The organism is Niabella hirudinis, from assembly GCF_051201075.1.
GTDB lineage: Bacteria > Bacteroidota > Bacteroidia > Chitinophagales > Chitinophagaceae > Niabella > Niabella hirudinis.
The window spans coordinates 230,685-346,027 of sequence record NZ_JBPEHJ010000005.1 but is presented as its reverse complement, the minus strand read 5'-3'; the positions used below and the strand labels follow the sequence as shown (position 1 = coordinate 346,027).

The window sequence follows — 115,343 nt, the reverse complement described above, 5'->3', positions numbered from 1 at the left end:
TGGTAAGGGTGCCGGTTTTGTCAAACACTACCTGGCGGATATCCTTGAAGTTTTCGAGACTGGTAGCGTTGCGGAACAGGATACCGTTGCGCGCGCCACGGCCCAGTCCAACGGCAATAGCGGCGGGGGTGGCCAGGCCCATAGCACAGGGACAGGCAATTACCAGCACGGCAATGGCCCGCATCAGTGACGGGGTAAAATCCTGTAAAACGATCCAGTTAACAAGAAACGTAAGGAAGGCAATGCCAACCACCAGGGGAACAAAAACAGCGCTGATCTTATCCGCCATTTGCTGCACGGGCGGCTTTTCGCTCTGCGCTTCGTTGACCAGGTTGATGATGCCGGACATAACGCTATCTTTTCCGACTGCTGTTACCTGTGCCTTTACCGTGCCGTCTGTCATCATACTGCCGCCGATCAGCTGATCTTTTGATTGTTTTTTTACAGGAACACTTTCTCCGGTGATGATGGCTTCGTTTAGATGGGCATCGCCCCACAAAATCTTACAGTCTGCCGGTACCTGCTCGCCGCTTTTTATAAGGATCAGATCACCGGTACGCAGGGCGCTGCTTTCTATGGGGAAGATGTTTTCATTGTGCTCCTGGTCATAGGCGATCATATTGGCCATCACCACCTGTTTTTGCGCCAGTTTTTTTAGCTGAGCCTGGGTGGAAGCCACAGTATGCTCTTCCATGTAATTACCCAGGAACACCAGGGTGATCACCGTGGCGGCAGTTTCATAAAAAATATAGTCATCCTGCCCTGTTAATGTACCATATAAACTATATACAAACGCAGCCAGAGCGCCAATAGTCACCAGTACGTTCATATTGGGCATGCGGTTGCGGATGCTTTTAATGGCGCTGACGCCGAAGTAAGATATGCCTGTGGCGAGCACGGGCAGGGTAAGGGCAAACTGGATCCAGGGTTGCATCAGCCAGTTCCAATTGCTATTGGAATGCAGGGCCGGTATCATGTGCAGCATCAGTATCAGCGTAAAGGGCAGGCAAAACCAGAAGCGCTGCATGTGAGTTTTTAACCAGCCTCCTTTTTTGCCATGGTCGTGGCTATGGATTTGTGCCAGAGCCTCCTGGTGTTCAACAACGGTATAACCCAGCCCGGTAAGGCCTTTGGATAATGCCAGCTCGTTCTTTTGTCCTTTTAGCTCAAAGCTGACAGCACCGGTAGCAAAGTTCACCTTCACATTTTCCATGCCCTCTTTTTCAAGGTATTTGTTAATGGTGAGCGCGCAGGTAGGGCAATCCATACCCGCTACCTTCCATTTGATTTTTTCAGCCGTTTCCATGGTACAAAATTACGGCAACGGGAAAACGCAATAGGCCCGGTTCGGGACTTTTATTAAAACCTTGTTGCAGAATAGGACTCTTTTATTGTAACACGGTTTCAAAAAGAACCGGCCCGGGGCCATTGCAGCTGTTATCGCCCCATTTGGCGATTGACTTCGCTTTTGCAGGACAGTAGTTTTGTATAAAGCTGCCTTTAAGGAAAGACGTTTGTAAATATGGCATCAGCATGGTGTAATGAACTTCTTATTCCGGCCGGACCGTTGATTGTTCTTTCGCTGCCTCTCTTTAAACTGCAGTCCTTCATTTTTTAATTTTTAAAACTCATAGAAATGTCTAAACATATTTCGGCGCAGGAGCCGGGGATTCCCTGTTGCCCGGAACTGACCCCCGATGATCATTGCGATGTGATCAACTTTAGCCGGGTACTTACGTATCCTACAGCCACGCTGGTGGCCGGCAGGAGGAATGTGGTGGTGGAAGTGATCCTGCGCTTTAGATTTTCGAGATGCACCCTGGGACTGGTGCTTGGCGACCCGGTGTACAGTACCACGCTGCTTCCGGGCGAAAAAGTGCGCCTGTCAACCACCGACAGGAGAAGTACGTTCAGTTATGATAGTGAAACAAAGCTCAGCTACCGGAGCGAGCAGATCTCGGAGGAGCAATACTATATGTCCGCCGTACAAAAATATATGGCAGACGCATCGGCGGCGCAGTCCGGCGAGGCCGATAGCTCTTCAGAAGGAAAATGGGATTTTCATGGAGACGCCAGCGGCAGCGTAAATCCTTTTAGCCTCAGTGCCAGTGCCAGCACCAATGCCAAGGGCAGCCATAACAGCCATTCCACCTTTGATTACCTCAACCAGCAGCGTTCGCACATGGAAAGCGCTGCCTCCCAGGCGGCGGAGGCTTCAAGGAAAACGCATGCGGTCTCTATCGGAGAGGTCAGCAGCCGCACCCATATCGAAGGAGAATCCCAGGATCATTTTGAAGCATCCTCAAGAGAATTTTCCAACCTGAATAAATGCCACGCGGTTACCTATATGTTTTACCGGCTGAACAAAAAACAACGGATAAAATTTGAACTGGTTGCCATCGAAAGGCGCGTACTGGATGAAAATGCACCTGTAGGTGGTGTGCTGAAACCCGGCGCAGCAAAGCTTCCGGTGGCATTAGTTCCGCAGGATATACCGGCCACCATAGCGTTGAACCGGACTGCAGAAGCGGTAGCTGCCGGGCGCATCAGCACGCTGTCTGTAAATACCAACCTCAGTGGGCTGTTTGAAGCACCCAGGGCCACAGCTGTAGCGGCCAGCGGCGTTAAAGCAGATACGGGGAGTCCGATTGATGACGCCACCAGAACAAAAGCGCTTAAGGAGGTAGATGAGCAACTGGCCGGCAAAGGCCTGATCGATAAAACGGGAAAGGTTGGCAATGAGATCAAACGGACCATCGAGTTTGAAGCGGAATTCTCCCTTCCTACACCGGGCATCATTGTAAAGGGCTGCCTGGATGAATGCGATGTTTGTGAACCGTTGTTAAAAGAGCGGTTGCAGCTGGAAAACGACCTGTTGCGGAAACAGATCGAGCTGCTGGAAAAATCGCAGGAGTACCGTTGCTGCCCCGTTGCAAAAGATGACGGGGAGGATGCATAGGTGCGTGCTTTCCGGATCCTCGATTCCGGATCCTCGATTCTGGATTCTCGATGCTGGATTCTCGATTCTCAAATTCTAAACGTTTTAAATATATTTTATGGAAGCAATAAAAAAGCTGTCGCTGGCAGTAAATTATGAGCAGCCGCCGGAAAAAGAGCTGTCGGTTTTCGGGTTTCTTTTTTTCTGCAATGGAATGCTGCTGCAGATCCAGCAGGTGCGGAATAATGTGCTGGAGTTTGATCTTTCAAAGGCCGCAGCCATGCGGGCAGGCAAGAATGGCGTAGGTGCGGAAGAGCTGCGCGTGTTCCTGGCGCCGGCAACCGGTAAGGAGGCGCAGGGCATAAAGTCCATTGCAGATCTTGAAACACTGCAACCCTATGAGGCCATTCTTAGCAACAGGAACGCAGAGGGGCAGGTTTCCATATTGCCGGTACCTGCTGCCATCAGCCGCTTCTGGCTGGTTTGCCGCTGCCGGGTCACCGGCAAGGTATCCAAGTGGTTCCGGTTTGGAGATCAATGGGAGGACCGGCCCGTATGCCGCGCCCGGGTGCATATTTGTGAGATCGATCCCATCATTTATTGGATTCACCGGATACCGGACCCGGTTATTGCAAAAATTCCGGAACTGTTACTGCACCCGGAAGAAGTGATCCGGAACCCCATTCCCGTGCCCGACCCCTTGCCGTTTTTGCGGTCGCCGCGGGCAACTGCTGCACCACAAATGGATATTTTTAAAACACCCTCACCAGAGCAATTACAGTTACAGGTGGCAGAAAAGCTGCCCGATTTAGGAGCGGATATCAGGCAACGCCTTTTGTCCGGCAGTCTGGACCAGATCCGGAACACGATCGTCAATAACTATGAACTCCTGCACCCCTGGTTCTGCTTATGGCCCCGGTGGTGGCCCTGGCTCTACCGTTGTACAGAGCGTAAAGTGGTTTACACTGATGCGAACGGGCGCTTTGATGCCAGTATCTTATACCGTTGTTTTGGAGACCGGCCCGATGTCTATATCTGGGTAGAATACCTGGTAAATGGGGTGTGGACCACGGTGTACGATCCGCCAAGGCCCTGCAATACCTATTGGAACTATAATTGCGGAACCGAACTGTCCATCCACATTACCGATCCGCGTGTTCCGGTGGATTGCTGCTGTAATTGCCCGCTCCCTGGCGACCTGGTGATGATCCGGAGCATCGGTGGTACCAGCGTTTCCCATGTCAACCAGCAAAATGGGGCACAGGCTCCGGCGGGGCAATCGGTTCCATACAACCGCATCGGTCTTACAGATGCGGCGGCTATTGGTGATGGATTCTTCTCTACATCCGTGGGAGACTATAAACGTCCCTTTGGCGGCACTTTTAATTTTTACATGGGCTTTGGCCAGGGATTGCCGCGCAATGACATCTATTATTACCGGTGGAGCTACCGGAAGGTAAATGCAGCAGATCTGAACCCTGTAAGCGGTTCTGTAGAACAAATAGATACCCCGGAGTATAAGTATTATGATTTTATTTTTACGGACAGCAATGGGGATCAGCAGATCGGGCATGATAAGGTGAAGCTGGGGCCCTTTACAGTGGGAAGTGAAAATAACCTGTACATCATCCCTCCGGAACGCCCCGGTCAGGCTCCGTTCAATGCTCCGCAAACTGATCCGCAGTGGTATGAGCGCACTCATAATACCCATACCATCGGTATCGATTCGGCGCAACTGAAGAATGGCGCGGCATTGGGCGGCGATGGCCTGTATGAATTTAAGCTGGAGTTGTTTAACCAATCCGGCGTCCTGCTGACCAATATTGCAAAAGCTACATTTAAGGTTCCGGAGTTTGATGATGCGGATACGAGTGTGAATGCCCCGGATGCCTTGCTGGCCGGTGCAACGGCTACAACCGCAGATGCGTTTAAGATGCTGGTGCGGGTAGATAACAGTGCCTGCAATTCAGCGGTCTTTACGGTGAATGTGAACGGAGCCCCGGCAGCATCAGATTGCTGTGGGTTTGTAAAATACCAACCCGGCGGTTTGGAAGCCGATCTGGAATTGTCGTTCCTGGCTACACATCCGAATGATTTTGCCGTATTCAGTTTTGGTGTATCAAAGGGTACTTGCGGCGCTGTGGCCGGGGCAGGAGCTTCCGGCATGGTGATCGATGGTGCTTCGGGTTATGTATTGACCGGCGGTATTTACCGGAAACATTTTACGCCCGCCCAATTGCTGGATAGCTGCTATGCCGGTGGAAACGGTAAAGCAGCTTTTGCAGAAACCCTTTCTGTTATTGCAATGGCCACGGATGGTACCTATCGTCAAAGTGGCAGGGATGCTCCCTACCGGGTGGCCGCCTTTGCCCTGGAACCCTGATGGAATACAGCGCCGGGCTGATTTTTGATCCGCAAAGAAGGACCGGGTATACCGGAAACTGAAAAGAATATGTTTTACTTTCTGCTCTCTGTTTTGGCTGTATGGAGGATCACTCATTTGGTCACCAAAGAAGATGGACCGTTTGATGTGGTGTTCCTCCTTCGTAAAAAGGCGGGCAGCCGTTTTTGGGGAAAGCTGATGGATTGTTTTTACTGTACAAGCATCTGGGTTGCGCTTCCTTTCGGGTACGGGCTGGGCACCGGTTGGGGAGAACGGTTCTTATATTGGTTTGCGGTTTCAGGAGCGGCCTGCCTGCTGGATCGGGCAACGGATAAGCCGGATGCGCCCTTTTATAAAGAAGATTAAAATGAGCGATCATGTGTAATTGCGGCAACAAGAGAGGCCCGCTGGTACTTAGCAGCGGTCAGGCGGGGGCATCGGCAACCGGCATCTGGAGTGATATATGGTTTGAATATACCGGAGGGACAGCCCTAACCGTAAAAGGATTCATTACCGGAAGGATGTACCGGTTTTCGGAGCGCGGCGCACTGCTGCTGGTCGACTACCGGGATGCGGCAAAGATGCTTTTGATCCCTTCTTTAAAACGAAAATAGTCTGGCGGGTACGCCGGTGATTATTTTAAGCGCCCTCAGGGCGCTTTTTTGCATTTTTTAAGGGGCATTGTTCAAATAGCGGCACACATCTTAATTTCTTTATATTTAAATCGGAGCGACAAATATGTTTCTGTTAATTTTATGACCATAAAAATGTGAAATCAGTTCAAAGAAAAGGTCATGCACTATTATCTTTTTTTATCAGGCGATAACATGTCCTCGGTTGTGGGATGGGTAGGGAGCATTGCCTACCTGCTGGCTTATCTGCTTTTAAGTCTGAACCGGCTAAAGGCGGAGAAGCCGTTGTACCATGTACTGAATATGATTGGTGCGCTGGGACTGATCCTTCATGCGCTGGATCTGAAAGATTATCCAAACCTGGTAGTGAACATGGCCTGGGGCGTTATTGCCGTAACGGCCGTTGTGTTTATTATCAGGAAGCCGCCGAAGTAGCAGCGTTTAGTAGTCCGAGTGCACGCTTTTTATAAGTACTTAATTTTTTTTCATACTCGCTTTTATCGCTTACAAGGCTCAGGTAATAATAGGCCCCATCCACCAGGATGAACACCAGATCGGCAACAGCCGCCGTGTCTTTTATCTGCAGGGATCCGTTCTCATTACAATCATTGATCAGAGCCTCCAGGTTGTTACGAAGGCTGTCCAGCAGCAGCTTGTATTTTTTTTTGATGGTCTTATCCCTGAAGGTAAGCGAATAGCAGCTGTAGGAAACGCTGTCATCAAAAAGCGTATTCCATTTTTGGGAGAATATATTGTCAATAACCGCCAGCAGTTTCTTTTTGGGATTCGTTTGAACCGTTTCGGGCACTTCAAAGATAAGCAGGTAGCGGTCCAGGATGTATTCTACAAGGCCATAGACCAGATGTTCCTTTGTCTTAAAATAGTGGATCACCAGGCTGGGATTGATCTTTAACAAATCGGCCGTTTTTGCAATGGAGGCATTTTCCAATCCTTCCTTTTTAGCCAGTTTGTAAAAGGCCCTGATGATCTGTTTCTGACGGGTTTCTTTAAGACTTTTGCGCCCCATGCTTTTTAGTCAAATATAAGTGAAATATATGCCTGTTTGCTGCCTTGGAGGATGGCTTTTGTAAAAAAGGAGATCATACGGCCTCATCGATTTTTACCGTTCTTCATACCTCACCCCAATGCGGAAGTTGCAGAAACAAATTTAACGATACGATTGTAAAAAGGAGCAGTTGTGCAACCGGTTGCGCATATTTTAAAAAAAATAAATTAATTAAACATTCATTCAATAAATTGCATATTGAAAAAGAATACCGTCCGCTGTAATGCTTGCCAGTACTACATGTGATGCTGTTTTGATAATTTCTTTCACTTTTTTGATCCGGATAAAAGGGTAACATTAATATAATAATAACGTGTCTTGATTCTAAATAGTTTTGACAACTCAAAAACAAATCGCTATGATCAGATCCTCGCTTCTTGTCTTGTTGTTTTTCTTCATTTCTGTTGTTCCGGCACTGGCACAGGCCAAAAAAATAACCGGTACGGTCAGGGATGAATCAGGGGCGCCACTTGCTGGTGCCACCCTGTCTGTAAAAGGAACGGCTACTACTGTACTGGCCGATACCGCAGGCCGGTTTACGGTTCAGGCTTCAGAAAATGATATTTTGAATATTTCATCTGTAGGATACCAGACCCAGGAGGTTGCGGCAGGCGCCTCCGTGCCGTTGGATGTTATTCTTAAACAGGCAGACCATGGAATGGATGAGGTTGTGATCGTGGGGTACGGAGTGCAGAAACGGGCCCATGTTGCCGGCGCGGTTGATCAGATCAAAGGCGACCAGATTGCAAAAAGGCCGGTATCCAACCTGGTGCAGGGGTTGCAGGGGCTGAGTCCCAACCTGAATATCGGGTTTACCAACGGAGCGCCCGGAACCCAGGCCAGCCTGAATATACGGGGACTAACCTCCATTAACGGAGGAGAACCGCTCATTGTGATTGATGGTTCAGTGGCAAACAGCGGTGATCTGTACTCTTTGAATCAAAATGACGTGGAAACCATCACTGTTCTAAGGGATGCTGCTTCCGCAGCCATTTATGGCGGGCGCGCTTCCTTTGGCGTAATACTCGTTACAACCAAGAGTGGCAAAATGGGAAAGACGCAGGTGAGTTATTCCAATTTTTTTACAAAAAGCCGGCAATCGGTTACGCCTGTGCCCATTACGGATCCTTACGTGTACTCGCGTCTTTTGCAGATATCAACGGAGAACACGCCCTGGAAATATGTAAAGTTTGACGATGAATACTATAAATGGGCAAAGGACCGGTCGGAGAATCCTTCGTTGCCCGCGGTACGTGTTAACCCTAAAGACGCTACTGCATGGCAGTATATGGGGAATACCAATTGGGCCGATTACTTTTTTAATAAGTCGTCTTTTTCCCAGCAACACACTGTTACTTTTTCCGGGGGTACCGGCAGGGATGCGGAAAAGCCTATTCATTATTATGTGTCTGCGGGTTTTACCAAGGAGAACGGGCTGTTAAAGCTGGCCCGCGATGACTGGCGGAGGTTTAACACCCGGGCCAAAGTAGATTTTAAGCCCTTTTCATGGCTGAAGATCGAGAACAATATGCAGGTATATCAAACGGATCGCGTAGCGCCGAATGTATTGAGTAATCCCAATAATTTTGGAGGGCTCTTTAACCTGGTGCCCACCGATGTGGCCCAAAACCCCGATGGTACCTGGGCCAATACCTCCGGTGGTCGCCTGGCCGCTGCCATACAGGATGGCGGCAGGAATGGCTCAAGGTTAACGGGCTTTCAGGATATTCCCAGCTTTACCGCTACCTTTTTAAAAGGAGACCTGATTGTCAGAGGGCAGGCCAGTATCCGCCGGGAAATGAACCGCCTGGGGCGCTACTCCAAGAGCTACCAGGTCGGTTATGGCCCCAATGACGTGCGGGAACAAGGCGATCTTACAGGGTCCGTTTATGAATCAACCGGTATCTTAACCCAGGATATCTATGATCTGAATGCGACCTACAATAAAAAACTGGGTGATCATGCATTTACCGTGTTGGCAGGGTATAACCAGGAGAACTGGGAGGCTCGCAGCACCAATGTTAACGCCACGGGGCTGATTTCTCCTTCGGCGCCATTTTTAGAACTTACGACCGGCCCGGTAACCAAGGGCGCCGGCTACAGCGCCTATGCAATACAGGGCGTTTTTGGCCGCATCAACTATAACTATAAAGAAAAATATGGTATCGAGGGAAATGCCCGATATGACGGATCTTCCCGTTTTTTACCAGGTGATAAATGGGGTTTCTTTCCATCTGTTGCCGGGTATTGGAACCTGCACAAAGAGGGATTTTTTGAAGGCCCTTCCAAAGTACTTACAAATTTCAAACTGCGCAGCTCTTACGGATGGCTGGGCAACCAGAACGTGCCGCTTTTCCGGATCAATGACCGGCTGGATACCCGGGTATCCGGCTACCTGATCGGCGGTAATATTGCAACCGTGGCCGGTACGGCACCCCAGCTGCGCATCAACCCCAATACCTTTTCCTGGGAAAAAGTGGGTCAGCTGAACCTGGGTGCGGATATTACGGTTTTAAACCGTGTTAGCGCTTCGTTCGACTACTATTTCAGGAACACGACCGATATGATCTACACTCCCCGCGTGGTACCTGCTGTAATGGGCACATCGGCACCACCGGAGAACAATGCGGATCTGCAGACAAAAGGATGGGAACTGACTTTAACGTACAATAATAATTTCGATGTAGCCGGGAAACCGCTATCGGTAAATGCAAAGGTGATCCTGAGCGACAATCAGTCGCGCATTACAAAGGTGGATAATGAACAGCAGGACCTGTCGCGCTGGAGGGTAGGGCAGGATCCTAATGCCATATACGGGCTTGTAAGCGATGGATTCTTTAAGAACACGGAAGAAATTGCGGCATTAGATGAATCCGGCATTGTTCCCTGGGGCTCCCTGGATATCATTCCGGGATGGATGAAGTTTGTGGACCAGGACAAAAACGGAAGAATTGAAAAACCCCTCACCGGTAAGGATATGAAGGACTATGTGGTGATCGGCAATTCTAACTCCCGGTATCGCTATGGCGTTAACCTGGACTTCAGCTGGAACAATATTGACCTGAGCGTTTTTCTGCAGGGAGTTGGTAAAAAGGACTATTACCCCGCCGATTACCTGTTCTGGGGAGCTTATCAGCAACCCTATGCCAACTACTATCCCTGGTTGCTTGATTTTTACCGGGCAACACCGGATGATGCGGCAACCCGGGCCAAGCATTCTGCAGAGTACATCCGCCTGGGCCTGGCAGATCAGAACCTGAATTCAAGATACCCTGTATTACAGTCCTGGCTGGCAGACAATCGGGAGAATAAGGGGCTGGATATACCGCAGACCGGGTATTTACTAAATGCAGCTTATCTGAGGGTTAAGAACCTTACACTGGGTTATACCCTGCCACAACAGCTTACGGGTAAAATAGGGATGAGCAGTTTAAGACTTTTTGTAACAGGCGAAAACTTATTCGAGTTTACTAAAATGGATAAGTTCTTTGACCCCGAAGCCATTGATACAGATGGGTACTCTTATCCTTTTATGCGGAAGTACTCCTGTGGTTTACAGATCAATTTTTAACCCTCCTGTTTAAATTAATAAGAAAGCAATGAAGCAGTTTAAGATAAAAATAGTTATCGGCCTCCTGGTAGCACTTGCTACCGGAAACGGCTGTACAAAAGATTACCTGATTAAGAACCCCGAAACCTTTATATCTCCGGAGGTATTTTTTAAATCCGAACAGGATCTTTCCATGTATATCAATGGTTTGCTGGATAACCCCGGCGGAGATTATTTTGGAGATGAAGTTTCGGATAATGCCACCACAACCGGCCAGCGCAGCGGGTTTGATATTATGCTCGGAAATTTTACACCTGAAAACTTTAGCGGCCCCTGGAGCTGGACACGGTTAAGAGATGTTAACTATTTTTTGGTAAACTACCAGAAGGCGCAGGTTGATGACAACGTTAAAAAACATTATGCCGGCCTGGCGCGGTATTACCGGGCCCGCTTTTATTATGATAAAGTACTGGCTTTTTCCGATGCCCCCTGGTACTCGGGCATTATGACGCCCAGTGACCAGGAGCTTCTGAATAAACCTTCTGATCCCAGAACGGTGATAATGGACAGCGTGATGGCGGATCTTGAGTTTGCATCCAATAATGTAAAAGAATCGGTACCCAAGGGCACACCCGGCAAGTGGGCCGTTAAAGCCGTTTATGCAAGAATAGCCCTGTTTGAAGGTACCTGGAGGAAATATCATCCGGAGCTGAACCTGCAGGCAACGGCCAACGGGTATTTCGAAAAAGCAAAGGCGCTGGCTAATGAAATCATGACCGGCACCGGAGGGTTTGCCATTCCGGAGGATTCAGCCTCCTACGGAAGACTGTTTAACAGTGCCAGCCTTTCTGATAATAAAGAAGTGATACAGTATATCGACTATGACGTAGCGAAACAGCGTTCAGCACCCGATTGGGACTATGCATTCCTGAACTATGAAATGTCTGCCTCAAAGGCTTTTATCCAGAGCTTTTTGATGAAGGACGGAACCCGTTATACCGATCAGCCCGGTTACCAGACCTTTCAGTTTGTAAAAGAGTTTGCAAACAGGGATCCCCGTTTGTATACGACCATTAATTATCCCGGATGGCTGCGCCGAAGCTCCAACCCTCCCAGGGCCTATGTACCGGTGTTTGCTAAATATTTTACCGGCTATTATTTAATAAAAGGATATGGAAATTCCTCAACGAACGATAAGCTCAATGTCGATTTTCCATCGCTTCGTTATGCAGAAGTATTGCTGACCTATGCTGAGGCCGCGGCCGAGCTGGGTTCGGCAACCCAGGATGATATTAACCGCTCCATTAATCTGTTGCGAAAAAGGGTGGGACTTCCTGCTCTTAGTATAGCAGCGGCCAATGGCAATATTGACCCCATATTGGCGGCGCAGTATCCCAATGTGAGTGGTGCCGGCAAGGGACTGATCCTGGAGATACGCCGGGAACGCCGGGCGGAGCTGGCATTTGAAGGATACCGGACCCGCGATATTTTTCGCTGGAGCGTTGGAAAATTAATGGAGGTGTACCCGGAAGGAATGTATTTTCCCGGTGCGGGGAAATACGATATGACCGGCGATGGTGTGGAAGACATCAAGCTGATCGGATCGGGGGAAGCTATCCCGGATGACGCTCACAAAGATAAGAATGCCTTGGGGCAGTTGCTGGTATACTATAAGGTTGGCTCAATTTCCGAAGACGTGCCGGTGCAGTTGAAAAACGGCGCCGCAGGGGGAAATATTATCGTAACCGCAACACCTGACAAGCGTAAATTTGTGGAGCCTAAATATTATTACCGGCCCATTCCGGCCAAAGAGATCATCGTTAACCCGAATCTCAAACAGCCGTTTGGATGGTGATGTACCACTGGTTTAACTATAAAATATTACAATTAAACGGCCGCCCGGGAATACCGGGCAGCCCTGTTTTTAAAAAACTATGAACAGAAAAAAATTCCTGGGCAGTTTGCCCGCCCTGGCCGCAGCGCCGCTCGCTGTTAATGCCGGCCCCCGTAAGGAGAAACCCGTGCTCACTTTAGCGCATATTACCGATGTGCACATTCGCCCGGGAGACAACGCCCCGCAACGGTTTAAGGATTGCCTGAAAAAGATCAAAAAAGCAGGGATCGATTTTGTCCTCAACACGGGGGACTCCATTCATGACGCCTCTTATGATAATGTGAAGCGGGAAAGTGTGACCGAGCAATGGCAGATATGGGATGATTGTATCACAGAGGTTAAGGGATATGATATCTACAGCTGCCTGGGAAATCATGATATGTGGTGGGCTGCGCCGGACAAAAAGGATCCCATGTATGGCAAAGACTACGTGGTAAAACGTTTAAAGATACCCCATCGCTACTACAGTTTTACCCGCAGCGGCTGGCACTTTATTATACTGGATGGCAATAACAGTAAAATTTCCCTGGATGACGAACAGTTTCAATGGCTGGAAAATGATCTTGCCCAAACGCCCGCCGGCACACCAACGCTGCTCATGTCTCACTACCCTACCTTTGGCGCCACGCCGATACTGGTGGGTGGTAATCACAGTGATCATAAAAAACTAAAGGACCTTTTTTATAAACATAAGGATAAAGTGAGGGCCTCACTCAGCGGGCACAACCATCTTTATGATAAGACTTTTTACAATGGTGTATGGTACTGCTGCAATGGCGCCATGAGCGGGTTCTGGTGGGGAAAGGGTGATAAGGATTCGGCGGGCACGGGTTATTATTTTGAAACACCGCCGGGGTATGCTATTTTGAAGCTGTATAAGGATGGTGGCTTTGAAAGCGAATATTATGCACATGGTTTTTAAGCATGCGCGTTTATTGATAAATATTGAAAAGACGTTTATGAAAAGAAAAGTGCTTGTTTTGGTGGGGTTACTGGTTTGTTCGGCCACTTTATTTGCCCAGCGCACAAAAAAAGTGGTATTTGTGATTGCTGATGGAATCCCGGCCGATGTGATTGAGTCGGTGGCCACACCCAATATGGATGCTATTGCAAAGGCCGGGCGGTATACGCGGGCTTACGTGGGAGGCGGCAAAGGCACCTATTCGGAAACACCCACTATTTCTGCAGTGGGCTACAACAGCCTGCTTACGGGTACCTGGGCCAATAAACATAATGTTTGGGATAACAATATTGCGGCGCCCGATTATCATTACCCCACCATCTTCCGGTTATTAAAAGACCAGTATCCGAAAAAGAAGATCGCTGTTTTCTCAAGCTGGCTCGATAACCGCACAAAACTGGTAGGCGATGGCCTTGCGGAAACCAACAAGATTCATGTGGATATCGCCGCGGATGGTTTTGAGCATGATACGCTTAAATTCCCGAAAAGCGGGCCGGTACACCGAATGCACCGGATTGATGAACACGTGGTAGATGAGGCTACAAAAAGCATCCGGCAACAGTCGCCGGATCTTTCCTGGATCTACCTGGAGTATACCGATGATATGGGACATGGCTATGGCGATTCGCCAAAGTTTTATGAAGCGGTGGAAATGCTGGATCGGCAAATGGGTCGTGTTTGGGATGCGATCCGCTACCGGCAGGAAAAATTTAAGGAAGACTGGATGATCGTTATTACCACCGATCATGGCCGGTCGGAATCCAATGGTATGGGGCATGGCGGCCAGTCGCCCCGGCAGCGCAGCACCTGGATCATCACCAATAACCCGGGGCTGAATACCTATCCGGATCATTATATCCCGGGCGTAGTGGATATTTTTCCAACCATTGCGCGTTTTATGAACATTACTGTTTCTCCGGCAGTGGCGCGTGAGTTGGATGGTGTTCCTATGATCGGAAAAGTATCCCTGGCGGATATGCGGGTCAATTATTTTCAGCATAAACTCGATATTGACTGGACTCCGCTGGACCCCAAAGAGCAGGGTAGGATAAAAGTCTGGATCACCACTACCAACCAGGTCAAAACCGGGGGAACGGACTCCTATAAGCTGGTGGGCGAGGTACCGCTCCGGCAAAGGCATTTGACGGTTGATGTAAAGGATCAGCCTTCCGGTTTTTATAAAGTGGTGCTGGAATCGGCTACCAACACATTAAACCGTTGGGTGGTATTGGACCAAAAAAAGTAAGGGCATCAATTGCCTGGACCACAGATGGTATTTTCAGGGAACCGGGTGTGATAAAATACATCCCCGGTTCCCTGATCTTTTGTTATTTTGTTGCCATTTAACCCTTGTTTTGCGAATGACACACCTGAAATTGGCGGCACTTTTTTTAACCCTGCTGTTTTTCATAAATGCGCCTGCCCTGGCACAAAAAAGGTGGACCGTTAAAGCCGTTCCGGACCCCAGGGCGCAGCCCGGTTTTAACTATGTAAGTAACCCGGATGGTGTTCTAAGCGGTGGTACCGTAGCGGAGATCAATGCGGATCTAAAGCAACTGGAAGAGGCTACCACCGACCAGGTGGCTGTAGTGGTGCTGAACTCCATTGGGAAAAAAGTGCCCAGGGATTTTGCTATGGAACTGCTCCGGCATTGGGGAGTAGGCCAAAAAGAAAAGAACAACGGAGTGCTGGTCCTGCTGGTAATGGATCAGCGGCGGATGGAGTTTGAAGTGGGATACGGGCTGGAGGGAACGCTAACGGATCTTGTTTCCAAACAGATCCAGGAAGACTATATGGTGCCGTATGCCAAACAGGGGAATTATGACGCAGCAGTATTGAAGGGGGTGAAACAGGTGGCACAGCTGCTTTCGGGGAACACGGGCACGGGAGGTGGAGGCGGTAACACATCCGGCGCTCTTTCATTTCCCCCGGATGCGCCTGCTTCCGAGCCGTCATACGGTAACACGATAACAAGCCCGGTGAGCCGGTCTTTTCCTGAAAATATTTTTGCTCTTTATAAGCAGCATGTGGGTTGGGGCGGTTTTTGGGTCCTGTTGTTCTATGTGATCTATTTGATCGTGTGGTTTACGCGCCGGTTTAAAGCGAAGGATCAGCAAAACTTCTTTTATTCGGCGCGGCCGGGATGGCTGTCCGCAATCCAGTTCTTGTGCTGTTATGCAGGGCTGCCATTCCTGCTCTTCTTTATTTTTACGATCCCAATCAATATTTTTACGGGGCTGGTCTTTTTTTATTTATTTGGGATCAGCTACCTGGGGTTAACCGTTTTAGGACTGCTGCGCTGTTTAAGAGCGGAGGAGGAAAAGCGTACCGAGGATGACCTTTTGTATCTCTACGTGCGGCAACTGGATCAGCACTGGAAAGGAACGGCTGCAGATAAACTATTTCCCTTTCCGCTCCTTTATTTCCGGGCAAGAATCGGGCAATACCTGGCCCGGCTCCGCAATGGGATGTTGATCAGCAATGCCGGAAATGAAATGCGTCTGCTGGATGAAAAACAAGACAACACCTACCTCACTAAAGCCCAGAAAATGGAAGAACGGCTGCAATCTGTAGATTATGATGTATGGGCGGAGCAGGGAGGAAAAGCGTTTAAGCTGCATGGAGTGCTGCTCAGCAGCAAATACAGCCACTGTCCCAAATGCAATACGATGGCCTACTATCTCGAATCAGACAGGACGATTGAGCCGGCCACCTACTCCAGCAGTGGTGTGGGTTTAAAAGTATATACCTGTAAGTTTTGTCATCACCGGGAGCAAAAAGAGTATAGGATCCCACAAAAGAGCCGGCCATCCGATTCAAGCAGTTCCGGCAGCGGCAGCTCCTCCAGTTCGGGCAGCAGCGGCAGTTGGGGTGGCGGCAGTTCCGGCGGCGGCGGGGCAGGCAGCAGCTGGTAGGTTCCTAAGAGCCGCTTTCCCGGTCGTTAACTACCATTGTTTTTGTCCACCGGTCTTGCCAGGGGTCACAGGGGGTGCCCAGGGCGCTGAATGCACAAAAAGGCACGGCCCGGGCAAATCCGCGCAGGAAGGCCGTTTGGGAAGTAATAGGCGTGCCGTCAATATTTACAGCACGGGTCCGGGTAAGATATTTCCCCGGCGATTTGCCTTTTAAAAGAGATTCCAGGGCTCCCATATAAAGTGCGTAGAGAATCATATAAAGCAGGTTGCTGAACAGCTTGAAACCTCCGTTGTCAGATGCAATATAGGGGGCTATTTCCGGTGAAACGGATACCATAAAAAAAGCAAGGAGAAAAATAAGTACGTAAAAAACGATCGAGTCTACTATTAAATTCAGCAGGCGTTTTCCGGAAGATGCGCGGGTATAGAGGAATTCATTTTCGAACAGCGAAAATTCTGTGGAGGTGTTAGGGTCCTGAAGCATTGTTTTGTTTTTGATGGTGAATAGATACGGTAATGTAGCTTTTTATTTTGACATAAGGGCATCCACCGCTTATGAGGTGGATGCCATTCTTATAAACTACTTTTGGAGCCCGGCTTCAACCGCAGAGAACGCCAAGTCCACACAAGGCTCGCTAAGATATTTAACGGTAGGCTGCCGTTGCGGGCATTGCGTATTCCATGCGTTAAAAAAAGGAGTGCAAAAAAATGATATGCACCCGCTTTATGAAGAATGTCAGGTATACAATCCCCCGTTAATGGAAAGCACCTGCCCGGTTATATAGGCAGCTTCCCGGGTGGCAAAAAAGCCTACGGCATGGGCCACTTCTTCCGGCGTGCCAAAACGATTGGCGGGAATGATTTGTTTCATTTGGCCCTCATCAATATCTTCCGTCATATCGGTTTTTATAAAGCCCGGGGCCACGGCGTTTACCGTAATATTGCGTTTGCCTACTTCCTGGGCAAGGGCCTTGGTAGCGGCAATAACACCGCCTTTAGCGGCGGAATAATTGGTTTGTCCGGCCAGTCCTTTTAACCCTGATAATGAAACTACATTGATGATGCGGCCATAACGCTGGCGCAGCATGTTGTTTACCACCAGCCGGGTAACATTGAAGAAACCGCCAAGACTGGTATCAAGTACACCATCCCATTGCTCGTCCTTCATCCACATCAGCAGTACATCATCCTTGATGCCGGCATTGTTCACTAATACTTCAATTGTTTTATCCGGGTTGGCTTCCATCCAGCTGCCCAGGGTTTGTTGTACGGCCTCACGGTCTGCCACATCAAAGGCCAGTAAAGCCCCGTTAACGCCGGCTTTTTCCACCCCGGCAAGGGTTTCTTCGGCCTTTTCCCTGTTGCCCTTATAATTGATCAGGATATTGAAGCCTTGTTTGGCAAGCTGTATGCAAATGGCTCTTCCAATGCCGCGGGAGCCTCCGGTTACTAATGCCCAGTTCATATTATTTGTTTGAGGTTTGAAGTTTCAGGTTTGAGGTTAGATCCGTTTTTATGTTCCATAATCTCAGGTTTGAGGTTTGAAGTTTGAGGTTTGGGTTTGATCCGTTTTTGTGCTCCATAATCCGGCATCCATTATCCCGTATCCCGTCTGGGTTTGAGGTTCTCAACATCAAACAAATAACATCAAACTTCAAATTAAAAAGGCTGCTGCGCTTTCATAAAATCGCGCACTTTTGCCAGGTCTTTATAAAGCGGGTAATCCTTGCTGAACCGGGGAAATACGTTGCGCAGCAATGTATAAACAGATATTGTTTTTGAAGCCATCTGATCATGCCGGTCGAGGTAATCAATTGCCTGCAGCAGCGTCATGGCCTGGATGGCCAGTACTTCGTAGGCGTTTTCGATCACTTTTTTGGCTATCTGGGCAGCATTAAAACCCATGCTTACAATATCCTGGTTATCGTTATTGTTGGGGATGCTGTGCACATACATTGGGAAGGAGAGGGTCTGGTTTTCGGCCGTTGTAGATGTAGCCGTAAACTGGATCCCCTGCATGCCAAAGTTCAGCCCCAGTACCCCATGATTGACAAAGGGAGGAAACTTCTGGTTTAACCGTGCGTTGAGCAGGTAATTCAATTGCCGTTCGCTCAGCATGGTTAACTTGGTAATGGCGATTTTGATTTTATCCATTTCAAAAGAAACATAGTCGCCATGAAAATTGCCGCCATGGAAGATATTATGGCTGGCCACGTCTACCACCGGGTTATCGTTTACAGAATTAAGCTCGTTTACCACGGTTGCTTCTGATTGTGCCAGCGTATCATAAATGGGGCCCAGCACCTGCGTAATGCAGCGGAGCGAATAGTATTCCTGCACTTTATCTTCGAAAACATCGTGCTGGATATTATCCGGGTTATATAAATGCTCGGACCGGCTGCGGATGAGCTTGCTGTCTGCCAGGATGGAGCGCATCTGGCGGGCAATATGCTGCTGGCCGGTGTGATGTTTTACGATGTTGAGCTCATGGGAGTAATGGTCATCGTATACCTCCATTATCTCGTTGGTCATGGCAGAAAGCATAACCGACCAGTTGAGCAGCTGCTGTGCCTGCAACAGGTTCAGCAGCCCTACGCCCGTCATGGCTGAAGTGCCATTGATCAGGGCCAGTCCTTCCCGGATTTGCACTTTCATGGGCTCCAACCCGGTTTTTTTAAAAGCATCGGCTGTGGGTTGTACCGTTTCCTTATACCATACTTCACCCTCACCAATGATCCCCAGCGCAAGGTGTGCCAGTTGTACCAGGTCGCCGCTGGCGCCCACGCCCCCATGTTCGTAAATACAGGGGATGATGTTATGGTTGATCATATCTGCAAGCAGCTGCGGCAGTTTGGGGTCTACACCGGAATAGCCCTGCATTAAATTGTTGAGCCGCGCCAGCATTACCGCTTTACCCTGCAAAGGAGGTAATACGCCGCCGCCGCCGCTGCTGTGGCTGCGGATCAGGTTATACTGCAGTTCCAGGATATTTTCATCGCTGATCTTATATTGCGCCATAGGGCCAAAACCCGTATTGATGCCATAAATCAGCTTATGACTGGAAAATTGTTTCAGAAATTCAAAGCTGGCGTTTACCTGTTGTAAGGCTGCGTTATCAAGTGTAATAGGTTGGCTATCAATTATAACTGCATTAAAATCCTGCAATGAAAGCCGTTGTCCCCCTACTGTGATCATTTTTGTATAAAAAATTTATTAAACAAGGCGCAAAAAAACGAAAAAGATCACTGGTATCAAAATAAAATGTTATAGCTGGTTTAAGGGAGTTTTATGCCGATACCCGTAAAGCGATACTTCGCCCCGGTAAATTGGGGGTTGCATTCATGAGTTTTACGGCAAACCGGTTCACATTTTTATCCTCTTGTCTATCGGGGGGCGTGTTAAACCCCAACACCCCGTTTATCGATAAATTTTACCGGCTTACGGGCTCCCTCCGGAAATTGCAATTGCAGCATTTCTTCCCGCGTCAGGTATTTGATATGCGGCATTACCCGTAGCCGGGCCTGTAAGTAGGTTTTTATTTTACCATCGGTTTCTTCAGAAGTATTGGCGGGCAGGATATATAAAAGTACTTCATCGGTTCCGATCTCGTTACTGTATACTTCGGCCACATATTCTTTAATGGCGTCCATCTTATGGATGATTTCAAAAAGCGCGGGTGCAAACAGGGTGGTGCCTTTGAATTTGATCATTTGCTTTTTGCGACCGATAACAGGCGAAAGGCGTGTGGTATGGCGGCCGCAGGAGCAGGGCTCGTGAAAAGCCCGGCAGAGATCACCGGTTTTATACCGCAGCAGGGGCATGCCTTCCACCCCCAGTGTTGTAATGGTTACTTCGCCGATTTCGCCGGGCGCCACGGGGACGCCGCTGTCATCGATGAGTTCCAGGATCACCAGTTCGGGGTTCTGATGGCCGCCTTTGCCCGCTGTACATTCTGTAAAAGCCGTCTGCATTTCGGTTGATGCATAGGTAGAGTATAATTTTATGTCCCAGTTTTCTGTGATCTTGCTGCCCAGCACATTCAGGCTGAGGTCTTCTTTTCGCAGGTTTTCACCAATGCAGATCGCTTTTTTTACAGATGACCGGTTCAGGTCGATGTTATTTTCGCGGGCGTATTGGATGAGTTTTACGATAAAGGAGGGTACCGCCACGATGGCGTTGGGTTTCAGCCGCTCCATCACTTCCCATTGGAGCGAGGGTACGCCGGGACCTACCCGAACCTGTCCGGCTCCCAGTTTGCGGATGCCCAGGTAATAGGCAATGCCGGCCATAAACTGCCGGTCGAGGGTAAGCATGAGCTGGTAGATATCAGACGCGCTGCCATCGGCACAGGCAAAGGAACTGTATTCATTATAAGCCAGTCGCTGCAGATCGTTTTCTGTAAGCGCAATGGTTACCGGGCTGCCCACCGTACCGGAGGTGGCCATATATTCCACGATCTGGTGTTGCGCCACACAAACAAAATCCTTGTTATGCATTTGCAGGTGCTCTTTTTCTGTGGGTGGAATATGGGCCAGGTCGGCAATATGCCGGATCCTGTCCGGGTTAATCCCATGCTCATGAAACAACCGTTTATAAAAAGGGGAGTTCACTTTTAGATATTGTACCAGGTTAACCAGCTTTTTTTCCTGGTAGGCTTTGATCTGCCCCGCCGGCTGAAAGGATAGGGATGGTAACTCGTTCATGAAGTCAAAAGTAGGATTTATACGGCAGTAACAAAGACCGGCACACCTGCTAATTACCACAGCGGCCGCCAGGAACGGTGTTGGTTCCGGTGCGGCCGCTGCGGGGTGCACGCTTCTTGCAAGAAAGCTGAGACTTTACTACTGTATTAACAGGCTTCGTACCTTGTCAAAACTCATGGATTTTAGCTGCTGTTCCGTATAGGTGACGCCATTGAGCTTTATTGTTTTTTGACCGTTAACCGCCATTGCGCTAACGCCTCCGGGAATGATAATATAGCGGTATTGTATATTCTGGAAGAACTCTACCGAATTAGAATTATCATGTGTAAACCGGGTAAGCACTAATTTGCCTAACGTGGGGATAAAGCTCATCGTACTGGCTTTTCCACCAGAGTAACTGGTGTAGGGAAGCGGACCATACAGTGAACCTGTTCGATAATATACTAAAACGGTTCCTTTTGCCAATATGTCTGCTGTAATTTTTGGTGCAATAATATAAGCGGCCCTGTAGTTGGATGCGTCAAACGTTGTATCTGAAAAATCAGTAGCCAAGGTCCAGTCGGAATAGATCACGTTGGCTGTTCCTGTTGCGCCGGTAGCGCCAGTAGTTCCCGGTATTCCCTGTGCCCCCGTAACTCCTGTAGCGCCAGTAGCTCCTGTAGCTCCCGTTGCACCAACCGGGCCGCGTAACCCTCCGTCACCTTTTAAATTGATAAAGGAGGGCCAGGCATTATCCTTTTTGGGGCCATACAAGTAAGAAAGGGGAATAAAAAGGTAATAATCGCCATTATCGCCAATGGAGGGGCCGGGCACATCAAAACCGCTTAAAATTTTTGAACCGTTGGCCCCTGCCGCGCCCGCGGTACCTGTGGCACCTGTAGCACCCACCGCACCAGTTGCCCCGGTGGCGCCCGTTGCGCCAGTGGCTCCGGTTGCACCTGTGGCTCCGGTTACCCCGGTGGCGCCCGTTGCGCCTGCAGCCCCGGTTGCCCCGGTGTTTCCTGTTGCCCCAGCGGCTCCGGTTGGCCCCACCATATTAATGGGGCTGCCCCAGCCCGCTGCTGTTTTGGGCCCGTATAACTGGGCGTTTGCGGTATTGATGAAAAAATCGCCCGCCGTGCCTGTACCGGTTTGGGGGGCGGCTGTGCCATAATAAATTTTTGTACCATCAACGCCGGTGGCCCCAACAGCGCCGGTGGCCCCGGAAGGTCCTAATGGGCCGGCTGCGCCGGTATCCCCTTTTTTACAGGAGACGTTCAACAATACCAGCATCAGCCATGTGGCCGCCGCTAACAGTTTGAATTGATTTTTCATTGTTTTGTTTTTAGTTGGATTTGAAAATAATTACATTGTTATGACCATATTATTGCAGTAAGTATGTCATAATTGTCTTTGGTGGCTTCCGGAACCTGATCAACCGTTCCATAAAGCCCGTAAGCGTTTGCTGTGGCCGGGTTGGCAATATGGCGCAGCACGGGCTTGGGATCACCGGCTACTTCATAGCATAAATACAGCTCCGGTTTTCCCGAAAAGGCAAGGATCCTGCCGTTTAATAAAGGAGCGCCTTCTGCGGCAGGATCCATCACAAAATCAAGGTTTGGAATGCCTTGAAAGTCCCATCCATTTCCGAAAAGGTGATCGGCAATAGCCGGGTTGGGAACATGATGCAGCTGGCTGTCAAAATTGAGATAAACGGCTCCGTTGGAGGTGTTCCTTACCACAGAAAGCGCCAGGGGATCGTGATAATTACACTGAACTAATGCGGAAATCAACGCCGTTTCCGTTTCGGGGAAATCCATTGGAATGATGCCGTAGCGGTTGTTATTGTGCCCGTTGATATAGGGGTACAATTGCGCATTCACGATTTCTGCAATATCATCGGGCCAGAGCCTACCGGTACAGCTGGCGAAATTTAAAAACAAATAATTTTCATATTGCGTTCCTGCTGCGGCCTCCAGTGTGGGTTTTACATAATCATTAAACTTGTTTTCGATGATCGTAAAGTAGGTGTATTCGTCCTGAACGTATAGTGCCACTCCATTGCCATTTGTCCAATGATGAATTTTTTCGCCGTTGGGCCAGTCATTATAAAGGTTGATCCCGATGTCAGGATTGTTGTCCGGCGTAAACCGGCGGATGAGTATAATGCGCCCCCTTGCCTGTGAAAGCAGCGGAAGGGTGGTTCCTGTGTAAAAAAGCATTCCCCAGCCGGCAATTACTTCGTTCAGCTTCTTATAAAAGACATCCGATCTTGGGTAGGTGGCACTTTCGTTTTTGATGGACATGATGATGGTTTCCTGCGGATAGGCCTGCAAAAACGCATTGCAATTGCCCACAACATCATCGTTGAAGTTTAAACCGGTAGCGCTTTGCCCGTGCCATACCATAAGCGCATCGGGGTCGTCATCGTGGCCGCTGGGCTTTAACCGGATATCGAGGAAGCGAATTCCCGCATTCAATTGTTCCGTTAGCGACAGGTTCTGACATTTTGCAGGTCCTAAATCTATGGGGTAAGTACCGCTGTCATGTGTGCCGGGGATGGTAAGTTCAAGAAGCTTTTTAGCTCCATTTAGATAGCTGATCCATTTTGGTAAAGAGGGTTGTGACATATTATGTTGTTTTAGCTGGTTACTTCGTTTTTTCGTTCATATCTGCCGGGGCGGTGTGAATTTGAATTGTTTAGAGGCGGGCTGGTTGCCTGGTTTATATAAAGGTGCAGCGTTGAGGAAGGCGCTCCAAAATTCCGGCGGGATTAAACACGGACAGCGGTCGGACAAAATGTGGACAAGCTTTGTATATATTTTACAGTCGTTCGTATGTCGTTGTACGGTAAAAAAAGCCGGAAGCGGTTGCTGCCGGCTTTTTTGAAGCGTTGTGTTGATTGCGACCCCCGGGTTTTGACTAAAACGGGTGGATCTTGCGCTCAAAATAAATCCAGACAGAGAGTATCAGGAGGAGCGCCACCAAAAGGATAAAGAGGGTAACATATAAATGTTTTTTGCGTTTCATGATACAGAGAAGTGCAGTTAAATGTAGAAAAATTCCTGGTTTCAGCGGGAATTCTGTGCGGACAAAATGCGGACAATTCTTGCAGCTCAGGCGTGGAGATCCAATGTAGTAATTTTTGCTTCCAGCAGTTGATCAGAGTCGAGGTTTAATCCTGTACGCAGGCGACGTTTGCTGCGGGCAACACTGTCTTTGCTGATACCGAGGGTGTTGGCAATCTGGTAATTGGTCAGTTTCAGGAATATAAGTGCCGCCAGCCGTTCCATAGCCGGGGTCAGGTTTTCCATGTGTCCGCGCAGGTTACCGAAAAAAGCGGGGTAGGCTTTTGAGAACTGCCCGCGAAACTTTTCCCAGTCGTCTTCCGTAAGCAAGGGGTAGGAGCGCAATTGTTCCGATGTGGCCGTTGCCGTATCTTTACTGTTTAGCTGCTGCTGCAGCAACTGGATGAGGTCATTTTTTTCGATGATATTGCGGGTAAAGGATGTTATTTTTTCGCGGACTTCCTGCACATCCCGCCTTGCTGCGGCGTTTTGCAATTCCATTTCCCGCAGCCGGTATTGTTCCTTTGCCCGTTTCCGGTTATAGAGCAGGAGTGCAATAATAGTAAGTAGCACGATGCCGGTTAAGAGAGCATTCCGGATGCTTTTTTCCCTGCCGGCAACCGATTGTGCCAATACTAATGAATGCTGCAGGTTGTCAAAAGCGATTTGAGCCTTAATAACGGAGAAGGCGCTTTTTTTATTTTTTTCCCGTTCCTGCTCCTGAAACCTGTTTCGGACCTCCTCATAATAAAAGGCACTATCCATATTGCCGGTCTGTTTATAAAAGTCGCGTATCAGGCCCGCGGCGTCTATAATTTCGGCATACCAGTTATGGGGGCGGGCAATCTGCAAGGCATGGCGGGCGGCCGATAATGCAGCCGGGTATTGCTTTTGCAGCAGGTGCCATCGGGCCAGGGCATTTTGCGCCATTGTAATGTTTAGGGAGTCGGAGCCCGCACGGCTGTTTTGCAGGTATTCGTTCAGCAGGGGAAGCGCTGCTGCATAGTGGCCTTCGGCCGTAAGCGTTTGCCCGATATTGCCCCGGGCAATACCTTCCCACAAATGCTTCATATAGGGAACCGGTTCCTGGTTTAGCGCAAGCAATATGCGGTTATAATACCAGCGTGCGCTATCGTATTTATGAAGTTTGTTATAGGCGGCGCCCATGATGTCGCATTGGAAAATAAACACCCGGACATCGCGGTGAAGGGTGTCAATATTCCATATATCAATACATTGTTTGCCATAGTTCAGCGCCCGCTGATAGTCGCCCTGGCTATACAGCGCGGAACTTACGCCAAAAAAGCGGTTCTGCGTATAGGGAAAATACTGAAAGCCGACCCGGCGCTGGATCTCAAGCGCTTTCAGGTTATAAAGAATATGCGTCTCCAAAGATGGCGGAATATCGGCCCGGATGCTGTACAGCTCGGCATTGAGCTGTTCGTCCTGCAGGGGATAAGCCCTCTTTATTGCCTCATCAATAACGGGGTAGTACCTGTTTTCATAGTTATATTCCCTTGCGGCCATGATCTCAAACATCAGCAGGCGCACCTGCAGCCGCCGGTCAGGATGTGCTTTTATATAGCGTTGTAATTGGGCAATATGACCAAGGTATTTTGTCCGGTAAGCCGGTTCGTCTTTGTGGATGCGCAATGAGTCAAAAAATACCTGTGAGCGGTAGCTTTGTGTTGTGTCGGCCACCTTCCAGGCGTCTATATAGGGCATTATTTCCGCATCCTGGGATATAGAGGCAGTAGTGTGTAGAAGGCTCCAAAGAAACAAAATCCATTTCACCGAAAAAAAGTTGGTGCTGTAAATATAACGGATTTGAAAGAGCCCTGCTGATAAAAAACCTGCTGATAAGAAAAGGAAGTTATAAAACCCGGCCAGAAGTAAAAACAACACCGGTGATATTACATGAGAAAAAGGTTATGAGGCATCGCCTCTTTTGAACTTTTTTTGTGAAATAATATTGCCATTGGCGTCAACGTTTATTTTGTACATACTTTTTGCATCGTTTACCACAATGATATAATTGGTTGCCAGGGGCGTCATTACCTCTGTTACGCCGAAAATTTCTTTTTTCCCAATTTTCTTTCTTAAGTCAAATAGTAAGGTGGGCGGCAAATTGTTCTCCCCGTAATAACGGATGGTTTGCAAAAGACTGCCGTTTGTTTTGTCTAACATCGCCCGGTACAGGATATGATCTTTTTTGAAGACCGCTATAAGACAGTCGGATTCCTCTATCCAGGAAACCGAACCCACATCCTTAAAAATGACGCTGAAGGTACTCAGCACTTTTGCATTGATAACAGGGGTGGGTTTGCCGGCAAAAGCATGAGCGCTTAAAGCCGTTGCCACAATGATAATAAGGAGTTTCATTTTATTTTTTTTTAAACGAATGGATAATCAGTTAATTTTTTACAGAAACAAACGAACGGGAAATGTCTGAAGCAACGTATTGGTGATAGCAGCTTAATTGTTCTGTTACCTAAAGTTGCTTTAAAAAGAGGGCGATTTACAAAAAAACAACCAGACAAAAACCGGACAATAATATAACTACTTATAAATCAAACAAGTACTCTTCCAGTGTTTTTTCATGCGATAGATAAAGAAGGTGGCGTAGCCGGTGTTTGCTGCGGGTTACACTGTCTTTACTAATGCCCAGGGTATTGGCGATCTGGTAATTATTGAGCCCTAAAAAGATAAGGGCGGCCAGCCGTTCCATAGCCGGGGTAATATTGGGGGCGTTCTGATGCATCCGTAAGAAAAAATGGGGGAAAGCTTTGGTGAATTCTTCGCGGAATTTTTCCCATTCGGTTTCGGTGATGATGGCATTGCAGAGCAGTTGGATTTGTAATTCCGCGGGTGGTGTTTGCCACCTGTTTTGGGCTTCCATGCCCTGGATGAGGTTGTTTTTTTCCACAATAAGCCTGGTAAAAAACCGGATGCGCTCTCTTGCCTGATCTATTTCCGCCTGGGCATTTTGGTAGTCGGCTGCTATTTTTTCCAGTTTTGCCCGGTCTTTGAGTCTTTTTCTATTGTACAGCAACCCTGTAATAACGAGAAGCAGGCTGATACTTATTAAAATAAGCTGTTGTTTTTGCCGCTGTTGTAGGGCTACCGATTGCGAAATGGCTAGTGAGTGCTGCAGTTTGTCAAATGCCAGCTGCGCCTGTATTACAGAAAATGCGCCTTTTTTATTCTGTTCCCGGATGGCATCTTTGTATGAGTGGTAAAGATCATAATAATAAAAAGCTTCATGGATATGATTGCTATGGCGATCAATAAGGCTGATGTATTGTGCCGCATCCCTTAATTGGGGAAGCAGGGTGTATTTGGAAGCCGTGTCATAGGCCAGCCTGGCGGCCCGCAATGCCTTATTGTACTGGCCCTGCCGTAGATAATAGTTCGCAAAGGCGTTCTGGGCCATGGCTATATTCAAACGGTCGTTCAGCTGATGAGCCGCTTGCAGGTAATTCATTAACAGCGGCAGCGCCAGGGTATATTTTCCCTCCTGTGTATAGGTTTGCCCGATACTCCCCTTCGCAATGCCGCTCCATAAGGTACTATCCAGGTTGGTCATTTTAGGACGGGGCATCTGGAGGATCCGCTTATAGTAGGCTCTGGCACTATCAAACTGGTTCAGGTTTTTAAAGGAGGCTCCAAGGATATCGCATTGAAAAACATAATGGTCCGGAAGTAACTGGCTCCCCGTTGCATGATAAATGGCCATGAATTGCCTGCCATAGTCAATGGCTTTCCTGTAGTCGCCCAGGTCGTAGAGGCAACGGCTTACTTCATAATAGGGAACATACCCATAGGGAAAATACCGGATACCAATTTTTTGCTGCAATTCGATGCCCTTGAGGTTATAAAACAGCCGGGTATCCGGGGAAAGGGGATGACTTCCCCGCAGCAGGTACAGTTCTGCATTTAACTGATCGTCCTTCAATGGATAAGCCAGGTTGATGGCTTCATCAAAAAAATCACGCTTAAAGCTGGAATCAAGCCTTATATGAAACTCGTAGATCATTAAGCGCACCTTTAACCGTGGATCGGGGTGGTCCCGCACATATTGCTTTAACAAGGCTATTTCCTTGTAATAGGATTGTTTTTGCCCCGGAGTGATCGCATGTTCAAAAAAATAACGAACGAGCTCCCTGCATTTCCCGGTTTGGCTGAGATCCGTGGTTTTCCAGGCGTTGATAATGGGCACAATTCCCCTGGTTTGAGCACCCGCTGTCAGCGCGGGCAGCATTAGGAACAAAAAGGGAAGTACCTTTTTCAAAGTGCAGTTAGTTTGTAATTCTCTATTAAAGGTACAACAAATAGTTGAGCGGCTTATTGCTCAATAATTACCACGGCGGCGGCAATCGTCTTTAAATGGCTAAGGGAGAGTTGCACTTTTTTCAGGTTGATGTGTTGGAGGGTTTCGGCTGTTTGCCCTTTCAGGGAGATAACCGGCTTTCCGTTTTCATCGCCAAGAATCAGGATCTCATTAAAGGCGGTACCACCGGTCCACCCCGTGCCCAGCGCTTTAAAAAACGCTTCTTTTGCCGCAAAGCGGGCAGCATAGTGTTCGTATTTATGTGCCTTGGGCTCACAATAGCCGATCTCCTCCGGAGAAAATACCAGTTCCCGGAAGCCCTGCTCCTTTTGGATTTTTTCTGCTACGCGTTCGGTTTCAATTACATCCAGTCCCAGTCCGGTAATCATTTTTTTGTTTCAGGTTTGAAGTTTCAGGTTCAAGGTTTAAAGTTCAAAGTTTCTGTTTCAAGTTTCCGGTTCAGTATTCAGGTCTCAAGTTGTGCGTCTTATGTCTCAAGTTTCAGGGGTTTTCAAAACTTTGAACATTAAACCTGAAACGGGCCCGGAGGGCCCTACGGTACCGGGTCATACCCACTTCCTCCCCAGGGATGGCAGCGGGAAATGCGTTTTATAGAAAGCCAGAACCCTTTAATGGGGCCGTATTTTTTAAAAGCCTCCAGCGCATAATGGCTGCAGGTGGGGGTGTACCGGCATTTGGGGCCCATCCAGGGCGAAATGACCAGCTGGTAAAACCGTATCAGCAGGATAAATGGCAGGCTTAGTATTTTTAGTACCCGGTTCATGTAATGCTTTTTGCCAGCTTCTGCAATGCTTTTGCTATTTGTTTATAAATATCGGCATATACGGGAAGTTCTTTGCCCGTGTACAAAAAGAACAAAAGCAGCCGGGTATTGGTTGGACCGGTTTTTATTTTAAGAGGTTGCTGCTGCAGCCGGTAGGCTTCGCGCAACAGGCGCTTAATGCGGTTTCGGTCTACCGCTTTTTTAAAGTACCGGCTGCTGGTGCCTACGCCGCACAGCATCTCCGGTTTGTCTGCGGCTTCAGCAAGGTACAGCAACTTTATGGTACCCGAATAGATGCGGTTTCCGGAACTGAAAACCTCCTGCAGCTTTTTACGGCTTTTGAGGCGTTGCCGGCGTGGAAAAGTATTTGTTTTTGTTTGCTGCACGTTCAATAAAACACAAAAATACAGGGATCAGCGATGCAAAAAAATAGCCCCGTTACCGGAGCTACCAATTTTTTCAGAAATAAGGGGAAGCTTATTTCAGTTTCCTTTCGTCAGAAACCGTCAGTTTTTTGCGTCCTTTTGCACGGCGGCTTGCCAGTACTTTACGGCCGTTAGCGGTTTGCATACGCTTGCGAAAACCATGTACGGTTTTACGACGACGACGATGAGGTTGAAATGTACGTTTCATAATATCTTAAATTTTCACTTTTTTTTGAATGCGCATGGGAGAACATGCTGGTTTTCAAGTTTCAACCACAGGACACCACTCCCGTTGGTTTGTGAAAGGACGGCGAAGGTAGGGAAAAGTTTTTGGTTTTTTACAGAAATATGTGTTCCCCCGCCGGTTAAACGCATTAAATGCTGGTTGGAGCAATGGTTACTATCTTCAACTCCCCGGCAGAAGTATGTTATCTTATAACGGGCCTAATTGCGTTAACTACTGCAAAACACTGCTATCACAGCTCCAGATACCGGCTTTTAACCGGGGCGCCAAAGAACAGGCTGCCATGGCTATCAAAGTCCTCGGTAGAATCTGTAGTGAAAAATTGCCGTTGGCCGTTCTTGCTGCAGCGCTGTTCTATTTCAGGGTGCCGCAGCAGGTAATCGGCAAGACTGTTTGCAACCAATTCTCCCTGGGAGATCAGTTTTACATCAATCGGCAAATGTTCCTTTATCTTGTCTTTTAGCAATGGGTAATGGGTGCAGGCAAGCAATACCGTATCAATTTTTGGACCTTTCTGAAGCAACGCGTGCAGGTTCTTTTTGATAAAGAAGTCGGCGCCGTGGGTATTGATCTCGTTGTTCTCCACGATGGGCACCCACATCGGGCAAGCTTCCTGGTATACGGTGGCCTCCGGAAAAAATTTGCGGATCTCTATTGGATAGGATTCGGAAAGCACGGTGCCCCGGGTTGCCAGGATGCCAATCTCCCCGTTTTCAGAATAGCTGCCAATAACCTCGGTGGTCGGGCGGATCACTCCCAAAACTCTTCTGTCCGGCGCAATTTCAGGAAGGTCATTTTGCTGAATGGTACGTAATGCCTTTGCTGAAGCCGTATTGCAGGCAAGGATTACCAGGGCACAGCCCTGCTGAAAGAACCATTCCACGCATTGAAGCGTGTATTCGTATACGGTTTCAAAGGAACGGTTACCATAGGGCGCCCGGCCATTGTCGCCCAGGTATAAATAGTCATATTGGGGCAATCGCTTCACCAATTCCCTCAGAACTGTTAAACCTCCATAACCGGAATCAAAAACGCCTATCGGTGCCATAAAATGTAATGAAGTAGGATGTAAAAGTAATGAGTTGGCGGCAACCCGGGAAATAGCCGGGTTAAATTATTTTATCGCGGAAAGATTATCGGTACTGCCCGGGCAATATTGATTACGTTCGGCTTCCGGAAAATATTTTTTATGAAATTTTGCCGTCTCTTTTGAAATAAACAGGCTCTCGGTTATTTCTGCGCTCTGCGAATATCTGCGCCCAGGGCCTGTAACCGGGTGTCAATCTGCTGGTATCCCCGGTCGATCTGCTCAATATTCTGAATGGTGCTTTGTCCTTCGGCGCTTAAGGCGGCGATCAGCAAAGCCACCCCCGCGCGTATATCCGGGCTGCTCATGGTAATGCCCCGCAACTTCCGTTCGCGGCCAAGGCCGATCACCACGGCACGGTGCGGATCACAAAGAGTGATCTGTGCCCCCATATCGATGAGTTTATCTACAAAAAACAAACGGCTTTCGAACATTTTTTGATGAATGAGCACACTGCCGTGGGCTTGTATGGCGGTTACGAGCACAATGCTGAGCAGGTCGGGAGTAAAGCCCGGCCAGGGGTGATCATAAATAGTGAGCACCCCGCCGTCAAAATACTTTTGTATGGTATAGCTTTCCTGTGTGGGAATATGGATATCATCGCCTTTTATTTCCAGGTTGATGCCCAGTTGTTCAAAGCGGTTGGGTATTACGCCCAGGTCGGGAACGCTTACGTTTTTGATCAGGATATCGCTTTGGGTCATGGCCGCCAGGCCGATGAAGGAACCAACCTCGATCATATCCGGAAGAATGGTATGTGTGGTACCGGAAAGATAGTGCACCCCTTCAATGGTGAGCAGGTTGCTGCCGATGCCGCTGATCTTTGCTCCCATGCGGTTGAGCATTTTGCAAAGCTGCTGCAGGTAAGGCTCACAGGCGGCATTGTAAATGGTGGTAGTACCGGTAGCCATAGTAGCGGCCATTACCAGGTTGGCAGTACCCGTTACGGAAGGCTCATCCAGCAGCATATAGGTTCCTTTCAGCTCTTTGGCCGATAAATGGAAAAACCCATCTGCTTCGTTATGATTGATATCGATGCCGAACTTTTCAAACCCGATCACATGGGTGTCCAGTCTGCGGCGCCCGATCTGATCGCCCCCCGGCTTGGGAATAAAGGCTTTTTTATAGCGTGCCAGCATGGCCCCCGCCAGCATCACGGAGCCGCGCAGCTTGCCGCTTTTTTTACGGAAGGCATCACTGTGGAGGTAATCGATGTTTACGTCTTTTGCCCGGAAGATGCAGGTGCTGCGGTCAACCCGGTTCACTTCCACATTCATCTCCGCCAGCAGCTCGATCAGCAGGTTTACATCCAGGATGTCCGGGATATTTTTGATCGTCACCTCTTCCGGGGTCAGCAATACTGCACAAATAATTTGCAACGCCTCATTTTTTGCACCCTGCGGATGAATTTCCCCTTTTAAACGGTTGCCTCCGCGAACTTCAAATACGTTCATTTGATCAAAATATTAATTTCCGGGCGAAGATAGTCGAATACAATTGTTCTTTTTAAACTACCCCGCCGCTTTTAATTGGAAATTCAGGAAGTAAGGATCTTTGAAATTGTCCTGAAGCGCCGAATGATTGCTTGTATTCTGCAAACTGTAGCATTCTGCGCAGGTTTTTTTCTTCAAAGTTGCGACCGTAGCCGGCTGTTAGCCGTATAGCTAATTCGGACAGGATCTGTTTGCCATAGCCGCCCGTCTGTTTTGGAGTACGTCTCTATTGATGCGCTTGCCAATATGCCAAAAAAGCATCGTAAGCGCACTGTTCGCCTGCTGCACAGTACAGCGATTGGTCCCGGAAATATAATCTCCGGTTTGAATGAACGGGACACTGAATAACAGATGCCTGTCAGGTCTTGTATAAAGCTTTAATAATACGGACTGATCAAGACATAGATAATGGGGCCGGTTACCGCTACGTAAAACCAGATAGGCCAGGTAATACGGGCATTTTTCCGGTGCCGGGGATATTCGCCAATCAATCCCCTGTATGCCGTAAACAAAATAAATGGCAGGATGATGCCCGCGAGCGGAATATGAGTGCCAAGGATGAAATAATAAATAAAGCGGATGGCGCCCGTACCTCCAAATTTGGTATCGCCCGCCAGCAGGTGATGGGCAATATAGCTTACCAGAAAGAGCATGGAAAGCACCATAGCCGTTAGCATCAGCCGCTTATGCAGCCGGTGCCGGCCGCTTTTGGCAGCAAAAAGAGCCACAACCAGCAGCACTGCAACAATGGAGTTGATAATGGCATTGATAAGCGCGAAAATATGCACGTCAAAACCTGGTTCAACATCCAGCTTTACCCGCCCCAGGGCTACAATAATGGCGAATACGATTACGGAAAAAGTATAAATAAGAAGCCGGGCTTTCTTATCATTTTTGGTCCACGATGGGGGCAACATTTTTTTTCTTTTTAAACAGGATCAGGAATAAGCCTACGAGAACGGCGGCAACCAAAAACACAATGGCCAGCAGGTTTAGCTGTCCCGATAATGCGCTTTTTTCATTGGGATTTTTTTCCAGCGTCAGCAGTACAAGATCCCTCGAAATTTTGGCCAGGGAAGCACTGTCAAGTCCATGGTAAAATCCACGGATAACCCGGCTGGTATCGATCAGTACAAAATGATCTGTATGAATAAAACTGGTATCAATACCCTTGCCATCTACCAGCCCGATGCGCATGTCTTTTAACGCCAGGTCGTAAATTGTTTTTTTATCACCCGTTAGCAGGTCCCATTGCTGGGGGTTGATCTGGAAGCGATCTGCCCAGGCTTTGAGCTGATGCACCGAGTCGCGCTCCGGATCAATACTGAAGGAGATGAACTGTACATCACTATTGGTGCGGTCACCCACCCGTTCGGAATTGGTGATGGAACCCTGCAGCCGCTTCATGTTTTGGGTAAGCGGCGGACAAATGGTAGGACAATGGGTGAAGAAGAAGTCGGCAATGATGATTTTCCCCTGGTATTTGTCCAGGGTTACCGTTTCGCCCAGCTGGTTCGTCAGCTTAAAATTGCTGAGCCGATGCCATACGGTATCCGAAACCTTTTTACCATCCTTTAAGGTGGAGTTGATGGAATCCGGAAAAAAACGCTGCGGCAATACCACCGCCTGATCAGCGTAATGCCCGATGATAAAGTAGCAGGTGAGCGGTAAAATGATCGCAATGAGAAGACCGTATATTGCTTTTCTGTTCAAAAGAAACCCAAATTAAGTTTTTGCAGCGGCAAAAGTCGTAAAAAGCTTTTAAACGGCCTTAAATAATTTGAAAATGTGAAAATATGAAAATGTGGGAATGTGAAAATGTGACGATGTGAAGATGTGCAAATGCCTGATGTTGCCTGTTGCCAGGCCTGCTATCAGATGCTAAACCCGTTTACATCGCACATTAAACGTTAAACATCAAACATCAAACTTTTAAATGGAATTGTGCTACTTTTAAGTCGTCTAAAAAATTACACAATGAGTTTTCATGTTAAACCACTGATGACAGGGGTACTGGTAGCATCCCTGTTCATAGCCTGTAATTCTGATCAGTCGCATGGCGAAAAAACAGCCGGCGAAGTGGCAGACTCTTCCTCTAATCCTGTGGAAACCAAAAACCCCAACAGTGATTATAAGCCGGCATTTGAAGGGCAAACCCGCATAAAAGGAGTAAAAACCCAAACACCATTGGAGGTGAAAATGCTTACTGACAGCCTGGTGTACCCCTGGGGAATCACCAGTTTGCCGGATGGGCGCTTTTTGATAACAGAAAGGAAGGGCGACCTTCGCATTGCTACTGCCGAAGGGCAGTTGAGTGCACCCATCACGGGCCTGCCCAAGGTAAACAGTGATGGGCAGGGCGGGTTGCTGGATGTGGCTGTTGATCCGGATTTTGCTGCAAACCGCACTATTTATTTTACTTTTTCGCAGAATGTTCCTCCGGGAACCTTAACCGCTGTAGGTAAGGGAAAGTTGGCTGCAGACGAAAAGACGATCGAAGGAGCAACTGTTATTTACCAGGGACTGCCGGCATTTCCCAGCAAACTGCATTATGGCGGTCGGTTGGTATGGGATAAAGAAGGAAATCTTTTTGTAAGTACGGGCGAGCGCTCAGATACTATATCGCGCCCCCAGGCGCAACATCTGAATTCTGCCCTGGGCAAGGTATTGCGGATTACTAAAGAGGGCAAGCCGGCCCCCGGTAACCCGAAATTTAATGCAACAGATGCCCGGCCGGAAATTTACTCCTATGGGCACCGCAATGTGCAGGGCCTGGCCATACACCCGGTTACCGGCGATCTTTGGGAGGATGAGTTTGGCCCCAAAGGAGGGGATGAGGTGAACCGTATTGAGCCGGGAAAAAACTATGGATGGCCAACGATCACTTATGGACTGGAATACAGTGGTAAAAAAGTTGGAGAAGGTATTACCCAAAAGGATGGGCTGGAGCAGCCGGTTTATTACTGGGATCCTGTGGTATCGCCCAGCGGTGCTACCTTTTATAGTGGTGACCTGATACCCGAATGGAAGAATAATTTGTTTATAGCAGCGCTCAGCGGTATGCATATTGTACGGCTGGTGATCGAAAATAATAAAGTAGTAGGAGAAGAGCGACTGTTGACGGATCAGCAACAACGGTTCCGGGATGTGGTACAGGGTGCAGATGGGGCACTGTATGCCATCAGCGATGGAGAAAAAGGAAGACTGTTCCGGATCGGGAAGAAATAAATGAAATCAGCGATTAGCATTTAGCCGGTCTGACGGCCGACAGTTATACTGATCCGGGGATGAAAAATGAACTCCCCGGATTTATAAAAATTACCAGTGCATTCCTTGCGAAGTATAATCGCTTAACTATTATTCAATGAATTGTAAACTGTTCACCGTTGCGCTTATCGCATTGGTTTTTGCGGGCTGTAACAACCCCGGGAATACTGGTAATGATGAGGAAGGGCTGTCGGTATTTAATGCAGATAGCCTTGTAAAGCATATTAAGATTCTATCATCGGATACGTTCCAGGGGCGCAAACCGTTCACGGAGGGCGAAACAAAGACCATTGCCTACCTGCAGGAGCAGTTTCAATCCATTGGGGTGCAGCCCGGCAACGGCGATAGTTACCTGCAGGACGTGCCAATGATCGATATCCTGTCACAACCGGATTCCCTGATGCAGGTAACTGCAGCAAATGGAAATCTGCAGCTGCAGGGCTTTGATGAGTATGTGTTGTCTGCACCCAAAACGGATGCAGTGGTCAGCCTGCATAATGTGCCGGTAGTTTTTGCCGGCTATGGGGTGGTAGCACCCGAATATCACTGGAACGATTATGAGGGGCTGGATGTGAAGGGAAAGATCGTAATGGTACTGGTAAATGATCCCGGTTTTAATAACGGGGATACCACCCTGTTCAAAGGCAGAACCATGACCTATTACGGCCGGTGGACCTATAAATTTGAAGAAGCAGCCCGGCAGGGCGCCCGGGGCTGCCTGGTGATCCACAGCACCGCAGCGGCCAGCTATCCGTTCAGCGTAGTGCAGAACGGCTGGAATGAATCGGAGCTGCGGCTGGACAATCAAAACGAAAAACTACTGGATGCCCAGGGCTGGATTTCCATGGAAGCAGCCAAAAAGCTGATCGTTGCCGGGGGGCAGGACACGGGCATTATCGCTAAAGCAGATATCCCCGGGTTTAAAGCAGTGCCCCTGGATGAAACTGTTTCTACCAGCATCAGGACAAAGGTTACCTACAGTAAATCGCATAATGTGATCGCAAAGATCACCGGCAGTAAATACCCGGATGAATACCTGCTTTACACGGCCCATTGGGACCACCTGGGTATTGGCAAGCCGGATGCAAGCGGTGATTCCATTTATAATGGCGCAGTGGATAATGCCAGTGGCACCGCTGCGTTGCTGGAGTTTGCCCGGGCCTGGAAGAGCCTCAAAACGCCTCCGGAACGTACCATCGTTTTTTTGGCTGTAACTGCCGAGGAGCAGGGTTTGCTGGGCTCTGCCTATTATGCGCAGCATCCCGTTTATCCTGTTGCAAAAACGGTGGCAGTATTAAATGTGGATGAAGTCAACAACTATGGCAAAACAAAAGACATTACGGTGATAGGGCAGGGGCAATCGGATATGGAAGATCTTTTGAAGGAAGCCGCCGAAAAGCGGGGGCGCTATATTTCTTATGATGCTACACCGGAGGCCGGGCATTATTTCCGGTCGGATCATTTCAGCTTTGCAAAAGCCGGAATACCTGCACTGGCGCAGGGTTTCGGGATTGATGTAGTGGGTAAGGGAAATGAATATGGTAAGAAAATGCAGGAGGAATTTAACGCGCAACATTATCACGAGCCCTCCGATGAGTACAACAAATCCTGGGACCTGGGCGGCGCCATAGATGATCTGCAATTGCTTTTTATGGTGGGTAAACGGTTAGCTTACGGGCATGTATGGCCGGGATGGAAAACCGGTTCGGAGTTTAAGGCGGAAAGAGATAAAAGCGCCGCAGAGCGAAAGCTTTAAATTTGTATCAAAGAATAAATTTTTCTGTTTACGGGATGAAGAGATTATTGACAACAACCATTGCGATGATGACTGCTTTTGCAGCGGTAGCACAAAATCCTGCCGGTGCATTAACGGTGGAGCAAATTATGCGCGATCCCAAATGGATGGGAACCTCCCCCGGTGATAATATAGCCTGGGCGAATGATGGCCGCTCCTTATTCTTTAACTGGAACCCAGACCGCAATCCTGCCGACTCGCTGTACCGGGTTACTATAGCAGATAAAACACCGCATAAGCTGGCATTGAATGAACAGCTCCAGGTTGTATATGAATACCAATTGCGCTATAACAGTAAGAGGTCTGCTGCGGTTTGGACAAAAGACGGGGATATTTACTACCGGGCACCCGGCGGCAGGATCACGCGCGTTACTCAAACACTGGAGGGGGAGTATAACCCTGTATTCAGCTTTAATGATACAAGGATTGTTTATAACCGCGGTCAGAACCTGTACTCCTGGGAAATAGCTACCGGGGCTTTACAGCAACTGACCAATTTTACCAATGACGCCCCGGCCGATAAAGATAAAAAAGGAAACGCAGAAGAGGAATGGTTAAAAAAGGAACAACTGGCCACGATGGATATACTGCGGGAGCGCAATGACAAACGGACCGCCAGTGAAAATTACCGTAAAGCTGCAGCGCTATCCGGTCCCAAACCGGTTTACCTGGGTGGAAGCCAGCTGACGGGTACGGTCATCAGTCCCGATGGCCGGTTTGTAACCTACCAGTTGTATACAACAGGGAACGGGAAAAGGACCATTGTACCGGATTATGTAACGGAAAGCGGCTATACCACCGATATTCCCGGCCGTACAAAAGTAGGGAGCCCGCAGGGTTACTCCCGGTTCTTTGTTTATGACCGCATAAAAGATACCGCCTGTAAGATCAACATGGAGCAGATACCCGGCATCCGGGATATACCCGCATACGTAAAGGATTACCCGCTGCAGTGGCAAAAAATGCAGAGGGATAATGCTCTTCGTAATGTAAATGTATGGGGTGTTGAATGGTCACCAAATGGCCGCTATGCCTTGCTGGATGTATACGCAGATGATAATAAGGATCGCTGGCTGCTATTAATGGATACTGCAACAGGGAGCCTGAAACCGGTGGACCGGCAGCATGACGATGCCTGGATCGGCGGTCCCGGTATCAGTCCCCGAGCTACCGGCTGGATCGATGACCAGACAGTTTGGTTTCAGAGTGAGGCCACCGGCTATTCGCATTTGTATACCTGCTCCGTTCTGCAGGGCGCTAAGATTGCATTAACCAAGGGCAACTACGAAGTACAGGACGCAAAACTCTCCAACGACAGGCAATCCTTCTATATTACAACCAACGAGGTGCACCCGGGTGAAAAGCAGTTTTATAAATTGAATATAAAAACAAAGACAGCTCAAAAACTTACAACGCTTGAGGGAGCCAATGAGGTAACTATAGCTCCTGACGAAAAATACCTGGCTATCAGGAATTCTTATATCAACAGGCCCTGGGAGCTGTTTCTGCAGGAAAACAAAGCAGGAGCAAAACCTGTGCAGATTACACATAAGGCGCAGTCAACAGCGTTTATGCAGTATCACTGGCGCATACCGGAGGTGATTTCCTTTGCAGCCCGGGATGGAGCGCCCGTATATGCAAGGGTATACAAGCCGGAAAACCCCAGGCCCGGTATGCCTGCGGTGCTTTTTGTGCATGGTGCGGGGTACCTGCAGAACGCGCATAAATGGTGGAGCTCCTATTTCAGGGAATATATGTTCAACAACCTGCTGGCGGATAATGGGTATTATGTGATGGATATCGATTACCGTGGCAGTGCGGGTTATGGGCGCGACTGGCGTACGGGTATTTACCGCTATATGGGCGGGAAAGATCTGACGGATCATGTGGATGCTGTAAAATACCTGGCTGATACCTATAAGATCGATCCTGCAAAAGTAGGGCTGTACGGGGGATCCTATGGAGGATTTATGACACTGATGGCCTTGTTTACTGCGCCGGATGTTTTTGCCAGCGGTGCAGCACTACGGCCGGTTACAGACTGGGCCAATTACAATCATGGTTATACTTCCAATATCCTGAACGAACCATTTACGGATAGCATCGCCTATCACCGCAGCTCGCCCCTTTATTTTGCCGGCGGATTAAAAGGGAACCTGCTGATCTGCCACGGTATGGTGGATGTGAATGTACATTACCAGGATGCTGTGAAGCTGGCACAACGCCTGATGGAGTTGAAAAAAGAGCACTGGGAACTGGCATCCTACCCCATGGAAGATCACGGGTTTGTAGAACCGGCAAGCTGGACGGATGAATACCGGCGCATCTTCAAACTTTTTGAGCAGACGCTGAAAAAGTAAAAGTTCGCAGGTTGGTCCAATGGAGGTGTCTTTGGAAAAAGGCCTGGTATTTTATTTATATGCGTGTTAAAAGGGTTGATCCGATTGATGATGCTGTGGCGCAATGTAGCTTTCAAATACCACAATTGCCCGAAAATTCAACTCCTTATTTTTTACACTCCACAATAATATCAAATTTTATACTGCCGCCTTTGGCACTTTTGGGGATTACATTTTTTATTCGCATAAGCGGCGCTCTTAAGGAATTACTGAATTTTATACTATACACACCTGCTACCGGACTGCTGTATTCGCCGTACATGCCATCCATATTGTTGGCATACGCAGTGTTAAAAGACTTCCAGCTATTTGCCTGCACCAGCTTTTCAAATGCATCACCGCTCATGCTTCCTTTGTATAACTGGCCGGAGTTGATGTTTTCCTGCTCCCAGCTGCCCATACCCCCGTTACTTTCTTTGAACATTTCAATTTCATCGTAACTGATAGACAAATCTGCTTCTTTCGCATTACCGGGAAACGTAAGAATGAGCGAGCCGCCATAGCCCCGGAATAAAACCATCGCTACATCTTTTTGTATTTCGCCTGCCGATTCCACATCTACACATTCACCCGTTGATGGCACAAAGAAGGGCCCGAATTTGGTATTACTTTGGTCACCCATCATTACATCCTGGTAGTACATTATATATTTACCGGATTTTTCCGCCACAGAGGCGGTGCCCTGGCTTTCAGGTTTCTGAGCTATACGCTCCCGAGCCACTGTGGGCTGCTCCGTATTGCTTTCTTCGGATCCCCCGGGGGCGATCTTTTCCGGCACTTTTTTGCTCTTTTTTTTCTTCCGCGATAAAATTGTATCAATATCAATTTTGTCGATAACTTTATCTACCGTCTCATTTGCTTTATTTTCCAGCTTTTTGCCAACGGTTTGTGCTGATGTTGCTATATTCAGCAGGAACATGAGCAATAGGATGATTTGTTTCATTACGACTATTTTTAAAGATGAATTTGAAAGAAGACTTTACCGGAGCTCCTGATGCGTTCATTTTGGAGCCGCAGGAGCAACGAAGGGGATTTCAGGATCGGGTATTACAGGTGTTGGGCCGGCAAAGGTTTTGCTAAAGTATACTATATGAGGGTTTTTAAAATGTATCTGGGGGTAGCCCTTTATCATAATCGGGTCTTTCATGGATACTATAACATGGTTCCCGTCGCTAAAAATAAAATCCGCCGCAAAAGTTGCCTCATAGGGGTTTGTTTTATCTCTTTGAGGAAATCTTAGTTCCACAGTAACCACAAAACCCTCATTCATTAAATCTTTGTAGGTTACTAATTGCTCCTTACGGTCAAATTGCCAGTATAATGATTTACTGCCGTCATTATAATATACCGGATCCGTTTTGTCAAAATAATAATCATAGGAAAATCCTCCTGATTTAGCACTTTTTACTATGAATTTCCGCTTATTGTAGGACGCTGGCGTAACGTTGTAATCAGATACGATCAATCTTATTTTAGTCAGCTTAGCATTCAGTATTTTGTTCACCCGTTTTTTTTCTTCCGCGGCTTTTGTGATACGCGGATCTATTGGTTTAAGCTGTGCCTGGCTGTTCAGCATCAGTAGCGCAACAATTGCGGCAAGTATTGTCTTTTTCATCTGTATATTTTTATGTTTTTATTTATCAGATAGAATTTTGCAGGATCCCGGAAACTTTCGGAACCATCGCCTTCGGTATGAATTTGCCCGGAAACTTTTATGACGATTCCAGGTGATCTGTTTTGTTTAAGTCAATGCTGCCTGGTTGCTGTAAATGTGACGGTAATATCCGGCCCCGCGTCCATTTTACCGGATAGTTCGCCAGTGGGTTCATTTATCTGACCACTCAATGAAGATGATCCTGAAAACTTATTGTCGGTAACGGTGTATGCAACCGAAAACTTCCCTTGGGTCGTAGCGGTATCGGCGGTGTTACCGCTCTTACCCAAATCATAAACCCAAAGTGTTCCATTGCTATTAAATAAAAGTGCAATAGTACCCTCAGACCCATTGCCGGTATTTACATAAGGCCCTTTCCAGAAGCCAATATACGTTTTGGAATAATCGCGTTGGGCATCGTCCTTTTTCTTAGAACAGGAAAAAACGAGGACACATATAAGCAGCGATAGCATAGTTCTTTTCATATAATTTTTACTTTTGATGGTTTTATTTGGCAGATGAGACGTTTTATTGTACAATATATTCGTATGTAGTGGTAGATTTTTCCCTACCGTTTAACATCTCGGTGATGCCGGACGGATATCCATTTGCGCCGGCCACATAGGTTGTTGTGTAGGTGTCTGTAACAGGGTTTTTAAGGTCATCATAATCTATAACCACTGACTTTTCTATAAGATTAATGCTGTTATACGGAGTGAATGGATTTACATTCCTAAGCGGATTTTTAATATTAGCGTAAGTATAAGTAATCTCTAACCGTAAATTATTTCCTGTATCATACCATTTATAGCTGGCAATATTTTTTTTATCTGCAGTGTAGGTTAATATTTGCTTATCGCTACGGCCACTTTTGTAGGTCCTTGATTCCTCAATGCGGTCGCTGTAATAGGTATAAGCACTTGCATCACCTTTGCTGCCATCTTCCAAATAGGTTTGGGCCGCCGTCATCCGGTTCATATTGTCATAGGAATATTCATTCCTTAAATTACCGCGGGCGGGAAATTTCCGGGCGGCAATATTTCCTTTGCTGTCATACGTGTAGGTAATAGGTTGTTCATTGGTTGTTCCTTTGTCTTCCAGCTCGGTAACGATACGCCCATGATCATCGTAGGCATATTCGGTTATCATATTGGAACCATCGTATGTATAAGTAGTACTCGTGCGTGTCAGCAGGATTTTCTTTTCGTGCCCGGCTTCATTCTTATCTTTTTTACAGGACAGGAAGGATGAAGTAATCAGCAGCGTTATCATTATAAGTCTGTTCATGGCTGGGTTTATATGATGCACAAATTTCATTGCATCACAAACCTACCCGGTCATACTGCCTGTATGGGTTTTTGATTGACGAAAGCCCCGTTTAAATTGACGAAGGAAAAAAGATATCAGTGACCGGCCGCAAAAGTGATGGCTGCAATAGTGCCATTGTCTCCTGTGGATGTAAAGCAAACCGTAGCGTTCATTTTTTCTGATAGCTCTTGTACCAGCTGCAGTCCCAGCCCGTTAAGGGTTTGGGTCGTATGTCCGCTTTGTAATTGTTTTTCAAAGTCCTCCTGCGTAAATGAACGACCGCTGTTTTGAATAGATAGTATAGTGCTGCCGTTTTTGATATGGGCTGTCACCATAATTGTGCCGCCTTGCGGCGAAGCTTTAATGGCATTTTGCAACAGGTTGCGGTAAATAGTCTGCAGAAAATTAAAGTCGGCAATAACGATTATGCCGGGAGCTATGTCGTTTTCAAACCGGATGGCCTTGGTTTCCACGCTTAGTTGCGCCAGTCGTTCTACCGGTTGCAACGCAGGTAATAGTTCTATGGGTTTTAGTCCTGGTTTTAATTCGTTCATTTGTGTTTTGCTCCACAACAGTAAATCTTCCATCATTTCCAGTAGAGATTCGGTAGCAGCCTCAATTTTATCAGCACGTTCAGCTTTCTCCTCCTCGGTATGTACATTCAGTTTCTGCAGCTTTAGATACTGATAGACTTGCTTTACCGGACTGCGCAGGTCGTGACCAATGATGCTAAATAACTTTGCCTTGGTACGGTTGGCTTCTTCCAGGTCGTTATTCAATTGTGACAGTTTTTTATTGTTCTCATCCAATAAATCGGCCGTTCTTTTTTTATTCCTGTAGATGATAATGTACAGCACTGCTATTAATCCTGTTAATCCCAGGCCAATTATAAACCACCAGCGCTGTTGCCGCGCATAACCAAGGTCCCGTTGCTGTGCATTGATCTGCTGCTGCTTTTCTTTGTTTTGAAACCGGGCTTCGGCATTGGCAAGGCTTTGCTGCGTAGTTACCGCATATAGCGAATCTTTGATAGGAACATAACGTGCATAACAATTGGCAGCCATCTGCCATTGCCCGAATACCGCATAGCATTTTGCCAGTTCTCCAAGTACATCGGCGTATTGTTCTGGTCCCATATCCAACCCTGCTTTTTCTGCATTTTTCAAATACACGAATGCCGCCTTATGGTTTTTTGCCGCAACAAGAGTTTTGCCCATCTGGTAATTAAACCCGGCAACCTGGAGCGTATCGATAACGGATGCACCAATAAGGGCTTGTGCTGTATTCATATACAAAAGAGCGCTATCAATCTTTTTATGCTTCAGGTAATAGTCGGAAAAAGAAAGGTCTGACAACATTCTTATATCCCAGTTGTTGTTCCTGTCATCGGGCGGGCCATATTCTTTCCGGTTAAAGTTGGTGAGCGAATCGTAGTACAGCCTGGCAGTACCTGGTTGAAATAATTGCAAATAAGCATCGGCTGTGTTTTTATAAAAATGAAGAATGGCTACTTTATATTGATTAATAAATATTTTTGATGGCCTCAGGTATTCCAATGCTTTTTGGGGTTGTTTTAAATCAATATAAAGCCCGGCTATATTGATATAACACACCCCGATATTAGAGGAGTCGGCACCATCATATCTATTTAATTTCAAATCCTCTTTAAAGCTTTCCAGTTCGGCAAGCATCACATTCATCTGCTGCTCGCGTAAGCCCAATATTTCGTAATACTTGTTTAACGCATTATAGAATTGTCGCTTTGTTACATTATTGCGTGTAGTATCAATGATATATAACGCTTCCCTGGCGGCCCCATCGCGCTTTCGGGCATACCCATCCATCGCGCTATACATGTACAGCAAACGCTCCAATGCGTTGATAATACGCTTTGGTTTACCCGAGCGGCGGGCATAAGACAACGATTTTTCCAGATACAAAATGGAGGTGTCACCATTTTTACCCTGATAACAGGCGCCGATGTAGAAATTGAATAAGGAAAGATTGTAATAGTCAGTTGGGGGCACAATTGTTAACGCATATCGTGCCGTTTTCAATGTCTCATTATACGCTTCAATTGCATTTAAAGAGTCGCAGATTTTGGAAATACGCAGGAGGTTCTGTGCATCTCTCTGCGAAAATGTTTTTGTAACCGCTAATAGCGTAATTAAACCAAGAAATAAGGTACGCTGTAGCATGGTATAAAATCTTGTTTGTATGTAGTTTTATTGAGGCTAAAAAACTTTCGTTTTTAAAAAAGTATACTTTCCTGTTAAATTGAAATTTCATTTTCTACAGCAACCCTGTAAGTTTTACCGATGGGCAATTCCATATTGTCGCAAATAAGCAACCCGGGGGAACGCAGTTCTCTTATTCTATGGCGGGCGGCAGCATAACTGCGATGAATGCGCAGGAAGCTGTTGTGGGGCAACCGGGTCAGGAAATCATTCAACCCGACAAGTGTCAGGTAGTTTCGGTGCGGCGTTACAATTTTGGTATAATTTTGCATGGCTTCCAGGTAAATGATCTCATTAACAGGCAGTCTTATTTTGTTATGTCCCTCGCTTATTAACAATATGTTTTTCTCCTGCTGTAGCTCATGAGTAACGGCCTTCTGTTTCATGGCCCAATAATCTTTGAGTCGCAGGATTGTTTGCGCAAACCGGTTACCGGTAATTGGCTTTAATATATAATCGAAGGCTGAAAGCGCAAAACCCTCTACCGCAAATTCCGGGTGCGATGTAATAAAAACGGCCAGTTCGATCTTATCCCGCAGCTGTCTCAAAATTTCCATCCCGTTAGCCCCGGGCATTTCTATATCAAAAAAAACGAGATCGGGCTGCAGCGAAATAATGGCCTGCAGACCATCGGAGGGAGCATCAAAACAACCAACACAGTTTAGCAGAGGTTCCGTTTTCAGGTATTCATTCAGTAGCAATAAATCGTCTCGTTCATCATCGATACATATGCAACGTATATTATTGGTCATTGGAGACGGTTAATGAATCAAATATAATAAATAACCCGAAATTGATAAGTAATGAAATGTATGACAATATATAAAGTTTTCGTAACTTCATAGGGCTAACACAATGCCTATGTTACCCGCCACCAACCTCTTCTTAGCAAGGGTTCCGTTTATCAAATTGCTGCTCCCGTTCGCAGGTGGAATTCTTCTATACTGGTATACTGTTGTACCGGTTGCCCTTTGCATTGGAGGGTTGAGTTTGGTAGGCCTCCTGATCCTGCTATACCGATACATTCCGGCGTATCGGCGGCTGCAGCTCCAGTGGCTGCAGGGGTTGCTGGTAGGCCCGCTGTTGCTCTGCCTGGGCATACTGATTGCTGCTTCAAAGGATGTGCGAAGGCACCGGGACTGGTTTCCGCACCGGTATATACCGGGAGCGTATTTCCGCGCAACGCTCTCGGAACAGCCCGTCGAAAAGAACCGCTCTTATAAGGCCGAAGCGGCTATAACCTGCCTTATCAGCAACGACAGCCTGCTTCCGGTGCGCGGACGGGTCCTTATCTATTTTCAAAAAGACGCCGGTATCAGCAGACTCAAGGCAGGAGACCCGCTGTTTTTTGAGAAACAACCGCAGGAGATCCGCAACTCCGGCAACCCGGGGGCTTTCGATTATAAACGGTATGCGTTGTTTAACGGGATCACACACCAGGTGTACCTGGCCCCCGGCGATTTTGTAAGAGGGCAGGCTGATCAGGGTTTTACGGTGGACCGGTGGTTGTATCAGACAAGATCGTCCATTCTTGGCATTTTAAAAAAGCATATAAATGGGCCCAGAGAGCTGGGTTTGGCAGAGGCGCTGCTGATCGGCTACCGGGATGATGTTGATAAGGAATTGTTGCAGTCCTACAGCGATACCGGGGTGGTGCATGTAATTGCCGTTTCCGGTATGCACCTGGGCCTGGTTTACTGGTTGCTCAATCTGTTCCTGGAGCCGCTGCGGAAACGGAAGCAAACCCGCTGGCTGCATGGGCTCATTATTTTAAGTGTGTTATGGATGTTCAGCTTACTGGCAGGGGGAGCCGCCTCCATTATCCGCGCCGCTGTGATGTTTACCTGCATCCAGCTGGGAAAAATGCTGAACCGCAATGCCTCCATCTATAATACACTGGCCGCATCGGCTTTCATATTGCTTTGCTGCAATCCTTACTGGCTGTGGGATGCGGGGTTTCAGCTTTCCTATGCTGCTGTATTGAGCATTGTTATTTTCTATAAGCCGCTATACCGGCTCATTGCGGTAAACAATAAATTAATGGATGCTGTTTGGCAGCTCTGTGCGGTAAGTATAGCAGCCCAGGTACTGACCACGCCCATAGCCGTTTACCAGTTTCACCAGTTTCCCCTCTGTTTTTTGATCACTAACCTGCTGGTAGTGCCAGTGTCCAGCGTAGTGCTGATCGGCGAATTATTGCTGGTTTGCGCGGCTCCTTTTGGTCCACTGGCTGCTTTTGCAGGTAAGGTCTTAAGTGGTTTGATCTGGTGGATGAATGGGATCGTGGAAAACCTGGCCCGCCATCCCTTTGCTTTGTGGAAAGGATTATTATTAAATATACCGCAGGTGGTTCTGCTTTACATTTTCACAACGGGTATGGGGATGGTATGGATACAAAAGAGAAAAGCGGGACTATGGATAGCCGCAGCCTCCCTGTGCGGGATCTTTATTTTAAGAACGGTTTCTTTTTACCAGGCAGACCGGCAGGCGAAGCTGATCGTATACAACATACCCCGGGCCGGTGCGATTGACCTGGTCAGTGGCCGGAACCATCTTCTTATTGCCGACCCGGCTGCAGCAACAGATCCGCTGATCCGGAGAAATGTATTTCAGCCTTCGGCAACCCTGCACCGGCTCCGGGGAACCGGAAAAACCTGCAACCTTAACGACAGTAGCGATCGTTCGTTTATTTTTTACGGCAAAAAGGTAGTGCTGATCAATCAGCCTGCGGGTATGATTGATAGCTGCGGCGATGCAGCTGTTGTGGTGCTTTCCGGCAACCCCCGGCTGTATATTTCACAGCTCATCGGGCGGATCCGGCCCCTTCAGATTGTTATTGACGGATCGGTACCGGCGTGGAAGGCCCGCTACTGGCAGCGCGATTGTGATGCATTGAAGATACCCTGTCATAATGTTGTGGAGAAAGGGGCTTTTGTAATGAACCTTTGAACGCTTACCTTTGCCGCTCAATAAGCATTCCAATTCAGTTTTATGAACAAAAAGATACAATCCGCACTCATTTCCGTTTTTTATAAGGATGGGCTGGAACCCATTGTAAAGGAATTATCCCGGCTGGGCATTACGATCTATTCCACCGGCGGAACGCAAAAATTCATTGAAGACCTGGGCATCCCGGTGGTTCCGGTAGAGCAGTTGACTACCTACCCTTCTATCCTGGGCGGGCGCGTAAAAACCCTGCACCCATCCGTATTTGGAGGCATTTTGGGGCGGAGGGACCTTGAATCGGATATCCAGGAGATGACCGAATACAAGATCCCCGAAATTGACCTGGTAATTGTGGACCTGTATCCTTTTGAAGAAACTTTAGCCGCGGCAAATTCCCCTTCCTTTGGAGGGGGCCAGGGGGAGGCCGAAAAACTGATCATCGAAAAAATTGACATCGGCGGCCCTTCCATGATCCGTGCGGCTGCCAAGAACTTTAAAGACGTTGTGGTAATAGCCGCCAAAAAAGATTACGCCGGTTTGGAAGAACTGTTAAAGACACAAAACGGTGAAACCTCTATTGAACAGCGCAAATCCTTTGCTGCAAAGGCGTTTGAGATTGTGGCACATTATGATGTAGCTATTTCCAATTATTTTAACGGCAACAGCGGAGCCTATTTTTTACAATCCGTAAACAGCCCCAAGGCCATGCGCTATGGCGAAAACCCGCACCAATCGGGTACCTTTTATGGCAACCTGGAGGAGTTGTTTAACCAGTTAAACGGTAAAGAGCTTTCTTATAATAACCTGGTGGATGTGGATGCGGCTGTGCAGCTGATCGCCGAGTTTAACCTCCTCTCCTCCGGAGAGGGCCGGGGTGAAGCCGTGTTTGCTATCATTAAGCATACCAATGTTTGCGGGGTAGCAGCAAGGGCTGCGGTAAGTGATGCCTGGAAGGATGCGCTGGCTGGTGATCCCGAAAGCGCTTTTGGCGGCGTATTGGTAACCAATGGTACCGTGGATGAGGCAACTGCCAATGCCATCAACGAAATTTTCTTTGAAGTACTGATAGCGCCTGCATTTGATGAGGCCGCGCTGAATATTTTAAAATCTAAAAAGAACCGGATCCTTTTACAACTGAAGGGGGATGGCTTAAAGCCGGGTGTTCAAAACAAATCCGTTCTCAACGGGGTGCTCATCCAGGAGCAGGATAGAGGCAATTATACCGAGTGGAAAGAGGCCGGTGGCCGCGAAACCACAGCGGCGGAGAAAGCAGACCTGGAATTTGCCAATATCATCGGCAAGCATTTAAAATCCAATGCCATTGCGCTGGTGAAAGATAAGCAACTGGTGGGTAAAGGCGCCGGGCAAACAAGCCGTGTTGATGCGTTGCGCCATGCAATCGAGAAAGCCAAACAATTTGGCTTTGATCTGAAAGGTGCCGTACTGGCCAGTGATGCCTTTTTCCCATTCAATGATTGTATACAAATCGGGCACCAGGCAGGTATTGAAGCCTTTATTCAGCCCGGTGGTTCTATCCGCGACAAGGATTCCATTGAATATGCACAGCAAAATAACCTGGCGATGGTGATTACGGGCATGCGGCATTTCAAGCATTAATATCCCCGGCGAAAGAACCACGAAGACGCGAAGCCACGAAGAAACACAAAGAAGTTATAGGGTTCAAAATCTTAGTGAGTCTTAGTGCCTTCCTGTCTTAGTGGCGAAAGAACCACGAAGAGGTTATAAGGTTCAAAGTTCTTAGTGCGTCCTGGTGTCTTAGTGCCTTGGTGGCGAAAGAACCACGAAGGGGCGAAGTCACGAAGAAACACAAAGAAGTTATATAGGCTCAAAGTTCTTAGTGTGTCTTAGTGCCTTGCTGCCTTAGTGGCGAGAAAACCACGAAGGCACGAAGCCACGAAGAACCACAAAGAAGTTATAGGGTTCAAAATCTTAGTGAGTCTTAGTGCCTTCCTGTCTTAGTGGCGGGAAAACCACGAAGGCGCGAAGCCACGAAGAAACACAAAGAAGTTATATAGGCTCAAAGTTCTTAGTGAGTCTTAGTGCCTTGCTGCCTTAGTGGCGAAAAAGTACAATGCATGAAGTTTTAAGCGCGCTTATTCGTGACCTTTGTAGCAAAACGATATTTTATGGATGGACTGAAGATCGCTACCGCCCAGTTTGAAAACCGGAGCGGGGATAAGGCTTATAATCTTTCAGTGATCGAATCACTTGCCTGCAAAGCCGCCGCCGCAGGAGCGCAGGTGATCGCTTTTCATGAATGCTCCATTACGGGTTACACTTTTGCAAGGCATCTTTCCCGTGAAGCACTTGCGGCCATCGCCGAACGCATTCCGGAGGGAGAAAGTATTCAGCGCTTGCAGCAGATTGCCACAGATAATGATATCACGATCCTGGCAGGGCTGTTTGAAAAAGATGAACAGGACCGGTTGTATAAGGCCTATGTCTGTGTAGATAAAAGCGGGCTGGTGGCAAAGTACCGCAAATTGCATCCATTTATCAATCCGCACCTGCTGCCGGGCGATGCCTACTGTGTATTTGACATCATGGGCTGGAAATGCGGGATCCTCGTCTGCTATGATAATAATATTGTTGAAAATGTAAGAGCTACCCGCCTGCTGGGAGCCGAGATTATTTTTATGCCGCATGTAACCATGTGCACACCCTCCACCAGGCCCGGTGCCGGTTTTGTGGATCCGCAGCTTTGGTATGACCGGGAGAAGGATCCTACTTCATTGCGACTGGAATTTGATGGTATGAAGGGACGCGACTGGCTGATGAAATGGCTGCCCGCAAGAGCCTATGACAATGCGGTATATGTTGTTTTTTCGAACCCGGTTGGCATGGACGATGACCAATTAAAGAATGGTTGTTCCATGATCATTGATCCGTATGGCGATGTGGTAGCCGAATGCCATTTTTTTGAGGATGGCTTTGTCACCGCGGGATTGTATAAAGAACATCTGCAAAAAGCCGGGGGGCACCGGTATATCAACGCCCGGAGACCAGATCTGTACAAAGACATTCTTGGAAAGGCGCATACGGCCAACCAGCAGGTGGTTTGGCTGAACCAACCGGATAAGACGACCGGATCCTGACCCGCTGCCTTATTTCCGCTAAAAATATTTGTCTACCTACTAATAGGTAGGTATCTTTGGCCGGTGAATACCCGCTCGGAGATTATGCGTATTGGAGATGCCCTTTTAAGGGAGCGGGGATATAATGCCTTTAGTTTTGCTGATATCTCGCGCCAGCTGCATATAAAAAATGCATCAGTCCACTATCATTTTCCCACAAAAACGGCATTGGGATTGGCTATTATTACAGGCTATGAAGAGCGGTTTGCCCGGCTGCGGCAGGAATTGGCGGGCCGGCCGGTAATGGAAAAGCTGGAAGCCTTTTTCAATGTGTATATTGCAGCCCGCAAGGAAGACCGGATTTGCCTGGTAGGTGCCCTGGCCACAGACTTTTATACTGTAGATGCTGCAATACAGGAGGCGCTTGACCAAATGGTGCAGCAGGTGCTCAACTGGCTGATGTGTATACTGGAAGAAGGAAAGCGTACCGGGGTATTTTTCTTTGAGCTGCCGGTACGTACCAAAGCGCTGCTGATCACTACAAATATGATTGCGGCATTGCAACTGACGCGGGTTACCGGCAAAAAGGATTTCGACGACATAAAGCAGACTTTAATTAACGAATTAATAAGAAAAAAATGAGACGTGTAGTAGTAACCGGGCTGGGTGCATTAACGCCCATTGGTAATAATGTGAATGATTTCTGGCAGGCGCTGATCAATGGTGTTAGCGGCGCGGCGCCCATTACGAAATTTGATGCATCAAAGTTTAAGACCCGGTTTGCATGTGAGCTCAAAAATTTTGATCCGCTTACCTTTATTGAGAAGGCGGAGGCGCGCCGTTATGACCTGTATACCCAATATGCGCTGATTAGTGTAGCAGAAGCGGTACAGAATGCCGGCATCTCCTTTGAAGAGCTGAACCGCGACCGTATTGGCGTGATCTGGGGATCGGGCAACGGAGGCATCCAAACCTTTCAGCAACAGGTAATGGAGTTTGCCCAGGGCGATGGCACGCCCCGGTTCAATCCCTTTTTTATTCCCAAAATGATCGTGGATATTGCTTCGGGCATCATCTCCATCAAATACGGGTTGCGGGGGGTTAATTTCACCACTGTTTCTGCCTGTGCTACTTCCAATACGGCCATTATTGACGCCTTCAATTATATCAAATGGGGAAAAGCCGATATGATCATTACGGGAGGTTCCGAAGCGGCCATTAATGAAACCGGCGTGGGGGGCTTTAATGCAGCCAAGGCGCTGTCGACCAACAATGAGGAAGCCGCTACTGCTTCCCGGCCCTTTGATGTAACAAGGGATGGCTTTGTGATGGGCGAGGGCGCCGGAGCGATCATCCTCGAAGAGCTGGAGTGCGCTAAACGCCGGGGAGCTGCCATTATTGCCGAAGTTGTGGGTGGCGGCATGGCTGCGGATGCCTACCATCTTACCGGTACGCACCCCGAGGGTGAAGGCGCCCGCCTGGGCATGCTGGCTGCGCTGGAAGATGCGGGTATTACCGCTGCGGATATCGACTACCTGAACACTCATGCCACCTCTACCCACCAGGGCGACCTGAGCGAACTGAAAGCAGCAGAGCGGGTATTTGGTGCCTCCACCAAACTCAATATCAGCGCTACAAAATCCATGACGGGGCATTTGCTGGGCGCCGCAGGGGCGGTGGAGGCCATTGCCTGCATCCGGTCCGTACAGGAAAATATAGTGCCGCCGACTATTAACTCCACCGAAATTGAGCCGGCTTTTAAGGACCTGTTTAACCTGACCCTGCGTAAGGCACAACAAAAAGAAGTACGGTACGCCATGAGCAATACATTTGGATTTGGCGGCCATATTGCTACGTCTGTTTTTAAGAAATATGAAGAAATTTGAGAGTGTACTGATTTGAAGATTTGAAAATGAAAAATCATTTTTTACAGGATACTCATTACCACATTCTCAAATCTTCAAATCTGATTGTTGTACACTCCAACCTTTTACGCTCCCAATTGTAATATGGGTATACTAAATCATTCAGAAGATGGAAATACGTTTGAACACGGATAATCATTTTACAGCCTCCGAAGCCTTTTTAGAAAAAGTAAGCGCCGAATTAGCAAAGAAACTGCACCGTTTCAGCGAATATATAACAACTGTTGAAGTTTTCTTTGGAGATGAAAACAGCGGTAAAAGCGGTACGCATGATAAGCGTTGCACCATTGAAGTACGCCCCCGTAACCTGCACCCCGATGCCGTAACCCATTTTGCAGATACCGTAGATCACGCCTTCAACGGGGCTGTGGATAAAATAAGAAATTTGCTGGATAGTCGCATTGGAAAATTACAAAACAAGGCTTAAAATATTTCCACAGCCTGTGTATAACAAGTTTCCCACGTCTCAACTTTATACGATTAATTTGTAGTCGGCTTTTTTGGTAAATGATGCCGCTGAAGCCTTCCCTTATTTGTCATTAATACAATGCTCTCGGGCAGAAAGCAGTATTTTATTCCGGTAGGAAATAGCAGTATTTCCAAAGGGGTAACTGTCGTCTCTGCTCCCGGCGTTTAAGGAACTGATTTTTTAAAGAACAAGAATATTATATATGGGCTTATTTGATAAACGCGTGAATTATAAACCTTTTGAGTACCCGGAGGTTTTGAAATTTACAGAAGCAATCAACAAATCGTTTTGGGTGCATTCGGAAGTGGATTTTACGGCAGACGTACAGGATTTTCACAGTCACCTCAACATTGCACAGCGCAATGCCATTAAAAACAGCCTGCTGGCAATTGCGCAAATCGAAGTAGCGGTAAAATCGTTCTGGGGTAATTTATATAATCATATGCCCAAGCCCGAGCTCAACGGCCTGGGCAGCACCTTTGCGGAATGTGAGTTCCGGCACTCGGAGGCGTATTCCCGCCTGCTGGAAGTATTGGGCTATAATGATGAATTTTCCAAGCTGATTGAAGAGCCGGTAATTGCAGAACGTATCAAATATCTGTCCGAAGCATTAAAGGATGCAAAATCTGCCGATCCTAAAGAATATACCCTGTCCCTGATCCTGTTTGCGATCCTGATCGAGAACGTTTCCCTGTTCAGCCAGTTTGCCATCATCCTTTCGTTTACCCGTTTTCGCGGGTTGATGAAGAATGTAAGCAATATTATTGCCTGGACCTCCGTTGATGAGCAGATCCATGCCAATGCCGGTGTATACCTGATCAATAAGATCCGGGAAGAGTACCCCGAGCTGATCGATGAAGCTATGGAATACCGTATTATGGCCCTGGTACGGGATTCTATTGAAGTAGAGGGTCGTATTATCGACTGGATCTTTTCCGAAGGAGAGATTGATACGATCAGTAAAACCAACCTGCTCAATTTTATGAAGTTCCGGGTGGATGAGAGCTTTGAAAAACTGGGTTTCCGGAAGCAGTTCAATGTTTCGCAGGAAGAATACCGTCCCATGCAATGGTTTGAGGAAGAAGTATTTGCCAACAGCCTCGATGATTTCTTTGCAAAGCGGCCGGTGGAATATACCAAGCACGATAAGAGTATTACTTATAACGACCTGTTTTAGCGGCACCCCCGGCCCCTCTCCTTTGGAGATGGGAGAAAAGAGGGCTTAGTAAGATGATGGATGACCGGAACGATGCAGTGTGCGATCCCGCTTTTGGCGGGACAGGCTCCAGGAAGCTGCCACCTGCACCTCTGCCGGTATAAAAATAATGATGCACAATAGAACCTTAAACCTTGAACTTTAAACAATAAATTTTTTACATGGAAAGGCTTTGGTGGAAAAATGAAGAAAGCGAACAGATCCTGAACCGGGGATACCTGTTAAATGGAGAAACAGTAGAAAAAGCAATTGACCGTGTGTGTACCGCTGCAGCCCAGCGCCTGTACAAGCCCGAACTGAAAGAAGCCTTTAAAGAAATGGTGGAGAATGGCTGGATGAGTTTCAGCTCGCCTATATGGGCTAATATGGGTACCGAAAGAGGGTTACCCATTTCCTGTTTTAATGTACACATGCCGGATAATATTGAAGGTATTACGCATAAACTGGGCGAAGTGATCATGCAGACCAAGATCGGGGGCGGTACCTCTGCCTATTTTGGTTCGCTGCGCGGCCGGGGTAGTGCGGTTACGGACAACGGAAAGAGCAGCGGTGCCGTAAGCTTTATGCGGTTATTTGATACGGCGATGGATACCATTTCCCAGGGCGGGGTACGCCGGGGCGCCTTTGCGGCCTACCTGGATATTGATCACCCGGATATTGGTGAGTTTTTGAATATTAAAGATATCGGGCATCCGATCCAGAACCTGTTTAATGCGGTGTGCGTACCGGACTACTGGATGCAGGAGATGATCGATGGAGATATTGCAAAAAGAGAAATATGGGCGCGCGTACTGGAAAGCCGCCAGCAAAAAGGATTACCGTATATTTTTTATACGGATAATGTGAACAAGAACAAACCCCAGGTTTATAAAGACCTGAACCTTGCCGTAAACGGAAGCAATCTTTGTTCGGAAATCATGCTGCCTTCGACAGAAGACGAATCTTTTATTTGCTGTTTGTCTTCTTTAAACCTGGAGCTGTATGATGAGTGGAAGGATACGGATGCTATTAAACTGGCAGTGTTTTTCCTGGATGCGGTATTGCAGGAGTTTATTGCAAAAACAGAAGGCAACCACTACCTGGCTAATGCCAACCGTTTTGCCAAACGTCACCGGGCATTGGGCCTGGGCGTGCTGGGCTGGCACTCCTATCTGCAGCGCAATATGATCGCCTTTGAAAGTATGAAGGCGAAACAGCTGACCCATTCCATCTTCTCCGAGCTACAGGAAAAAACAGAAAAGGCCACCATTGAACTGGCCCGCATTTATGGCGAACCGGAGCTGCTGAAGGGATATGGCCGCCGCAATACCACGGTAATGGCTATTGCTCCTACAACATCTTCCTCGGCCATCCTGGGGCAATCGTCACCCGGCATTGAGCCCTTTGTAAGCAACTATTATAAAGCCGGCCTGTCAAAAGGAAACTTCATCCGCAAGAACAAATACCTGAAGACCCTGCTGGAGGAAAAGGGGCTGGATACGGAAGATGTATGGCGTAGCATTATGCTGAACAATGGTAGTGTGCAGCATTTGGAGGGGTTGACAGAGCACGAAAAAGATGTGTTTAAAACCTTTCGTGAAATCAGCCAGCTGGAAATCATACAACAGGCTTCTATCCGTCAGAAATTTGTGGATCAGGGACAGAGCCTAAACCTTAATATTCCCCCGGGACTGCCGGTAAAGGAAGTAAACAAATTGCTGATTGAGGCCTGGAAGCTGGGCGTAAAAACCTTGTACTATCAGCGCAGCCAGAGTGTTTCAAAAGAACTGGTAAACACGCTGACGGTTTGTAGCAGCTGCGAATCGTAAGCCGGTTATTTTGACGGTATAAATTATTATAAAGATCAGGAGAAGATCCTGGTCTTTTTTTTATTGGATACGGATCAAAACCGGTCTCCAAAAAGAAAAAGCCCTCCGCCGTTTAACCGGATCCTCTTTTAAGAATGGCGGCCTGCCCGTTACCGGTATCCGCAATGCCAGAGAATGAACGCATATTCTTTAGCCCGCTGAGCAAATTGCTCTTCCACCGTACTGCCACCAAAATGGCCGGCCTTATAATCCACATATAAAAAGACGGGGTTGGTAGAAGCGCCCTCGGTCTGCATTCTTGCGGCGAATTTGGCGGGGATATAACTTTCCACCCGGGGATCGTTAAACCCTGTGGTGATCAACTGCGCCGGATAAGCGATACCTTTCTTTATGTGTTGATAGGCGTCCATTTCCAGCAGCGCCTTAAATTCAGTTTCGTCATTTACAGTTCCAAATTCGGGGATATTGGCAGGACCATTGGGAGAGCGTTCCATACGCAGTGTGTTTAAACAGCCCACTTTTGGAATGGCAACTTTGTATAGATCCGGGCGTTCGGTAATGGCCCTCCCAATAAGAATGCCGCCGGCGCTGGCACCGGTAATGGCCAGCTTTTGTGAGGTGGTGTAGCCATTACGGATCAGGTACTCTGCACAGGCATTAAAATCCTTCCAGGTATTGGGTTTGGTGTTTTTTTTGCCGGCCAGCCACCATTCCTGTCCCTTTTCGCCGCCACCCCGCACATGCGCAATGGCCATTACAACGCCACGGCTAAGCAATGGCAAATAAGAGGATGAAAAATAAGGCTCCTGAGACATGCCATAAGAACCATAACCTTCCATAAAGGAAATATTGCTGCCATCTTTTTTGAACTTCGTTTTATCATATACAATGCTAAGCGGTACCAGGGTGCCATCATGAGATGGAACTTCTACTTCTTCGTATTGCAGGTGCTCCTGGCCCGGGTAGGAGATCTTCATCGTAAAGGGACTGTTGGAGAATTTTTTTGTGTCCAGGTCATATTTGTAAAAATTTAAAGGCAAATTCCATCCCAGGTTCGTCAATATTAATTCATTGGTATGGTTGCCCTGGGGGCTGGCAATAATGTTTCCGTTAAGCGGGGTGTTCAACGCAATTGTTTTGCCCGTTGAAAGATGGTAGGCATAGGGCTTTTTTATGAGTTCATTTTTGCTTTTGTTGATGATAAGGTAATCCCGGGATTGTGAAACATCAGAAAGTTTCCAGTCCGCGTCACCCGAAGCTATTTCAGGGGCATTGGCCAGATCGGGTTTTTTCAGAGAGGTTTTTATAATGCGGAACATCGGGTTGCCTTTGGAGGTTAACAGGTAAATGTCGGATCCTTTTACAAAAATGTTCCACACCTGGTCTTCTTTTGTGCACAATGGTGTCCAGGCAATGTGCTCGTCATTTAGCGCTGTAACGGGCGCCACGTACAACTCTTTATAATTTTCTACCGTAAATTTTCCAAGGATCATGTATGGTGAGTTCTTAAAAAGGTATACGCCCGGAAACTGGGAAGGAAGTATCCGGAGCTCCGGATATTTTTGGGCGCTGGCAATAACCTTGTCTTTTGATAAGTCGGTTCCCAATGTATGCAACATACATGGTGCATTCTGCCATACTTCGGGATCGTGCGTGTCGTAGCTTTTAGCCCTGCCATACATGATTAAATCCTTGCTGCCTTCAACAAAGTTTCCGCTGCTGTGAGGGATCCTGTCTGGCAGCATTTTCCCGGAAGCTACATCCATCACGCGTATGTCGCCCAGTTCAGCGCCGGCTTCACTAAGGTTAAACAGCACCCGGCTGCCGTCATCGTTAACGCTGATGTTATAATTCATGGTCTTGCCGGGAATGTATTGCTGCGGATCAAATAGCAACACTTCTTTTCCCTGTTCTCCCTGCCGGTAATAAAGTTTGTACACGGGTTCTCCGGGGAACCGTTTATTATAAAAGTATTTTCCGCCTGCTAAACCCTGGGGATTGTATTTTGCTGTAACAATTTTGTCGAGCGCCTTCAGTTCTGCTGCAATGGCCTCCTGCCCGGGTATTTGGGCCAATTGCGCATTAGTGTAGGCTGATTGTGCCTGGAACCAGTCCTGCACCTCGTTGCTTTTAACATTCTCCAGCCAGCGGTAGGGGTCTTTAACAGTGACATTGAAATAGGTGTCACTGCTGTCTACAGTCCTCGTAGCCGGATAATTGTATTGGGCACTGGAAGCGGTGCATAGAACACCACAAAGAAGCAGGGCAATAAAGATGCGGTACATAGCTCGTTTTTTTTGGTTGAACCTTTTGTATTGGCAGGTGCGTATAAAGATATTGCATTCTTTTGAATAAAAAAAGGAGATTGCTGATTGGGCTAAGGAATGAAAAGGCTTTTTTGCCGGGCTTTATGCAATTTATATTGTTCCTGCATCTTACTCCAAAAGAGCGGAATGATGATGTATATGAAACAGATCTGCCGGCTTGTGTTAACACCGCCTGTCTTATTGATAGCCCTTTTTATCCGGGCGCAAGCCCCGGTGATGGAAATCAATGAGAATGGAACATATCAGCCGGACCTAACCGTAGCGCTGCAGGAGCTTTCGGCCGATATAAAGGTTGTTGGCAATATTGCCACCACTACTATACGTATGCGTTTTTTCAACCGATCTAACCGGTTAAAAGAAGGGCGCCTGACCTTCCCCCTTCCGGAGGGTGTAAGCGTAAGCGGTTTTGCGCTGGATATAAATGGTGTGATGCGTAAAGCCGTTCCGGTAGAAAAGGCAAGAGCCACTGCTGCTTTTGAAAGCATCGAACGCCGGCAGGTAGATCCCGGCATTCTTGAAAAAACGGAAGGCAATAATTTCAGAACCCGGATCTACCCGATAAATCCCAATGGAGCACGAACGGTAGCGATCACATATAACCAGGAACTGCATAGCAGCAACGGTCGGCTGGTATATGATCTTCCGCTGGCCAATAAAACAATCGGGTCCTTTTCCCTGATGGCAAGTGTATACGAAACAGCCGAACAGCCGCAGTTGCCTGAAACGCCGGATGGCAGTTTTGTATTTGAAAAAAAGGGAAATGTATGGCGCGCGTCCATACATAAATCCGATTTTACACCGGGCCAGTCGTTAAAGATTATATTTCCCCGGCAGGAAGCTGCGCCCAAAACGCTTGTAAAGCGGAAAGATGCGGACTCCTGGTATTTTTTAACCAATGTATCGATAACACCACCTCCTCCTGTATCAAAACAGCTGCAGCAACTCACCATTTTATGGGACAATTCCCTGAGCGGTCTGAAGCGGGATCATAAAAAAGAAAAAGCGTTTTTAGAAAAATTGTTTGTAACTAAAAGCAATATAAATGTTACACTTTACACCGTTGCTACCACTACAAAAAAAATAGGTGATTACACCGTATCTAAAGGCGCCACCGGGGCATTATTGAAAGCAGTAGATGACATAACCTACGATGGCGCCACAGACTATAGTACTATTCCCCCCGCACTGGCCGGGGAGGTATTGTTCTTTACAGATGGCCTCTCCAATTTTGGCGAATGGAGCCGGCTGCCCGGCAAACCGGTTTCTGCGGTAGTAGCTACGCCGGTTGCCAATTATAGTAAACTGCAGTACTATTGCAACAGTACCGGCGGGCAACTGATCAACCTCAATGCAGCCAGTGCAGAAGATGCCGCAACCCGGCTGGTTAACCGGCCCTACCGCTTTCTGGGTGTAAAATATTTATACGATATTACCAGTGTAAACCCCGGGGCGGCTGTGGTTTCAGGTGATCACCTGCTGATTACGGGTATTGCCCGCAAATTGCCGGTGACCATCACCCTGCAGTTTGGGTATGGAAACATCGTAGAAAAAGAGATTCCTGTTACCCTGGATGACCGGCAAATAGCAGGCGATTGGGCTATAGAAACCTTTTGGGCGCAACAGCAGCTGGCACAGCTGGAGCCCTTTTATGACCAGCACAAAGAAACCATTGCGCGACTTGGAAAAGAGTTTGGCATTGTAACGCCCAACACCAGCTTGATTGTGCTGGAGAATGTAGCCGATTATGTAAAATACAAGATAACGCCGCCCACCGAACTGTTGCCGGAATATAAAGCTCTTGTAAAACAACAAAAGCTGCAACAGGAGAGCAATTACCTGGAAGTTGCCCGGAGGCGGATGGCAGCGTTGAAACAATGGTGGAATACCAGTTACCCGGTAAAAGCATCTGAAAGAAAATTTAAGGCACCCCGGGCAATGGTCACTGATCGCGTTTCCTACGAGGCTCGCTCCGCGCCAGTGCAGGAAGACCACCGTACCCGTACCATTACAGGAGCAGACTTAAAGGACCTGCCCGTGGCAAATATCTCTGAGCTCCTCCAGGGTAGGGTGCAGGGCGTATCTGTAAGTGCCGCCGCTTTAAAAAAGGAGGAAACCATTATAGTGGGCTACGCGGCGCCAAAAGGAACGGTGAGGGCTATTGATATTAAAAGCGATGCGGCCTATATGAAAGATATGGATGCTGCAATATCGGTAGCGGCGGCACATAAAACCTACCTGCAACTGCGGAAACAATATGAAACGACTCCTTCCTTTTATTTTGATATGGCCAATTGGTTTTATGCCAGAAACGCAACCGGGCAGGCCGTAAGCATCCTGAGCAACCTGGTAGAGCTGGAACTGGAAGATGCAACGTTGTATAAAACAGTAGGCTACCTGCTGAAAAGATATGGTCAGTATCACAAGGAACTGATCATTACAAAAAAAGTGCTGGACTGGCGCCCGATGGATCCGCAGAGTTACCGCGACTATGCATTGGCCCTGCAGGATAACGGAAAGTATCAGCAGGCATTAGACACACTGTATGCTGCGCTAACGCAGACCTACACAGAGGAGGCGATGAACCGTGATAGTGGTATTGAAGAAGTGCTGCTGATGGAAATCAACAATATCGTTAGCCGGCACAATGCCCGGGTGAATATCGCTGAAATTGATAAGGACCTCCTGTACCGGATGCCGGTAGATATAAGGGTGGTACTGAACTGGAATATGGATCATGTGGATATGGACCTTCATATAACGGATCCTAAAAATGAAGAATGCTATTACGGCAACAAAGAAACATCCCTTGGTGGGCGCATCAGCAATGATTTTACGGATGGCTTTGGCCCGGAGCAATTCCTGTTAAAAAAAGCAATGAAAGGTAAGTACCGGATCAAAACCAACTTTTTTGGCGAGCGGCAGGTAACGGCGGCAGGCCCTCCCACATTGATGGCCGAAGTGTTTCTGAGGTATGCCTCCGGCAACGAAGAGCGGAAGATTGTGGTATTCCAGGACGTAAAGGGCCGCCGGGCCGCCAATGCCGATGGCCAGGTACTGGTAGCGGAGTTTGACTTTTGATCATGTTGATGGCGGCCGGACGGATTGTTTTTAATAGAAGATAAATCATTGGCTGCCTGAGGGGTGCCTGTTGTTTCTTTTTCGTTATCTTCGGAATGCCTAACAATTAACAGATATGAAAACGAAACGGCTCCTTGCTCTTCAATATGGTTTTTGTGTTGCCCTGCTGTGTACGCTTCTGTTTCATACGGGATGTGGGAAAAAAGATGCAGCACCCCCGCCAGTGCCGGAACCCCCGGTCCTTGAACAATTCGTTATTGAAAAAAAGAACAACCCGGATCTGGAGGCGGATATTGTTTTTGCTATTAAGGGCGATAGTGTTATTGCAACACAGCCGTACCGGTACAGGAAAATGCTGGTGCCCTCGTTTGCTTCCAATGCACAGGGTATATTTATCGGAACGGCAAAACAGGAGAGCGGGGCCACCGCTGTTGATTTTTCGGTTACTCAAACATACACGGCCATTTCCAAAGACGGGGCGCGTAAATCCTATTACATAAAAATCGCCTGGGTTGCAGACAGCCTGCCGCATCTTTATATACAAACAGAAGGAGGTGTGCCGGTTGTTTCCAAGGAAGATTATGTAAATGCCGCCCTTCGCATCGATGGCCAGGGAAAATATACAAATTTTGAAGGCGCTACCCGTATAAAAGGCCGGGGCAACAGCACCTGGAGTTATAACAAAAAACCATACCGCTTAAAACTGAACAGCTCCGCCTCCCTGCTGGGCCTGGCAGCAGAAAAAGACTGGGTATTACTGGCCAATTACCTGGATCCAACATTGATGCTGAACGCCGTGGCCATGAAGATCGGCGCACAGCTGGGGCTGCCTTATACCAACCACATCATTCCGGTAAACCTTACGCTCAATGGTCAATATGTAGGTTGTTATAACCTTACCGAACAGATTGAGGTAGATGACAACCGGGTAAAAGTAGGCGGCGATGGTTTTTTGTTTGAGCTGGATAGTTACTTTGATGAACCCTATAAATTCAGATCGGCCAACTACAATCTCCCGGTTATGATCAAAGACCCGGAGTTATCAACGGCCGCGGCGTTGACCCCGATACAAACAGCGTTTAATGATATGGAATCCTTATTGGCAGCGCCTTCCTTCCCTGCAAATAATTACCAGGATCAGATAGATGTGGAGTCCGTAGCAAAATTTATGTTGGTATATTTTCTTACAGACAACGAGGAGCTCAACCATCCCAAGAGCACGTATATGCATAAAACGGCAACCGGCAAATATACCATGGGGCCCATCTGGGATTTTGACTGGGCCTTTGGATATGAAAAGAGCGGAGCGCATTTTCTTACCTATAACAGTGCGCCTTTCTGGACGAGCCGGACACCGGTACCTCCCGGAACAAAGTTCTTTAAACGGTTTCTGGATGACCCCCGGTTTGTAACGCTTTTAAAACAGCAGTGGGCCGATTATAAAACCAATCACCTGGAGGAGCTGACTCGGTTTGTCGAAGCGTATGGCCTATCCATTATGACGGCAAAAGCGGCAGACTATGCGGTTTGGAAAAAAGGCGCGGCCAATAACCAGGCTGAGGTAGCTACGCTTCAGCAATGGTTGAGGAACCGGGCCGGTTATATCGATGGGTATCTGAACACCCTGTAACAGCTTTTTAGAGGAACGTGGTACCAATATGTTCCTTTACAAAGGTCTCATACATGTTTTTCCATCCTTTAAAAATACCTTCTTCAGTAAAGGAAGAGTTGTGCCAGATCATACAGAAAAAACCGTCCACTTTTTTTACTTCATTATAGAGTTGCAGTAAAGCTGTAAGTCCGGCATCAGGTGTTTCCTTTTTGTAAAAGATGGATGTGGCTTCCATAAAGCAAAAAGGAAAGATGAGCAGGTCGGTGGCTGTTTCCGCCTGCAGGTCGTACCAGCAAAAAGGGGATGCTACAGACGCGCGGAACCCGTTATCATCTGCATAACCCATAGAAAAATCGAAGAGGATGCCCGCCTTCAGCAGGTTTCGATACGTGTCGGGGAAAGATAGCTTTAAAAAATGCTGGCGCGAAGCATTGATGCTATTGCCGGTGATGGCGGATAAAAGCTCCTTTTCTCTTTTGAGGAAAGAAGCTGCCATATTGCTTTGCCAGGACGGATGCAGGCCAATAGGATAGCGGATGGCATGATCGGCAATCAGCGCCTTCATGGCTTTGTTATGCGGCGAAATATTTTTGTCGTAGCGGTTGGTATGTTCGCCCACCAGAAAAAAATAATAGGGTTGCAGCCGGTATTGCTCATGCAGCTGGTTCAGCCATCCAAACTGGTCAAAGGGGTCTCCTTCTTTTTCAAGAAGCACTTTGATTCTTCTGCTAAAAGCTGAAGGCTGAAGGCTGAGGGCCTCCTTAACAAAATTAAGCCCGTTTCTCCAAAAGCCCTTGTGGCGGTAGCTCCAGGCCATGTCAATATCATACGTGGGTATGAACCGGAAGATCGCTTGCCGGAAGGGTTCATCCGGAAACAGTCCGCTAAGCTGTTGTTTCAGCAGTTGGATCCAGTGATTGATCAGCGGTATGTTTAAAAACCCGTTTTTATACGCCACCGATTGTGTTGCCGGAAACCTTCCGTACCGGTCTTTTTCAAAAGGCAGGTATTCCTCGTAGCGACTCAGTAAATAAAAAGCCGCCGCAAACACATCAAAGCCCAGGGAGCCTCCCGTTTGAAAAAAAGCGGGCAACCCGTTTAGTGGTGCAAGAGAAACGGCCTGTGGCCGGATGCCGGTTTGAAATAGCAAACCCTGCGGCGGAATGTGCAGGCAGTGGGTGTCCAATGGCTCTGTGGAGTAATTGATCCGGGCGCCCCGCTCGCTTAGGAAGACCTCCGGGTCGTCCGTCAGCTGCCATTCCGCAGCGCTCATTTCTGTAGAAAAAAAGCGGGCAATATACCGCAGCCTTGGGGTGATATGTGCGCTGTAAACCAACATCGTTGTTCAAAAATAGGATGAATAATGCAGGTTTTCCTTATGCCCGCGAATGGTTTGTACAAAAGCGGTCTCTTGTTTTTGCGGTACATGCCAACCGCAAAGGAAACAGGGATCATTACTACTTTGATCCGGATTTTTTAAATGATCAAAATGGATAGCGGGCCGGAGCTATCAGGCCCATTGGCAGCAATAAGCGGATCTGACAGAGCTCAACCTCGCTTCCTCCTTTCTTCCCATTGCTCATTAAAAGATTTTTTTGGGAATTTGAGGGGACTGTGGTTTTTGGTCCAGGCGCCGGCAACCATATTGATAAAGGTGCTTTTAAAATTGCCATTGACCATATTAATCATACTGCGTTTGAGCATGGCGGTCTTCCACATTTTCCAGGAAAACTTTTCTACCAGCGGCGCATAGCCTTCCTCAACGGCTTCATACCGGTTTTCGAGCAACAGCTCGTGCAGGTTAATTTTTACCGCGCATACTTCGGTACAGTTACCGCAAAGAGAGGAAGCGTGGCTGAGGTGTTTCCATTCCTTCATTTCTTTTAACTGCGGGGTAATCACCGAGCCGATGGGGCCGCTGTAAGTAGTGTCATAAGTATGACCACCAATGTTTTTGTAAACGGGGCAGGCGTTAAGACAGGCTCCGCAACGAATACAGTACAGTGCCTCGCGGGCTTTTTCGTTGGCCAGCATTTTGCTGCGGCCATTGTCCAGCAGGATCACATACATCTCTTCGGGGCCATCTGCCTCATTTTCCTGCCGCGGGCCGGTTACAATAGTACTGTATGAGGTAATGCGCTGGCCGGTGCCAAAGCTGCTGAGCAGGGGCCAGAAGAGGGCCAGGTCCGTCATCGATGGAATAACTTTTTCGATGCCCGCTACCACGATATGTGTTTTGGGCATGGAACAGCTCAGCCGGGCATTGCCTTCGTTTTCTGTAATGGCAATACCTCCGATATCGGCAATAATAAAATTGGCGCCGGTAACCCCAACTTCGGCTTCTGCATATTTCTGACGAAGTTTTTCGCGGGCTGTAAGGGTCAGCTTTTCGGCACTATCATTGGGGTCGGTACCCAGTTTTTCGGCAAAGAGCCGGGCAATCTGCTCACGGCTCTTGTGCATGGCGGGGGTTACAATATGGTACGGCGGTTCCCCGGCCAGTTGCTGTATGTATTCCCCCAGGTCTGTTTCCACACTCTCAATACCGTGTTTAGCCAGGTTGTTGTTCAGGTGCAGTTCCTCGGTAACCATGCTCTTGCTTTTTACCAGCGTTTTGCAATTCTTTTGCTGGCAGATCTCCAGGATCACTTCATTGGCATGGGCGGCATCGGTACACCAGATTACTTTGGCACCCCGTTTGGTGATATGGGCCTCAAAATTTTCCAGCGTTTGATCCAGTACTTCAATAGCCTTCCACTTTAAATTCTTGGCCCGCTCCCGCGCCAGGGCAAGGTCGGCAAACTGTGCCTGCCCGCCCGGTACGGCTGCATTGTACCGCGAAATATTGAAATTGATCACTTTGCGGTGCTCCCGGTCGTAGGCTTTTTCTTTGCTCTTCCGTTGAAATTGCGATGATGTATGGGACATGAGGCAAATTTAGCCAAATGCAGGGAATTCACATTCCCTGGAACCACAAAAGCCACGAACACACGAAGCATTTGATCAACCTGCGTGTTTGCTCCATTGCGTTGGTGCGGGAAATACACAAGGATTTGCCACAAAGGCCCAATGGACTCAAATAAGCACAAAGGGTCTGAATAATCGCCGCGTCTTTGCTCCCTGGCGTCACTGCGTGAAACGGGAACCGCAAAGCCGCTGTGGCAAATATAGGAGGCTCCAGGGCAGGAAGCGGCATCAGGACTATACCTTCTTCGTGTGTCTTTGTGCCCTTCGGTCTTCGTGGCTTAACAGGCTTTCAGGGATTAAAATTTTCCAGGAAAAGACTTACTACATCCCAGTACCCATCTCCGCCCTTTTTTAAATGGGCTTCAACAAGACCTGTATAATTAAGAGTTTCGGGTGAAATGGTTGCCCGGGCATGATAGAAGCCTTTTACGGTACAATCCTTGTCTTTCACCGTACAGGTGGAAATGCTGCATTCCAGCAATTCTAATGCGCCGCACAGTGTTTTGAAGCGCTGGATCCTCGCTTTAAAAACATCAGGGGAAACGGACTCCCGGTTAAAACTGAAGGAGGACTGATGGATACGATCAAAAAACAAGGGATCCCCCTCCCGAAAAATATCCGGCAACAATTGTTCTTTTATCAGAAGCGTATTCTCATAAATGGGATCAGGATGAAAATCATCATATACAAAACCGCAGATCATTTCCGGCATTTCTATATCATCCACCTGTTCAAAAAAAAGCTCTTCCGTAATAAAGCGGTACAAATCTCTTGTTGTTACATTAGGACTACATACGCAAAAATCGAAATTATGCTCGAAGAGGTAATCCAGGAGGGCGTTATATTGGTATTCTATTTCTTTGTCCGGGATCTGCTTTTCCGGTAAAAACTGCAGCGGCTTTCCTATTTTATCATAGAGCCGGACGGTTTTGGCAAATCGGCGCTGCTCCTGAAGTGCCATAATGCTTTTTAAAAACTCGTTTTCCATTTCAGGTGTCAGGTATTTGCTGACTCCTTGTGGTATTTTTACATGTCCGCCTGTTTCAAGAGCCAGCTTCATCTTTAAAAAGCTGTTTTCATCCTCGGGTTTTTCCCATAGGGGGTTGGTGGGGTTATTCATAGTATTATTTTTTATAAAGTTACAAAAGCTTTTCCAAAAACTCCCGGAACTTTTTATTGCTGAAATCGGCAGCTCCTTCATGCTGGTATACCACGCTTCCGGCTTTGTCCAACACAACAGTGGTAGGCAGTGTGCCGCCGTACCAGGAGGCAGGCACTGCTCCCCGGAAACCCGATACCGGCAGGTTGAATTGCTTTTCTTTTATAAAAGAGGTTGCCTTGGGCAGATCCTGATCCGCATCTACCAAAAGAAAAACAATACCCGGGTTGTCCTTAAACGAAGCATACAGCTCGTTAATGGCGGGCATTTCCGCAATACAGGGCGGGCACCAGGTTGCCCAAAAGTTGATGAACACCACTTTGCCTTTCAAGGACTCCGGCGTATGTGTTTCGCCGGTTGCAGTAGTAAACTGTACGGAGCTTGCAGCGGCATCCGGCGGCAGGGCTTTGATGGCCGTAACCTTTGGTTGAAAAAGCCCCGCTTTCATCAGCCCGCGAATAACCACGGCCTTAAATCCTGGGAACACAAAAAGCGCCAGGGCAAGTGCCAGCAGGCTGATAGTAACAAGGTTTTGCGTTGTTTTTTTGGACATCTTGCTGCAATTATAAAATGCAATCTCCGGAATCTTTCTGATCCGCGGTAAAAAAAAATGTTTGCTCACCCGCCGCCAGCCGTTATTTTTGAGGTTCATTACTATTGAAACTGTATTTTATATGCATTGCCGATATTTTTTACTGGTCGTGAGTTATTTCATTTTTTCATTGACAACCGTATCTGCGCAGCCGGGCCGGGCGCTAAAGGAGCAGCAGCAATTTGTTGTACCGGCCAACAAGGCATACGCAGAGCCCTTTACGCCGGGGGATCCGGGGGTATCCATTCCGGTGGGATATCCTGAAAGCCGGGGGAGCATCAGCCGGTGGCGGAATAAAGAAAAACGCGTAACATGGGTGGTGTATCAAAAACCGGGAAACTATGATCTGTATTTCGATAACCAGGTTGCTGCCGGAAAAAAACTGCGTTTTAAACTGGATGTAAGCGGCTGCTACCCTCAGCTGGGGTTGAAGCCGGTACACCGTGATCTCGTTTTTAAAGGAACCGGCCAAAAGGATACCCTGTATGGGCTACGTGTAAAGATTCCGGCGGAGGGATATTATAGATATACGCTGACGCCGCTAACCGATCCGGAGGGAGCCATTACCATTTCCTCGTTATTGTTCCGCACAACGGCAGCTGATGGCTGGGTGAATTTTATCAACTATCAATCTACACCCTCTGTGCATCTTTCTTTCAGCAGCACAGAACCAACTACAAAATCTTATAATTGGCTGTACGAGGAAATCCTGGTTCCCGAAGGAGCCGACCCGCTGTACACGTATTACATGTCGCTGGGCTTTTACCGGGGCTACCTGGGTATACAAACAAACACGCCAACAGAACGGCGGGTATTGTTTTCCGTTTGGGATAGTAAAGATGCCGAAAAAGACTCCAGCATTACTAAGGCTGACTTTGTAAGCCTGGTAGATAAAGGTGCCGCTACAACAGTGAATGCATTTGGCGGCGAAGGAACAGGAGGACAATCTTATGTAAAAGGCGCTAACTGGAAAACGGGCAAGCCGGTGAAGTTCTTGATGAATGTGCTGCCGCAGGAAAATAACACGGTTGTATTATCCGCCTGGTACCAGGTGGCAGACGAAGGTTGGAACTATATTGCCTCCTGGCGGGCGCCTCATGAAAAGCGCTTTTTTGATGGCTTTTATTCCTTTATCGAAAACTATGGGTACACCAACGGTCAGCTGCGCCGTGAAGCTTATTATTATAATGCCTGGGGGCGGGAGTCTGCTACAGATAAATGGGTAAACTTCAACAAGGTGCGTTTTTCAAATACGGATGGCAAAAGAGGTCAGCGGGTAGATTATGAGCAAGGGGTATCGCCAAAATATCCCGATCGTTTCTATATGGCATCAGGAGGATATACTCCAACCATAAAAACAAAAAACGAGATGCCGGTGTTGCAAACACCTCCCTTCCCGGATCTTAAAAAATTTGAAGCAAGAGTAGCGGAAGCCCTGAAAAATGAAGGGCGCCAAAATATCCGGAAATAAATATGCTTATTTTAGGTTTCCCATCAGCGCTTTCAGTTGCAGAAAAGCCTGCTTTTCCAGTGCGGATATTTCAATAAGCCGGTCGCCCATATTATCATAGTCGGCCTGGGTATTAAGCCGGCCCTTGTAGATGCCGGAAGCCTGTATCGCAGCATCCCGCCATTTATCTCCGGCAGCTGTAAATTGTTTGGAAAGGCCAAACAGTTCATCCGTTTTTAAATAAGGATGTGCCTGTTGCAGGAATGCGCCGTAGATAAACCGGAAGCCACCACCACCGGTTCCGATTTCTTCCTGCATCCGCACCAGCTGGGCCAGGTAGCTGCGGGCTTTTTCATCGCCCAGTTTGGTCTTCCATTTTTTGATTTTCCGGCCGGTATAAGCAATGCCGCTTACACCGCCAAAAGAGCCGGGTATATGCAGCATATCCCGGCAATTGCGCTTAATGCCCTTAATAATACCCTGCTTCATTTGCTCGTTGGTGGGCTCCTTCAGTTGGTCGCCGCCGGGGTAGTACATCTGCCCGTGCGGTGCAAAAGCGCCTTTGGCAAAGCGTACCCGCTCCAGCTCATAGCTGTTCATGGTAACCAGCCCCTCCATGATGGGGTCGCTTATGTAGTAGTCATCGCCCTTTTTATCCACCACTATTAAATTATGGGCATTAAAATGGAAACGGTATTCTTTTGGAAAATAGGTTAAGTAAAAAACGCCCACCTGGCAAGCCGTTGGTTTACCGGCCAATACGCGCTCATCCAACTCCTGCATGGCTTTTTCGTGAGAACTGAATTTTTTTCTTGTAACCGGAACACCCAATGCTGTGCAGGTGCGTTTAAAAATCAGCCCGGGCATGGTCCTGAAGGAGATAGCAGGCCCACCATTCACTTTCATAAACGGAAGCTGTACATAAAACAGCCCCGAGCCCATACCAAAAGCCAAAGGCTCAGTGATTTTTGTAATACCGTAATGCCGCAGTAAAGCCGTGGTAACACCGTTTTCGCAATGGGCGGCCTGGAGATGTTGAAAGTTTGATGTTTGAAGTTCCAAGTTTTTTTTATTAGGAGTGAGAAGTGAATAGTTTATAGTGAATAGTTCATAGTGAGAAGTTTATAGTGATTAGTGAGAAGTGAATAGTTTATAGTGAATAGTGAATGGCTGGTACCGGAATCTATTCCACTTGTTACTCGCTATTCCCTATTCACTTTGTTTAAACGGATTTTTTAATTCCTCCAGGCTTATTTCAAAAAGCTCCGAATATTTTTTTAGTTTGTCGGCGGGTAGTTTCTGAAATCCGGAGGGTTTCAAATGTTTTTTGATGGTCCATTTCCAATAGCCGGTATAAGAGGCCAGGATGTTCAGATCCATGATCTTTTTCTCCATAAAATACAGGATAGGACTGGCTTCGCCGTTCAGTACTTTTTGTTTGGCTGCCCCGATCTTTGCCTCCACATCATGCCAGGCTACGTTCAATGCTTCGGTTTTTACATCCCAGCCGGTACTCTGGCCGGTGGAGTAGTTGCCATTTTCATCGACCACATAAGTTACCTCTTTGGCTATTTTGCCAAGGGCGCCGTTGTCCTGTGGGATTTCTTCTTTTTTCACTGTTTTATTTTTTATGATTCCGGCAGCAGTACTACTATCCGCTTCGTTGTGTCACTCCCTGCATCGTCCGGTAATACTCTTCAGCTTTTTTTGTATTTCTTTTTGGGATTTTGTTTTGTATGAAAAACCGATAGAATGGTCACAGTTGTACGTTGCTCATCTATTTCATATACGATAATAAATGGGAAAGGCAGCTTCCCGGAAGGGTCTTTTGCCATATTTATAGGCTCTAGGATTTTGGGAAATTTTTGTTAGTGTGAGTTCAACTTTCGTCTTAAAGCGTGTTCCAAGCCCTTCCTGCTGCTGCTCATACCACCAATAGGAATTGAGATATTCCTCGTTGGCTTCTGTAACAAAAAGGATGGTAAAATTCATTTTGCCTGATTCGCTTTTTCTTTGACTTCATCCCAGGTAAATGTCTTTGTTGTTCCCTTCTTTAATGCCGCAGAGCGCCTGTTTATTTCAGTAACAAAACTATCATCCTCCCACCACCAGCTTCTATCTTCTTCTCCAATTGAATCTTCTAAAACAGCGTATAAAGCCTGCACCTTTTTGTCATTTGCTTGCTGGATATACTCCATTAGTTTTTCGCGCTTTATTGCTGTTGTCATTATCAATTCCTTTCTTACGAAGTTACGAATTTTAAGAAAAACATATTGGGGCAAGAACCGGCTGGAATAAAAACCACGATATTCCCGCAAAATCTCGCCGTTTTTACACGTTGAAACAAAAAAGTGAAAAACATTTTGTGTTTTTCACTATTCCCTATTCACCACTCACTTTCTTAAACTGCCGTCAACAAAGCATACATATAGCTAAATCTTGAACTTTCCGGTACCAGCAGGAATATCTTGTCGCCTTTTTTCAGCTGGCCGCTGTTATATAATTCATCAACCATAAAATATACAGAAGCGGCGCCCACATTTCCTACACGACTCAGATTCACAAACCATTTTTCGTAAGGGATATGATGGCCCAGTTTGAGGTGTTCATCATATATTTTATCCTTAAAAAAGTTACTGCTCATATGCGGCAGGTACCAGGTAATATCATCCGGGTTCAGCCCGCGGCGCTCAAATAGTTCCGGCAGGATCTTTCCGCCCAGGGGCACAATATTCGGGCTCAGTAGTTTTACATCCTGTTTAATACTCAGAACGGATTTTTCGTTCAGTTCTTCGTGGTTAAACTCCAAAAAGCTTTTTAAGTGGCCGTCTTCCTGCTTTTCGGCTCCCATATACATACAGGCTTCCATATAATCGGCATAGGAAATGCCTTCCATCCATTCTATCTTAAGGCTGAGGCCCTCTTCGTTTTTCTTATTGGAAATTAAAAAAGCAGAAGCGCCATCGGACAGCATCCAGCGCAGAAATTCCTTGTCGAAGCTGATATAAGGATTTTCTTCCAGCGCCTCCAGCTTATGTACTTCATCCTCAAACTGGTTGGCTACCAGCGAGGCCGAAAACCGCTCCGATCCCGTGGCAACGGCCGTGGCCGCGTCACCGGTTTTTACCGACATATATGCATATTTTAATGCATGCATTCCCGCGCAGCATACCCCGGCAGGCGATACCACTTCAATAGAACCCAGCTCGGGCAACCATCCGTGTACCATTACTGCATGGGAAGGCATCATCTGATCGGGCGATGAAGTGCCGCAGGAAAGTACATTCACCTGCTTCATTCCTCCGGGATCCTGCGCAAACAGTTCCCTGATGGCCGCTGCCGTCAGCTGGGCATTGGTATGGGTTATCTTTCCGCCTTTTTCCAGTGCATAATAGCGGTTGGTGATGGCGTTGTTTCTCAAAACAATTCGTCTGGATTTGGAGGGTTTTCCATTAATATAGCCCAGGTACTCCTCCATTTCATCATTGGAGACCGGGTTGTTGGGGAAATAATGAGCGGTACGGTTAATATAAACGTCGTTCAAATTCATAATGTTTTTTAATCATTTATTTTTTATGGCCCAACTTCATTGCCGGGCTTTTTCCCGTTAAAAAGGGATTACACCCTTCAACTGCTATTGAATTAATGAGCGATTAAATCTTCTCCCTCCATTCCACACCCGCATAGTAGTCCATTTGCCGCCGGATCTTCTTTTGGCTGAATGGGCGCACCAGAATCAAATCTACTAATAAAATAATAGGAGAAGCGATCAGTAACGCCACCGCAAGATAATATTTATAGGCAACAAGTATTTTTTTTCTGTTTTGCGGGTGTTTATTGATAATAGCTACCCATTTTTTGAATATTTTTCCGGCTTTGCGCTCGATGTACATCAGGGAGTATTTTACCTCTACCGCCTTTTGCTTTAACAGTTCCGGCTGCAATCCCTGCCAGTTGCCGGATTGCAGGCAACGGTTTACGGTAGCCCCAAAAACAGAGGCGTTGGCTATGTCCTGTTGTGCCACACCCGGCCTGGGGAAAATACCCCATTTACGGTCTTTTCTGCCGGTACCCAGCCAGTGAAAAATAGTTACATAACTAAGGTGATTGGGGTGCCGGTCAAACAGCGCAATATTGCCCACCAGCCGGGCACCCGCATCGCGGAGCAATTTTTTATTTTTTTCCTGGGCATTGATCCACATATTGCGGCAGCCGCAAATGGTTACCAGCGGGGTGTCTTTTATCAGCGCCCTAAATGCGGCATCCTGTAAAATGGAATTGATGGGAATGCTCGGCGACAGGTTCCAGGGCTGCCAGGCCAGGATCACCAGGTCGTATTTTTCCCGGGGTACCGACCAGGGCTTCAGCGCCGTGGGGATCACATCCACAGATTCCGGAACGGTATCAAAGAACACGGGAATGCTCCAGGGAAAAGGAAACGGATCCTGGGTTTGTACCTGCAAAAAATCTACCACAATGCCATCCGCAAGCAGCGGTTGTAAAAAGGAATCAAGGATCTGTTTTGTTTGCCCGGATTGTGTAAAATAAACCGCTAATACCTGCTTGCTCATACCTGGATTTATAAAAGGCCCGACAATGATTTTGATTTTTTGCTGTAATTTTTCACACTTTGCTGGGTAACAGAAGGCAGTGCTGCAAACTGATCCCGGATCATTTTGCTGTCTTCTGCAATATTTTTGGAATACCCCAGCGATTTGGGAGCGTTTTCCTGGATCATCAAACGGAGAAAGCGATACTCGGCTTCGTTTGGATGGGCGGCAATAGCGGCTTCAAGCTTTTTATGTCCCTGTTTGAAAACAGAAAGCTTTTTTGCGGGAACGCTCAACAGCCCGGCCTTGCGCATTTCGAGCGCACCTGTAAAAGCTTGTTTTTCAGCAGCGCTTGCATAAAGACCCAACTGGCCGATCTGCGCTTCGATAGTTTTTACGGAACTACTGGCCAATGCACTATAAAAGGCCGATTTTGACTGAGCTGTAGCTCCCCCGGCCGATAAAAGCAGCAGGCAGGTTATTCCCACAAATGTAAAAAACCGTTTTGTCATAAATAAAGTTTGCGAATGTAAAGAATTATTTGAGAGAATGGGTAGGCGCCGGCCGATTTCCTCCTTGTTGCGCCGGGCCGCTCCTGTAAATTTAAAGAAGGATGTCTTAAAAAGGAATGGGGTTGTTTTTGACTTAACCCCCTGGAGCGGGAACGGGTAAAAAAAAAGAAAAATTGATCAGGCTCAATATTATTCACAGTAAAATGTAATATTTTTGTTGGGTATCGTATAATGTAACCCTTTTTAACCTTACAGACAAAACCTTATGTATGGCGCAACTAACCGAACCTATGTTCAGCATTAATGGTGCGCCATTAATGCAGTTCACATCTTTTTCCCTAAACCAAAGTATATTTTCACATCACCAATTTTCGCTTGTTTGTCCGGCACAATCTATTGACGGAAAAACCGGTATGTTCACCGCGTCCAAAGATATGATCGGCGGTAGCTTCGGCGCCCGTATAACGGGCGTGGGGCTTAATGACAGGTTGCTGTTTAATGGTATTATTACGGGTATCGAAACGGCGCGCTTTACCGGTCATCATGGGGATGTGATCATCACCGGACACAGCCCCACTATTGTGCTGGACAGCGGCCCGCATTGCAAGAGCTGGGAAAAAAAGGCTATTAAAAACATTGCACAGGACCTGCTGAAGTTTTTTCCGCAAAACCTGCTGGAGCCCAAAGTACAGCCCCTGTATGGAGAAACACTGGCGTATACCGTGCAGTATAAGGAAACAGCCTGGGAATTTTTGCAGCGGCTGACCAGCACCTATGGCGAATGGCTTTTTTGGGATGGCCGCAGCCTTGTGATAGGCCCCCCGCGCGATAATAAAAAAACAGAGCTGGTGTATGGCCGTCATTTAAGCCGTTTTAATGTGGCCTTGCAGGCGCGCCCTACCGAAATGCAGCTAATGGCCTGGGATTATCTTAATAGCCAGGTGCATACCAGCCAGCCGAGCGGCGTGGTGCAAAAAGCGGGCTTGAATGCCTGGGGCGAACAGGTGTACAATGCCTCCAAAACGGTATATGGTACCCTGCCAAAACAATGGAACAATAAATTTTTGACCAATAAAAAACAGCAGGATGACGTCGCCAACCTCAAAAGCGCAGTGGAAAGCAGCAAGCTGGTGCAGTTTAAGGGGCAAAGCGGGCATCCGGGGGTCGCATTGGGCACAAGGATAGAAGTAAGCGGCAACAATGTATTTACAATGGGCCCGGAGGGCTATGGAGAATACCTGGTTACAGCCGTAAACCACCGGGTGGATGCCCGGGGCAACTATGAAAATGATTTTACGGCGGTTCCTTCCAGCATAAAAGTTCCGCCGGTTACCGTACCGGGCGATCCGGTTTGCGAAACACAAAGCGCTATTGTAACGGATAATAATGATTATAACGGCCTCGGAAGGGTGCGGGTGAAGTTTCACTGGATGAACGGTTCCGAAAAAACGCCCTGGATCCGTGTAACCAGTCCTCATGGCGGGGGAGATAAAGGACATTTCTTTATCCCCGAAATAGGAGAGGAGGTGATCATAGGTTTTGAAAGCGAAAGTCCCACAAAACCTTATGTAATTGGTACGGTATACCACGGAAACGCTCATAGTAATTTTAGCAATGCGCAGAACGATTTAAAAGTGATCCGCACCCGCAGCGGGCATACGATAGAATTCAGCGATGCGGGGGCGGGTACCCATATTATTATCAAAGACCCGGGGGGCAATGAGATTTACCTGGATACCACCGGGAAGAACATTACCATCACGGCTCCGGAAACCATGACCTTTAATGCAAAGAACATCAATATTAATGCGGAGCAAAATATACGCACCAATGCGGGGATGAATATCAATACCTCCGCAGGTATTAATATCGGTACCACGGCGGGCGCCAGCATGATGAATAATGCGGGCGTCAATATTATGAATAGTGCTGTAAAAGATCTGACGATGATGGCCACCAATATTATCGGTACCGCGGAGGATAATGTAACCCACAACGCCTCCAACACCATTAAAAAGCAGGGAAACACCATTGAGGCCAATGCAACGGAGGAAGATTTTAAGATATACAGCGCCAAAAAAGTGGTCAGCAGGAGCGGCGAGCAGGGAAGTTTTGCATAACCACCAACGTAAACAGGATGGGAGACATTATTTTCAGGGCTAAAAAAATTACGGAAACCGCAAAGGACGTTACCTGGATTGCCCATGAAGGCGATACGCAGCTAAGCGCAAAGGGTTTTATGCGCAAGAGCGGGGAGCAGGGAGAGCAGCTGCTGCGCGGGGCACCGCCCAAAAGGGAACAGCCTGTGATACTGCCCGAAGTAGAAAAAATTGAATTAGAAAGCGTCCTTGATGAGGGCATTGGGTATAAAAAGGGCGGAGATAAGCGGAAAGGGTTTGTTTTTAACAAGAACTATTACGTTAAGGTCGTTTCGTTTAAAAATGGTGAAGACCCCGGGGATTATAATCTTATAAAATGGGCGTACAGGTATGAGACGGAAGCGGGTGTCTTTGAGGGTATACTTAATGTGCGGGGCAGAAGGGTATGTTTTAATTTTAAAAATATACCGGACTTATGTGGCAGGGGGATAACGATCTACGCCTTCATTCATAATAAAAATACAGGGGGAAAGGCCAATTTTTGGATCCATTATCGCTTCAGATGGTTTGGCAGGGATCAGGTGAAAAACGAAGTTAATGAAAGGAAGGTGCTCCCGTGGAAAATAAATCAAAGTGCAACCTCTCTTTGCGGAATGGCCTGCATGGCATACCTGCTTGCCAGGGAAGATCCCGATGGGTATGAACAGCTGGCGCTAAAACTGCACCAGCAAGGTAAAGTCGTATACAAAAACTATACAATTGAGCCCGATAAAGACTTGTTTGAGATGAACCCGGCGGACCCAAAGTGTAAGTATCCTCACCACACGATGCCTTATATCGACTGGATCCTGCTGGCGTCATTACGTAGCTCTGAAAGTTCGATCGGATATAAGGGACAGGCCGGAGAAGACTTTAAGGCGATAAACTGGCCGACCATTATGGTCTCATTAGGCAAAAAACTCTTAGGATATAAAACAGTTGAGATCGATTTTTATAAAGCAAATAAATCTTATATACGGGATTATTTTGGGTCGGATGAAAAATTGAGAATTCTCGAAAAGGATATCGACCGGGATTATAAAAATGGCTATCGCATCTGTATGATGATTGATGGGGATATGATGTATGGGAAAAGCGAATATACCTGGAGCGATTTTCAGGATTATCATTGGATTGTTTATGAAGGCGGACTTGGGCTATTAAACGATACCGGAGTACCTGAAACAGATTATGATGATGTGAAAACGGTGAAATTTAAAGAATTTACATGGGGTGAGGATGTACAGAATTCCAGGACTATGAAGGGGATCTCCAAAAAAGCATTTATATCGAATTACTATGCATATATAAAGCTCAAATAATGAGGAAATTGATTTTGCTGTCGATTTTATTTAATTGTTTGGTGTCATGCGGGCAAGACCATTCTTCCCGGAAGCGTGCAGCCCCCCCCCTATGTGACAGTATAAATAGTATACACGAGCTGGGTATGTATTTTATTAATTATAATAATACATCGGAGATAAAGCCCATAAAAATCAGAATAAGCGCTGCCACAGACTCCCGTTGGCTGGAGTTTAGCCCGGCATTAAATATCGTGGACTCCATACGCGGGCAACGCTACTTTTTATTGCAGCAACCTTTTAAAACCGGGGATACTCTTTTTCTAAAATTGGCAGGAGAAAACAGGATCCACAAAATTTATGACTTTAAATACTTAAAGATGCCACATAATAAAGGCGGCAGTCAGATCGTGGAAGAGTGCCGGCTGCATGAAATAACGCTTGACGGGCAGGTACAAACGGGAGGGGTTGTGCTATTTGATTTTGATGACAAATAATCCCGGCATCACAAATGGAGCAGGAGCTGAATAAAGAAACAGAAGTATTTGAAGGCGATGCACGGCCGGCCGATGATACAAATATAAAATGGAGCTATTAATAAAATAATGTTGAGGTATTATAACCGGTATTTATTATATGTAACATTACTGGGTTTACCAGGTTTGTATGCCTGTTTTGACAGACCCACAGAAAAGGAAATTCAAATGTATGCAGCGGATTGCAACGCATCCAATATTTACAGTGAAGGGTTGTATTTTTATTTAACGGGTTTCAAAAGCGGTGGGTTGGATAGCCTGGCACAGCTGATAGTTACCAATAAAGCAGGCCTTGTATTAAAGGATACCTTTCTGAAACTGGAAGACCTGAAAAGCGATTTAGTAAAAACAGACTACAGGGCAGGGCTTAGTTACGGCGATACTGTTTTTTTAAACAATGCGCTTTCGATTAAAATAAACGGTATGAAGATAACAGTTGCTGATATTCATCTGCAAGCCGTGCAAGGGAACAATGCAATGGGCGGTGCAATGATTACCGGTTGCTTGCCGGATAGTGCAACAATTAACGGGACACGCGGCGCATTTAGCCGGTATATGACCTTTGATAAAAAAGATTTTAAATGAGCGGCAAGTAAAGAGCATAACCACCAACGTAAACAGGATGGGAGACATTATATTCAGGGCTAAAAAAATTACGGAGACGGCAAAGGACGTTACCTGGATTGCGCATGAAGGCGATACGCAGCTAAGCGCAAAGGGTTTTATGCGCAAGAATGGAGACCAGGGGGAGCAGCTGCTGCGCGGGACGCCGCCCGCAAGAGAACCGCAGGAGACAAAAGAAGAAAAATGTTTTTGCGAAAAAGTATTTACAGAAGAGGATATTCAATCCTTTTATAATATTAATAACCTTTTTAGCGCTAAAAACTGCCCCTTACCCGGGGATGAGAAAAACTACAAAACGCTTACGGAGTGGCTAAATAAAACAATGGAACAGTATGATATAAATACCTGTTTAAGAAAAGCACATTTTTTAGCACAGGCCGAGGCGGAAACAGGATTTTTGACAACAGTGGAGTATGCCGATGGCTGGGATTATGATCATACCACGCATCTGGACTTCTATAATAAATACCAATTGTTTTTAAAAGACAAAAAGAAATATGCAGAATATGGTACCAACGCAATAAGAAGAGGGTACAACCGGTATAAAGAATGCCTGGCGCACGGGCATAATGTTAAAGGCTACGGCCCCAAATATAAAGGCCGGGGTTTGATCCAGCTAACGTGGAAAGATTCCTATGAGGAATATTTTAATTACCTTAAAAATCCAAAATTGACAGACACTCCCGAAGTGGTTGCAAACAGCCTGCAGTATGCCTGTGATTCGGCAGGGTGGAACTGGAAAATCGGATCCGCCTGGGGCGATTTGAATGAATATGCCGACAATGACGATTTTATAAGCGTGTGTATAGGAGTGAACGGAGGCTTGAATGGGTTTGCACACCGAAAGCGTAATTTGAAGAAAATCCTGTTGCTGATGAAAGTCGCCCGCCTTTGCCAAAAGGTAAAGGATAAAAGTATTGGCAGCTATAAATATGAAACAAGCAAAATACGAAATACGAAATATGGCAAAAATCACAAATCGGAAATACAAAAGTTTGACGATTAGAAAATATACATTACTCCTCATTGGTGTATTATCAATGCTATATGTGCAAGCCCAGGATCATCGCCGGGTGGAAGTAGGCTATTTTGATCTTGATGACAAGCCAGACAGCTGTTATTATGAGTTTAATAGTAAAACTGCAGCAGGGCCTGTTTATGATTGTAAGCTGATACTTTCAGGCGCCGACCGAAAGGAGCGATCTTTTACCATTGGGGTATCGGGCAAATCATTGGTTATTTCCTCATGCGGTGTGGGATGCATCAGCACTTATGAATGGATCACCGGAATGCAGGGCGAAGAACGGGAAGCTGTTTATAAGTATGATAAAAAATGCGATGACTGGTTGCTTAGCAGCAGGTCCGTTAATGGTAAAAGCGTAAAACTTTCTGCGGGAGAGCGGCGGCTGACCATCGGTGGAGAACAACGCTGTAGAAAAAAAGAACATATAAAAAGATAATAGTAATTGAAGTTACAGACACAATATAATATCGGGGCCCACCGGCAGCTGATCATTCCCCGGGAGGCGCTTTGCCGTACCTACGGCACCATTATTACGTATGATGAAAACCTCAAAATTCACTATGAAATGGATATCGCCCGGTTAGGAGAGTTTGAGCAGGAAGGATACCTGTACTTTGTAAACCGGAAACAGGTGTATATCAATAATAGTGCTCCGCGGCTTTTGGCCGATCAGCTGGCAGATGCCATGGGCAGGACGCTGTACCCGGTATTACTAATGGTGAATCATGAAGGAGGATTTGGAAAAATAATCAATCATCCGGATATTCTTGAACGCTGGCGGGCATCAAAACCGGCAATTCTTCAGTATTTTAAAGGGGCTGCCGCTGAGCAAGCCATGCAGGAAATGGAAATAAGGCTCCATGATATAGACCGGGTAGAAGCGGCACTAAAAGAGGATTGGTTCTTTACCGTTTTTTTTGCTGCCATCTACGGCGAAAGAGCGTTTAGTTACAAGCTGGAATTGGATCTGCCATTGCCCATGATCGCCTACGGGCCAGGGGTTAAGTACCGGTTTACGGGCAGCCTGGAGCAACAGGATACGGCAAAAAAAACGTTTACTATCCACTATAAAGGAAATATAAATGAAGAACGCAGCCTTAAGGATATATTGGAGAAAAGGCCGTTGCCTATGGAAAAGGCCATGGACTATCCGGCAGCGGAAGCAAGTGGGAGCGCAACGCTGAATTACCAGGTATACAGGAAGGATTATTCCATACGTTCTGCCTGGGGAACCATGGTTTTACAGGGGAACCCTGATCGGAAGGTGAAATTTGAAACCTACCACCAGGACACAAGCGACCGGCAATTAGATGCGGCAATCCGGTTTGAAGAAATGGTTAAAAAGAAGTTTTGGGCGGGTTAAAAAATAAAATATGAGTCAAAAACATCTGGTTTGTAACGGCGCTGTTTGCCAATGTAAATTTGGTAGCGCGCCGGACAAACTTAAAGTAAAGCAAACAGATTTTTATATCAATGAAAACGAGCCAGGGCAAAAGGCCATTGCCAACACAATGGATATTGGCCAGCCTTTTGCAGCCAATACTTTTGGCGCCTGTAAAATAACCAAAAGCGCCTGTAAGCCCGCCATTACCCAATGGCAGGGGTTTCATGATAAGCTGACTATGGAAAATGGCGGCCATCCCCTGTTGGAAGATAGCAAGGCTATTTGTGCCGTGGGCGGAAGCCCCTGTGTGGAAATCAGCTTTCACGGGCAAACGGCCAATGTGAATGTATCCAACGTTGAAAAGGCGAATGATGCCGTATTGTATACCTTGCTTCCGGTACTGGATATAAAAGGGGAAAAGCAGCTAAAGTATCTTAAATTTTAAAAAATGGGAGACAATAATCTTCATATACAGGTATTTCCAAAGGGAGATCAGGCTTTTGATTCGAAGATCGGGTTGCTGACGTTGCCGCTGTCCCAGGTTTTTGAGTTTGGAATAAAGGAATACTTTGATGAATACCAGCCGGTAAAGGATGAATATGATTCGGCAGTCAGGAACCTGGACAAGGACAAAACGCGCCGGTTAAGAGAGTTGGACGAAAAAGATCAATACGGGCAGCAGTTTATTGAGGAAAAATATAAAGCAATAGTGGCCAAACAGAAAGACGGAACGCTTACAAAAAAAGACTCAGATACCTATCAGGCCAACTATGATGCATATAAGAGGGGAAAAGAAGAGCGCGATGCACTTAGAAAAAAGGCAGCGGCCGGCTATGATACAGAAAAGGGCAGGCTGGATGAACAGCTGAAGCAAAAAAAAACTGTCATTGATAAAAAATATGAAAATGTAAGATGGGTAAGGCAACTGGTGGGTGCTGCCAGGCCCCGGTTGACAAAGGATAGTTTTAATGAATCTTTGGGCAAGGGCAATACGCTGTTCAATACAAATTTTGGAGAATTCATCGAAGGGGGCGGATGTACCTATATTGAGCCTTTTTTTGCAGGTCAAACCCCTAAGGGATCCACTCCGTTTGGTTGCTTTGTAAATGCAACCGGCACCCCGGATGTGCTGACAGCGCAGTGGACCGATACGAAGGAAAAGGTGGTAGATAAAATGAAGATCCGCTATGGCTCAACGGTAAAATTGCATGTTTATACCCAGGGGATGTACGGAAAGTATTTAAAAGTACAGTTTAAAGACGATGATGGAAGCTGGGATGCGGATGATGTGCTGAAGGTTTATGGAGAAGAGGTAGAAGTGCGGCGGAAATATGAGGGAGGCAGGGCGCCGAATTCGCCCGACTTTTTTGTAAAGGCCCCGGTGGATGTTTACAAATTTTCGGAGCCTCCGCCGGGTAAATATGTATCGGGTGGACTGATCGTGGACGATAAAGACAAAGAAGATCTGCGGTTTTCATCTGAAACACAGGTGCAGAAATCCATGTTCTATGTTTTTCTGGATCCCTTCTGGGCTGATGACGGCGGCGAGGACGAGATAGAGGTATACCCGGTGATTTCCTTCGTCAACAGGCAAGGAAAAGAAGTTTCCATCCCTTTTAAAGACGCGGTGATCTATGTAGGCAAAAGCGAAGATCATGTGTTATACCCGACATTGGAAGTAGGGAATAAACCCGTATTACAGGGTAATGTTGCAGCGGATGTAGGCGCTTTTCATCCCTGCCGGTACGAAACGGTACGGGGTGAATACAATAAAGGAAATGAAAAGATAACCGTAAATATTTATCCTTCTGAAGGTATCGAAGAACCAAAGCAGCTGACCTTTCCGCTGGTTGCAGGCGTGGATAAGGCAAGGCAGCGCTTTGTGATCGCACTTACAGGTGTCAATACTACCGAATGCGCCTTTCATGGCACCGGACTTGATCACCAGGGAAAGGTGATCGATATAGCTGCATTTGAAAAGCTGATCAAGGCCGGCCGGGGAAAACACAGTGAGAAATGGCGGCTGGTCGACTATAAGGGAAAGGGCAGCGGTAAGGTAAAGGATGAGGACGAAGAAAATGATGACCGGAAAATTGACGCCAGCTCCTGGAGCAATAAATTTAGTTTTACAAAGGCGGGTTCTAAGATTTTGGGGCAGCAATCCTATAAAGTGTTGGAGAACAATACGCCATTTGTACTGGAACAACCTTCCGATGAGCGACTGGAATTGGAAGTCGGATACGATTTTTCAGAAGGGAAAAAAATACATGTTCTGGAAGGGCTGGCCCGGTCCTTATGGCCCAACAGCGAATCGATAGCTCAAAAGTATCCGGTGCGCCTGAATACCTGTGCACGTTCAAAATCTTTGGATATACAGGTGTATCCTGATACAAAATGGACCATACAGCTGGCATTCAACTACAATTCCGAACGCTTTAATAAAGTGCGGGAGGAGTACCACGACAAATGGACCCTACAGGAACAGAAGCTGGGAGAAGACCTGGCCGACATCCGGGCGCGGCAGGAAGGCACAAAGAAAGGTGGCAAAAAGAACCGGAGATCCAGGTCGAAGTACGCAGATCTTTCCAGCCAGGCTGCCCGGGCAAGCAAACAGCAGAAGGAAGCTGCCCGTAAAGCGCGAGGCCAGTCCATGAGCCAGGCATTCCATCTGATGAAGCCAAAGGCCGCGCTGGCCGATGGGTTGATCGATTGTGAGGTCGCTTTTGTTTGCGAATTCGACCGGCCTTACCAGGCGCTCGAATTATCTGCGGCATATGAAGAGATGCTGGAGTTTTTAAAAAAAATCTTAAAAATAAAAAGGCTGGCGGAAGAAGTAATCAATGGCACTAATTCAGAAACCAATAAACGCTCGCCGCAGCGCCAGGGAAAAACGGAAACCCGGATGCAAAAGCTGGAGGCTAAACTGGCCGCCAAAAAAGCAAAGTCGAACTGGAGTTTTGAGTTCATTCCTCCAAGTCTTGGTTTGTCTGTAAGCTGGTATGCAGAGGCGCCAAAAGACCTCAACAAACCGGTGCTGGGCACCATGATCGAAGGCGTCATTGACCTGGATCCGCTCTTTGGGATTGAAATAAAATATGACCTCTATCACCTGTTATATAAGATACGGCACCCGGTTGTACTGGCTGTGGTAGCCACTCTGGATATACTGGATGAAACCCTGGGTAACCGTTTCGATATCGATCTTGACCTGGTTGTTACCAGCGAGATCAGCGGCACGCTAAAGGGAACGATTAATACCGCGGAAGGAAGCGAATATGCCGCAAGATTGATGAAGGACGATGACGATAGTCCTGCCAAGCTGGGAGGTGGAATTAATATTTCCATTACCGGGTTGATACGGGCGAACGGCGATTTCTCGCTCCTGGGATTTAAAAAACAAACGGCCTATGCGGAGGTCAATGCGGAAGCAACAACCGGTATTTCAGTTGAAGCCAGTGTAAAAGCCGACCGGACCAGTATTTTTGCCCAGCCGGAAATAAAATTTGAGGGCTTTGTGCTGAAAGCATCTGTGAATGCAGGTATTGTAGACGCACCTACCGATAGCAGCACCAATTATGCAGATATGGATGGCCTGCATTATGATGGCGAAGGTAGTATCGTAGTGCTGGACCCTTACGCATGGGATGTTAATTTTAAAATGCCGATCATAAACTAAATACATTTATGAAGTCGATTCTTTGTTTCGCACTTTTTTGCATCGGGCTTACGGGCTGCGCACAAAATAAAAAGGAAAATAAAATGAAAGATGAAAAGAATTCGTTTCTCAGTTTGAAACAATTTGACCAGGAACCCGTATACCAGATAAAAGTGAAATCAACATACAATTATGAAGTATTGGTTAATGACGTTCCGGTACTCGTAAAGTATAACGATTATATGAACGATAATTTCACTGAAATAAACTCCGCGATCTTGTCGGCAGGCACTCAGCAGGTTGCTGTAAAAATTTTCCCCAAAAGCAGGCCGGACGGTACGTTGCTTAGCAAGCTTGAAAAAGACATCCCGTTCAGACTTTCTGTTGAACGGACCGAATGGACAAAGGCGGGGGATCTGGCCGAGCCGGAAGCCCTGGTCAGCTACGAGCTACCGCAGGCCAGGGGTGGGGCACAGATCGACTACAGTACCTTATCCGAATTTATGGATACACTTTCCTTTACGGCATCCGTGCCGTATACGCTTAACGGCTGGCAACAAAGTGTTGACTTGCGAAAGATGAATCGCGAAAAGCTGGAAGCCGATGTGGTCAGCTTTTACAAAAAATTAAAAGACGCCTTTGAAACGGGGGACCTGGATTTCTATAAAAAGGCCATTGCTCCTGCAGAACTACTGGTGTATCAGGCAAGCTATTTTACAAAAGACGAGGCACTTGCAAAGAGCAGCACCTGGTACCGGTTTGTTGAAGAAAAACATGGTCTGGAACCGTTGGAACCCTATACGCTGCAGATCTTTGGAAGCGGAAGGCTGGTGTGCCTGCGTGGGGTGAACGCTCCCAATAAAGGCGAGGGGGTACTGCGGTATCTATACAAGAAAAATGGAATGAATAGGATGCTTACCTATGACCTGCTTTTGCACCAACCGGCAGCGGGTGGCGATTTTGAAGTGATCTGGTTCAAGCATTATGATAAAAACTTTTTTAAAGGGATGGCCCGTTAAACCGGTCAAACCGTTTATAGAATGTTCTGAAAACAGCTGTCATGAATGTATACCGGCGCTTTCTTTTATTATTGTTAGTGGTACTGTTGGTAATATGGGGGTTCATCATTTCTGATAAAGCATTTCAGACAAACTTTTTAGGAAAGCGCTATCGGGGAATTGTTACAGCTATTGACAGCAGTTACGCACGAACGATTGAATATGATTACAGCTATCAAATTATATATCCGGATTCCGGGCGCATGGATACCGCAGTAGTGGTAACAAGGGCCCGGAAGCGCTTTTTTGAACCGGGATCAGAGATCGTTTTTGTCCGGAAAAATGCGACAGCCCAGCTTCCCTTTCGTGTGGTGGACTATGCGTTCTTTGTACTTCTTTTAGCGGGCAGTGTAATTGTGGTATATTTACTGATGAAAGGTTCCATATTCTTATTTGCTTGTTTGTTTTTTACGCCATTGCAAAACAATGCTCAAAATAGCAAACGGATCACAAATGCTATAAAGGATCTCTATAAACAGGTTAAGTTTACCGATCAGGCAATTGAGTACCGGGCCAATATACAGGTAGGCGCCTCCAGTTTTGAGTTTTATGTAAATGATGTACTGGTGGAGTATTACTTTGGTAATGCGAACGGTACCTTCAATACCAGCGCGCCGGTAAATAACGCCATCCTGAAATCGGGAAAACAAAAGTGGAAACTGATCCTGTATGCTGCATACCTGGACGGCAAACAGGAAAAGGACCTTTCTCCCAATCTGCTGGTTGATATCAATATTGAAGGGCTAAAAGAAACACCCGATCGTAAAGGGGTGCGGCCGGTTGGCACACCAGCCCAGCTCATTACCCTTCCCAATAAGGAACAGGGTACAGGTGGCAAACCGCTGGCGGTATATGAAGGCACATTTGAAGCCACCGTTCCCTATGAGCTTCTGGGCTGGACGAATAGTGAGCCTCTTGCAAAGGAGGATGAAAAGAAATTGCTGCAGGAGGTGCTTGCCGCGAACCAGCATTACCTGGATCTTTTTAAAAATAAAGATATCAATGGCATCCGGGAAATGGTGTATAAAAAAGAACAGGAAACCCAACAGGCAAATTTTGATAACCGGGAAGGAAGCATGGAGAACGATGCCGCCTATACCGGGGTTCTGGATCTGCCGGGTGCCGAGTTTCTGCCAATAGAGCATTACAAGCTGAAAATATTCGGGGATGGCCGGCTGGTAGCCCTTGTAAGGGCCGATTTTCCCCATATTGATGAGCCCGTTGTACGGATCCGGTATACAAAAAACGGGAAACGGAAAATCAGGGCACTGTATGGTGTATTTCATAAGCCAGCGGGTTCCGGTCGCCTGGAAATGATCCGCTAAATAGAAACATGAACGCCGTTTTCAAAAAACTACTTCTTGATCCGCTGTTTTGGAGGCAAGCGCTAAAAACAGGTATCCTTGAGCGCTTACCGGTACTTTCTTTTGTTGCTACGGGTCATCTTTTGGGAAGTGTTGCCGCCAGGTTCAACATCAATCGGTACCGTGCGTTGGAGTAAAATAACAGGAAATGAAAGACCTGCGGGGAAAATTCCTGAAAAACCGGCAACTTTCGGCAACTTCAGCTCATAAAAAAAGGTCCCTTTCGATTTTTTTGACCTGTTTTTAACGTGAAGTTTCAAAAAAAAGGTTACTTTTGGTGCCCTATACGAGGTGTATAGGAATGAAAATTTATTATTTAAAGCCTTAAATTTCTATTTAAAATGGCAGCTAAGATTAGATTGCAAAGACATGGGTCAAAGAAACGGCCCTTCTACTTTATCGTGGTGGCAGATGCAAGAAGCCCTCGTGACGGTAAATTTATCCAAAAATTAGGTACGTACAACCCATTGACCATCCCTGCAACAATTGAGCTGGATCGTCAAAAAGCTCTGGAATGGCTCAACAAAGGAGCTACTCCTACAGACACGGTGCGTCGTATTTTAAGTTTTAAAGGAGTATTGTACCTGAAACACCTGTTACGTGGTGTAAAACTGGGGCTGTTTGATGAAGCCGCTGCAATGCAGAAATTCACCGCCTGGAGTGCAGAGCATGATGAACAAATCAAAAAACGAACTGCAAAAGCGATTGAAGAAAGAAAAGCAAAACGCCGGGTGGCCAGCGCCGCTCCGCGCAGAGCCGCTGCTCCTGAAGCAAACGCTGAAGGTAGTGGCGAATAATGGTAGAAAAATGTTCTTACAATAAAAAGCGGCCCCCGGCCGCTTTTTATTTATTCCATAACCGGAGGATGAAATGAAACAGGATGACTATATCAATATTGGAAAAGTTGCGGGCGTCTATGGGCTGAAGGGCGAAATAGTGCTGCAGCATGCGTTGGGAAACACCTCGCTGGAAGACCTGCGAAAGATTTTTATTAAGGATGCCGGCGGAAACTTTATGCCCTGGTTTGTAGAAGGGGTGCGAATCAAAAATGAAACGGAAGCCTACCTGAAGCTGGAGGATATACAAACACCTGAAGCCGCCCGGCCACTACTCCGGAAGGAAATCTGGTTTAGCGGGGCCGATTTTAAACGCCACGCCAGCAAGGCGGCGCCCATCAGCCTTTTGGGTTACACGGTAAAAGATGGTAAACAGGTTTTGGGCATTATCCAGGAAGTGATTGAGCAGCCGCACCAGGTGCTTTGCCGCCTCACCGTTCGCGGTAAGGAAGTGCTGATTCCTCTGCATGAAGAAAGCCTTAAAAAAGTGGATCACCAGTATAAAAATATCACGGTAAAACTGCCCGAGGGCTTACTGGAGGTATACCTGGGGTCGGCATAGCCCGAAAATGCAAAATATCAAATGAAGAATGTAAAATGTAGAAGGTATAGGCATTTATAAAAGAGAATTGTCGGTTTTAACCGGATCTGCTTCTGCATTTTACATTGGATATTTCATGTTTTACGTTTTTCGGGATACCCCCTCTTTAGAAGGGAAAGCCGGTCTGCAAAAGATAAAACCGGTTTAAACCGCAAATCTTACCTGGCAGATGCAACTCCCGGCGCCAGTTTTGAATACCCCGCTTCATTGGGATGCAGGCCATCTGTGAATAAAGATTCGTCAATTTTTCCGGAAGCCAGCAGCAGCCCTTTTCCCGGATCAGCAAACAGGAAGCCGCCCCGTTTGGCAACGGCCTGTAATTGTTTATTAAGGGAGGCAATTCTTAACTCCATATTCCTTCTCGGAAAAATGCCCACCAGCTTTATGCGGGCCTGTGGCTGCCGCAGCCGGATCTGCTGCAGCAGAAAGCCAAGGCCTTCCACAATGGCCGCATCCGTATTGCCGCCAAGGTTATTGGTACCAATCATGAGCACAATTTGCCTGGCGGCAAAGCCATCCAGTTCTCCATGATATACCCGCCACAATACGTTTTCAATACGATCCCATCCAAAACCCATATTCCGGAAACTGCTCAGGTATTGATTCCAGCTTTTTTCGCCTCTTGCGATACGGGCCCGGGGCTCGCCGGCCCAGTAATGCGTAATGGAATTTCCGATGATGACATTTACCGGTGGCTGTTCCCGGTTAAGCTGCAACTCCTGCGCATGCCGTTGCTTCCATTCGTACCCGCCCGCTTCCCTGCGCTGGCTTATGGGTTGGGTGGTGCCAATAGCGCCCCGCGGCATTTTCAGGATGGGGCGCAGGATGCTTTCATAGGCATCGGCATAGGCCTGCATGCCAAGGTCATTGGGGTGCACATAATCCACCGTACCATCTTCCGGGAAACGGATCGAATCATGGGCCAGGTAATAAAGGTTTTTAATCCCCTGTTTTTTCAGCGCATTAAAGGCTTTCCACTGGGTTTCATTTAAACGCTTCCAGATAATGGCCCTCGTAGAATCTGTTTGATCATTATAATACCCGATATGATCGGTAAGCAGGATCGGCTCCGGGTGTTTTTTCCGGATGGCAGTAACTCCGTAAATCACCCGGTTATATACTTCTTCCTGCGAAAGGGCCCCCATATTGGGCAAACAGTCAAACACATAGGCTGCGGCTTCCTGTTCGTTGATCAGGTCCACCACTTCTTTCTCAAACGGGCCGTTGCCGGAAAATGCAAGATTGATGACGGGGTAGTCCAGCTTGCGCGAGAGGATATTTGTCCAGCCCATTGCCGGCCGGGAGGCGCATCCACCCTGGGCGATGGAAGTGCCGTAAACGATCACCGGCTTTTCCTTTACTGTGGGAATGAATTCAAAATAAGCGTTCTCCGGCACGCCAATCTCCAGCCAGCTTACACTATTATAAAGCGGCAGGTAAAGCCGGTACTCAAATCCCTTTTGATGATAGCGGCTTGGAAAAAGGTTCTTATAGCTGTAAATAATCGTATCTGCAAATGCGTAGGTTCCCGATGCCCGCTTCCATTTTCCCTCTTCATCAATAGCATACAGATCCACACCGGATACGCCGGTAGCAGGCATGTGGGGCATGGCAAAGGCATTTTTAACATGGTAGCGTATAGTGATTTCCGGGGCATTGGAATAAAAATGAATGCTAAGGCCTGCGGCATCCCGCGAAAGGTTCCATACCGCCTTGCGTACCTGTTTTTCCGCCCGCGCCGGCAGGCGGGTAAACGTGTTGCCGATCTCGCTGGTCCATCCCTGGTTTTGAATTACAGGGGCTATTGCTGTTAAAGGGTTATGCCATTTTGTTTGAGCAATGGTTGCAGAGCAAAATAAGACAAGAGCACAAGTTGTTAATAAGCGCGCGATCATTTGTTGAGTTTTTAAATTAGATCCGGTGGATATCTGAACAGCATTTATCGTTATGGCGATCAATCCGGCATCTAAAATAATGTATTATGGTCAAACGCGCTCAACTTGCGGCCTGTGGCTTCCTGTAATTGACACCAATAAAAAAGGGCCATGCACATTGGCACAGCCCTTTTTTGCAATTGCACCAACCGGTGCCGGAGACGTTGCTATTTTTTCAGGATCACCCGGGGCAATTCCACTTCTTTACCCGGAGTTACTTCCACGTTATAAAGCGTAGTGTCTTTATAGCCATTTGTTGATTGGTACCATACCTTGTAGGTGCCGGCTTTGAGACCACGGATCTTGAATTCACCGTCCCCTCTATCAGGCAATGCGGTAGAGGTGTCCGTACCATTGATGGCCCTAACAAGGGCTGCAGCATCGGCAGGAAGTACTTTGCCCTCGATTTTTCCCGACTTCCGGTCACAAAAGGCTTTCAGTACCGGCAACAGGTAATATTTCCCGTTCCGTTCAATGACCGACCGGCCCAGGTCAAAGTCGATCCAGACTTTTACGCCGGAGACTTTCCGGTCATCATCATCATCATCATCATCATCATCACGATCTTCCTTACGAAGTTTTATATAGACGTAGTTCTTTTTGTTTTCTTCATTGATCAGGGTAAGCGGGTATTGCGTACCTCCGTTTATCAGGTAACTTCCGTTGCCCAGCTGAATGCGGATCTTACGGGCGGTACCGTTTACATTTGCCCTCGCCACCAGCGAATCCAGGCCGTTTCTTAATTTTAAAACGTCATATAAGCCAGGTGTGAAATTTAGATTGGTCCATTTTCCATACTGGTCGTGGTCGTTCACTTTTTTATCATAATCGTCATGATCATCATCCTCATCCCCATAGTGGTCCTCGTTTTTATGCGCGCTGGAATCGATTTTTGCTTCGATGGAAACGATGTCGATAAATACCGCATCGTAATTTACCGGGGCGTCCGTCAGGTAAACGGATAAGGTATTGGGGCCGGTGACCTGGTTACCGGCTTCAGAATCGTTTTTATTACAGGCAACGATCAGGAGACCACCCAGACTTACCAGTCCGGCAGCCAGAAAAGTTTTATTCATGAGACGGATTTTATATACCAAGTATCAAAACTTGTACCGAAGTTGTAGTGGTAAGATGAAGATTGAATGAATGTTTTGCCATTCGCCGGCCGGCAGTAAAGACCCTGTTTCTTAAGTATAACGTAACACAGGCCCAACAAAACCTGTCCGTATTGGAACGGGGCGTTTAACTTTGACGGAGTGACGGATCAGCAACCTTATATTGTTCATTTTGACCTGGACTCCTTTTTTGTAGCAGTGGAGGTCCTGATGGATCCTTCATTAAAAGGTAAACCGGTAATCGTGGGCGGTTCCGCAAACCGGGGTGTGGTATCTACCTGCAGCTATGAAGCCCGTAAATATGGGGTGCACTCTGCCATGCCCATGCAGCGGGCCATGCGGCTTTGTCCGCATGCCGTGGTGCTGAGGGGGAATCATGAAAAATACGGCTATTATTCAAAAATGGTAACGGAGATTATTGCTTCCAAAGTGCCGCTGTATCAAAAAGCATCCATCGATGAGTTTTACTGTGATCTTACCGGTATGGACCGCTTTTTTGGGGTGAGCCGGTATACCCGCGAATTGCGGGAATATATTATCCGGGAAACAGGCCTTCCTATTTCCTGCGGGCTCTCATCGGCAAAGTTTATCAGCAAGATGGCCACCAATGAGGCCAAACCCAATGGCTTTCTCGAAATTCCGCATGGGCGGGAAAAAGAATTCCTGTGGCCGCTGGAAATCGGGAAGATCAATGGGGTGGGCCGGCAAACGGAGCAGCGGTTGCGGAAGCTGGGGCTGCATACGATCAGGGATATTGCGCTCACCCCAAGAGATCTTCTCGTTGGGCAGCTGGGGAAATGGGGAGACGATTTATGGCAAAAATCCCAGGGCATCGGCAGCCGGGAAGTAGAAGGACGCTGGGATCAGAAGAGTATGAGCCACGAAACCACGTTTCATGAAAACCAGGGCCATATTGAATTTCTGTACAAAAAATTAACAGCACTTACGGAACGGAATGCATACGACCTGCGGCAGGATCATAAATTAACAGGCTGCCTTACGGTAAAGATCCGGTACAGCGATTTTGAAACCACCAGCCGGCAGGAATCGATCCCCTATACCGCGCTGGACGATGTGCTGATCGGGAAAGCAAAAGCCATTTTTGACAAATTGTATCAGCTCGGACGCCCCGTGCGGCTGATTGGCGTCCGTTTTAGCCAGCTGGCAGATGATGGCATGCAGATGGACCTGTTTAACCGGCAGGATGATAAGCTGAATTTATATAAGGCGGTAGATGCTATTAAGAATCGTTTTGGGAAGGAGGCCGTTTCCAATGCGGCGATCAGCAAACCCCGGACAAAAGATAAAAAATGATTTTCTTTTCCTTTTAGCAGCTTTGCCCTATATTTGCGCCCGGCAGGTCTCATACGGCCAGCTCCTACTGAACCTCCCCAGGGTCGGAAGACAGCAAGGATAGGTGGTTGTAGCGGCGCGATGTGAGTAGCCTGCCTTTTTTTATTTCCTCCCCTCAGCACCTCTCTTACTAAAATAAAACAGGAGCAGGTATCGCCAAACAAACAATTTTCTCAGAAAACTGATTGTTGTAATTAAAAAAGATTTATCTTTATAACGCAGCCACGTTTATGGAATGAGAAAATAGCCCTTTATCTTTTTCATCTGAGCTCCAGACTATTGCAACAGTGGTTTTAGCAGTTTTTTTTAGTACAGAACAATGCAGAAGCATCTGTCCTGTCCTGCCCGGCAAGAATTGAGCATCTGGTAAGGGACCATGCTCTCATGTCGGCTATCTGAATTTTATGTGTTAGATATACATAAGGTAAGCCCTACCTGCAAACTATTATTATGTATAGATAACGGCGGCAAAGTATTTTAGGAAACCCCAATATCAAAACAAAAAATGTAAAATCATGGAACCGTTTTTAGGAATGATCGCAATGTTCGGATTTAATTTTGCTCCCCGTGGCTGGGCCTTTTGTAATGGTCAGTTACTACCTATTGCGCAGAATACAGCGCTTTTTGCTTTATTAGGAACAACTTACGGAGGCGATGGAAGGGTTACTTTTGGGTTGCCCAACCTTCAGGGCAGGACGCCTGTTGGTTTTGGGCAGGGAGCGGGCCTTAGTAATTATGTGCTGGGGCAGGTATCCGGAACGGAATCCGCTACATTGACCATCAATAATTTGCCGGCCCACGGTCATCCTGTTACCATTAATGCCGCAGCGGACCCGGGCGATAGTTCCGATCCTACGGGAGCCTATCCTGCCAACACCGGAAATCTGGACAAGGAATATAAAAGCGGTACCGTTACAAATAAGGTTGCAATGAATGCCGGTATGGCCACTGCAGGCAATACCGGAAATACCCAGCCCTTTGCGATTCTGCAACCCAGCCTGGCTGTAAATTTCTGCATTGCGATGGAAGGTATTTTTCCTTCCAGGAGTTAACCGTATCTAAAAATGGAGAGCGGACTATCTGGCAAAGACTGGTGGTATCACCTGGAGCCTGACTGGAAGAAGGCATTCGGCAGTACTTTTTTTAATCATTTGAATCATCCCGCAACCGGGGAGCTGGAGGTCTTGTACCAGGCAACGGCGTTGAGGTTCGCCGGCCCGCGGGCGCCCTATGCTAATTTGGATTTTGAACTTACCAATCTTTCCGGGGTGGCGCAGCTAAGCAACCTGGAGGTCCTTGTGGCAACCCATCACCAGATCAGGAATCTATCAGGATTGCAGGGGCTGGGAAAGTTGAAAAGCCTTTTTTTGTTTAGTAATCAGATCGAAAGTTTAGACGGAATTGAATCCCTTACCGGCCTGGAGCAATTGTATGTGCAGTTCAATCATATTTGCTCGTTAAAACCGCTTGAGCAGCTGACCCGTTTAAGAGAGCTGTATATAAACAATAACCGGGTTACAAGCCTCGATGGCCTTACAGAAGCGCATTCAGACAGGCTTGCCGCTTTTTTCTGCAAGCCCAATGACCAGCTCCGGCAAAAGGAGATGATATACGCGGAAAACAAATTGGGCATCCGGTGCCGGGGGGTATGACCCAACAAATCGCTTCGATTGGTCCTCATGGTCCGTTTGTTTAAAATTCTGTAAAATGAAAAAGATCTTCTTCTTATTTGCCGTGCTGTTGTTTGTTTATACAGCCACGGCGCAGAGCATTATTTTTGGAGGTGCTTGCGCCAGCGGTTCCATAACACTTGCAAAAAACGGAACGCAGGACGGCAAACCTGCTTATTCAGGGCAGGGCACCGTTGCGGGAAACAGCGGTGTAGATGTAGTTGTTAGATGGCAGGCGGCGGATAATGTTTGGGTGCTTGCTTTTGGCGGTCAGCCTTATCTGTTCAATACCTGTACAACCAGCCTTCCGCCGGGCACGGCAAACGCTTCCTGTCCCTGGCAGGTTGCGGATCCTCTGCCTTGTGCGAGTCCCGCACCATTGAGCCTGACCGGAGATGTGGCCCTGTCTGTAGCTTTCGGTTCCATAGTGGCACGGGTACAAAATAGGCGCCTGTATGTTAACTGGACTACTCGCACGGAGTTCAATAATGATCATTTTGAAATAGAGGCATCGCAGGACGGGAAGCAATTTACAACCATTGCCACCGTAAAATCAAAAGCCGGAAATGGGACAAGCAATACAGACATTACCTACGAATGGGTATCTGAAAGCAGCTCGCTGCTGGCCTTAATGCCCTACACAGGTATATTGATCCTTCTGTTATGGCTGCTGCGCCGCAGGAAGGTACTATTGTTGCCGCTTGCCGGACTTTTTATTGTACTGCTGCCGCTGGGTTGCAAGAAAAACACAGAGCCGGTTATTGACGGAGAAGACCCGTACTACATCCGCATTACACAGGTAGACAAGGACGGTACACGGGCTCCCTCAAAAATCATACAGGTAGTACCGGAGTAAACACCGCTATATACAGGCAGGCATGGCCCCGCTGGAACACCAGTTTGGGGCAATGCCTGCTTTTCCATAGTATGCATTGATAAATTGAAGCACAAATTGTACTTTTGAGTAGCGGGAGCAGGGCCGCAAAGAGCCGTTTTTAAAAACAAAAGCAACACCCCGCACTTTTAAGTATATATTCTTCATAACTAAATGGACAAAATAACATGAAATTTTTTATTGATACAGCCAATCTCGACCAGATTAAAGAGGCCAACGAACTCGGAATTTTAGATGGGGTTACCACCAATCCCTCACTGATGGCAAAGGAAGGAATCAAAGGGCATGATGCCATCATGAAACACTATAAGGATATCTGCGAGATGGTAGATGGCGACATCAGTGCCGAAGTAGTAAGCACCGGGTTTAAGGATATTGTAGAGGAGGGCAAAAAGCTGGCAGCCATTCATCCGAACATTGTGGTAAAAGTACCCATGATCAAGGATGGTGTAAAGGCCATCAAATGGTTTACAGATAACGGTATTAAAACAAACTGTACCCTGGTATTCAACGCGGGCCAGGCCATCTTATGTGCCAAGGCGGGTGCAAAATATGTATCGCCGTTTGTGGGCCGCATCGATGATACGGGTTGGGACGGCGTTCAATTGGTAGAGCAGATTGTGCATATTTACGGTGTTCAGGGTTTTAAAACCCAGGTATTGGCGGCCTCCATGCGCAGCCCCAATCATATCATCCGTTGTGCAGAGGTGGGTGCGCACGTAGTTACCAGTCCGCTGGAATCCATCCTGGGCTTACTCAAGCATCCGCTTACCGATGTTGGGTTGGCAAAATTTTTAGATGATGCAAAGAAGCTACAATAAAAAATAACAGCCGCAGTTGAACATAGCTTCCTTTATTGCCCACCGGATTGCGTTTAATAAACAGCGTTCCTTTTCGCGGTTCATTATCCGGCTTTCTGTTGTGGCTACAGCCATCAGTGTGGCGGTAATGATTATTACCCTGGCGTTTGCCAATGGATTTCAGCAAAAAGTAAGCGAAAAAGTATTTAGTTTTTGGGGCCATATCCGCATCCAGGAAATGGCCCCTTATCAATATGTTGTATCGGAAGAAATTCCCATTACGGCTAACCCCGCACTGGTTGCACAAATAAAAAAGAACCCGGAGGTAGTTACGGTGCAGCCTTTTGCCACCCGCTATGCGATTGTAAAAACAAAAGACGACCTGGAGGGGGTTTTGGTAAAAGGGGTAGACAGTAGCTACAATTTCCTGAACCTGCAATCCTTTATGCAGCGCGGGCGCCCGCCCCGGTTTAATGACTCAACGTACAGCCGGGAGATCATGATTTCGGCCTATACGGCCGGACAAATGAAGCTTGATACCGGCAGCAGGGTGCTGATCTATTTCATACGCCCCGATAATTCCCTGCGCCCGGATCGTCTTACCGTAACGGGCATCTACAAAACCGGTATTGAGGAGTATGATAAAACATTTGCCATCGGCGATATTAAACTGATACGCCGGCTTAACGACTGGGAGCCGGACCAGATCGGGGGCTATGAGCTTTTTTTGAAAAATTATAAAGATATCGGTGTGGTCTCCGACCAGGTAACCCGCCTGGCGCAAATGCCGGAAGCCTGGGATGCCCAGGACATCAAAAATTTTGCTCCTAATATTTTTGACTGGCTCAATATGCAGGATGTAACGCGCAACCTGCTGATTGTGATCATGATCATTGTGGCGGTTATTAACCTGATTACCTGCCTCATCATTCTTGTGCTGGAGCGAATGCGGATGATTGGCGTACTAAAAGCCGTAGGCGCCACGGATTGGACCGTTCAGAAAATCTTCCTGCGGCACAGTTTGCTCATTACCATTACGGGTATTGTAGCCGGCACGGTTGGTGCATTAGCCTTGCTTTATCTGCAGGTAAAAACGGGCTTTATCAAGCTGGATGAAAGCGCCTATTACCTCAGCCAGGCCGCAGTAAAGATTTCGGCATGGGAAGTGCTGGCCATCTGCGGGGGAACCTTCCTGGTGTGTTTACTGGTGTTAATGATTCCCACTTATATCGTAAAAAAAGTGCAGGTGGTAAAAGCCATTCATTTCCGGTAGACAAGCGTTTGAAGTTCCACGTTTAAGGTCTCATGTTGGGGATCCGTTCGAAGCTTGATGAGGGGTGTTCCTTTCTCAATTCTCTCCGAATCCCCGGGGCTGAAAGCTACTTCAGATGCGATAACAAAATCCCCGTAGCTACGGCTGCGTTCAGCGACTCAGCAGTTCCAATCCGTTCAATCGTAATCTTGTGAGTAAGGTGCGTGGCTGCCTCCGGGCGAATGCCTTTTGACTCATTGCCAATAACCAGCACGCCGGCTGCTTTTTCCGGTCTCGTAGACAAAGGCACCCCGTCCAGCACCGCCCCATAAACCGGAATACGGTTTTGACGGGCCAGCCAATCCGGAAGATCTGTATAGATAACGGGTATACGAAACAGGCTGCCCATGGCAGACTGAACTACTTTGCTGTTATACATATCAGCGCAATCCTGGCTGCAAACAATCCCCGGCACGCCAAACCAATCTGCCGTGCGGATAATAGTGCCCAGGTTCCCGGGGTCCTGTATCCCGTCCAGTGCCAGCACCAGCTGTGCCCCATCCTGCCAGCCGATGATTTCGCTGTCTTTCTTTTCAATAAGGGCCACAACCTCATTCGGCGTTTTGAGCTGGGAAATCTTCTCCAGCTCAAACCCTGCAACGGGTATCATTTCCACCGCCGGCTGCATTGGCTGCTGCCGGCGCACCCATTCTTCCAGTCCCCATATTTTTTTAACAGTCAGCCCCGGGGTATTCAGCGCTTCATCCACTATTTTTGGCCCTTCTGCCAGGTAGCGGTTTTCTGCATCCCTGAATTTTTTTTGGAACAAACTTTGAATATATTTGACTTCAGATTTACTAAGCATTTCCGATCTGTTATAAATTTAAATGATAAGGTCCTGATAAGATTATTCAAAAATACATTTCTTCCGTTAGCCGTCATTTTTACGATGCTGTTTTTATCCTCCTGTAGCGTTTTTACAGTGGTGAGAAAACACCAGGATGGAGTTCCCTTTGTTTTTGAGACGCGTATAAAAGTAGAAAATGCGATTAGTAAAGAGGAAAAAGACCGGCTCGAAGCGGGGCTTAATGAACAGCTGGACGATAGTATCCGGTCGCGGCAGGTAGATAAAGTGTTGTGGGCCGTGATCAAAGATCCGCCCCGGCTGGATACAAGCCAAATCAGCAAATCGCTCCAAAGCATGCATTATTACCTGAACGCCCAGGGGTATTTTCAGGATTCGATCAGTTATACTACCAGTGTAAAAAAGGTAAAGGATCAGCTAAGGGCAACCATCCAGTTCAATGTTTGGCCCAAACAGGCTACAAGAATAGATTCGCTTTCTTATGTAATTCAGAACGACAGCCTGCAGCGGGTAACAACAGAAAATCTGAAAAATGCCTTTATTAAAAAGGGCGATGCTTTTGCACAGGCGCCCATATCGGCCGAAATGGACCGGTTGGTAGAGCTGTATCGCAATAACGGGTACCTCCGGTTCTCGCGGGGATTGCTGTTTGGCCTCTGGGATACCCTCGATGTTTCGTTGCTGGAACCTACGCTGGATCCTCTGGAACAGGTTGCTCAGCTGGAGCGGCTGAAAAACAGGAGGCTGCATCCCACCGCAAATCTTGAAATCCGCACAAGACCGATTGAGGATAGCGCCGCCGTACGCAAGTATTATGTAGGCGATTTTGTGGTATATCCCAATAGCAATGACACTTCCGGGAGCCGCCGCAGGGAAACCCGGCTTAATAATATTACCGTGGTGCAAACCCGGAATATTTTTAAGCCCAAGATATTTCCCCCCAATATTTATCTTAAAAAAGGGGATCCCTATGATCAGCGCCGCTATATCCGTACCCTCAACCGGTTTAACAATATCGGCTCCTGGCGTATGGTAGATATAGCGCAGCTGCCGCGGGATAATCAGGATACCGTGGATTTTGCCCTTCGTCTGTTGCCTGCCAAAAAGTACAATTTTACCACCAATGTTGAAGGGAGCTTTAGCCAGAGTGTTCTTTCCGGAAATTTTGTTGGACTGGGCTTCAGCCTGGGATTGCAGAACCGGAATTTTGCCCGTGCGGCCAACCTTATGAGCACCAATGTGAATTACCTTGTGGAGCTGGGACAGCTGACAGCAGGAGATATCATTCAAACACAGCAATTCAGCGCTACTAATACGATTTCTTATCCCCGTTTTATTTTTCCCGGCATGCAGGGATTTAAAAATAATTTCAGGGGAAATTTCCGGTCTTTATTTACACTGAGCGCAGCCAGTACAGAACGGCGGTATCTTTTTAATCTTACTACATTCAGCAGTGCCTGGGGGTACGAGTTTGGCTGGCGGGGCCGGGATTACAGTTCCAATAACCGCACCTTTAATCTTTCAATAAAAATTCCGAATATTGAATATTCCTACCTGATACGGCGCGATAGCCTCGACCGGATGATTGCAAGAAACCCATCTATAAAGAACCTGTTTTCGGACGGCCTCATTACCTCATCGATCATGAAATTCATCATGCCCTGGGGCAATATCGCCGGGCATAGCACCAATGTGATCCGGGCCAATTTTGAGGAATCGGGGCTGCTGACCGGTATGGTTCGCAACCCTTTTATGGATCAGCACCTGTACCGGTTTGTAAAACTGGACGTGGAGTATGCAAAGCTGTATAAATGGCCCAAAACGGCCCTGGTGCTGCGGGGATTTGCCGGCGCAGGATACGAACTGGAATCAACGGCCAACCCGGATAAAAGAGCCCAGATGCCTTTTTTTAAACAATATTACAGCGGCGGCCCCAACAGTATGCGGGCCTGGCAGCTGCGCCGGCTGGGGCCAGGCTCTACCATCAAAAGCTTTGAGGGCGAATACAGTTTCCCGGACCGTTTTGGCGATATGCAGCTGGAGGCCAATATAGAATACCGGATGCCTTTGTTTAAAATGGGCGGAATTCCTATTAATGGGGCGGTATTTACCGATATGGGAAATGTTTGGCTGCTTAAAAAAGATGCCGGCCTGCCCGATGAGATCTTTAAACTGGGCCGGCTGGGAACCGATCTTGCCGTTGGGTCCGGCGCAGGTGTGCGGGTAGACCTTGGCTTTTTTGTAATACGGCTCGATTATGCCTATAAGGTAAAGGATCCGAGCCCTGCCCCCGAAAATATTTCTTTCCGGAACAGGTTTTTTGCCTATCCGTTTATTAAAGGCAGCCAGCTGCAGATCGGCATCGGGTATCCGTTTATTTTTTAGGGAATGTAAAATAACCAATGAAAAATATCAAATGTAAAAGAGAAGATGCCGTTCCTGTTCAATAGTTATATTTCTGTAAAAGATCACAGGACCCGGGAATTGAGCACCTCACATCAGGCGCAGAACGGATCCAACCTGGCCCTGTGGGAATGTAAAATAACCAATGAAAAATGTCCAATGTAAAAGTGAGGATGCCGATCCTGTTCAATAGGTATACTTCTGTAAAAGATCACAGGATCCGGGAATTGAGCACCTCACATCAGGCGCAGAACGGATCCAACGTGAAACTTTAAACTTTAAACGTGAAACTACTCTCCCTTCATCCCTTCCGTAAATGCTTCTATGGTAAGCGCATCTTCCACCAAAAAATCGCCGATACGGGTACGCCGCAGGCTGCTCAGATAGGCGCCGCAGCCCAGCGCCTGCCCAAAATCATGTGCAAGGCTCCGGATATAAGTGCCGGTAGAACAAACAACCCTGAAGGAGATCCGCGGCAGATGGGTGGCGTCTATTTCAAAACAGGAAATCGTAACCGGCCGGGGATCCAGTTTCACGTCAATACCTTTGCGGGCCAGTTCATATACCCGTTTGCCATCTTTTTTGATGGCGGAATGCGCTGGTGGAACCTGCAGGATATCGCCGGTAAATTGCGCTGTAGCCGCTTCTATATCAAAGATGGTAAGATGGTCATAAGGTTTGAAATCCACCGGTTCGCTCTCAAGATCGTAGGTGGGTGTAACGGCCCCAATCGTAAATGTGCCCGTGTATTCCTTTTCTTTGGCCATATAGGCATTAATCTGTTTGGTAAACTTGCCGGTGCAAATAACCAGCAGACCGGTTGCCAGCGGGTCCAGGGTGCCGGCATGTCCTACTTTTTTGATGCGGACAAGGTTACGCACTTTCCGGACGGCATCAAAAGAGGTCCATTCAAGCGGCTTGTCAATCAGCAACACGGCGCCTTCGGCGAAATCGATCGTTTTTAAAGCTTCTTTTTTCATCTGCCGCGAAAATAATGTGAAATAAAATCTGAACAGGCTTTAAGTTGTTTAAACTTTCGGGTTTAACAGGATTGCCTGCAGATGAGTGCAATAAAATCTCCCGGAGATCATGATCCGGAATACAGCAAAGCGATCCGTTCAGAGATCAGAATAGGGAGTAGCCTTCAGGAACGTAATATCAATATGGGAAACATTGTCTTTATAGGTTTCCATTGCATTCAGCTTTTTCCAGGCCGGGCTGCTGCCAAAGTTCTTCCAGTTTTGATTCCGGGCCTCCATGCTGGCATGGGTGGTCATATACATAAGGTTGGGCATCCGCGGTCCCGCCAGTACTTCACCATAAAAAACGGCGTTGAAGCCCAGCTGCCTGAAGATACCGATTTCATCGCCATCATTAAACATTGCCACCTTGTTGCGAAACCGTTTTTCAGAACTGCTCTCATAGCTGCGCAGTTCATATACCCGCTGCGCTTTATCGCCTTTGAGCTGGGGTATCTGCAGCAGGGGAGCCTTCGAAAAGGATTTTAACAGGATGGTTTCTATGCAGTCGTAGATGCCGGCTTTGTTGGGACTGTTCTGTTCATCTGCTGCGGCCTGAAGAAATTTTGGGTCCTTTTGCAGGTGATTACTGAGTTGTGTCCATTGCTGCAGTTCATGGAAGGGGATGATCACATATATTTTTTTATCGGCTGCCGTATCATTGCTCAGGGCCTTAAATACACCAATGCGTGGGTTGTTCAGTCGGTGCAGCGCAGGCAGCAGCGCATTTTGCAGGTACCGGTCCAGCTGTTGCTCCTGCTCCGGGCTCGTATAATGAAAAACCTGCAACTGGAAATATTCCCTTACTGTTTTGGATGATTGTGCCGCCGGCCGGCCGGCAATCAGAAGGAGCAAAAAACTAAAGATAAACACCGGTTTCATGGAGTGATATGCTGTTATGTGAGGCCTAAAGTTAATGGATGTAACTGAAATTGAAGGAAGGTTGCTGAGTATAACATTGCTATCATGAACTGCTTTGCAGGTAAGCTTCAACCGCGGGCATGCAGGATCGCAAAGATCTTTAAGAACGGTATACTTCATCGCGCTCATTGCGGGGTCGCTTTGCTCCCCGGGTTAATAACTGCCTATTGTGGTATATCCGAAGCTGCAGACTACATTGTTTAAAGCTTGAGGGGGTTTTGTAAATTTGCAGACATGAATATGCTTTCAGATTTACAGGATACAATAGCTGCCATAGCTACACCGCCCGGTATAGGGGCCATTGGGGTGATCCGGCTAAGCGGTGCGGATGCCATTATTATTGCAGAAAAAATTTTTAAAGGAAGGAAATTGTCGGGCCAGCCAACCCATACGGTGCATTTTGGGCATATTTTTTCACCCGGAGACGGGGTAATTGTTGATGAGGTGGTGGTTACTTTATTTCGCGGACCAAAAAGTTATACCGGGGAAGATGTGATAGAGATCAGCGGGCACGGCTCCCCCTATATCCTGCAAAAAATACTGGAGGCGGCTATAGCGGCGGGAGCAAGGCTGGCAAAAGCCGGGGAGTATACCCAGCGTGCTTTTTTAAACGGGAAAATGGACCTGACCCAGGCCGAAGCAGTAGCCGATCTTATTGCTGCCGATAGCCAGGCCCAGCAGCAGGCCGCGCTGCAGCAGCTGCGCGGCGGGTTTTCAGGCGATCTTGCCAAACTCCGCGACCAACTGATCAATTTTGCGGCGTTGATAGAGCTGGAACTGGATTTCAGTGATGAGGATGTTGAATTTGCAGACCGGAAACAATTCAGGGATCTCATCTCCAATCTTAAATCCCAGATCTCAACCCTGTTGAATTCGTTCCGCCTTGGCAATGTGATTAAAAACGGCGTAAGCGTAGCCATCATCGGCAAACCCAATGCCGGGAAAAGCACGCTGCTCAACGCACTGTTGAATGAAGAACGTGCTATCGTAAGTGAAATTGCCGGAACCACGAGAGATACGATTGAAGAAACGCTCAACATAAATGGTGTGCTGTTCCGTTTAATTGACACGGCCGGCATCCGGGAGCATACGGCAGACAAAATTGAAAGCATAGGCATTGAGCGCAGCCGGCAAAATGCAGAAAAAGCGCATATTATCCTTCACCTGGTAGATGTAACGGATCCTGATACATCACCCATCAGGTGGCTGGAACCCTTCGCCGGTAAGACCGTTGAAGTGCTGAACAAAACGGACCGCGGGGAAAATCAGTCCCAATGGCTATCGGCATCCGCAATTGCCATCAGCGCTAAAAAGAATACCGGTATAGAAACGCTGAAGCACCGGATGTACGAATTGGCGATCGGGGATACCATCAAAACCGAAAACAGCATTGTGACCAACGCCCGGCATTATAATGCACTCCTGAAAATGATGGACAGTCTCGAGGCCATCGATACCGGTATGAACGCCGGTTTAACAGGCGACCTGCTTTCCATTGATATCCGCCGGGCCCTGCATTACCTGGGAGAGATCACCGGGCAGGTGGAAGTAGACCGGGATATACTGGGTACGATATTTGGGAAGTTTTGTATCGGAAAGTAACCGGTTATTGGAGCCGGCAGAATGTTGGAATATCCAATTGGATGTTTGGAGGGTGGTGCTCCGGACTTTACCGCATACGGGCGCAGATCCGCTTCATCAGATAAATGAAGCAATGACCGAGGCGCAATTTGGGGGGATGGCAAGCATTATTGGAGAAAAGCAACAGCTGCGGATATGCAAGAATGAAAATATAAGAATAATCGATTCGGGTTATTAAGTACGAAAATATTCGCATATCTTTAAATTGGAAAGAATTTGAATACGCTAATTGAAAAAGTGCATGAAAAAAACATTAACAATCATTCTGATACTGACCATTTCAAATACCTATTCCCAATCTGTCAATAAGGTCTTTACTTCAGATATTGATAACTTTTGGATCGCTTTCGACAGCATTCAACAGACCAATAGTTATTCGAAAAAATTGTATTTCATTAACAAACTTTATATAGAAAAAGGGACAAAAGGTTTAAAAGCCTTTATGAAGGCAGAGAATTATAGTGATACCACTTATATAAATGTAATTGATAAATTCCCTGATTTTTGGAAATCAATCCGGCGCAATACGTTCGTTCTAAAAGGTAAAACAAATGAATTGGACGCGCCAATTGCTAATTTAAAAAAACTTTATCCGACATTAAAAGATGCTGAAATATATTTCACGATTGGTTGCCTGGATGCGGCTGGAAAAATTAGCAATAATATGGTGTTGATGGGCCTGGAAGTTTCAGCGGGAAGCCTTGCAACTGGTGCTTACGAGCTTAAATCTTTTGACAAATTTGCTAGTTTAAATATTCATGAATATGTGCATACGCAACAAAAATTGAAAAGCAGTAATCAGCTACTTAACAAAGTCATTCAGGAAGGTTCTTGTGACTTTATCGCTGAATTGGCGCTTGATCAACCCATGCAAAGGCAATATGTTTCATATGGGAACCTACATTTTGACAGACTTAAAGAGCAATTCAAAAAGGAAATGTTTTTAAGCGACTGGTCTAATTGGTTGTATAATGGGCCACAAAGAGGCGATAGTACGGATTTAGGGTATTTCATGGGTTATGAAATCAGCAAGTCCTACTACCAGCGGGCAAAAAATAAAGCCCAGGCAATAAAGGATATTATTGAACTGGATTTTAGCAATAACAAAGACGTTGAATTATTTTTTAAAAGATCAGGGTTCTATAAAAAGTTCAATAAAAAGAAGCTGACTAAAGAATATGAAAAAAAGCTTCCCCGTATTGTAAAAATCGGACCATTTAAGAATGGAGCCCATAACGTAGATCCCAAAATAAATGAGTTTAGTATAACCTTCTCCAAAGAAATGATCTCTGGAAATGTTTCCATCGATTATTCAGAAAAAGGGAAAGATTATTTTCCCGTAAAAAAATTAATAAGGTATGAAAATAACGACAGGATATGCGTGTTAAGCATTGAATTGCAGCCGGGTAAAGAATATGAATTTATAATCACGAATCGCAGGTTTGAGTCAAAAGACGGGTATCCGCTAAAAGAGGGAAAGTATCTGGTGAAATTCAGAACAAGATAAATTTTTGGGTCTGTGATCAGAGGCGGTTATGCTACCCCTATTTCCGCTGCTTTTCGCTTCAGAAATTCAAGCCCCGCTTCCCGGGTGTTGGGTATCTCACCATCCAGAATGGCGTCTTTTAAGGCGTCTTTTAAAATACCTACAGGCTTCGAGGGGGGCAGGTTAAACAGCTGCATGATCTCAAGTCCATCAACGGGCGGCTGCCAGTTCCGGATCTGATCTTTTTCCTCTACTTCTTTACAACGTTCGCGAACCAGTTTAAAGTTATCGAGGAAGCGTTGTACTTTCTTTTTGTTTTTGCTGGTGATATCCGCTTCGCAAAGCAGCATCAGCGCATCAAAATCTTCACCGGCATCAAACAGCAGGCGCCGGATGGCAGAATCGGTGATATCTTCTTTGCTCAAACTGATCGGCCGGAGATGCAGCTCCACCAGCTTTTTTACAAACCGCATTTCCCCCTGCTGCGGTAATCTAAACTGTGCAAAGATCTTAGGTACCATGCGGCCTCCTACTACCTCATGCCCGTGAAAGGTCCACCCGCTGCCTTCTTCGAAGCGCTTGGTAGCCGGTTTGGCAATATCGTGCAGGATAGCCGCCCAGCGCAGCCACAAATCATTGCTCTTTGTGCTGATATTATCCAGTACCTGCAGGGTATGATAAAAATTATCCTTGTGCCCGATTCCTTCTTTAAATGCTGCTCCGGCCAGGTCCACCATTTTGGGGAAGATAATCTGGAGCAAACCGGTTTTATAAAGCAGGTCAAACCCAATGGAAGGTTTTGCTGCCAGTATGATCTTATTGAGTTCATCCGTAACCCGTTCCTGCGAAATGATCCGGATGCGGTCCCGGTTCCTGGATATAGCTTCCAGGGTAGGGGGGGCAATAGTAAAGCCGAGCTGTGTAGCAAAACGGATGGCACGCATCATCCGGAGGGGGTCATCGCTAAAAGTCTGGTCCGGCTCCAATGGCGTGATGATCGTTTTTTCCTGCAAATGCTGCTGGCCGTTAAAGGGGTCCACCAGCTGTCCGAAGCTATTCTTATTGAGGCTGATGGCCATGGCATTGATCGTAAAATCCCTGCGGTTCTGATCGTCCTCCAATGTACCCGGGCTTACCTGGGGTTTGCGGCTGTTTTGCTGGTAGCTTTCTTTGCGGGCGCCCACAAATTCCACATCAAAACCGGCAGTATGAATATGCGCGGTGCCAAAATTTTTGAAATAGCTTACCTGGGGCCGGGGTGTAAATTTAGCTGCCACGGCGTTGGCCAGTTCTATGCCATCACCAATGGTAACAATATCGGCGTCTTTGGTAGGCCGGTTCAGCAGTTTGTCCCGCACAAACCCCCCCACCAGGTAACTTTCCATTCCCAGTTCCTGTGCCGCGGCTGCCACTTTGCTAACTATTATCTGCTCCTGGTCACTTAGTTGAATATCCATCTGACCGGCAAATATAATTCAGGTTTCTGATTTGGAATTTCAAATTTCTTTTTCTTGCTCAGTTTCTCCCGATAGCCATCACATGTGCGTCAGGTTAATTTTTGCCCTGGGAGCTGCAGCGCAGCGCTGATCCTGTTAGTAAACGACCATACGGGTAATAAAGGTGCAGCGCACAGGTAATCATTGCGGTTTGTACAAGCCGTGCTCAGGAAATTACCGCCGCGCTGCGGCTACGGGCAGTTTTGGGCGTTCATCGTTATAAGGGTCAACGGCGCGCTGCGCCTGTTTGCCATTAAAAGATGCGATCTTTTTGGCGTGAAAGGCTTATCCGTACTACATTTCATGGCAACATGATCTGTTCTTAACCTGACGCGCATGCATGGCCATCGGGACAAACCAAAAATCAGTAATTTGTTGCTACCGGATTACCGCTATTTTCCCATCTTTCCATCGGATGATGGATGAAGGCTGGTGCGGTGTTTGATCATCGCGCCGGTGCGCCGCCACAAAATCTGCCTGCTTTTTAATAGTATCTGAAATGGCATTAAAATGAGCCGGGGTGGCTTCCCCCGAAACATTGGCGGAGGTGGAAACGATGGGCTTGCCAAAGCGTTTGATCAGTGCCCGGCAAAATTCATCCCCGCAAATGCGTATCGCAATGCTGCCGTCTTCGGCCGTAAGGTTTTCCGCAAACCCGATGCCGTGTTCATAAATGACGGTAGTGGGCCGTTCTGTGGTTCCCAGGTAGTCGAACAGGCTGAGATCCACCGCTGCGGTATACTGCATTACATCCCGTTCGCCGGTTACCAAAACAATCATGGCCTTGCTGTCGCTGCGCTTTTTAATGGCATAGATCTTTGCCACCGCTTCCGCGTTGGTTGCATCGCAACCCAGGCCCCATACGGTATCTGTAGGATAAAGGATCACCCCCCCCTGTTCCAGCACCGATACGCATTGTTTTATATCCTGTTCAAAAGCTTGCATGGTTATTTTATAAGATCGATTGATAAAGTTTCATGGTGTCGGCCGCGTACACTTCCGGACGGAAGCGTTGTGCGTTTTCCAATCCCTTCCTGCGCATATCAGCGGCAAAGGTTGCATCGGTATAGATCTTCCGGAAACCACTGGCCATTTCTTCCGGGCTATCCGGATCCGCCAGCCAGGCAGCGTTACCAGCTATCTCCGGCAGGCAGGAGGTGGTGGAGGTTATAACGGGCACGCCGCCGGCCATGGCCTCAATGATCGGCATGCCGAAGCCTTCAAAATAGGAGGGGTAGATCATAGCGGTTGCCAGTTGATACAGTGCAGGAAGATCCTCTGCATCTACAAAAGGCTTTCTTCCCGCCAGGGCCAGTTGCTCCGACAGGAAATATACACGATCTTCCAGCTGTACTTCCTTCAGGTACGCGGTCACTTTGCCCTTGAGCCCGCCATCATTGCCTACTACCACCAGGGGAAGGGGAATATCGTTACGGATACTGTTCAGGGCTTTGCAAATGTTCAGCAGGTTTTTGCGCTCAATGATCGTGCCCACATGTAAGAAAAAGGAGCCGGGAAGTCCGTATTTCTCGCGGACAGCTTCCTTTTTTGCAGCGTTTTCCAGTACCGTAAAAGCGGGGGCGCAGCTCTGGTATACTACTTCAATTTTTTCTGCAGGAGTGCCGTACGTGCGGATGATATGCCCCTTGGTTTCCTCGCTGATGGCCATGATTTTTGTAGCGTGCCGGCAGGCATACCGCAGTTTGGCACGATAGATCTTTACATCGATGGGCTTGTATTGCTCGGGATAAATTTCTGGAAACAGGTCATGGATCGTTACTACAGAGGGGATGCCCGTCTGCGGCAGGCCGGCGGGGATCTCGTGGCTCAATCCATGGTAGAGGTCGATGCCCATTCGGGTGAGGTCCCCGGTCACCCAGCGGCTTCTCCAGGCCGCGCTGAGGAGCCGGTGTAATGCGGCCTTAGGCAGTACTTCCCGGATATTTGCCAGGTGGGGCTGGAACGACTTGCCGGGCCGGGGATTAAACAGGTAGTAGGTATGCTCCGGGTATTGATCTGCCAGCAGGCGGATCAGTACCCGGCTGAAAAAACCCAGCCCTGTATTGTTGTGATATGCCCTTTTGGCGTCGAACCCGATATTCATAAGTGCAAAGAAAGACATTTTTAATTTGAAAATGTGAATCCGATGGCTATCGCATGCGCGTCAAGTTAAGAAAGACGATTTTAATATAAAACGCCCCGCAACCGGCAGTTTCTATTATACCGGATTAAATAAAGGAATGGGTAAAGGCGCCGGGCGCCGATAGTATCTGTAGCCTGAAGCAACACAACGGATATTCCCAGCCGCAGCGCGGCGGTAATCTCGTGCGCGGGGTGTTATTACCGGTGCGCTGCACCTTTTATGCTGCTTATCCCCGTTTGCTAATGGTGTCTGCGCTGCCCTGCAGCTTTTCTGTTAGCAAAATCAGCTTGACGCCCACGCGATGGCTATCGGGAGTGAAAGTGTGAAAATGGGACGAGCACCAGGTATAAAACCGAAATCCAACGTTGAACCTTAAACTTTAAACGTGAAACCTGGAATGCAAAACGCTATCTTTGCCCGAACAAAAAGAACAAAAAAAGGACTATGCAAGACTTGATTACTACGGCCTGGGCCAACAGGGAATTGTTAAAAGACAGTAAGTACACAGATGCTATTCATGAAGTAATTGCGGCATTGGATAAAGGGGAACTGCGTGTTGCAGAGCCCGATGGAAGGAAATGGAAGGTGAATGAGTGGGTAAAACAGGCCATCCTGATGTATTTCGGTATTCAGAAAATGCAGACCTGGGATGTACCTCCTTTTGAGTTCTATGATAAAATGCTGCTGAAAAAGAATTATAAAGATATTGGGGTGCGCGCCGTTCCGCATGCTGTTGCACGTTATGGTGCATACCTGGCTCCCAATGTGGTGCTGATGCCCTCCTATGTAAACATCGGGGCTTACGTGGATGAAGGCACCATGGTAGATACCTGGGCAACCGTTGGCAGCTGCGCCCAGATCGGGAAAAATGTGCACCTCAGCGGTGGTGTAGGCATCGGCGGTGTATTGGAACCCCTGCAGGCAAGCCCGGTAATTATCGAAGATGGTTGTTTCCTGGGAAGCCGTTCTATTGTAGTGGAAGGCGTTATTGTGGAGAAAGAAGCGGTGTTGGGCGCCAATGTGGTTTTAACGCAAAGTACCAAGATTATTGATGTAAGCGGGTCTATTCCTATTGAAGGAAAAGGAAGGGTGCCGGCAAGAAGCGTGGTGATCCCCGGCTCCTATGCAAAGAAGTTTCCGGCGGGTGAATATCATGTAAACTGTGCCCTGATCATCGGTAAACGGAAGGCCAGCACCGATCTCAAGACCAGTCTGAACGACGCTTTGCGCGATTTCAAGATCAGCGTATAATTTTTGTTTAAGGTTCAACGTTTAAGGTTCAATTGTTAACGTTGAACCTTAAACCTTAAACTTGGAACTTTGAAAGCTTTAGTTTATAAATCAACGGGCAGCTGGTATACCGTTAAGGATGAAGCAGGCCGGTTCTATAACGCCCGCATAAAGGGTGTTTTTAAAATTGACGGCATCACCAGCACCAACCCGCTTGCAGTGGGCGACTGGGTGAATATTGAAACCGAAGACGGGGCGGAGGGGTCGGCAATGATCGATGAAATCTTCCCCCGCTCTAATTACATCAACCGGCAATCGCCCCGCGTAAAGTACCAGCAGCATATCATTGCGGCCAACCTCGATCAGTCGATACTGATCGCCACCTTAAGGGAACCACGTACCTCCCGGGGCTTTATCGACCGCTTCCTGGTCGTATGCGAAATGTATCATGTACCGGCCATCCTGCTATTTAATAAAACGGATATTTACCGGGAAAAAGAATGGGCCGTTTATGAAACCCTGTCGGCCGCTTACCGGTCGCTGGGGTACCAGGTGTATGCCGTGAGCGTGGAAAAACAAAGCGGTCTGGAGGCACTGGGCGCATTATTGCAGGATAAAACCACGCTTATCAGCGGACATAGCGGTGTGGGCAAATCATCGCTCATCAATATGCTCCTGCCAAAGGAAGGCATAAAAACACAGGATGTAAGCGGCTGGAGCGGCAAAGGGATGCATACCACTACTTTTGCTGCCATGTATGATCTGCCCGGAAGCGGCCGGATCATTGATACGCCCGGCATCCGGGAGCTGGCCATTACCAACCTCGAACGGGAGGAACTGTCGCATTATTTTCCGGAGATGCGCGGGCGGCTCAAAGATTGCCAGTACAACAATTGCATCCATGTAAACGAACCCAAATGCGCCATCAAACAGGCGGTACAGGATGGAGAAATTGAAGAAGAACGCTACATCAGTTACCTGAATATCCTGGAGAGCCTTGGAAGCCGAAACTATTAGCTCGCTAAAAAATCAGCCAGCGGCATTACTTCAATGGTCCGGCCATTTTGGGTTATCGATGGCGCATTGGCCCGGTTTTTTGGAAATGTTTTAATTTCTACTTGTAAACGACAAAAGAGGGACTTCGTTCTATAAGGACTGATATTTGTTTTGGGCATGTCATAGGAGTTGCTCTTTGAATAATTTCAACAAAACTTTCCCTTCATCAACTGCATCTTTATTGAAATTTCTATGAACAGCCCCACGGCCGGGCACCCAAAAATTTCCATTATTTTTTTGAATACTGATCAGCCTCGTTGGCATCCTTAAACCAGCCGGCGTATTTGATATAATTGTTGGCAATCCGGTCTATTTCCCCGCTCAGTAATTCCTGCGAAATGTCTTTGATCTTTTTGGCCGGAGTGCCGGCATAAATGCTGCCGGGGCTGCAAATGGTATTTTCCAGCACCACGGCGCCGGCGGCAATAATGGTATTGCTGTGTACCACCGCATTGTCCATAATAATGGCGCCCATGCCTACAAGCACATTGTCATGGATCGTACATCCGTGTACAATGGCATTATGCCCGATGGAAACATTGTTACCGATGGTGGTACCGCATTTCTGGTAGGTACAATGGATCACCACCCCGTCCTGGATATTTACTTTGTTTCCGATACGTATAAAATTTACATCGCCCCTTACCACGGTATTGAACCAGAAGCTGCAGGCCTCCCCTGCGGTTACATCACCAACAACCGTTGCATTGGGGGCTACAAAACAATTGGCGCCCATCTGCGGGTATTTTCCTTCCACCGGTAATATTACTGCCATAGAATATGCTTTCCTGCTAAGATACAAAAAGGGCGAGGGATAATGTGGAAATTTGAAAATGTGAGAATGTGAGAATTTGTTTCAGGATGTCTTTGCGGAGTGTGTATTTAAAATCCGTGTTCCGGATGTTCGGAACCGGGCTTCAGTGGCAACAATACAGAATCTGATTGCTAAACGCTATTTTTGTTGCATGCAGGATAAGATTGAAAAAATAACCGACTTGTACCAGCAATGGAGCGGGCAGGAGCCGGACTCCGTGGATGTATTGCAACAGGCGGGCAGCGAGCGCCGTTATTTCCGTATCTGGAAAAACGGAAAATCCGTTATCGGAACTTTTGGCGCCAATATAAAAGAAAATGAATCCTTCTTTTACTTTTCGGAACAGTTTCAGAATAAGCAGCTGCCGGTGGCCAATATCCTGGCTATCAGTGCCGACAGGGCGTTTTACCTGCAGGATGATTATGGCAACATATCGCTGATCAATCATCTTGAAGCGCAGGGGGAAACGGCGCCGGTATATGAACTGTTTAAGGCAAGCCTTGCGGCGTTGGCCCGGGTGCAGGTGCTGGGAGACCAGGGACTGGATTATGACCGCTGCCTGACCAATAAGGAATTTGGGAAACAAGCTATCATGGCGGATCTGCTGTATTTTAAATATTACTTCCTGGATGCATTGCGTAAGCCCTACGATAAGCAGGCGCTGATCGATGATTTTGAAGCGTTGAGCACCTACCTTACACATACGGATCATAAGTTTTTTATGATGCGCGATTTCCAAAGCCGCAACATCCAGGTGATGGAAGATCGTTCGGTACACTTTATCGATTACCAGGGCGGTATGAAGGGCGCACCCCAATACGATGTAGCTTCACTGCTCTGGCAGGCAAGAGCCAATCTTTCTGAAGATTGGAAAGAGCAGCTGCTGGTCGATTACATGAATGCGCTGGAACCTCTGCTGGGCAAGCCGTTCAACCGGACGGCTTTTGTAAGCCAGTATAATGGGTATGTATTGATCCGCTTACTGCAGGTGCTGGGTGCTTATGGGTTCAGGGGATTGTTTGAACGTAAGGCGCATTTCCTCACCAGCATCCCGCTGGCATTAAGAAACCTGCGCGCCTTTCTTCAAAAGAACGCAATGGGCATTGCGGTACCCGAGTTTGATAAAGTATTGCAGCTATGCATCGCCGATGAGATCATTGAGCAGTTTACTCCCGTTCAGGCAACGGCGGAAACGCCGCTGGTGGTAAAGGTATCCAGCTTTTCGTTTAAAAAAGGACTTCCGGTGGCAGATGAGGCCAATGGCGGTGGTTTTGTATTCGACTGCAGGGGAATCTTAAACCCCGGCAGGATCGAAAGTATGAAGGTCCAAACGGGGCGCGATAAAGAAGTAATCCAATACCTGGAGCAGCAAACAAAAATGCCTGAATTTCTGCACAGCGTTTTTGATGTGGTGGATATTACGGTGGAGGACTTTATAAAGCGTGGATTTGACAGCCTGATGGTAAGTTTCGGCTGTACCGGAGGCCAGCATCGCAGCGTATATGCAGCCGATGCACTGGCCCGCCACCTGAAGAATAAATTTAAGGTTAGAGTAGACCTTAATCATTGGGTGCAGGATGCAAAGAATTGGGACAATACGGGGCGATAGTCCAAGGTCGATGGTCCATGGTGAGGCACTTAGCATAGTTTTAGCGTACAATTTGATTTTCCCTGCGTTCTGCTGTTGAAGTGGTCAGCGCTTACTCTTGGCCAGGGTGCTTAATTATATAACTGAGGAGATAAAACAAAAGTATTATGATGAATACGAGGTTCTTTGTAAAATGATTACAAGCTTAAGAACCGCGATGTAATCGTTAAACGACTATGACTATGAACCATGGACCATTGACTATAAGCCACCGGCCTTGCCGGCAAGCCCTCATTTTCTGCGCCGGCCTGGGTACCCGCTTT

98 protein-coding genes, 1 other RNA gene and 1 pseudogene (2 of these 100 cut by a window edge) are annotated in these 115,343 nt (G+C 47.4%); 52 read left to right on the top strand and 48 right to left on the bottom strand.

The features are described from left to right. On the bottom strand, positions 1-1,306 hold the 5' portion of the coding sequence (locus GGU45_RS12320; protein WP_435225117.1) for a heavy metal translocating P-type ATPase. The gene continues 854 nt to the left of window position 1, outside the view; the window shows 1,306 of its 2,160 coding nt (coding positions 1-1,306); it begins with the start codon at positions 1,304-1,306; its stop codon lies off the left edge, out of view. 330 nt (positions 1,307-1,636) lie between these two features. On the opposite strand from GGU45_RS12320, the gene GGU45_RS12315 reads away from it, so the two are divergent. The 5 genes from GGU45_RS12315 to GGU45_RS12295 all read left to right on the top strand — a co-directional run bounded on the left by GGU45_RS12315 (position 1,637) and on the right by GGU45_RS12295 (position 6,388). Next, a complete protein-coding gene (locus GGU45_RS12315; protein WP_435225115.1) occupies positions 1,637-2,959 on the top strand; it encodes a hypothetical protein in 1,323 nt (440 codons plus the stop codon). A 97-nt stretch (positions 2,960-3,056) separates the two neighbouring features. Continuing rightward, a complete protein-coding gene (locus tag GGU45_RS12310) occupies positions 3,057-5,321 on the top strand; it encodes a hypothetical protein (RefSeq protein ID WP_435225113.1) in 2,265 nt (754 codons plus the stop codon). 69 nt (positions 5,322-5,390) lie between these two features. After that, a complete protein-coding gene (locus tag GGU45_RS12305; RefSeq protein WP_435225111.1) occupies positions 5,391-5,687 on the top strand; it encodes a DUF1360 domain-containing protein in 297 nt (98 codons plus the stop codon). 11 nt (positions 5,688-5,698) lie between these two features. Beyond that, complete coding sequence (locus GGU45_RS12300; RefSeq protein WP_435225109.1) at positions 5,699-5,935, top strand: hypothetical protein; 237 nt, start codon at positions 5,699-5,701, stop codon at positions 5,933-5,935. Positions 5,936-6,115: 180 nt separating this feature from the next. Further along, positions 6,116-6,388: a CBU_0592 family membrane protein gene (locus GGU45_RS12295; protein ID WP_435225108.1), complete on the top strand. Its 273-nt coding sequence runs from the start codon at positions 6,116-6,118 to the stop codon at positions 6,386-6,388. Here the strand turns inward: GGU45_RS12295 and GGU45_RS12290 are convergent. Next, positions 6,369-6,980 carry a TetR/AcrR family transcriptional regulator gene (locus GGU45_RS12290; RefSeq protein ID WP_435225106.1) on the bottom strand — a complete coding sequence of 204 codons (612 nt, stop codon included), beginning with the start codon at positions 6,978-6,980 and terminating at the stop codon, positions 6,369-6,371. The genes GGU45_RS12295 and GGU45_RS12290 overlap by 20 nt on opposite strands. Positions 6,981-7,377: 397 nt before the next feature. Here GGU45_RS12290 and GGU45_RS12285 point away from each other — a divergent pair, with 397 nt between their 5' ends. The 5 genes from GGU45_RS12285 (at position 7,378) to GGU45_RS12265 (ending at position 16,339) form a co-directional block, all read left to right on the top strand. Continuing rightward, positions 7,378-10,590, top strand: a complete 3,213-nt coding sequence (locus GGU45_RS12285; RefSeq protein ID WP_435225104.1) for a SusC/RagA family TonB-linked outer membrane protein — start codon at positions 7,378-7,380, stop codon at positions 10,588-10,590. A 28-nt stretch (positions 10,591-10,618) separates the two neighbouring features. Further along, positions 10,619-12,424 carry a RagB/SusD family nutrient uptake outer membrane protein gene (locus tag GGU45_RS12280; RefSeq protein WP_435225103.1) on the top strand — a complete coding sequence of 602 codons (1,806 nt, stop codon included), beginning with the start codon at positions 10,619-10,621 and terminating at the stop codon, positions 12,422-12,424. Positions 12,425-12,503: 79 nt separating this feature from the next. Then, entirely contained in the window at positions 12,504-13,385 is an 882-nt protein-coding gene (locus GGU45_RS12275; protein WP_435225101.1) for a metallophosphoesterase family protein, read from the top strand. Between the two features lie 37 nt (positions 13,386-13,422). Continuing rightward, positions 13,423-14,670, top strand: coding sequence for an alkaline phosphatase family protein (locus tag GGU45_RS12270; RefSeq protein ID WP_435225100.1), 1,248 nt, complete (start codon positions 13,423-13,425; stop codon positions 14,668-14,670). Positions 14,671-14,785: 115 nt separating this feature from the next. After that, positions 14,786-16,339: a TPM domain-containing protein gene (locus tag GGU45_RS12265; RefSeq protein WP_435225098.1), complete on the top strand. Its 1,554-nt coding sequence runs from the start codon at positions 14,786-14,788 to the stop codon at positions 16,337-16,339. Positions 16,340-16,343: 4 nt separating this feature from the next. Here the strand turns inward: GGU45_RS12265 and GGU45_RS12260 are convergent, their stop codons facing one another. The 18 genes and pseudogenes from GGU45_RS12260 to GGU45_RS12175 form a co-directional block, all read right to left on the bottom strand. After that, complete coding sequence (locus GGU45_RS12260; RefSeq protein WP_435225096.1) at positions 16,344-16,823, bottom strand: RDD family protein; 480 nt, start codon at positions 16,821-16,823, stop codon at positions 16,344-16,346. Between the two features lie 252 nt (positions 16,824-17,075). Continuing rightward, entirely contained in the window at positions 17,076-17,804 is a 729-nt protein-coding gene (flxB, locus tag GGU45_RS12255) for a flexirubin biosynthesis SDR family reductase FlxB (protein ID WP_435225094.1), read from the bottom strand. Positions 17,805-17,998: 194 nt separating this feature from the next. Further along, positions 17,999-19,534, bottom strand: coding sequence for a flexirubin biosynthesis tyrosine ammonia-lyase FlxA (gene flxA, locus GGU45_RS12250; protein WP_435225092.1), 1,536 nt, complete (start codon positions 19,532-19,534; stop codon positions 17,999-18,001). Between the two features lie 203 nt (positions 19,535-19,737). Beyond that, positions 19,738-21,042, bottom strand: a complete 1,305-nt coding sequence (gene flxY, locus GGU45_RS12245) for a flexirubin biosynthesis putative acyl-CoA ligase FlxY (protein WP_435225090.1) — start codon at positions 21,040-21,042, stop codon at positions 19,738-19,740. 138 nt (positions 21,043-21,180) lie between these two features. After that, positions 21,181-22,356: a hypothetical protein gene (locus tag GGU45_RS12240; RefSeq protein ID WP_435225089.1), complete on the bottom strand. Its 1,176-nt coding sequence runs from the start codon at positions 22,354-22,356 to the stop codon at positions 21,181-21,183. A 38-nt stretch (positions 22,357-22,394) separates the two neighbouring features. Beyond that, positions 22,395-23,651: a phosphatidylinositol-specific phospholipase C gene (locus tag GGU45_RS12235; RefSeq protein ID WP_435225087.1), complete on the bottom strand. Its 1,257-nt coding sequence runs from the start codon at positions 23,649-23,651 to the stop codon at positions 22,395-22,397. Positions 23,652-24,137: 486 nt separating this feature from the next. Next, entirely contained in the window at positions 24,138-25,883 is a 1,746-nt protein-coding gene (locus GGU45_RS12230; RefSeq protein ID WP_435225085.1) for a tetratricopeptide repeat protein, read from the bottom strand. 135 nt (positions 25,884-26,018) lie between these two features. Continuing rightward, positions 26,019-26,471: a hypothetical protein gene (locus GGU45_RS12225; RefSeq protein ID WP_435225083.1), complete on the bottom strand. Its 453-nt coding sequence runs from the start codon at positions 26,469-26,471 to the stop codon at positions 26,019-26,021. A gap of 181 nt (positions 26,472-26,652) precedes the next feature. Beyond that, positions 26,653-28,380: a tetratricopeptide repeat protein gene (locus tag GGU45_RS12220; RefSeq protein ID WP_435225081.1), complete on the bottom strand. Its 1,728-nt coding sequence runs from the start codon at positions 28,378-28,380 to the stop codon at positions 26,653-26,655. A gap of 53 nt (positions 28,381-28,433) precedes the next feature. Then, a complete protein-coding gene (gene acpS / locus GGU45_RS12215) occupies positions 28,434-28,808 on the bottom strand; it encodes a holo-ACP synthase (protein WP_435225079.1) in 375 nt (124 codons plus the stop codon). 164 nt (positions 28,809-28,972) lie between these two features. Beyond that, positions 28,973-29,203: a membrane protein insertion efficiency factor YidD gene (yidD, locus tag GGU45_RS12210; RefSeq protein ID WP_435225077.1), complete on the bottom strand. Its 231-nt coding sequence runs from the start codon at positions 29,201-29,203 to the stop codon at positions 28,973-28,975. After that, positions 29,200-29,589 carry a ribonuclease P protein component gene (gene rnpA, locus GGU45_RS12205; RefSeq protein ID WP_435225075.1) on the bottom strand — a complete coding sequence of 130 codons (390 nt, stop codon included), beginning with the start codon at positions 29,587-29,589 and terminating at the stop codon, positions 29,200-29,202. The genes yidD and rnpA overlap by 4 nt, the downstream gene beginning before the upstream one ends. 91 nt (positions 29,590-29,680) lie before the next feature. After that, positions 29,681-29,836, bottom strand: a complete 156-nt coding sequence (gene rpmH / locus GGU45_RS12200) for a 50S ribosomal protein L34 (RefSeq protein WP_026309617.1) — start codon at positions 29,834-29,836, stop codon at positions 29,681-29,683. Positions 29,837-30,104: 268 nt separating this feature from the next. Next, a complete protein-coding gene (murI, locus tag GGU45_RS12195; RefSeq protein ID WP_435225073.1) occupies positions 30,105-30,920 on the bottom strand; it encodes a glutamate racemase in 816 nt (271 codons plus the stop codon). A gap of 182 nt (positions 30,921-31,102) precedes the next feature. Then, positions 31,103-32,413 carry a UDP-N-acetylglucosamine 1-carboxyvinyltransferase gene (gene murA / locus GGU45_RS12190; RefSeq protein WP_435225071.1) on the bottom strand — a complete coding sequence of 437 codons (1,311 nt, stop codon included), beginning with the start codon at positions 32,411-32,413 and terminating at the stop codon, positions 31,103-31,105. A 52-nt stretch (positions 32,414-32,465) separates the two neighbouring features. Beyond that, positions 32,466-32,654: pseudogene (locus GGU45_RS12185) on the bottom strand (hypothetical protein); the annotation flags it as partial. A 175-nt stretch (positions 32,655-32,829) separates the two neighbouring features. Further along, entirely contained in the window at positions 32,830-33,369 is a 540-nt protein-coding gene (locus GGU45_RS12180; RefSeq protein ID WP_435225069.1) for a DUF420 domain-containing protein, read from the bottom strand. Then, positions 33,341-34,165: an SCO family protein gene (locus GGU45_RS12175; protein ID WP_435225067.1), complete on the bottom strand. Its 825-nt coding sequence runs from the start codon at positions 34,163-34,165 to the stop codon at positions 33,341-33,343. Before GGU45_RS12175 ends, GGU45_RS12180 begins: the two co-directional genes overlap by 29 nt. Positions 34,166-34,429: 264 nt before the next feature. Here GGU45_RS12175 and GGU45_RS12170 point away from each other — a divergent pair, with 264 nt between their 5' ends. The 3 genes from GGU45_RS12170 to GGU45_RS12160 all read left to right on the top strand — a co-directional run bounded on the left by GGU45_RS12170 (position 34,430) and on the right by GGU45_RS12160 (position 39,874). Continuing rightward, positions 34,430-35,680: a PQQ-dependent sugar dehydrogenase gene (locus tag GGU45_RS12170; protein WP_435225066.1), complete on the top strand. Its 1,251-nt coding sequence runs from the start codon at positions 34,430-34,432 to the stop codon at positions 35,678-35,680. 136 nt (positions 35,681-35,816) lie between these two features. Next, on the top strand, positions 35,817-37,475 hold the full coding sequence (locus GGU45_RS12165; protein ID WP_435225065.1) for a M28 family metallopeptidase: 1,659 nt from the start codon (positions 35,817-35,819) through the stop codon (positions 37,473-37,475). 35 nt (positions 37,476-37,510) lie between these two features. Next, entirely contained in the window at positions 37,511-39,874 is a 2,364-nt protein-coding gene (locus tag GGU45_RS12160; protein ID WP_435225063.1) for an alpha/beta fold hydrolase, read from the top strand. Between the two features lie 145 nt (positions 39,875-40,019). On the opposite strand, the gene GGU45_RS12155 is transcribed toward GGU45_RS12160, so the two are convergent. The 6 genes from GGU45_RS12155 to GGU45_RS12130 all read right to left on the bottom strand — a co-directional run bounded on the left by GGU45_RS12155 (position 40,020) and on the right by GGU45_RS12130 (position 45,864). Next, complete coding sequence (locus GGU45_RS12155; RefSeq protein ID WP_435225062.1) at positions 40,020-40,856, bottom strand: hypothetical protein; 837 nt, start codon at positions 40,854-40,856, stop codon at positions 40,020-40,022. A gap of 57 nt (positions 40,857-40,913) precedes the next feature. Beyond that, entirely contained in the window at positions 40,914-41,528 is a 615-nt protein-coding gene (locus tag GGU45_RS12150; protein WP_435225060.1) for a hypothetical protein, read from the bottom strand. Between the two features lie 131 nt (positions 41,529-41,659). Then, a complete protein-coding gene (locus GGU45_RS12145) occupies positions 41,660-42,052 on the bottom strand; it encodes a hypothetical protein (protein WP_435225058.1) in 393 nt (130 codons plus the stop codon). Positions 42,053-42,095: 43 nt separating this feature from the next. Continuing rightward, positions 42,096-42,854, bottom strand: a complete 759-nt coding sequence (locus GGU45_RS12140; RefSeq protein WP_435225056.1) for a hypothetical protein — start codon at positions 42,852-42,854, stop codon at positions 42,096-42,098. Between the two features lie 116 nt (positions 42,855-42,970). Then, positions 42,971-45,073, bottom strand: a complete 2,103-nt coding sequence (locus tag GGU45_RS12135) for a sensor histidine kinase (protein WP_435225055.1) — start codon at positions 45,071-45,073, stop codon at positions 42,971-42,973. 74 nt (positions 45,074-45,147) lie between these two features. Then, positions 45,148-45,864, bottom strand: coding sequence for a LytR/AlgR family response regulator transcription factor (locus GGU45_RS12130; protein WP_435225053.1), 717 nt, complete (start codon positions 45,862-45,864; stop codon positions 45,148-45,150). Between the two features lie 109 nt (positions 45,865-45,973). Here GGU45_RS12130 and GGU45_RS12125 point away from each other — a divergent pair, with 109 nt between their 5' ends. The 8 genes from GGU45_RS12125 to GGU45_RS12090 all read left to right on the top strand — a co-directional run bounded on the left by GGU45_RS12125 (position 45,974) and on the right by GGU45_RS12090 (position 56,571). Next, a complete protein-coding gene (locus GGU45_RS12125; protein WP_435225051.1) occupies positions 45,974-48,061 on the top strand; it encodes a ComEC/Rec2 family competence protein in 2,088 nt (695 codons plus the stop codon). A 42-nt stretch (positions 48,062-48,103) separates the two neighbouring features. Further along, the gene (gene purH / locus GGU45_RS12120; protein WP_435225050.1) at positions 48,104-49,675 is read left to right on the top strand and encodes a bifunctional phosphoribosylaminoimidazolecarboxamide formyltransferase/IMP cyclohydrolase; all 1,572 of its coding nucleotides are present in this window, start codon (positions 48,104-48,106) and stop codon (positions 49,673-49,675) included. Positions 49,676-50,205: 530 nt separating this feature from the next. Beyond that, positions 50,206-51,174, top strand: a complete 969-nt coding sequence (locus GGU45_RS12115; RefSeq protein WP_435225048.1) for a nitrilase family protein — start codon at positions 50,206-50,208, stop codon at positions 51,172-51,174. 84 nt (positions 51,175-51,258) lie between these two features. Then, positions 51,259-51,795, top strand: coding sequence for a TetR/AcrR family transcriptional regulator (locus GGU45_RS12110; RefSeq protein ID WP_435225046.1), 537 nt, complete (start codon positions 51,259-51,261; stop codon positions 51,793-51,795). Next, the gene (gene fabF / locus GGU45_RS12105; protein WP_435225045.1) at positions 51,792-53,039 is read left to right on the top strand and encodes a beta-ketoacyl-ACP synthase II; all 1,248 of its coding nucleotides are present in this window, start codon (positions 51,792-51,794) and stop codon (positions 53,037-53,039) included. Before GGU45_RS12110 ends, fabF begins: the two co-directional genes overlap by 4 nt. Positions 53,040-53,187: 148 nt before the next feature. Next, complete coding sequence (locus GGU45_RS12100; protein ID WP_435225043.1) at positions 53,188-53,505, top strand: HPF/RaiA family ribosome-associated protein; 318 nt, start codon at positions 53,188-53,190, stop codon at positions 53,503-53,505. A gap of 244 nt (positions 53,506-53,749) precedes the next feature. Continuing rightward, entirely contained in the window at positions 53,750-54,724 is a 975-nt protein-coding gene (locus GGU45_RS12095; protein WP_435225042.1) for a ribonucleotide-diphosphate reductase subunit beta, read from the top strand. 200 nt (positions 54,725-54,924) lie between these two features. Beyond that, positions 54,925-56,571, top strand: coding sequence for a ribonucleoside-diphosphate reductase subunit alpha (locus tag GGU45_RS12090; protein WP_435225040.1), 1,647 nt, complete (start codon positions 54,925-54,927; stop codon positions 56,569-56,571). Between the two features lie 149 nt (positions 56,572-56,720). Here GGU45_RS12090 and GGU45_RS12085 read toward each other — a convergent pair whose 3' ends face one another. After that, positions 56,721-58,856, bottom strand: a complete 2,136-nt coding sequence (locus tag GGU45_RS12085; RefSeq protein ID WP_435225039.1) for a prolyl oligopeptidase family serine peptidase — start codon at positions 58,854-58,856, stop codon at positions 56,721-56,723. A gap of 168 nt (positions 58,857-59,024) precedes the next feature. Here GGU45_RS12085 and GGU45_RS12080 point away from each other — a divergent pair, with 168 nt between their 5' ends. Together GGU45_RS12080 and GGU45_RS12075 are read left to right on the top strand one after the other, a co-directional pair. Beyond that, positions 59,025-61,976: a DUF2135 domain-containing protein gene (locus GGU45_RS12080; RefSeq protein WP_435225037.1), complete on the top strand. Its 2,952-nt coding sequence runs from the start codon at positions 59,025-59,027 to the stop codon at positions 61,974-61,976. Between the two features lie 115 nt (positions 61,977-62,091). Continuing rightward, positions 62,092-63,606: a CotH kinase family protein gene (locus tag GGU45_RS12075; RefSeq protein WP_435225036.1), complete on the top strand. Its 1,515-nt coding sequence runs from the start codon at positions 62,092-62,094 to the stop codon at positions 63,604-63,606. Between the two features lie 7 nt (positions 63,607-63,613). Here the strand turns inward: GGU45_RS12075 and GGU45_RS12070 are convergent, their stop codons facing one another. After that, on the bottom strand, positions 63,614-64,927 hold the full coding sequence (locus GGU45_RS12070) for a polysaccharide deacetylase family protein (RefSeq protein WP_435225033.1): 1,314 nt from the start codon (positions 64,925-64,927) through the stop codon (positions 63,614-63,616). A gap of 17 nt (positions 64,928-64,944) precedes the next feature. On the opposite strand from GGU45_RS12070, the gene GGU45_RS12065 reads away from it, so the two are divergent. Then, a complete protein-coding gene (locus tag GGU45_RS12065; protein WP_435225031.1) occupies positions 64,945-65,085 on the top strand; it encodes a hypothetical protein in 141 nt (46 codons plus the stop codon). A gap of 51 nt (positions 65,086-65,136) precedes the next feature. Here GGU45_RS12065 and GGU45_RS12060 read toward each other — a convergent pair whose 3' ends face one another. The 3 genes from GGU45_RS12060 to GGU45_RS12050 form a co-directional block, all read right to left on the bottom strand. After that, positions 65,137-66,516 (bottom strand): LutB/LldF family L-lactate oxidation iron-sulfur protein, encoded by a 1,380-nt coding sequence (locus tag GGU45_RS12060; protein WP_435225029.1) that lies wholly within the window; start codon positions 66,514-66,516, stop codon positions 65,137-65,139. 328 nt (positions 66,517-66,844) lie between these two features. After that, entirely contained in the window at positions 66,845-67,675 is an 831-nt protein-coding gene (locus tag GGU45_RS12055) for a hypothetical protein (protein ID WP_435225028.1), read from the bottom strand. A gap of 19 nt (positions 67,676-67,694) precedes the next feature. Further along, positions 67,695-68,267 (bottom strand): TlpA family protein disulfide reductase, encoded by a 573-nt coding sequence (locus GGU45_RS12050; protein ID WP_435225027.1) that lies wholly within the window; start codon positions 68,265-68,267, stop codon positions 67,695-67,697. Between the two features lie 169 nt (positions 68,268-68,436). Between GGU45_RS12050 and GGU45_RS12045 the strand changes: the two genes are divergently transcribed. Beyond that, positions 68,437-69,777, top strand: a complete 1,341-nt coding sequence (locus GGU45_RS12045) for a DUF3472 domain-containing protein (RefSeq protein ID WP_435225025.1) — start codon at positions 68,437-68,439, stop codon at positions 69,775-69,777. A 6-nt stretch (positions 69,778-69,783) separates the two neighbouring features. Here GGU45_RS12045 and darH read toward each other — a convergent pair whose 3' ends face one another. From darH to GGU45_RS12010, 7 genes are all read right to left on the bottom strand, one after another. Next, complete coding sequence (darH, locus tag GGU45_RS12040; RefSeq protein WP_435225023.1) at positions 69,784-70,818, bottom strand: BtrH-related acyltransferase DarH; 1,035 nt, start codon at positions 70,816-70,818, stop codon at positions 69,784-69,786. Between the two features lie 147 nt (positions 70,819-70,965). Beyond that, positions 70,966-71,373, bottom strand: coding sequence for a flexirubin biosynthesis protein DarG (gene DarG / locus GGU45_RS12035; RefSeq protein WP_435225021.1), 408 nt, complete (start codon positions 71,371-71,373; stop codon positions 70,966-70,968). 165 nt (positions 71,374-71,538) lie between these two features. Next, positions 71,539-71,748, bottom strand: coding sequence for a hypothetical protein (locus tag GGU45_RS12030; protein WP_435225019.1), 210 nt, complete (start codon positions 71,746-71,748; stop codon positions 71,539-71,541). Beyond that, positions 71,745-71,984, bottom strand: a complete 240-nt coding sequence (locus GGU45_RS12025) for a hypothetical protein (RefSeq protein WP_435225018.1) — start codon at positions 71,982-71,984, stop codon at positions 71,745-71,747. Before GGU45_RS12025 ends, GGU45_RS12030 begins: the two co-directional genes overlap by 4 nt. Before the next feature lie 173 nt (positions 71,985-72,157). Further along, positions 72,158-73,306 (bottom strand): dialkylresorcinol biosynthesis protein DarB, encoded by a 1,149-nt coding sequence (gene darB, locus GGU45_RS12020; RefSeq protein WP_435225016.1) that lies wholly within the window; start codon positions 73,304-73,306, stop codon positions 72,158-72,160. 103 nt (positions 73,307-73,409) lie between these two features. Beyond that, complete coding sequence (locus GGU45_RS12015; RefSeq protein WP_435225014.1) at positions 73,410-74,327, bottom strand: hypothetical protein; 918 nt, start codon at positions 74,325-74,327, stop codon at positions 73,410-73,412. An 8-nt stretch (positions 74,328-74,335) separates the two neighbouring features. Beyond that, the gene (locus GGU45_RS12010) at positions 74,336-74,818 is read right to left on the bottom strand and encodes a hypothetical protein (protein ID WP_435225013.1); all 483 of its coding nucleotides are present in this window, start codon (positions 74,816-74,818) and stop codon (positions 74,336-74,338) included. Between the two features lie 269 nt (positions 74,819-75,087). Here GGU45_RS12010 and GGU45_RS12005 point away from each other — a divergent pair, with 269 nt between their 5' ends. The 13 genes from GGU45_RS12005 (at position 75,088) to rimM (ending at position 89,300) form a co-directional block, all read left to right on the top strand. After that, positions 75,088-76,938 (top strand): type VI secretion system Vgr family protein, encoded by a 1,851-nt coding sequence (locus GGU45_RS12005; RefSeq protein ID WP_435225011.1) that lies wholly within the window; start codon positions 75,088-75,090, stop codon positions 76,936-76,938. Positions 76,939-76,955: 17 nt separating this feature from the next. Next, entirely contained in the window at positions 76,956-78,278 is a 1,323-nt protein-coding gene (locus tag GGU45_RS12000; RefSeq protein ID WP_435225010.1) for a hypothetical protein, read from the top strand. Positions 78,279-78,403: 125 nt separating this feature from the next. Continuing rightward, a complete protein-coding gene (locus GGU45_RS11995) occupies positions 78,404-78,754 on the top strand; it encodes a hypothetical protein (RefSeq protein WP_435225008.1) in 351 nt (116 codons plus the stop codon). 108 nt (positions 78,755-78,862) lie between these two features. Then, entirely contained in the window at positions 78,863-79,378 is a 516-nt protein-coding gene (locus tag GGU45_RS11990) for a hypothetical protein (RefSeq protein WP_435225007.1), read from the top strand. Positions 79,379-79,415: 37 nt separating this feature from the next. Beyond that, entirely contained in the window at positions 79,416-80,423 is a 1,008-nt protein-coding gene (locus GGU45_RS11985) for a glycoside hydrolase family 19 protein (RefSeq protein ID WP_435225005.1), read from the top strand. Next, complete coding sequence (locus GGU45_RS11980) at positions 80,413-80,877, top strand: hypothetical protein (protein WP_435225003.1); 465 nt, start codon at positions 80,413-80,415, stop codon at positions 80,875-80,877. The genes GGU45_RS11985 and GGU45_RS11980 overlap by 11 nt, the downstream gene beginning before the upstream one ends. A gap of 6 nt (positions 80,878-80,883) precedes the next feature. Further along, entirely contained in the window at positions 80,884-81,804 is a 921-nt protein-coding gene (locus GGU45_RS11975) for a hypothetical protein (protein ID WP_435225001.1), read from the top strand. A gap of 10 nt (positions 81,805-81,814) precedes the next feature. Then, the gene (locus GGU45_RS11970; RefSeq protein WP_435224999.1) at positions 81,815-82,270 is read left to right on the top strand and encodes a DUF4280 domain-containing protein; all 456 of its coding nucleotides are present in this window, start codon (positions 81,815-81,817) and stop codon (positions 82,268-82,270) included. A gap of 3 nt (positions 82,271-82,273) precedes the next feature. Then, entirely contained in the window at positions 82,274-85,501 is a 3,228-nt protein-coding gene (locus GGU45_RS11965; protein WP_435224997.1) for a hypothetical protein, read from the top strand. Between the two features lie 83 nt (positions 85,502-85,584). Then, positions 85,585-86,499 carry a hypothetical protein gene (locus tag GGU45_RS11960; protein ID WP_435224996.1) on the top strand — a complete coding sequence of 305 codons (915 nt, stop codon included), beginning with the start codon at positions 85,585-85,587 and terminating at the stop codon, positions 86,497-86,499. A 41-nt stretch (positions 86,500-86,540) separates the two neighbouring features. Next, the gene (locus tag GGU45_RS11955) at positions 86,541-87,863 is read left to right on the top strand and encodes a hypothetical protein (protein ID WP_435224994.1); all 1,323 of its coding nucleotides are present in this window, start codon (positions 86,541-86,543) and stop codon (positions 87,861-87,863) included. Positions 87,864-88,243: 380 nt separating this feature from the next. After that, positions 88,244-88,699 carry a 30S ribosomal protein S16 gene (gene rpsP / locus GGU45_RS11950; protein WP_435224992.1) on the top strand — a complete coding sequence of 152 codons (456 nt, stop codon included), beginning with the start codon at positions 88,244-88,246 and terminating at the stop codon, positions 88,697-88,699. A gap of 73 nt (positions 88,700-88,772) precedes the next feature. After that, on the top strand, positions 88,773-89,300 hold the full coding sequence (rimM, locus tag GGU45_RS11945) for a ribosome maturation factor RimM (RefSeq protein WP_435224991.1): 528 nt from the start codon (positions 88,773-88,775) through the stop codon (positions 89,298-89,300). Between the two features lie 197 nt (positions 89,301-89,497). On the opposite strand, the gene GGU45_RS11940 is transcribed toward rimM, so the two are convergent. After that, entirely contained in the window at positions 89,498-91,234 is a 1,737-nt protein-coding gene (locus GGU45_RS11940; protein ID WP_435224989.1) for an SGNH/GDSL hydrolase family protein, read from the bottom strand. A gap of 206 nt (positions 91,235-91,440) precedes the next feature. Then, complete coding sequence (locus tag GGU45_RS11935; protein WP_435224987.1) at positions 91,441-92,349, bottom strand: DUF4382 domain-containing protein; 909 nt, start codon at positions 92,347-92,349, stop codon at positions 91,441-91,443. Positions 92,350-92,529: 180 nt separating this feature from the next. Here GGU45_RS11935 and dinB point away from each other — a divergent pair, with 180 nt between their 5' ends. From dinB to GGU45_RS11910, 5 genes are all read left to right on the top strand, one after another. Continuing rightward, positions 92,530-93,702, top strand: coding sequence for a DNA polymerase IV (gene dinB / locus GGU45_RS11930; protein ID WP_435224985.1), 1,173 nt, complete (start codon positions 92,530-92,532; stop codon positions 93,700-93,702). Positions 93,703-93,742: 40 nt separating this feature from the next. Next, positions 93,743-93,842, top strand: an RNA gene (gene ffs / locus GGU45_RS11925) — signal recognition particle sRNA small type. Positions 93,843-94,256: 414 nt separating this feature from the next. Further along, positions 94,257-94,793, top strand: a complete 537-nt coding sequence (locus GGU45_RS11920) for a phage tail protein (RefSeq protein WP_435224983.1) — start codon at positions 94,257-94,259, stop codon at positions 94,791-94,793. A gap of 12 nt (positions 94,794-94,805) precedes the next feature. Further along, the gene (locus GGU45_RS11915; RefSeq protein WP_435224981.1) at positions 94,806-95,393 is read left to right on the top strand and encodes a leucine-rich repeat domain-containing protein; all 588 of its coding nucleotides are present in this window, start codon (positions 94,806-94,808) and stop codon (positions 95,391-95,393) included. Between the two features lie 55 nt (positions 95,394-95,448). Then, positions 95,449-96,267 carry a hypothetical protein gene (locus GGU45_RS11910; protein WP_435224980.1) on the top strand — a complete coding sequence of 273 codons (819 nt, stop codon included), beginning with the start codon at positions 95,449-95,451 and terminating at the stop codon, positions 96,265-96,267. Positions 96,268-96,273: 6 nt separating this feature from the next. Here the strand turns inward: GGU45_RS11910 and GGU45_RS11905 are convergent, their stop codons facing one another. Continuing rightward, entirely contained in the window at positions 96,274-96,453 is a 180-nt protein-coding gene (locus GGU45_RS11905) for a hypothetical protein (protein WP_435224978.1), read from the bottom strand. Positions 96,454-96,473: 20 nt separating this feature from the next. Between GGU45_RS11905 and fsa the strand changes: the two genes are divergently transcribed. Both fsa and GGU45_RS11895 read left to right on the top strand, forming a co-directional pair. Next, complete coding sequence (fsa, locus tag GGU45_RS11900) at positions 96,474-97,127, top strand: fructose-6-phosphate aldolase (protein WP_435224976.1); 654 nt, start codon at positions 96,474-96,476, stop codon at positions 97,125-97,127. 16 nt (positions 97,128-97,143) lie between these two features. Beyond that, complete coding sequence (locus GGU45_RS11895; RefSeq protein ID WP_435224975.1) at positions 97,144-98,379, top strand: ABC transporter permease; 1,236 nt, start codon at positions 97,144-97,146, stop codon at positions 98,377-98,379. A gap of 106 nt (positions 98,380-98,485) precedes the next feature. Here GGU45_RS11895 and GGU45_RS11890 read toward each other — a convergent pair whose 3' ends face one another. Beyond that, on the bottom strand, positions 98,486-99,223 hold the full coding sequence (locus GGU45_RS11890) for a TrmH family RNA methyltransferase (protein WP_435224974.1): 738 nt from the start codon (positions 99,221-99,223) through the stop codon (positions 98,486-98,488). 117 nt (positions 99,224-99,340) lie between these two features. Between GGU45_RS11890 and GGU45_RS11885 the strand changes: the two genes are divergently transcribed. Then, positions 99,341-101,608, top strand: a complete 2,268-nt coding sequence (locus GGU45_RS11885) for a BamA/TamA family outer membrane protein (RefSeq protein WP_435224973.1) — start codon at positions 99,341-99,343, stop codon at positions 101,606-101,608. Positions 101,609-101,916: 308 nt separating this feature from the next. Here GGU45_RS11885 and truB read toward each other — a convergent pair whose 3' ends face one another. Further along, entirely contained in the window at positions 101,917-102,606 is a 690-nt protein-coding gene (gene truB, locus GGU45_RS11880) for a tRNA pseudouridine(55) synthase TruB (protein ID WP_435224971.1), read from the bottom strand. Positions 102,607-102,744: 138 nt separating this feature from the next. Further along, positions 102,745-103,527 carry an NIPSNAP family protein gene (locus GGU45_RS11875; RefSeq protein WP_435224970.1) on the bottom strand — a complete coding sequence of 261 codons (783 nt, stop codon included), beginning with the start codon at positions 103,525-103,527 and terminating at the stop codon, positions 102,745-102,747. Between the two features lie 273 nt (positions 103,528-103,800). On the opposite strand from GGU45_RS11875, the gene mnmE reads away from it, so the two are divergent. Next, entirely contained in the window at positions 103,801-105,168 is a 1,368-nt protein-coding gene (gene mnmE, locus GGU45_RS11870) for a tRNA uridine-5-carboxymethylaminomethyl(34) synthesis GTPase MnmE (RefSeq protein WP_435224968.1), read from the top strand. 280 nt (positions 105,169-105,448) lie between these two features. After that, positions 105,449-106,714 (top strand): hypothetical protein, encoded by a 1,266-nt coding sequence (locus tag GGU45_RS11865; RefSeq protein ID WP_435224967.1) that lies wholly within the window; start codon positions 105,449-105,451, stop codon positions 106,712-106,714. 26 nt (positions 106,715-106,740) lie between these two features. On the opposite strand, the gene GGU45_RS11860 is transcribed toward GGU45_RS11865, so the two are convergent. The 3 genes from GGU45_RS11860 to GGU45_RS11850 form a co-directional block, all read right to left on the bottom strand. Beyond that, positions 106,741-108,150 carry a CCA tRNA nucleotidyltransferase gene (locus tag GGU45_RS11860; protein ID WP_435224965.1) on the bottom strand — a complete coding sequence of 470 codons (1,410 nt, stop codon included), beginning with the start codon at positions 108,148-108,150 and terminating at the stop codon, positions 106,741-106,743. 417 nt (positions 108,151-108,567) lie between these two features. Next, positions 108,568-109,134, bottom strand: coding sequence for an L-threonylcarbamoyladenylate synthase (locus GGU45_RS11855; RefSeq protein WP_435224963.1), 567 nt, complete (start codon positions 109,132-109,134; stop codon positions 108,568-108,570). A gap of 7 nt (positions 109,135-109,141) precedes the next feature. Beyond that, a complete protein-coding gene (locus GGU45_RS11850; RefSeq protein ID WP_435224961.1) occupies positions 109,142-110,311 on the bottom strand; it encodes a glycosyltransferase family 4 protein in 1,170 nt (389 codons plus the stop codon). 465 nt (positions 110,312-110,776) lie between these two features. Here GGU45_RS11850 and GGU45_RS11845 point away from each other — a divergent pair, with 465 nt between their 5' ends. Then, positions 110,777-111,583 (top strand): 2,3,4,5-tetrahydropyridine-2,6-dicarboxylate N-succinyltransferase, encoded by an 807-nt coding sequence (locus GGU45_RS11845; RefSeq protein ID WP_435224959.1) that lies wholly within the window; start codon positions 110,777-110,779, stop codon positions 111,581-111,583. Between the two features lie 69 nt (positions 111,584-111,652). Further along, positions 111,653-112,579: a ribosome small subunit-dependent GTPase A gene (rsgA, locus tag GGU45_RS11840; protein WP_435224958.1), complete on the top strand. Its 927-nt coding sequence runs from the start codon at positions 111,653-111,655 to the stop codon at positions 112,577-112,579. 268 nt (positions 112,580-112,847) lie between these two features. Here the strand turns inward: rsgA and GGU45_RS11835 are convergent, their stop codons facing one another. Further along, positions 112,848-113,393 (bottom strand): gamma carbonic anhydrase family protein, encoded by a 546-nt coding sequence (locus tag GGU45_RS11835; protein WP_435224957.1) that lies wholly within the window; start codon positions 113,391-113,393, stop codon positions 112,848-112,850. 190 nt (positions 113,394-113,583) lie between these two features. On the opposite strand from GGU45_RS11835, the gene GGU45_RS11830 reads away from it, so the two are divergent. Both GGU45_RS11830 and GGU45_RS11825 read left to right on the top strand, forming a co-directional pair. Further along, complete coding sequence (locus GGU45_RS11830; protein ID WP_435224956.1) at positions 113,584-115,041, top strand: RapZ C-terminal domain-containing protein; 1,458 nt, start codon at positions 113,584-113,586, stop codon at positions 115,039-115,041. A 221-nt stretch (positions 115,042-115,262) separates the two neighbouring features. Further along, positions 115,263-115,343: the start of a nucleotidyltransferase family protein gene (locus tag GGU45_RS11825; protein WP_435224954.1), read on the top strand. It continues 675 nt past the right edge of the window; only the first 81 of its 756 coding nucleotides appear in the window; it begins with the start codon at positions 115,263-115,265; its stop codon lies off the right edge, out of view.

Excerpts from the sequence above, each read along its gene's own strand:
- GGU45_RS12225 (WP_435225083.1), bottom strand. The coding sequence starts at position 26,471 with ATGAAACTCCTTATTATCATTGTGGCAACGGCTTTAAGCGCTCATGCT.
- GGU45_RS12110 (WP_435225046.1), top strand. The coding sequence starts at position 51,259 with ATGCGTATTGGAGATGCCCTTTTAAGGGAGCGGGGATATAATGCCTTT.
- GGU45_RS11850 (WP_435224961.1), bottom strand. The coding sequence starts at position 110,311 with ATGTCTTTCTTTGCACTTATGAATATCGGGTTCGACGCCAAAAGGGCA.
- GGU45_RS12235 (WP_435225087.1), bottom strand. The coding sequence starts at position 23,651 with ATGTCACAACCCTCTTTACCAAAATGGATCAGCTATCTAAATGGAGCT.
- GGU45_RS11935 (WP_435224987.1), bottom strand. The coding sequence starts at position 92,349 with ATGAATAAAACTTTTCTGGCTGCCGGACTGGTAAGTCTGGGTGGTCTC.
- acpS (WP_435225079.1), bottom strand. The coding sequence starts at position 28,808 with ATGATTACCGGACTGGGACTGGATGTAATTGAAACCGAACGCGTAGCA.
- GGU45_RS11955 (WP_435224994.1), top strand. The coding sequence starts at position 86,541 with ATGAATGTATACCGGCGCTTTCTTTTATTATTGTTAGTGGTACTGTTG.
- GGU45_RS11855 (WP_435224963.1), bottom strand. The coding sequence starts at position 109,134 with ATGCAAGCTTTTGAACAGGATATAAAACAATGCGTATCGGTGCTGGAA.
- GGU45_RS11940 (WP_435224989.1), bottom strand. The coding sequence starts at position 91,234 with ATGATCGCGCGCTTATTAACAACTTGTGCTCTTGTCTTATTTTGCTCT.
- GGU45_RS12115 (WP_435225048.1), top strand. The coding sequence starts at position 50,206 with ATGGATGGACTGAAGATCGCTACCGCCCAGTTTGAAAACCGGAGCGGG.
- GGU45_RS12285 (WP_435225104.1), top strand. The coding sequence starts at position 7,378 with ATGATCAGATCCTCGCTTCTTGTCTTGTTGTTTTTCTTCATTTCTGTT.
- flxY (WP_435225090.1), bottom strand. The coding sequence starts at position 21,042 with ATGAACGAGTTACCATCCCTATCCTTTCAGCCGGCGGGGCAGATCAAA.
- GGU45_RS12260 (WP_435225096.1), bottom strand. The coding sequence starts at position 16,823 with ATGCTTCAGGACCCTAACACCTCCACAGAATTTTCGCTGTTCGAAAAT.
- GGU45_RS11865 (WP_435224967.1), top strand. The coding sequence starts at position 105,449 with ATGAAAAAAACATTAACAATCATTCTGATACTGACCATTTCAAATACC.
- GGU45_RS11910 (WP_435224980.1), top strand. The coding sequence starts at position 95,449 with ATGAAAAAGATCTTCTTCTTATTTGCCGTGCTGTTGTTTGTTTATACA.
- GGU45_RS12140 (WP_435225056.1), bottom strand. The coding sequence starts at position 42,854 with ATGAACAGACTTATAATGATAACGCTGCTGATTACTTCATCCTTCCTG.
- GGU45_RS12290 (WP_435225106.1), bottom strand. The coding sequence starts at position 6,980 with ATGGGGCGCAAAAGTCTTAAAGAAACCCGTCAGAAACAGATCATCAGG.
- GGU45_RS12240 (WP_435225089.1), bottom strand. The coding sequence starts at position 22,356 with ATGAAAAATCAATTCAAACTGTTAGCGGCGGCCACATGGCTGATGCTG.
- murA (WP_435225071.1), bottom strand. The coding sequence starts at position 32,413 with ATGAACGTATTTGAAGTTCGCGGAGGCAACCGTTTAAAAGGGGAAATT.
- GGU45_RS12025 (WP_435225018.1), bottom strand. The coding sequence starts at position 71,984 with ATGACAACAGCAATAAAGCGCGAAAAACTAATGGAGTATATCCAGCAA.
- GGU45_RS12160 (WP_435225063.1), top strand. The coding sequence starts at position 37,511 with ATGAAGAGATTATTGACAACAACCATTGCGATGATGACTGCTTTTGCA.
- GGU45_RS11960 (WP_435224996.1), top strand. The coding sequence starts at position 85,585 with ATGAAAGATGAAAAGAATTCGTTTCTCAGTTTGAAACAATTTGACCAG.
- GGU45_RS12095 (WP_435225042.1), top strand. The coding sequence starts at position 53,750 with ATGGGCTTATTTGATAAACGCGTGAATTATAAACCTTTTGAGTACCCG.
- GGU45_RS12060 (WP_435225029.1), bottom strand. The coding sequence starts at position 66,516 with ATGTCCCATACATCATCGCAATTTCAACGGAAGAGCAAAGAAAAAGCC.
- GGU45_RS11985 (WP_435225005.1), top strand. The coding sequence starts at position 79,416 with ATGGGAGACATTATATTCAGGGCTAAAAAAATTACGGAGACGGCAAAG.
- GGU45_RS12130 (WP_435225053.1), bottom strand. The coding sequence starts at position 45,864 with ATGACCAATAATATACGTTGCATATGTATCGATGATGAACGAGACGAT.
- GGU45_RS12070 (WP_435225033.1), bottom strand. The coding sequence starts at position 64,927 with ATGTTGGTTTACAGCGCACATATCACCCCAAGGCTGCGGTATATTGCC.
- GGU45_RS12265 (WP_435225098.1), top strand. The coding sequence starts at position 14,786 with ATGACACACCTGAAATTGGCGGCACTTTTTTTAACCCTGCTGTTTTTC.
- GGU45_RS12075 (WP_435225036.1), top strand. The coding sequence starts at position 62,092 with ATGAAAACGAAACGGCTCCTTGCTCTTCAATATGGTTTTTGTGTTGCC.
- GGU45_RS11875 (WP_435224970.1), bottom strand. The coding sequence starts at position 103,527 with ATGAAACCGGTGTTTATCTTTAGTTTTTTGCTCCTTCTGATTGCCGGC.
- GGU45_RS12305 (WP_435225111.1), top strand. The coding sequence starts at position 5,391 with ATGTTTTACTTTCTGCTCTCTGTTTTGGCTGTATGGAGGATCACTCAT.
- flxB (WP_435225094.1), bottom strand. The coding sequence starts at position 17,804 with ATGAACTGGGCATTAGTAACCGGAGGCTCCCGCGGCATTGGAAGAGCC.
- GGU45_RS12280 (WP_435225103.1), top strand. The coding sequence starts at position 10,619 with ATGAAGCAGTTTAAGATAAAAATAGTTATCGGCCTCCTGGTAGCACTT.
- GGU45_RS12150 (WP_435225060.1), bottom strand. The coding sequence starts at position 41,528 with ATGAAAAAGACAATACTTGCCGCAATTGTTGCGCTACTGATGCTGAAC.
- GGU45_RS12050 (WP_435225027.1), bottom strand. The coding sequence starts at position 68,267 with ATGTCCAAAAAAACAACGCAAAACCTTGTTACTATCAGCCTGCTGGCA.
- yidD (WP_435225077.1), bottom strand. The coding sequence starts at position 29,203 with ATGAACCGGGTACTAAAAATACTAAGCCTGCCATTTATCCTGCTGATA.
- GGU45_RS12300 (WP_435225109.1), top strand. The coding sequence starts at position 5,699 with ATGTGTAATTGCGGCAACAAGAGAGGCCCGCTGGTACTTAGCAGCGGT.
- GGU45_RS12055 (WP_435225028.1), bottom strand. The coding sequence starts at position 67,675 with ATGAATAACCCCACCAACCCCCTATGGGAAAAACCCGAGGATGAAAAC.
- GGU45_RS12000 (WP_435225010.1), top strand. The coding sequence starts at position 76,956 with ATGGGAGACATTATTTTCAGGGCTAAAAAAATTACGGAAACCGCAAAG.
- GGU45_RS12180 (WP_435225069.1), bottom strand. The coding sequence starts at position 33,369 with ATGTTGCCCCCATCGTGGACCAAAAATGATAAGAAAGCCCGGCTTCTT.
- GGU45_RS12145 (WP_435225058.1), bottom strand. The coding sequence starts at position 42,052 with ATGAAAAGAACTATGCTATCGCTGCTTATATGTGTCCTCGTTTTTTCC.
- GGU45_RS12275 (WP_435225101.1), top strand. The coding sequence starts at position 12,504 with ATGAACAGAAAAAAATTCCTGGGCAGTTTGCCCGCCCTGGCCGCAGCG.
- GGU45_RS12100 (WP_435225043.1), top strand. The coding sequence starts at position 53,188 with ATGGAAATACGTTTGAACACGGATAATCATTTTACAGCCTCCGAAGCC.
- GGU45_RS12090 (WP_435225040.1), top strand. The coding sequence starts at position 54,925 with ATGGAAAGGCTTTGGTGGAAAAATGAAGAAAGCGAACAGATCCTGAAC.
- purH (WP_435225050.1), top strand. The coding sequence starts at position 48,104 with ATGAACAAAAAGATACAATCCGCACTCATTTCCGTTTTTTATAAGGAT.
- fsa (WP_435224976.1), top strand. The coding sequence starts at position 96,474 with ATGAAATTTTTTATTGATACAGCCAATCTCGACCAGATTAAAGAGGCC.
- GGU45_RS12085 (WP_435225039.1), bottom strand. The coding sequence starts at position 58,856 with ATGTACCGCATCTTTATTGCCCTGCTTCTTTGTGGTGTTCTATGCACC.
- GGU45_RS11835 (WP_435224957.1), bottom strand. The coding sequence starts at position 113,393 with ATGGCAGTAATATTACCGGTGGAAGGAAAATACCCGCAGATGGGCGCC.
- GGU45_RS11990 (WP_435225007.1), top strand. The coding sequence starts at position 78,863 with ATGTTGAGGTATTATAACCGGTATTTATTATATGTAACATTACTGGGT.
- truB (WP_435224971.1), bottom strand. The coding sequence starts at position 102,606 with ATGAAAAAAGAAGCTTTAAAAACGATCGATTTCGCCGAAGGCGCCGTG.
- GGU45_RS11965 (WP_435224997.1), top strand. The coding sequence starts at position 82,274 with ATGGGAGACAATAATCTTCATATACAGGTATTTCCAAAGGGAGATCAG.
- fabF (WP_435225045.1), top strand. The coding sequence starts at position 51,792 with ATGAGACGTGTAGTAGTAACCGGGCTGGGTGCATTAACGCCCATTGGT.
- GGU45_RS12030 (WP_435225019.1), bottom strand. The coding sequence starts at position 71,748 with ATGAATTTTACCATCCTTTTTGTTACAGAAGCCAACGAGGAATATCTC.
- GGU45_RS12005 (WP_435225011.1), top strand. The coding sequence starts at position 75,088 with ATGGCGCAACTAACCGAACCTATGTTCAGCATTAATGGTGCGCCATTA.
- GGU45_RS11970 (WP_435224999.1), top strand. The coding sequence starts at position 81,815 with ATGAGTCAAAAACATCTGGTTTGTAACGGCGCTGTTTGCCAATGTAAA.
- mnmE (WP_435224968.1), top strand. The coding sequence starts at position 103,801 with ATGAATATGCTTTCAGATTTACAGGATACAATAGCTGCCATAGCTACA.
- GGU45_RS12270 (WP_435225100.1), top strand. The coding sequence starts at position 13,423 with ATGAAAAGAAAAGTGCTTGTTTTGGTGGGGTTACTGGTTTGTTCGGCC.
- GGU45_RS11920 (WP_435224983.1), top strand. The coding sequence starts at position 94,257 with ATGGAACCGTTTTTAGGAATGATCGCAATGTTCGGATTTAATTTTGCT.
- GGU45_RS12065 (WP_435225031.1), top strand. The coding sequence starts at position 64,945 with ATGAATAATGCAGGTTTTCCTTATGCCCGCGAATGGTTTGTACAAAAG.
- GGU45_RS12080 (WP_435225037.1), top strand. The coding sequence starts at position 59,025 with ATGATGATGTATATGAAACAGATCTGCCGGCTTGTGTTAACACCGCCT.
- rpsP (WP_435224992.1), top strand. The coding sequence starts at position 88,244 with ATGGCAGCTAAGATTAGATTGCAAAGACATGGGTCAAAGAAACGGCCC.
- GGU45_RS12315 (WP_435225115.1), top strand. The coding sequence starts at position 1,637 with ATGTCTAAACATATTTCGGCGCAGGAGCCGGGGATTCCCTGTTGCCCG.
- rimM (WP_435224991.1), top strand. The coding sequence starts at position 88,773 with ATGAAACAGGATGACTATATCAATATTGGAAAAGTTGCGGGCGTCTAT.
- GGU45_RS12155 (WP_435225062.1), bottom strand. The coding sequence starts at position 40,856 with ATGAAACAAATCATCCTATTGCTCATGTTCCTGCTGAATATAGCAACA.
- GGU45_RS12310 (WP_435225113.1), top strand. The coding sequence starts at position 3,057 with ATGGAAGCAATAAAAAAGCTGTCGCTGGCAGTAAATTATGAGCAGCCG.
- GGU45_RS12165 (WP_435225065.1), top strand. The coding sequence starts at position 35,817 with ATGAATTGTAAACTGTTCACCGTTGCGCTTATCGCATTGGTTTTTGCG.
- flxA (WP_435225092.1), bottom strand. The coding sequence starts at position 19,534 with ATGATCACAGTAGGGGGACAACGGCTTTCATTGCAGGATTTTAATGCA.
- GGU45_RS12135 (WP_435225055.1), bottom strand. The coding sequence starts at position 45,073 with ATGCTACAGCGTACCTTATTTCTTGGTTTAATTACGCTATTAGCGGTT.
- GGU45_RS12015 (WP_435225014.1), bottom strand. The coding sequence starts at position 74,327 with ATGAGCAAGCAGGTATTAGCGGTTTATTTTACACAATCCGGGCAAACA.
- GGU45_RS11905 (WP_435224978.1), bottom strand. The coding sequence starts at position 96,453 with ATGAAGAATATATACTTAAAAGTGCGGGGTGTTGCTTTTGTTTTTAAA.
- GGU45_RS12010 (WP_435225013.1), bottom strand. The coding sequence starts at position 74,818 with ATGACAAAACGGTTTTTTACATTTGTGGGAATAACCTGCCTGCTGCTT.
- rpmH (WP_026309617.1), bottom strand. The coding sequence starts at position 29,836 with ATGAAACGTACATTTCAACCTCATCGTCGTCGTCGTAAAACCGTACAT.
- GGU45_RS12295 (WP_435225108.1), top strand. The coding sequence starts at position 6,116 with ATGCACTATTATCTTTTTTTATCAGGCGATAACATGTCCTCGGTTGTG.
- GGU45_RS11830 (WP_435224956.1), top strand. The coding sequence starts at position 113,584 with ATGCAGGATAAGATTGAAAAAATAACCGACTTGTACCAGCAATGGAGC.
- GGU45_RS11845 (WP_435224959.1), top strand. The coding sequence starts at position 110,777 with ATGCAAGACTTGATTACTACGGCCTGGGCCAACAGGGAATTGTTAAAA.
- GGU45_RS11860 (WP_435224965.1), bottom strand. The coding sequence starts at position 108,150 with ATGGATATTCAACTAAGTGACCAGGAGCAGATAATAGTTAGCAAAGTG.
- darB (WP_435225016.1), bottom strand. The coding sequence starts at position 73,306 with ATGAATTTGAACGACGTTTATATTAACCGTACCGCTCATTATTTCCCC.
- GGU45_RS12170 (WP_435225066.1), top strand. The coding sequence starts at position 34,430 with ATGAGTTTTCATGTTAAACCACTGATGACAGGGGTACTGGTAGCATCC.
- GGU45_RS11890 (WP_435224974.1), bottom strand. The coding sequence starts at position 99,223 with ATGCTTAGTAAATCTGAAGTCAAATATATTCAAAGTTTGTTCCAAAAA.
- GGU45_RS11995 (WP_435225008.1), top strand. The coding sequence starts at position 78,404 with ATGTATTTTATTAATTATAATAATACATCGGAGATAAAGCCCATAAAA.
- murI (WP_435225073.1), bottom strand. The coding sequence starts at position 30,920 with ATGGCACCGATAGGCGTTTTTGATTCCGGTTATGGAGGTTTAACAGTT.
- GGU45_RS11915 (WP_435224981.1), top strand. The coding sequence starts at position 94,806 with ATGGAGAGCGGACTATCTGGCAAAGACTGGTGGTATCACCTGGAGCCT.
- GGU45_RS12125 (WP_435225051.1), top strand. The coding sequence starts at position 45,974 with ATGTTACCCGCCACCAACCTCTTCTTAGCAAGGGTTCCGTTTATCAAA.